The sequence below is a fragment of the Streptomyces sp. NPDC002537 genome, from assembly GCF_053594975.1.
In genome coordinates this window covers 1-103307 of sequence record NZ_JBSFWT010000021.1, presented here as the reverse complement: position 1 = coordinate 103307, position 103307 = coordinate 1, and the positions used below count along the sequence as shown (strand labels likewise).

Here is a 103307-nt window from a genome sequence, read left to right as displayed (position 1 = left end):
GGACGGGCTGAATTCAGCCCGTCCGGCGTTTGAGGACAACGCGGCGAAGCCGTGTTGCGGGGTCTGGGGCGCAGCCCCAGTTACGGGAAGGCCCGCCGCAGGCGCGACGGGCCGGGCCCAAGTGGGTGGTTACTCCGTCGCGTTCACCAGGACGGCCATGTTGCCCGCAGGGTGCTCGTTGTCGTGGATCAGCTGATGCGCCTTGCCGATCTCGTCGAAGCCGAGCGTCAGCGACAGGCAGGGGTCGACGAGGCCCTGACCGATGAGCTCGGTGACCTCCCGCGCCTCCCGCGCGTTGGAGACGTGCGACCCCTGCAGCCGCTTCTGCCGCATCCACAGGAAGCGCAGGTCGACGTCGCCGTTGTAGCCGGTGGTGCCGCCGCAGATGACGACCATGCCCGCGTTGTCGCACAGGTACATGGACGTGGGGATCGTGTCGGCACCGGAGTGCTCCAGGACGATCCTGGGGGCCCGGCGCTCGCCGAGTACCTCCCAGAAGCGGCGGCCGAAGGCGCGGGCGCCCTTGAGCCACTTGGCCATGGCCTCGTCGTCGGAGGTGTCGGGCAGCCGTCCCCAGTGGTCGAAGTCCCGGCGGTTGATGTAGCCCTTGGCGCCCAGTTCGACGCAGTACTCGCCGCGCTCGTCGCTGGAGACGACCGCGACGGGTATGCCGCCCGCCTGCTTGACCAGCTGGATGGCCATGCAGCCCAGACCGCCCGCGCCGCCCCAGATCAGCACCGGGTCCCCGGGCCGCACGGTGTGCGGGTCCCAGCCGAAGAGCTGGCGGTACGCCGTCGCGGCGGTCGCCATGTAGCAGGCGGCCTCCGCCCAGGACAGCCGCTTGGGCTTCGGGTGGCACATGTACTCGTCGACGACGGTGAACTGGGCGAACGAGCCGTAGTTCTCCTCGTAGCCGTACACGCTCTGGGAGGAGGAGGTGGACGGGTCGGCGCCCAGCCGGATGTCCTCGGCGGTCTCGTCCCACTGGTTGGCGAGGATCACGACCTCGTCGCCGAGGGAGACGTGGCGCACGCCCTCGCCGACCGCCCACACGACACCGGAGGCGTCGGAGCCGCCGATGTGGAAGTCCTCGGTGGCGCCGCGCTTCTGCCGCATGGCGACGACGTCGACGGGGTCGCCGAGGGAGGCCCAGACGTTGTTGTAGTTGACGCCCGCGGCCATCACCTTGATGAGGACCTGGCCGCGCCCGACCTCGGGCACGTCCACGACCTCCGTGCGGAAGGCGTCGATGGGCATGCCGTAGCGCTCGGGCCGGATGAGCGACGCGTACATGCGCTTGGGCGCCTGGCCGAGCGGGGGCGCGTCGCCGAGCTCGTAGAGGTCCTTCACTGGGGGGCTCCTGTCGGTTCGGGGTGGAGACCGGCGGTGTGCTCGGTCGTGCCGGTGGCGGGCGAGGCCGACCCCGCCCGCTCCAAGTAGCTGAGGCAGGCGCTGTGGCCGGTGGCCGGGAGGACGACGGTCCAGCCCTCCGGCACGTCGGCGAACGCGGGCCACAGGGAGTGCTCCCCGGCCGCGTTCGTGAGCACCAGGTGGGACTCCTCGCCCTGCCCGGGGTCCTCGAACGGACTGCGCACGGTTCTCTCTTTCCTCGCTGAGCAGTTGGTGCAATTGGTGCTGGTAGTGCGTGGTGCGGGTGGTGCGGGTGGTGTCGTGCGGGCTGTCAGCCGGCGGACGGGCTCAGGGCGGCCGCGAGGACCGCGCCGATCCGCGCGAGCGGCTCCGGCTCCGTCATCTCGTAGTGGCCGCACGGCACGGGGTGGTCCTCGACCGTGCCGCTGACGTACGCGCGCCACTCGTCGGCCTTCGCCATGGCGTCCGACGTTCCGGCCGGGTCACCGGCGGCGGTGAAGAACAGCACGTCGCCGTCGAAGACCTCCGGCTCGAAACCGGGCGCGATCCGCAGGTTGTTGCGCATGACCTCGGCGAGCAGGGTGGCCTCCTCCAGGGAGACGGCGGCCGTGCCGGCCTCGCCGAGCAGGGCGAGCGCCCGGGGGACGTCCAGGCCGCCGCCCTCCGGCAGTCGGAGCCCCGCGACGCGCAGCAGCAGGGCCGCCACCTGGTGCTCCGCCTGCTCCTCGGTGAGGGGCTCGACGTGCATCAGCGGGGCGTCCATCATCGCCAGCAGCTCGACCCGCTCGCCCTCCCGCCGGAGCGCGGTGGCCATCGCGTGCGCCACGGTGCCGCCGTAGGACCAGCCGAGCAGCCGGTACGGGCCCTCCGGCTGCACCTCGCGCAGGTGCCCGAGGTAGGAGTCGACCATCTCCTTCGCGTCGGCCGCCGGAGCCGTGGCACCGTCCAGGCCGTGCGCCTGGACGGCGTACACCGGCTGCCGCCCGCCCAGGTGCGTCAGCAGACCGGAGTAGCGCCAGCCGATGCCGCCGCCCGGGTGGACGCAGAACAGCGGGCGCCGGTCGCCCTCGGCGCGCAGCGGCAGCAGCGGGGCGAAGGCGTCCTTGTCCGCGCCCTGTCCCGCGCCGTCCAGCAGCCCCGCGATCGTGGGGGACGACAGCAGCGCGGCGGCCGCGATGTCCAGCCGCGAGGCGGTGCGCAGCCGCCCGGCCAGGATGACGGCGCGCATCGAATCGCCGCCGAGGTCGAAGAAGTTGTCGTTGATGCCGATGCCGTCGATGCCGAGGGCTTCCTCCCAGTGCCCGGCCACGGTCCGCTCCAGCGGGGTCCGGGGGGCCACGTACGCGGCGGCGAGGTGCGGCGGCCGGGGCGCCCGTCCCGACGGGCCCTGCGCCCGGTCGTGGTCCGTGTCGTCCTCCCGCCGGTCACGGGGCCGGGCCGCGGGCGCGTCGATCCAGTGCCGCCGCCGGTCGAAGGCATAGCCCGGCAGCGGCACCCGCAGGTGTTCCTCCGGGCCGCCGGCCGGGTCGAGGTCCACCTCGGCACCGGCCGCCCACAGCCGGCCGACGGCCTCCGCGAGGACCTGGCCGTCGGGGCTCTGCGCCTTGGCGTGCCGCATCGTCGCCACCGTCACCACCGGCTCGTCCGCGAGCCGGGCACGGGCCAGCTTGGCGAGCACGTCGCCGGGGCCGATCTCCACGAGCAGCGGGTTGCCGCGCTCCCACACGGAGGCGATGCCGTCGGCGAACCGCACGGTCCGCCGGGTGTGGGCGATCCAGTGCTCCCGGCTGGTCGCCTGCTCGTCGGTGATCCACGTGCCGGTCACATTGGTGACGAACGGGATGCGGGGCGGGCGCAGGGTGACCGTGGCCAGCGCGTCCGCGAACGCGGCGAGGACCGGGTCGAGGACGTGCGAGTGCGCGGCGGCGGGCATCCGCAGCCGACGGAACGTCACCTCGTCGGCGGCGAGCCGCTCCTCGAGCGCCGTGACCTCCTCGGCCCGCCCGGCGACCGTGCACGCCGCCGGGCCGTTGACCGCCGCCAGCGACAGGCCGTCCGTGAGGTAGCCGCGCAGCTCCTCCTCGCCCAGGGCCACACCGACGGTGGCCCCGCCCGCGGAGGCGATCAGCCGGATGCGCTCGGCGACCAGCGGCAGCATCTCCTCCAGGGACATCACGTCCGCGAGGACCGCCGCCGTGTACTCGCCGAGCGAGTGGCCGATGAGCGCGTCCGGCCGCACGCCCCGCTCCATGAGCGTCACGGCCAGCGCGTACTCGGTGACGACCAGGGCCAGGAACGCGTCCACGCTGCCGGGGTCGGCGTGCTCGTACAGCGCCGTGCGCAGGTCCCGCCCGAGTACGGGCTGCAGGATGTGCGCGCAGCGGTCGACCGCGTCCCGGTAGACCGGCTCGTCGCGGTAGAGCTCCGCGCCCATCCCGACGTACTGCGTGCCGCCGCCCGGCAGCAGGAACGCGACCGTCGGGGTGCTGCCGTCCCGTACCTCCGGGAGCACCGGCAGCGGGTGGCCCAGGACCCGCACCGCGTCCGCGGTGGTCTCGGCGACCACCGTGGCCCGGTGCGGCATCGCGGGCCGGAAGGTGCGCAGCGAGTGCGCGACGTCGCCGAGGCCGAGGTCCGGGCGGGCGGCGAGGTGCCGCCCCAGGTTCTCCGCCTGGCCGCGCAGGGCGGCCGGGGTGCGGGCGGACAGTGGCAGCACCCGCCACCGGGGCGCCTCGTCCCGCACGGGCGTCTCCCGCGCCGCGGGCGGGGCCTCCTCCAGGATCACGTGGGCGTTGGTGCCGCCGACGCCGAAGGCGCTGACGGCCGCCCGGCGCGGCTCCGCACCGGCCTCCCACTCCTCCAGCTCCGTGGGCACCCGGAACGGGCTCGCCGCGAAGTCGATCAGCGGGTTGGGCGCGTCGAAGTGCAGGCTCGGCGGGATCTGCCGGTGCTCCAGCGCCAGCACGGACTTGATGAACCCGGCGATCCCGGCGGCCGCGCCGAGGTGGCCGATGTTGGTCTTCACCGAGCCCAGCGCGCAGTACTGCCGTTCGTCGGTGCTCTCCCGGAACGCCCGCGTCAGGGCAGTCACCTCGATCGGGTCACCGATCCGGGTGGCCGTGCCGTGCGCCTCCACCAGCCCGATGGAGTCCGCGCCGACCCCGGCCGCCGCCTGCGCCGCCAGGATCGCCTCGGACTGGCCCTCCGTGCTCGGCGCCGTGAAACCCACCTTGCGGCGGCCGTCGTTGTTGATCGCGGACCCTCTGACGACGGCCCGGATCCGGTCACCGTCGGCCAGCGCGTCCTCCAGGCGCTTCAGCACGACCGCGCCCACGCCGTCGCCCGACGAGGTGCCCGCCGCGTCCGCCGCGAAGGCACGGCAGCGGCCGTCCGGCGAGAACGGCCCGTCCGGCACGTGCCGGTAGCCGAGCATCGCCGACGGGTTCACGGACACCGCGCCGGCGAGCGCCACGTCGCACTTGTAGTCGATGAGGTCCTGGCAGGCCGTGTGGATCGCGACCAGAGCCGTGGAACACGCCGTCTGCAGCGACAGGCTCGGGCCGGTCAGCCCCAGCTCGTACGAGACGCGGGTGGCCAGCGCGCCCAGCGAGTTGCTGGTCGCCGCGTGCACCAGGGCCACCGTGGCGCTCTGCCCCGCGAACCGCGGGTGGACGTGCGCCGGGTAGTACCGGCTGTCACCGGCACCCGCGTACACCCCGACCTGCTGCTCGCCGTGGCCGTCGGCGTAACCGGCGTCCTCCATGGCGTGGTAGGCCGTCTCCAGCAGCAACCGCTGCTGGGGGTCGACGAGTTCGGCCTCGGCCGGGCTGTAGCCGAAGAACGCGGAGTCGAACCGGTCGATGCCCTCGATGACCGAGGCCATCCGCACCAGCTCCGGGTCGTCCAGGTCCGCCAGGTCGCCGCCCGCCGCGAGGAACTCCTCGTCACCGATCGGCCGGATCGCGTCCCGGCCCGCGGCGAGGTTCTCCCAGAACTCCTCGACCGTGTCGGCGCCGGGGAACCGGCCCGCCATGCCGATGACGGCGATGGCGGGGTCGGCCCCGTACTCGGTCTCCGCTGTCTCATCCATCGTTCCGGGACCCCTTGCCCTTGCTGTTCCTGGTGGTACGGCGGGCCGCCCGCGCGGCCCGCTGGCGCTCCGCCTGCTGCCGGGCCCGGTCCAGGCCGGCCGCGGCCGCGGGCGCGCCCTCCGGCGCGGCCCCGTCCGGGGACTGCGGGGCGCCCGCCCCGAACCCGGCCGCGGCGAGGTGCCCGGCCAGCGCCCGGACGGTCGGGTGGCTGAACAGGTCCACGACCGTCAGGTCGCAGCCCAGCTCCTGGTTGACCGCCGTCTGGGCGCGGACCAGCAGCAGCGAGTGGCCGCCGAGGTCGAAGAAGTTCTCCTCCACCCCCACGTGGTCGCGGCCCAGGACCCGGCACCAGACCCCGGCGAGTGCCGCCTCCAGGCGGCGCGCCGTGTCGGAGCCCGTGTCCGCCGTGCCGCCCGCGGCGTCGGCCGACGTACCGGCCGCCCGCAGCACCCACGCGCAGCCGGTGCCGCAGGCGCGGGCGGCCGCCTCGGCGGCCCGGTGGAGGGCACCGAGGTCGGTACCGTCCTCCAGCGCCACACGGGCCGCCAGCCGGTGCACCGGGCGCGCCGGCGCCAGCACGTGACTGCGCACCCAGGGCGCGCTCCGGTCGGCGCCGATCAGCACATGGGGCTCGTCGAGCGTCCGCACCAGATCGAAGGAGCGCAGGGCGGCGGCCGGGTCCAGCACGCGGTAACCGCGCGCCTCCGTCAGCGCCTTGAGGCCGTAGCCCTCGCTCATGCCCAGCTCGTCCCACATGCTCCAGGCCAGGCTGTGCGCGTCGAGCCCGGAGCGCCGCTGGTGCACCGCGAGGGCGTCGAGGAAGGCGTTCGCGGCGGAGTAGGCACCGCTCATCGACCCGCCGAAGAAGCCGTTGACCGACGAGAACGACACGAACGACCGCGCCCCGTGCGCCAGGGCCAGCCGGTGCAGCACCCAGCCGCCGGCGACCTTCGCGGCCAGCGCCGCCTGCCACTCCCCGGGCCCGTAGCCGGACACGGCCCGCTGGTCGAAGTCGCCCGCGAGGTGCAGCACCCCGGCCAGCGGCGCCGACCACGCGCCGCACGCCTTGTCCACGGCCGCCCGCACCTGCGCCGGGTCGGTGACGTCGGCGGCCTCGTACCGGACGTCCCCCTGCTCGCGCAGGCTCCGGAACGCCTCGATGCGGCGGGCCGTCGCACCGCCCGCGGCGAGGTGCCCGTCCCAGGTGTGCTCCTCGGGCAGCTCGGTGCGCCCGAGCAGCAACAGCCGGGTGCCGGGCGTCCGCAGCAGGTGCTCGGCGAGCCGTACGGCCACTCCGCCGAGACCGCCGCTGACCACATGGAAGCCCTCGGCCGCGACCGGCGCGACGCGCGGCAGCGGGTCGGGCAGCGGGGCCAGCCGGCGCACCCAGCGGGCGCCGTCGCGGTAGGCCACCTCGGCGTCGGCGGGCGGCGCCGCGATCTCCCCGAGCAACAGCCCGGCCGTCTCGCGCGCTCCTCCCGCGGGCAGGTCCACCTGGCTCGCCCGCAGCCAGGGCAGTTCCTCGCGCAGGCTCTTCAGCAGACCGCCGGCCGCGGCGTGCGCGTACGCCGGACGCTCGTCGTCCAGCACGGACTGCCCCTCGACGCCCACCAGGTGGAGGGTGACCCGCCGCTCCCCGGACTGACGCTCCGTCAGAGCCTGGGCCAGGCACAGCAGACCGCCCGCGCTGTCCCGCTGAGCCTCCAGCAGCTCCGGCACGGAGTCCGGCTCGCCCTTCGAGGCGCCCACGGCACCCAGGTGGACGACCGTGTCCACGGCCCTGCCGTCCGCCGCGAGACCGTCGAGCAGCCGCCCGTGGTCCTCCGCCGAGTCGATCCGCACCCGGTAGCGCGCGGCGTCCACCCGGGCGAACTCCGCACCCGCCGTGACCACCGTGCACAGCGCACCCGCCGCGCGCAGCTCCCCGGCCATCGCGTCCGCGACCTCGGCCGCCGCCGCGTGCCGGCCGGCCAGCACCAGCGTGTGGCGGCCGGACCCGGCGGCCCGCGGCGCCCGCTCGGCACGCTGCCACACCGGGCGCAGGAACCAGTCCGGCACCGTCGCGGCCGTGCCGAGCAGGATCTCCGACCTCTGCACCGGCTCGTCGAACTCGCCCGCCTCGAACCGCTTCCGCAGCTGCGTCCGCTGGATCTTGCCGATCTCCGTCTTGGGGATCGTCCCCGCGTCGACCGGCACCAGATAGGCGGGGCTGACACCGATCTCCCGCGTCACCTTGCCGCGGATCGCCCGCAGCGCCTGCGTGACGTCCTGACCGGGCTCCAGGTGGAAGAACAGCGCGAGTTCGTCCGTGCTCGCCGTGGGGTCGGTGCGCACCGCGACAGCCGCCGTGAAGCTCCGCACGACGAAGGGCAGGCCCTCGACACACGACTCGATCTCGTGGCTGTAGTGGTTGACGCCGTTGACGATGATGACGTCCTTGGCACGGCCGGTGATGTACATCTCGCCCGCGCGCAGGAACGCCAGGTCACCGGTCTCGAACCAGCCGTCCGGCGTGAACGACTCGGCGTTCGCCTTGTCGTTGTCGTGGTAGCCGCCGGTCACCGTCGTGCCGCGCACCTGGAGGCGGCCCACCGTGCCCTCGGACACGAGCTGGTCCTGGTCGTCCACGATCCGCATGGCGAAGCCCGGGTACGGCAGCCCGCAGCTGACGAACAGCTCCTCGCCCTCCGGCGCCTCGGCGGGCAGGACCGTGTCGGTCACCACCGACGACGTCTCGGACATGCCCCAGCAGGGGTGCATGACGTCCTGCGGCATCCCGAACGGCCGCAGGGTCCGCAGGAAGCCCCGCGCGGTCGCCGCGACGACCACCTCGCCCGCGTTCATCACCAGCCGCACCGGCGACAGGTCCCAGGTGCGGTCACCCATGCGGTGCGACTGCTCGGACACCAGGCCGAAGGCGAAGTTGGGCGCCCAGATGACGCTCGCCCGGTGCCGGTCGGCGACGTCCATCCACCGCAGCGGGTCCTCCAGGACCCACGAGGTCAGCGCGTGCACCTGACGGCAGCCGAGGAACACGTCCCGCAGATGGAACATCACCACACCGGTGACGTGGTCGAGCGGGATCCAGTTGAACGAGACGTCGTGCTCCGTCAGCGAGTTCATCGCGGCGGTCGCCGCCGCCCGCGTCAGCACGTTGCGGTGGGTGAGCCGCACCGCCTTCGGGAGGCCCGTGCTGCCGGACGTCAGCAGCATGAGGATCACGTCCTCCGGCTCCGCCGGATGCCAGTCGGCGTCCTCGGGACCCTCGCGCAGCGCGTCCACCGTGGTGAGCCGCAGCCCCGGCCAGTCCCGCCGCTCCGCGAGGTCCCGCAGCCCCGCCTCGCCGGACGACGACGTCACGATCCACGGGCGGTGCAGCATCTGCCACACGCCCTCCAGCTTCGACAGCGGCGCGGACTCCGCCACGTACGACGACGGAACCGTCAGCGGCACCGTCACGAAGCCGCCGAGTACACAGCCCCACAGGGCGGCCAGGAAGTCCTCGGTGTCCTCGCACTGGAGGATCACCTGGTCACCGGGGCGCAGCCCCAGGGCCCGCAGGCCGCCCAGCACCCGGGACGCCTCCTCGATCAGCGAGGCGTAGCTCCGCCGGGTCTCGGTGCCGTCCGCGCGCACGTGGACCACCTCGGCGTGCTCCCCGCCCGCGGCGGCCCGCCGCAGCGCCTCCGCCCAGGTGCGCACGGCCAGTTCGGGCAGCGGCGGCCCCTCGCTCAGCGCGGGGACGGCGGCCGCCGACCGGTCGGCCGCCGGGGCGTCCGGGTCCGCGGACTGCCGGGAGGACGACGTACCGACGTACAGCCGGCCGATCTCCTCCGGCACCTCCTCCAGCGCGACCGCAGCCGACCGCACACCGGGCAGCGCGGCCAGCGCGCGCTCCCACTGCGCCGCGGCCTCCGCGTCGATCACGGGCAGCTCCTCCAGAGCGGCCGCGTCCAGCGTGCCGTCCGGGGTCCTCGGCAGATCGGAGACCGCGGCCACGCGCGGCGCCCGCTCCGGGTCGGCGGCCTCGCGCAGCAGCGCCTTCGTCGCCTGCTCCACGGCACCCGCCCGGGTGGGGACCGCCAGGACGACGTCCCGGCCGCCCGCCGACGGCAGCGCCACACCGTCACGTATGCCACCGGCGGCCAACAGCGGCTCCGGGTCGAACGGTTCGCCCGTCACCACCGCCGCACCGCGCGGCGGCCGCGCCTCCAGGGCGGGCAGCGCGCCGATCCGCAGCCCCGGGTCCGCGGCGACGGCCGCCAGCAGCGCGTGCAGCGCACCGCCCAGCCGCTCCACCGTGTCCCGGTCGAACAGGTCCTCGCTGTACTCGATGTGGCACGCCAGACCGTCCGGCGTGCCGTCGGCCGCCCGCCGCTCCAGCACGTCGACGAACAGGTCGAACTTGGCCGTCCCCGTCGAACGCGGCTCCAGCGGAGCCCGGTTGCCGCCGAGCCGCAGCACCGCCTCCGTGTTGTTCTGCAGCGCCAGCATCACCTGGAACAGCGGGTGCCGCGACGGCACGCGCACCGGGTTGAGCGCGTCCACCAGCCGGTCGAACGGCAGGTCCTGGTGGTCGTACGCCGCCAGGTCGAACTCCCGCACCCGCGCCAGCAGCTCGCGGAACTCCGGGTCCCCGGAGGTGTCCGTGCGCAGCACCAGCGAGTTCGCCAGAAGGCCGATCACATCGTTGAGCGCCTCGTCCCCGCGCCCGGCCACCGGCGTGCCGACGGGGATGTCCGTCCCGGCACCGCACCGCGTGAGCAGGGCCGCGAGGGCGCTCTGCAGCACCATGAACAGGCTCGCGCCGCTGTCGTCCGCCAGCCGCAGCAGATCGCCGTGCAGCCCCGCGCCGACCTCGACCGCCAGACCGCCGCCGCGCCCGCTGGGCGTCTGCGGACGAGCCCGGTCGACAGGCAGCGCCAGCTCCTCCGGCAGCCCGGCGAGCGCCTCCCGCCAGAACGCGGACTGCCGGCCCACCGGGCTCCGCGGGTCCGACTCCGCCGCCAGCAGATCGCGCTGCCACAGGGCGTAGTCGGCGTACTGGACCGGCAGTTCCGCCCAGCTCGGCGCACCGCCGCCCACGCGGGCCGCGTACGCCGCGGACAGGTCGTCGGCGAGCGGGCGCAGCGACCAGCCGTCTGCCGCGCTGTGATGCAGCACGAGCACCAGCGTCCGCGCCGCGCCCGTGCCGTACAGGCCGGCCCACAACGGCGTGTCCCGCGTCAGATCGAACGGGCGCCGCAGCGCCGCGGCCACGTGTGCCCCGACCTCCTCCGCCGGACAGTCGACGACCTGGAGACCGGGCCGTACGCTGCCCGCCGGGCGGACGTCCTGACGGGGCGCGCCGTCGGTCTGCGGCAGCAGCGTGCGCAGGCTCTCGTGGCGGTCGGTGACGTCCGCCAGGGCCGCCCGCAGCGCCTCCTCGTCGACGTCCTGGTCGAGCCGTACGACCAGCGGGATGTTGTACGTCGCCGCCGACGTGTCCACCTGGTTCAGGAACCACATGCTCTGCTGCGCGGAGGACAGCGGGAGCGACCCGGGCCGCTCGGCGGCGCGGACCAGGCCCGTCCGGGCGGCCGCGGCCGTGCCGTCCGCGGGCAGGTGCGCGGCGATCCCGGCCGGGGTCGGCGTGTCGAACACCGCGGCCATGGGGACCTCGGCGCCGGTCGCCGCGCGCAGCCGCGTCAGCAGCCGGGTGGCGAGCAGCGACTGGCCGCCCAGGTCGAAGAAGTTGTCGTCGGCGCCGACGGCGCCCTCGGGCAGCCGCAGCAGCTCCTCGTAGAGGCGGCACACCAGCGCCTCGGCCGCGGTCGCCGGGGCCCGGCCGTCGGCCGCCGACGCGAAGTCGGGGGCGGGCAGCGCCTTGGCGTCCAGCTTGCCGTTGGCGGTCAGCGGCAGGGCGTCCAGGACGACGCACGCGCTGGGCACCATGTGCTCGGGCAGCAGCTCCGCCAAGTGGGCGCGCAGCTCGGCCGGTTCGGGCGCGGCGCCCGGCGCGGGGACGGCGTAGCCGACGAGCATCCGGTCGGCCGCGCCGTCGGTCTGCCGGGCGACGACCGCGGCGAGGGCCACGCCGGGGTGCCGCACGAGCGCCGCCTCGATCTCGCCGGGCTCGATCCGGAAGCCGCGGATCTTCACCTGCTGGTCGGCGCGCCCCGCGTACTCCAGGGTCCCGTCGGCGGACCGGCGGGCCAGGTCGCCCGTGCGGTACATCCGCTCACCGGCGCGCCCGAACGGGTCGGCGACGAACCGCTCGGCGGTCAGCGCCGGGCGGTCGAGGTAGTCGCGCGCCAGGCCGGGGCCCGCCACGTACATCTCGCCCACCCAGCCCGGCGGCACCGGCTGGAGGCAGTGGTCGAGGACGTACACCCGCAGGTCGGGCAGGGCGGTGCCGATGACGCTGCGCGCCCGGGGGTCCTCGGTCATCGCGCGCGTGACCCGCTGGTGGGTGACGTGCACGGTCGTCTCGGTGATGCCGTACATGTTGATCAGGGCGGGCGCGTCGTCGCCGTACCGCTCGATCCAGGGGCGCAGGTGCGCGGGCTCCAGGGCCTCGCCGCCGAAGACGACGTAGCGCAGGGCCAGTCCGCCGCCGGGGCCGGCCAGGTCCGCCTGGATCAGCTGCTGGAACGCGGACGGCGTCTGGTTGAGCACCGTGACGCGCTCACGGCGCAGCAGCTCCAGGAACTCCGCGGGCGAACGGGTCGTGGTGTGCGGCACGACGACGAGCCTGCCGCCGTGCAGCAGCGGTCCCCATATCTCCCAGACGGAGAAGTCGAAGGCGTACGAGTGGAACAGCGTCCACACGTCGTCCGGGCCGAACGTGAAGTGGGCGGCGGAGGTCTCGAAGAGCCGGACGACGTTGGAGTGCGGGATCACCACGCCCTTGGGGCGGCCGGTGGAGCCCGAGGTGTGGATGATGTACGCCGGGTCGGCCGGGGTGAGCGGCGCCTGGCGGTCGGCGTCCGTGAGGTCCTCGGCGGAGCGCGCGGCGAGGTCGCCGTCGGTGGCGGGGTCACCGAGGACGACGGCGGCCGCCCCGGTGTCCGGCAGCGCCGACGCCGTCCGCGCGTCCGTCACCAGCAGCGCGGGCGCGGCGTCCGCGGCGACGGCGCGGATGCGCTCCGCCGGGTAGCCGGGGTCCAACGGCAGGTAGGCGGCGCCGGACTTCAGCACGGCGAGCAGGCCGACGGTCAGTTCCAGGGAGCGGGGGAGGGCCAGGGCCACGATCCGGCCCGGCCCGGCACCGCGCTCGACGAGGAGCCGGGCCAGCCGGTTGGCGCGCGCGTTGAGCTCCGCGTAACTGAGGGCGGCGCCCTCGTGGGTGACGGCCGTCGCCTCCGGCGTACGGGCGGCCTGCGCCTCGAAACGCGCGGGCAGGGTCGCGTCGGGCGCCGCGGCCGCTTCACCGGCGGAGGCATACGCGGGGTGCTCGCCGTCCTTCAGCAGCGTCGTCCGGGCGAGGGGCAGGTCCGCCCCGGCGCCGGCGAGCCGGTCCAGGAGGAGCAGGAACCGCTCCTGGTGGTCGGCCAGTTCGGCCTCGGTGTAGAGCGCCGGGTTGGCGTCGAAGGAGAGCCACAGCCCGGTGTCGTCGGCGCCGGGGCGCACATTGATCTGGAGGTCGTCGACCGGGCCGCCCGTCAGGTGGTGCGAGGTCGTCGTGTGCCCGCCGAAGTCCAGCTCGTTGGCGAACGGGATGAGGTTGACGACCGGCCCGTACAGGCGGCGGCCGGTGCCCAGCAGCTTGAGGTCGCGGCGCAGGTCCTCACCGCGGTACTGCTGGTGCTTGCGGACGGCGCGCAGCTCGTCGGCGACCGCGCGGACGAGCTCGGAGACGGTGGTGCCGGGCCGCACGGCGAGGCGCAGCGGCAGGATGTTGGACACCGTGCCGGGTACGCGCATGGCGGTCGAGCCCAGGCGGCTCATGGTGGCCACCCCGAGGACGACGTCGGCGGCGCCGGTGGCCCGGTGCACATAGGCGGCGGTGGCGGCGAGGAGCAGGTCGGCCCGTGTCGCGCCCAGGCGCGCGGCGGCGGCCGACAGCCGGTCGGCGTCGGCCGCGGACAGCAGCGTGGTGCGGCGCAGGAAGGGCGCGGACGGCGCGGCGGTGCCCTCGGTGAGGCCGACGGCCGCGGGGGCGTCGGCGAAGCGCCCGGTCCAGTAGGCGTGGTCGCGCGCGAAGCGCTCCGAGGCGCGGTAGGCGTCCTCGTCGTCGAGGAGCGCGGCGGCCGGCGCGAACGTGCCGTCCGGCACCTCCCGACCCTCCGTGAGGGCGGTGTAGACCTCGGCCAGCCGCCGGGCGACGAGCTTGAAGCCGTAGCCGTCGAGCAGGATGTGATGGGCCCGCAGGTACCAGAACCAGCGGTCGGGCGCCGCCTTGAAGAGGGCCTGGGTGAAGAGCGGTCCCTCGGTGAGCTCGACGGCCGTGGTCAGGTCGGCCTCGATCCACGCCTCGGCGGCCGCGCGCGGGTCGGCTTCGGTGCTCACGTCCACGAGGTGCAGGGGCCAGTCGGCGGCGGACGACAGGGTGCCACGGGGGCCCTCGGCGGTTCCGGTGACGCGGAGGCCGAAAATATCCGCTTCGGCGACCGTGCGGCGCAGCGCGGTCCCGAAGAGCTCCGTGTCGACCGGGCCGTGGATCTCCACGTACTCACCGGTGTTGTAGGCCGCGTTCGCGGGGTCGAGTCGCTGGGCGAACCAGATGCCCTCTTGGGCGCCCGACAGCGGGCGACCGGCGTCCTCGTGAACAGACATGGCACCAACCCTCAGTAGGTGTATGGAATTTTTGCCGAAGAAAAGCCCCACGGGACAACCGCGCGGGGCGACGTTGGGCGGGCGCCGGTGGTCGGCACCACAACCGGGAAATGGGATGCGCGCGGGCCTCAAGGAATCACGAAGGCGCGGCAGGATGCGGCACGTTGAGCAGACCTTGAGAGCGCCACGGGGAGGCGGCCCTTCCACCGTCATTAACCCTGCATGAGGGGAAGTCGGGCAGTCAAGGGAAGACCGATCCAGGTTCCGCTTCGCATCCGGGGGGAGGCGCGGACCACTTTGATTTCACTGTAAACAAAGGTGTCCGACCTGCGGCGCACAGATGCATGGAGAGTGAACTTCCGGTGCTTGGTTCGCGTAGGGAAACCATCAAGAACCCGTTTCCGCAACGCAACTGACGGCCTTTCCCGGAGAGAGCGCGACTGGTCCGCGCCACCCCAGCGGGGCGGTAAACGTCGGTGGACACAAGGGTCCGCCGCTGACGTCACATCAACCCGCGGTCTCAACCTACCGTCTCTGTACGGAAAAGAATAGACACGCCCTGTCATCACGGATGAGAGGTAAGGCACGCGCAAGGTGTGCGGTGCGCCTCTTGAAAGACCGCGGAAATCCCGCTTCACTGACAGCGCGATTCCGCTTCGGCGAACCCGGGTTGGACCGAGAACGAGCCTCCTCCGTCGAGTGAAGGCGGTTTTCGGTCAACACCTGGCCGATTCCCCCCTGGTCGGTCCCGGTGTCTCCAGCCCGCTGAAGTCTGAAACATGAAAGGCAAGTGGTATGCACCGCAAGTTGTGCCCGACGGAGACGCTCTACGTCGCCCAGCGGAGCCGGGCCGTGCTCTCCTGCACCGTCCGCGGCGACCTCGACGAAGAACTCCTCGCCGCAGCCTTCGCCGCCAAGGTCGCCGAGCACCCCTCCCTGGCCGCACGGATCGGACAGCACGACGGGGCCTACGCTTTCCAGCCACTGGACGACGCCGACCTGCCCCGGCTCGTCGTGCGGCCCGGCGGCCCCACCGCCCTCATGGACGAGCACAACACCCCCTTGCCGGACGGCGGTCACCTCGTACGGGCCGCCCTGCTCCGCGGCACCACGGAGCACACCTTCGTCCTCAGCGTGGACCACACCGTCACCGACGGGCACAGCGCCATCGCCCTCCATGACGCCGTGTGGCGCGCCTACGCCGCGCTCGCCGACGGCCTGCCCCTCCCCGCGGCCGCGCCGGGCGGTCTGCCCGCCCCCGCCACGGACCGGCTGCCCGCCGTCACCGAGGAGGAGACCGAGCGCTACCTCGCCCGCCGCGTCGAACGGACCCGGCGCCTCCCCATCACCGCCCTGCCCTACGAGGCCGCGGGCACCGGACAGCCGGCGGGGCGCCACAAGGTCGACGTCCGGCGCGTCCTGCTCGGGCCCGACGAGACCGCGCGGCTCCTCCGCCACGCGAAGGAGACCGGCGTCTCCGTCCACGGGCTCGTGAGCTCGGCGCTCCTCAGGACCGTCCGCCGCAGGCTCGGCGACGGCCCCGGCGCCAAGGCGCTGGGCTGCATGTCGCCGGTGGACCTCCGGTCCCGCGTGACGCCGCCGCTCGCCCGCGAGGTCATGGTGCCCGCCGTCACCTCCTATCTGGACGTGCTCGAAGTCGCCGAGGACACCGACCCGCTGGAGCTCGGACGCCAGGTCGTCGAGCACCTCCACGACGCCATCGAGCGGGGCGACTACACGCACGAGGCCCGCATCCTCGGACAGGTCGTCCGCAACCCGGCCCTGCTGGCCACCACCGTCATCGTGACCAACATGGGCCGCGTCGCCACCCCGCCCGCGCCCCGCGGCCTGGACATCACCGACGTACGCCTCATACCGGTGCGCGACAACTACTACCCCCAGGCCGGCCGCGGACCCGTGATGGCCTGCGTCGTGTCCTTCGGCGACAGCCTCGCCATCGAACTCCCCTACAGCACCGAGTGCTTCGGCCACGAGCAGATCGACGAGATCCGCGACGGCGTGCACGCCGCCCTGCTCGCCTTCGCCGGACCCGGCACGGACTGACGGACCGTCGGCCGTACGCAACACCAGCCCCCCACCGCCAGGGTGAGTCCAGGAGCGCACCTGAAGTGAAAACGCTGAACGACCCGTGTGCCTTTCCCGTCACGGCCCTGCTGCGCCGCGCGCAGGCCGGCGACCGCCGGGCCATGAACGACCTCATGCTGCACATCGCCCCCTACGTCGGACGGCTCTGCCTGCCGATCGCCCAGGGGCACAGCTCCGACGCCGCGCAGGAGGCGATGCTCGCGATCTACCGCGGCATCCGGGGACTGCGCGAACCCGCGGCCTTCTACGGCTGGGTCAGGGCCGTCACCGTGCGGGAGGCGATCCGCACGTCGAAGCGGCTCAGCCAGGGGTCGGCGGCGGACGGGCTGCCCGACCTCGCCCAGGACGCGAACCCGCTGGACACCGTCCACATATCCGACGTCATGGACCGGCTGCCCGACCAGCACCGGCAGATCCTCACCCTCCGCGCCGTCTACGGCATGAACGAACAGGAGATGGCGGCGACCCTCTCGCTCCCGGTGGGCACGGTCCGCTCCCGGCTCCACCGGGCCCGCCGCAACTTCCAGGACGCGTGGCAGCAGAAGGCGGCCTGACGCCCCGGCAGGCGCCCGGAGGCCTGCTGCTAACCTGAACGGATGTACACCACCCCCGCCCGAGAGGCCGCCCGGCGCGGCAGCGCGCCCGCATGACGGAAGCTCCCACGCGTGTCATTCGGAGTAACGCCGACTCCTTGTCCCTAGGATTGCGGGATGTACATAGCCAGCACGTTCCCCGGAGGGGCCCGGTGAACAGGTCCGAGGCCACAGACGAACAATGGGAGGGCCTCGCCGAGGTCGTCCCCCTCCGCGGCCATCACTCCTGGCCCTCCTGGCCCAACCACCGGGCACTGCCCGAGGAGGAGCCGGCGGCCGACCGGCGCCAGCTCGTGGTCCTCCGCGTCCAGGTCTTCGCGGACGCCCGCGAGGTCGCCGAGCACCTGATGGCCCGCATCCCGGTGCTGCTGGACCTCACCAGCGCCGACACCGACGTCGCGAAGCGGATCCTCGACTTCTCCAGCGGTGTCGTCTTCGGTCTGGGCAGCGGAATGCACCGGGTCGACACCAATGTCTTCCTCCTCGCCCCCGAGGGCACCGAAGTGGCATCGGGATACCCCGATCGTAGGAAGAGCGATCAGCTGAAACGGTTTGGCTGACCGGCCGCCCCATACGGTCCGGGCATGGACACCCACCGTGCCCGACCGGCGGCCGCTCCCCCCACCCAGCGCCCCGCGGTGACCGAACTCCGGTTGTCCGCCTTCAAGTCCCACCGCAACGCCGTCTTCCCCCTCGGACCGCTGACGCTCTTCCGCGGCGCGAGCGGCAGCGGCAAGTCCAGCGCCCTCCAGGCCTACGAGGCGCTGGCCCGGCTCGCGGGCGGCGACAATCTCGACGGTGCCCTGGCCTCCGTGGCCGGCGGCGCCCCCGCCTGCGTACCGCACCGGGCGCGGCCCGACGCCCAGGGGCGGCGCGGCTTCCGGATCGGCTGCACCGTCGACGGACCGGCGGGGCCGGTCCGGCTCGACGTCGCCGTGCAGGCCGAGCCCGAACTCCGCGTCGTCGGCGAGCGGCTCACCGGCTCCGGCCGGACCCTGCTCTCCACCGCCCTGCGCGACCCCGGGCTCCGTACGGTCGAGGCCGCCTGGCACACGGCGGGCACGGTGCCCGTCACCCGGGCGCCGCTGCCCGACGACAGGCTGGGCACGGCCCTGCTGCCGCTCCGCGTCGCGGGCAAGACGGCGGGCCAGCGGCTGGTACTCGACGCCGCCGAGCAAGTGGTGGTGGCCCTCCGCTCCGTGTTCCCCTGCGACCCGCGGCCGGAGCTGATGCGCACCCCGGTCGCCGCGCGCGACGGCCTGCTGCGCGGCGCCTGCGACAACGTGGCCGCCGTGCTGGGGCGCACCCGCAACGAGTGCGTCACCCGTCACGCGGCACTCGTCGCCGCGGTGGGCGCGGGCTGCCGCGGCCCGGTGGAAGGCCTGTCCGTGGAAGGCCTGGACGGCGGGTTCGTACGCGGGGTGCTGGCCCGGCGGACGGGCGCGGCCACGCCCCTGGAACGGCTGGGCGACGGGGAACTGCGCTATCTCGCCCTGTGCCTGGTCCTGTTGACCGGACCCGGGGTGCTGGACATGGACCCGGTGGCGGAGGTACTGCCCGCCCGGCAGGCGCTCACCGTGCTGGCCGACGGCTTCGACCGCTGCCTGGACCCCCGGCAGGCCCGTGAGCTCCTGGCGCTGGCCGTGCGGATGTGCGAGCGGGGGCATGTGCGTCTGGTGGGCACGGTGCGGGGAGAAGTGGTCGAGGAGCTCCGGGAGGCCGTGGAGGGGACGGCGGGGGCGTCGATGGTAGACCTTGAAGGGTGACCGAACATCATCAGGAACCAGCGGTGCCCGGCGGCGGGCACCGGCAACTCGAAGCGCTCCAGCGACGGCTGGCCGACTTCGCGGCGGCACGCGACTGGCAGCCCTTCCACACGCCCAAGAACCTGGCCGCGGCGCTGAGCGTCGAGGCGTCCGAACTGGTGGAGATCTTCCAGTGGCTGACGCCGGAGGAATCGGCGCGGGTGATGGAGAGCCCGGACACGGCGCGGCGGGTGGAGGACGAGGTCGCGGACGTCCTGGCCTATCTGCTCCAGTTCTGCGAGGTGCTGGGCGTCGACGCCGCCGCGGCGCTCGCGGCGAAGATCGAGCGCAACGAACGGCGCTTCCCGGTAGCGGAGCGCGACCCCGAGGCATCGGATGAATCCACTCCGGATTCGCCCGACCGTCACTCTACGGAGTGATTGAGTTATCCACACCGCATCTGGTATCCACAGATTTCTGAATTCCCCTGGCTTTTCCGGCGGTTAGTCATCACTCTGGGTAGTGAGGACGTGGTGGGTGCGCCGAAGCGGAGAGTCATCGACGGGCAGTGGCGCAGCCGGAAGACGGAGCAGTCGGGAAACGTGGGGGACCGGGCATGGACGCAATGCGGCTCATCGGAGCCACCAGGTCGGCCCTGGCGCAGGCCAGAGCCGTTCCGGACATCGTCACCGAGGCATGGCAGACACAGGCGCTGGCGGGAGCGATCGGCAGTCACCTCGCGATCCACGGCCCCTTCGAGGCCCGTGCCGCGGCCGGCGGCCTGAGCGAGGCGGGCGCCCGTGCCTCCGGTGCGCTGCGCCAGACGCTGCGCACCGGGGCGATACGGGCCGCGCAGCTCACCGAAGTGCGCGACCACTGGGCCGCGTTGACCGGGCTCTGCGTGCTGCTCGGAGAGGTCGGCATAGCCCTGGTGGGCGTCGCCTGCGCCTCCGACGAGGACGCCCTGTACTGGCAGTGCATCGAGGCGATCGACGCCGCCGACGAGACGAGTGACAGAGTGCGCTGGTTACAGAGACGGCTCGCGCTCCGCGAGCGGGAAGGAGGCGCCGCATGAAGCGCGGACGATCAGTCGGTTCCGTCTCCGCCGGACGAGGACCGCTCGCCGGGCGCCTGCAGATCGGCGTCGAGCTGCGACAGATCGGCGTTGAGCGCGGCCATCAGCTCCTCCATCTGCTGGAGCAGACCCTTGGGCGGCCCCTGCTGCGGGGGAGCGGACTGTGCGGGCACCGTTCCGTCGGGCACGGCTTCCTGGGTCATCGCGGCCTCCTCGGCCTGGCCCTCCCGGTGCGGGCGGGCGGCGTTGCGGTCGTCGCCTCCGGCAGCGGGCACCGGTGCGCGGGCCGGACGGTCCGGCTCCGCCCGAGCCAACGATCACCGGGCCCGGCGGACACTTCCCACCCGCCGTGGAGCAGGGAAGTTCACCCGACCGGGGTGGGTGGAGCGAAGGAGGGTGCGGACGGCTGACGCACGTGCGGCAGTGCAGGATGGGGGCATGGATCTGCGTATCTTCACCGAGCCCCAGCAAGGGGCCTCCTATGACACATTGCTGACCGTCGCCAGGGCCACCGAGGATCTCGGTTTCGACGCCTTCTTCCGGTCCGACCACTATCTGGTCATGGGGTCCGCCGACGGGCTGCCGGGCCCGACCGACGCCTGGATCACCCTGGCCGGGCTCGCCCGGGAGACCCGCCGCATCCGCCTCGGCACCCTGATGACCGCCGGCACGTTCCGGCTGCCGGGCGTCCTCGCCATCCAGGTGGCGCAGGTCGACCAGATGTCCGGCGGGCGGATCGAGCTGGGGCTGGGAGCGGGCTGGTTCGAGGAGGAGCACCGGGCGTACGGCATCCCCTTCCCCAAGGAGAAGTTCGGGCGTCTGGAGGAGCAGCTGGAGATCGTCACGGGGCTGTGGGAGACGGAGGCCGGCAAGACCTTCGGTTACCACGGCACGCACTACCAGCTCGTCGACTCCCCGGCGCTGCCCAAGCCCGCCCAGGTCAAGGTGCCCGTGCTGATCGGCGGTCACGGTGCCAAGCGGACGCCGAGGCTCGCCGCGAGGTTCGCCGACGAGTTCAACATCCCCTTCGCCTCCGTCGAGGACAGCGAGCGGCAGTTCGGCCGGGTGCGGGCGGCCGCCGAGGAGGCCGGGCGCAAGGGCGACGACCTGGTGTACTCCAACGCCCTGGTCGCCTGTGTGGGCAAGGACGATGCGGAGGTGGCGCGGCGGGCGGCCGTCATCGGCCGCGATGTGGCCGAGCTGAAGGCGAACGGGCTGGCGGGCTCGCCCGCCGAGGTGGTCGACAAGATCGGCCGCTATGCGGCGATCGGCTCGTCCAGGATCTACTTCCAGATCCTGGACCTCGACGACCTCGACCACTTGGAGCTGATCTCCTCCCAGGTCCAGTCCCAGCTGGGCTGACGGCTCCGCGAGCCGGTGGACGGATGGCCGGGCGGCGGCCCGCCCGGCCCGGGGGTCGTCCGTCCCGAGGCACCGCGACCACCGACCATCGGCCACCGACCACTGACCATCGGCCACCGATCCCTGATCTCCGATCCTTGATGCCTGATCCCGACCAGGTCCCAGGAGTACCCGTGCCGCCTGTCCCCGCCATACCGCTCGCCGAAGCCCTGGCACGCGGACCGCTCGTCCTGGACGGCGGTCTGTCCAATCAACTGGCGGCGCAGGGCTGCGACCTGTCGGACGCGCTGTGGTCGGCCCGGCTGCTGGCCGACGGGCCGGAACAGATCGAGCGGGCCCATGCGGCCTATGTGCGGGCGGGGGCGCGGGTGCTCATCACCGCCAGCTATCAGGCCACGTTCGAGGGGTTCGCGGCCCGGGGCATCGGCCGGGGGGAGGCGGCGGAACTGCTGCGCCGCAGTGTGGCGCTGGCGCGATCGGCGGGGGAGGGGGGAGGGGAGGGGGCGGGGGAAAGAGAAGGCCCGGTCTGGGTGGCGGCCTCCGTCGGGCCGTACGGCGCGATGCTCGCCGACGGCAGTGAGTACCGGGGGCGGTACGGGCTGGGCGTCGCGGAGTTGGAGCGGTTCCACCGGCCGCGCGTCGAGGCGCTGGCCGAGGCGGCCCCCGACGTGCTCGCCCTGGAGACCGTGCCGGACGCGGACGAGGCGGAGGCCCTGCTGCGGGCGGCCGAGGGGTGCGGGGTGCCCGTGTGGCTGTCGTACAGCGTGACCGGCGAGCGCACCCGGGCCGGGCAGCCGCTGCGCGAGGCGTTCGCGCTCGCCGCGGGCAACGACCAGGTCGTCGCCGTCGGTGTCAACTGCTGTGAGCCGGGTGACGCGGACCGGGCGGTGGCGCTCGCGGCGGAGGTCACCCGAAAGCCTGTCGTCGTCTACCCCAACAGCGGCGAGCGATGGGACGCCGGGGCCCGCGCCTGGTGCGGCAGTCCCACGTTCGACCCGGGCCGGGTCGCCGCATGGCGGGCGTCCGGCGCCCGTCTCGTCGGAGGCTGCTGCCGGGTCGGTCCGGACACCATCGCCCGGCTGGCCGGACTCCTCGCCCCGGGGGCCGGGGCGTCCCCCGGAGAGCCGCCCATGCGGAACAGCGGCTGAATCGGCGGGAATTGAACAGTTTGGGCTGTAGTGGCAGGTCGGTTCCTTCTTCATCCTCTTCCGCCGCCCTCTCCTCCTCCTTGGCCGGATGGGCGTGCTTGTCGCGCGGGTGACCCCGGAGGAAGGCTGCGCAGCGCGAAAAGGTGTTCCCTTCGCATTCCGTTCGCATTTCCTTTGAGAAGGAATGGAGTGGCATGAAGCTCGGGAAGAGATTCGTGGCGCCCGTGGCCGTGTGCGCCCTGGCGGCGACCGGCGTCATCGGGGCCGGTGCGGCTCAGGCCGCACCCCAGGCGCCCCACCCCGTCACCGCCTCCGCGCAGCGGACCGTGCGGGTCGTCGACGAGCTGTCCCTGGACCAGCTGACCGAGCTGGTCACGGACAGGGTGCGGCTGGAATATCCGGGCGCCAAGCTCATGCTCGCCGACGGCAGTTCGCCCACCGGGCCGACCCGGGACATGTCCCGGGTGACCGACTGGCGCTTCGTGTTCAACACGGGGCAGTCGGCCGTCAGATCGGTGGAGATCACGGCGAAGCTCGACGGGGAGATCGGCTCCCTGGTCACCCACCGCTCCCCCTGGGGCGGGGTCATGGTCATCGACGAGCCGGTCGATCTGACACCCGCCGAGGCGTACGACATCCTCCGGGACGCCGGACACGGGCAGGCGTTCCAGTACGTGTCACTGGTCAAGCCCCTCGTCTTCAAGCCGCACCTCCAGTACCACTTCTCCGGCATCCGCGGCGGCTGCGACGGCTACGCCGTGAACGTCGACAACCACGCCGTCAACCGCATCTGCGGCTGACCGGTCCCCCGTTCGCGGGAGCGGGAGACGCCCCTGGTGTCTCCCGCGTCCCGGGTGCCTCTTGTGTTCTCGCCGGCCATGACCGCAACACCCGCTTCCCGGCCGTCAGTTGTGTCAATGGCGGCTCCTGGCCAGTGCTTCACCGCTAGCGTGGCGGAAATGAGTCGGGACGATCGGGTGGGGCGTGGCATGACTGCTCAGGACGCCGGTGACGCGATAGCCAGGGTGCGGCCGACGGAGCTCGCTCCGGGCGCGGTGATCGCACAGTCCCTGGACAACGAGTGGGTCGACGCGGAATTGGCCAAGCGCATGATCGAGAAGAACATTCCGCTGCGGGACGTCGAGGGGGAAAGGCAGAAGGAAGCGCGCGCCGAGTACTTCCGCAGCCTCATCAACACCCGGCAGGTCGTGGTGAACCGGGTGTACTTCTACAACAACAAGGCCGTGAGCCGCGACCTCGTGGCGGGCGGGGAGGCCCGCCGCGCCCACCAGAAGTTACTGGGCGACGGCTCGCTGGTGCCGTACCTCGTCAACGAGCACGAACCGACGGACCGCCCGCCGAACGTCACCCTGGACGAAGAGGCGTTCACCGCCTGGCGGGAAACGGTCGGGGGAATGCCCGCGAGCTCGCGCGTCACCTGCGTCCGGATGTCCTGGGAGGACAGGGAGAACCGGGAAGCCACCATGGGGGCGCTCTTCAACCCGTTCGCCGGGCAGGTGCAGCGGCTCACCGCGACGGACCTCCCCCTGCTCGCCTCCCACGTCGGCGTCCCCGACGAGATGGTCCCCGAGTTCGGCCGCAGAGTGAACGAACTCGTCGCGTTCAGCAGCGAACGCCGCAGCCGGAACCAGCTCGTCTCGCGCCGGGTGCTGTACGACGAGTTCGTGTCGGTACCGGGTCTGCCGGTGTCCGACGTCCGCTACGACCGGAACAAGCCGTTCGCCGGGGAGATCAAACAGCTCCTGGACCTCATCTACAACATCAACCTCGCCGACGCCCTGGGCACGTACCCGCTGACCCCGTCGGGCGGCCTCCGCCGGATCGCCCTCCAGGAGTGGCGGAACATCCCGAAGACCGCGGACGGCACGGTCACGGACGCCGATCAACTGCTGCTGTTCCTGCGGCGGCAGGCGTTCTCCTCGGTCCAGGACCACCTCACCCCGACCGCCGTCGACGCCCTGGAGTTGGCGGACGTCTGGAGTCTGCGGCAGAGCGAGGCGTGGGGCGCCTACATCCGGGCGTTCGACGCGCTGACCGCCGACCCGGCCGCGTTCTACGAGCGCGTCGGGGAGGTCTTCGACCGCTACGTCAGGCTCAACTCCGAGATCGTCCGCGTCGCCGCGGGCCGCAGGGCGCGGCGGCTGGAGGCCGGCAAGTGGTTCCCCGTCATCGAGGTGGTCGTCCTCGTCGGCGGCGCCGTCTTCAGCGCGGTCACCGGTGACGAGACCTGGAAGGTGGTCGGGGACGTCGGGGCCGTGTCGGCCAAGACCGGCGGCTCCGTGCAACTGGTGTTGCGCAACAGGCTGGACGGGCGCCGCCAGCAGAAGTTCGCCCGGGAGATCGCCACCGTCCGGTTCGACAGCGAGCGCGAGTGGGCAAGGTTCCACGGCATGGTGCGCCAGTTGCCCGGGTACCGGGAGCGGAGTGGTTCCAGGGCGGCCACCAGCTCCGCCACCGTCCAGGACGACATCCCGGAGTACTGAACCCGTGCCAGAAGACGCCGTGACCCCGTACGACCGGCTGCGCGCCGCCCGCCCCGAGCTGTTCGACAACCACCCGGACGGCATCGACATCCTCCTCGACCCGGACGGCATCGAAGAGGCGCGGCGCACCTCCGGGGCGGGCCCGGACGAGCACGTCGGCGTCGTATACGCCGACCGGTTCGTCACCCTCGTCCGGGACGCGGTCCGCTTCCCTGGCGGCGCCCTGGGGCTCTACGTACGGATGCTGTCCACCGCCACCGGGCCGGGAGCCGTGATCCTTCCCCTGACCGGCGACCACGGGATCGTCCTCGTCGAGCACTACCGGCACGCCACGAGGGCCTGGCACTGGGAGGTGCCCCGGGGCATGGGGGAACCCGGCGCCACCGGCGCGGAGACCGCCGTGCGGGAGCTCGCCGAGGAACTCGGGACACGGGCCACGGAGGTGATCCCGCTGGGCCTGGTGCACCCGGACAGCGGGCTGCTCGGCGACCACGTCGAGCTGTTCGCGGCGCGCGTCGAGCGCACCGGCGAGCTCGACGCCGCCGAGGGGATCCGGCGGACGGTCACCAGGCCCTGGCCGGAGGTCGCGGACATGATCGACCGCGGGGACATCACCTGCGCGTTCACGATCGCCGCGTTCACCCGCGCGCGGCTGAGGGGACTGCTGGGCGACGGGTAGCGCCGGAGACACCTTTCGGTACCGCCGGAAGCAACCGGAAACAATCGATTCGACAAGAATTCGGTCGAAAACAATTAGGGGACGCCGTACGAATGCGGCGATACTCGACCGCGTGTTCCTGACGATCAGTACCACCGGCACGCCCGGCTCGCCCGCGACCGACCTCGGGTTCCTGCTGCACAAGCACCCCGACAGGGTGCAGCAGTTCTCGACCGCGCACGGCACCGCGCACGTCCTCTACCCCGAGGCGACCGCGGACCGCTGCACGGCCGCGCTGCTGCTGGAGGTCGACCCCGTGGCACTGGTGCGCCGGGCCAAGGGCAGGAGCCGCGGCGTACCCGACTCCGCGTCGGCGCAGTACGTCAACGACCGGCCGTACGCGGCGTCCTCGCTGCTGGCCGTGGCGCTCGCCGCCGTCTTCTCCACCGCCCTCAAGGGCCGGTGCGAGGCCCGCCCCGCATTGCCCGGACAGCCGAGGCCCCTGCGCGTCGAGGTGCCCGCCCTGCCCGCGCGGGGCGGTCCTGCCCTGGTGGAGCGCCTCTTCGCGCCACTGGGCTGGAAGGTCACCGCGGAGCCGGTGGCGCTGGACGAGCGGTTCCCGGAGTGGGGCGACTCGCGGTACGTACGCCTCGTCCTGGAGGGCGAGCGGACGCTCGCCGACGCCTTGCGGCACCTGTACGTCCTCCTCCCCGTCCTCGACGACGCCAAGCACTACTGGGTGGCGCCCGACGAGGTGGAGAAGCTGCTGCGCTCCGGCGAGGGCCGGCTGGCGGACCACCCCGAGCGGCGGCTGATCGCGGACCGCTACCTGGCCCGCCGCAGGCCGCCGACCCGGGACGCCCTGGAGCGGCTCGCCCTCGCCCGGCTCGCCGAGGCCGACGACAGCGAGGCGGAGGAGCTCGACAACGCGGTGGACGAGGACGACGAGGAAGCGGACACGGAGGAGAAGCCCGTGCCGCTCGCGGTGCGGCGCCGGGAGGCGGTCCTCGGCGTGCTGCGCGCCGCCGGCGCCGCCCGCGTCCTCGACCTCGGCTGCGGCCAGGGCCAGTTGGCGGCCGAGCTGCTGAAGGACCCGCGGTTCACCGAGGTCGTCGGCGTCGACGTGTCGGTGCGCGCGCTGCAGGAGACCGCCCGGCGGCTGCGGTCGGACCGGACGACCGAGCGCCAGGCGGCCCGGGTGCGGCTGCTGCAGGGCTCCCTCGCCTACACCGACCGCCGGCTGGCCGGCTACGACGCGGCGGTGCTCAGCGAGGTCGTCGAGCACCTCGACCCGCCGCGGCTGCCCGCCCTGGAGTACGCCGTGTTCGGCGCGGCCCGGCCCGCCACCGTCGTGGTGACCACGCCCAATGTGGAGTACAACGTCCGCTGGGAGTCCCTGCCCGCCGGGCACGCGCGCCACGCCGACCACCGCTTCGAGTGGACCCGCGAGGAGTTCGGTGCCTGGGCGCGGAAGGTCGCGGAGCGGCACGGCTACGGGGTCGAGTTCGCCCCGGTGGGACCGGACGACCCCGAGGTCGGGCCGCCCACGCAGCTGGCCGTCTTCCGCAGGAACGAGACCGTGAACGAGAACATGAACGAGACCGTGAACGAGACCGTGAAGGAGGCGAAGGCCGTATGACCGGCACCGCCACGGACGGCGTCCGTACCCTCGCCGTGCCCGACCTGTCCCTCGTGGTGCTCGTCGGCGCCACCGGATCGGGCAAGTCCACTTTTGCCGCACGGCACTTCGGACCCACCGAGGTGATCTCCTCGGACTTCTGCCGCGGCCTGGTCAGCGACGACGAGAACGACCAGAGCGCCAGCGGCGACGCGTTCGACGTCCTGTACTACATCGTGGGCAAGCGGCTCGCGGCCGGGAAGCTCACCGTCGTCGACGCGACCAGCGTGCAGCCCGAGGCCCGCAAGCGGCTCGTACGGCTCGCGCGTGAGCACGACGTGCTGCCCGTCGCCATCGTCCTCGACATGCCCGAGGAGGTCTGCGCGGCCCGCAACGCCACCCGCCCGGACCGCGCCGCCCTGCCCCGCCAGGTCATCCAGCGCCACCGGCAGGAGCTGCACCGCTCGCTCGGGCACCTGGAGCGCGAGGGCTTCCGCAGGGTGCACATCCTGCGGAGCGTCGCCCAGGCCGACGCCGCCGAGGTCGTCCGCGAGCGCCGCCTCAACGACCTGCGCCACCTCACCGGCCCGTTCGACATCGTCGGCGACATCCACGGCTGCCGCTCCGAGCTGGAGACCCTGCTGACGCGCCTGGGCTACGCCCTGACCCGCGACGAGGCGGGCCGCCCGGTGGACGCCGCGCACCCCGAGGGCCGTACGGCCGTCTTCGTCGGCGACCTCGTCGACCGGGGCCCGGACAGCCCCGGCGTGCTGCGCCTCGTCATGGGCATGGTCGCCGCCGGGCACGCCCTGTGCGTCCCCGGCAACCACGAGAACAAGCTGGGCCGTCATCTGAGCGGCCGCACGGTGCGGCACACCCACGGCCTCGCCGAGACCGTCGGGCAACTGGACCGGGAGGACGACGCGTTCCGGGCCCGGGTGCGGGAGTTCATCGACTCGCTGGTCAGCCACTACGTGCTCGACGGCGGCGCGCTCGTCGTCTGCCACGCCGGGCTGCCCGAGAAGTACCACGGCCGCACGTCCGGCCGGGTCCGCTCGCACGCCCTGTACGGCGGCACGACGGGGGAGACCGACGAGTTCGGCCTGCCGGTGCGCTACCCGTGGGCGGAGGACTACCGCGGCCGCGCGGCCGTCGTCTACGGCCACACCCCGAGTCCGTCGGCGACCTGGCTGAACAACACCATCTGCCTCGACACCGGCGCCGTCTTCGGCGGCCGGATGACCGCCCTGCGCTGGCCCGAGCGCGAACTCGTCGACGTACCGGCGGAGCGCGTCTGGTACGAGCCGGCGCGGCCGCTCGCCGGCGAGGCACCGGGCGGCGAGGACGGGCGTCCGCTCGACCTCGAGGACGTCACGGGCCGCAGGGCCGTGGAGACCCGGCACCTGGGCCGGATCGCGGTGAAGGAGGAGAACGCCGCGGCCGCCCTGGAGGTCATGAGCCGCTTCGCGGTCGACCCCCGGCTGCTCGCCTACCTCCCGCCGACGATGGCCCCCTGCGCGACCTCCGAGGAAGAGGGCTACCTGGAGTACCCGGCCGAGGCGTTCGCCGCCTACCGCGCCGACGGAGTGCGCCAGGTGGTGTGCGAGGAGAAGCACATGGGGTCGCGCGCGGTGGTCCTCGTCTGCCGGGACGCGGACGTGGCACGCGAGCGCTTCGGCGCCACGGACGGGTCGCGCGGCGCGCTGTACACGCGCACCGGGCGGCCGTTCTTCGACGACCCGGCCATGACCGGGCGTGTCCTGGACCGGGTGGAACACAGCATCCGGACGGCGGGCCTGTGGGACGAACTCGACACGGACTGGCTGCTGCTGGACGCCGAGCTGATGCCGTGGTCGCTCAAGGCCACCGGCCTGCTCCGTACCCAGTACGCCGCCGTCGGCGCCGCCTCCCGCGCTGTCTTCCCGGACACGCTCGCGGCTCTGGAGGCCGCCGCCGAGCGGGGCGTGGACGTCGCGGGCCTGCTCGGCAGACAGCGCGAGCGGGCCGGTGACGCGGAAGCCTTCACCGAGGCGTACCGCCGCTACTGCTGGCCGGTCGGCGACGCCGTGGGGGACGCCGCCGGGGACGACACCGCCGGGGACGACACCGACGGCCTGGACGGCCTGGGCGGCATCCGCCTGGCGCCGTTCCAGTTCCTCGCCGCCGCGGGGCGCAGCCTGGCCGGGGTCCCGCACGACGAGCAACTGGCCATGATCGACCGGATGACCGAGGCGGAGGCGGCGGCGCCGCACGCGAACCGGATTCTCACGCCCACCCGCCGCCTGGTCGTCGACACCGAGGACGAGGCGTCCGTGGCGGCCGGTGTCCGGTGGTGGCTGGACCTCACCGCCGCCGGTGGCGAGGGCATGGTCGTCAAACCGCTCCGGGCGCTGGCCAGAGGAGCCGACGGGCGGCTCGTGCAGCCCGGCGTCAAGTGCCGTGGCCGCGAGTACCTGCGCATCGTCTACGGCCCGGAGTACACCCGCCCGGAGAACCTCGCCCGCCTGCGGGTGCGTCACCTCGGCCACAAGCGGTCGCTCGCCCTGCGCGAGTACGCGCTGGGCCTGGAGGCGCTGGACCGGCTGGCCGCGGGGGAGCCGCTGTGGCGGGTGCACGAGGCGGTGTTCGCGATCCTCGCGCTGGAATCGGAACCGGTGGACCCCCGTCTGTAGGCGGGGGTCGCGCCCGGTCGCCGGGGACGCGCCCGCGCGACGTACCGAGTGATCACCCCCCTTCCGGGCCAGGATGGTGGGATGGGATTCCACGTCGACTCCGAGGCCGGGCGGCTGCGCCGCGTCATACTGCACCGCCCGGGTCTGGAGCTCAAGCGGCTGACGCCGTCCAACAAGGACGCCCTTCTCTTCGACGACGTGCTCTGGGTGCGCAGGGCGCGCGCCGAGCACGACGGGTTCGCCGACGTGCTGCGCGAGCGCGGAGTGGCCGTGCACTTCTTCCAGGACCTGCTGGAGGAGAGCCTCGCGGCCCCGGCGGCCCGTGACCTCGTCCTCGACCGGATCTTCGACGAGAAGGAGTACGGCCCGCTCGCCACCGGGCACCTGCGGGCCGCCTTCGCCGCGATGCCCGCGGCGGAGCTGGGCTCGTGGCTGGTCGGCGGGATGACGAAACGGGAGTTCCTGGAGCGCTACCCGGAGCCGGTCTCGGTCCGCTTCCACGTCATGGACCTGGACGACTTCCTGCTCAACCCGCTGCCCAACCACCTCTTCACCCGGGACACCTCCGCCTGGATCTACGACGGGGTGTGCGTCAACGCGATGCGCTGGCCCGCCCGTTGGCACGAGACCGCGCACTACGAGGCCATCTACCGGCACCACCCGCTGTTCGCGGCGGGCTTCGACCGGGGCTTCGCACACGGCGGCTTCCACGTCTGGTCCGAGGGGCAGGCCGCCTACCCGTCCACCATCGAAGGCGGCGACGTCCTCGTCATCGGCGAGGGCGCGGTGCTCATCGGGATGAGCGAGCGGACCACCCCGCAGGCCGTGGAGATGCTCGCCCACCGGCTCTTCGCCACCGGCTCCGCCGGCACGATCGTGGCCCTGGACATGCCCAAGCGGCGCGCGTTCATGCACCTGGACACGGTGATGACGATGGTCGACGGCGACACCTTCACGCAGTACGCCGGGCTGGGCATGCTCCGCTCGTACACCATCGAGCCGGGCGCGGGCGAGCGGGAGCTGAAGGTGACCGACCACCCGCCGGAGCACATGCACCGCGCGATCGCCGCCGCCCTCGGGCTCGACTCGATCCGGGTGCTGACCGCGACGCAGGACGTGCACGCGGCGGAGCGGGAGCAGTGGGACGACGGCTGCAACGTCCTGGCGATCGAGCCGGGCGTGGTCGTCGCCTACGAGCGCAACGCGACGACCAACACCTTCCTGCGCAAACATGGGATCGAGGTCATCACGATCCCGGGCAGCGAACTGGGCCGCGGCCGGGGCGGACCGCGCTGCATGAGCTGTCCCATCGAACGGGACGCGGTCTCCCGGGAACGGGCGGCCGCACCCCTCGCATAGCAATACGGTTCTTCGTATACACTTCCGATTTACCGCAGTCGTGAGCTAGGAGCCCATCCCCATGGCGACAGATCTCAAGGGCCGGCACTTCCTCAAGGAAACGGACTTCACCGCCGAGGAGTTCCACAGTCTCGTCGAGCTCGCCGCCGAGCTCAAGGCGGCCAAGCGCACGGCCGCCGAGGAGCCGCACCTCCGGGGCCGGCACATCGCGCTCGTCTTCGAGAAGACCTCGACCCGCACCCGCTGCGCCTTCGAGGTCGCCGCCGCCGACCAGGGCGCGCGCACGACCTATCTCGACCCCGCGGGTTCCCAGGTGGGGCACAAGGAGTCGGTACGGGACACCGCCCGGGTCCTCGGCCGGATGTTCGACGCCATCGAGTACCGCGGGCACGGCCAGGCGGTGCTGGAGGAACTCGCCGCCCACGCCGGGGTGCCCGTCTTCAACGGCCTCACCGACGAGTGGCACCCCACCCAGATGCTCGCCGACATCCTCACCATGTCCGAGCACACGGCCAAGCCGCTGGACCGCGTCGCCTACGCGTACCTCGGCGACGCCCGTTACAACATGGGCAACTCCTACCTGATCACCGGCGCGCTCCTCGGCATGGACGTGCGCATCGTGGCGCCGGAGGAGCTCTGGCCCGAGCCGCAGATCATCGCCGAGGCCCGGCGGCTGGCCGCGACGAGCGGCGCGCGCATCACGCTCACCTCGGACGTCACCGAGGGCGTGCGCGGCGCGGACTTCGTCGCCACCGACGTATGGGTGTCGATGGGGGAGCCGAAGGAGGTGTGGGACGCGCGGATCGCGCTGCTGTCCCCGTACGCCGTCACCATGGACGTGCTGCGCGCGACCGGCAACCCCGCGGTGAAGTTCCTCCACTGCCTGCCCGCTTTCCACGACCTCGGCACGACCGTCGCCCGCGAGATCCACGAACGCCACGGCCTCACTTCCCTCGAGGTGACCGACGAGGTCTTCGAGTCCCCCCACTCCGTCGTCTTCGACCAGGCGGAGAACCGCATGCACACCATCAAGGCCGTCTTGGTGGCGACCCTGGCCGACTGACCGCGGCACCGTCAGCGGCCTGCGGCCGTGTCCTCAAACGCCGGACGGGCTGAAATGCCGCAGGTTGCGGACTGCGGTCCGCACATCCAGCCCGTCCGGCGTTTGAGGACGCGGCCGCAGGCCGCTCCCGCCGCAGGCGGCAACCGGCCCGCACCCGGAGGAACCCCGGAGCAGCGCAGCGCCGTGGTCAGGACCCCGCCGCATCCTCCGCCTCGCCGCTCTCCGCCGTGCCCGCCGCCGAAGGCGACCCCCCGCCCGGAACCGAAAGCTTCGCCATCTGCGCACGCACAAGCTCCGGCGGAATCTCCACCGCGTCCGGGTCGGACAGGCTCGTCGCGAAGAACATCGCCAGCGTCCCGCCCGACCGCACCGCGGTGATCAGGCTCGGGGCCCGCTCCGCCGCGTTCTCCAGCCGGTACGCCACCGCCTCGTCCCCCAGCTCCGGAGCGTCCAGCGTCCGCACCGCCGAGAACTGCTGCGGCACGCCCTCCCCCGTCCGCATCCGGAAGCCGCCCGCGCAGGAGGCGGCCGCCGTGCGCAGCCCCCGCAGTGTGGCGGCCGCGCCGTCGCCCCCGTACGAGGAGACGCGGACCATGCCCATCAGGCCGTCGAAGTCCACGCCCTCGCCCAGCTTGGCGAAGGTGCTCGCCACGGACGCCAGCGGCACGGGCCGCGGCTCGGAGCCCAGCGCGTCGGCGAGCGGACGGCAGGGCGCCCGGTCGGTGCGCGGCCTGCCGCTGCCCGCCGCACCCGTGGCGGCCCGCTCGATCCGGAAGCCGGGCACCTCCCGCGCGCCCAGTTCCACATGTCTCAGCCGGTCGGGGTCGGCGACCGGCACCCGCACGGCGCCGAGCTCGTTCTTGCCCTCGCCCCGGACCGGGCGGGACGTCCCGCCCGTACTGCCACAGCCGGCCGTCAGCCCGAGGGCCACGACCGCGGAGACCGCCACCATCGCCTTCACGGCCCCAGCCTCCCAGCGCCCGAGCGGCTCCGTCCGCTCGCCACGCCCGGCCACGGGGAACGATCACGGAGGCCTTCCCGGGGACGATCACGCCCTTGACGGGCGGCCTGTGACTGAAGCCACAATGTAGGCTTCACAGGCAACCGAAACCCCTCCCAACGGTCTTTACCGACGGATCGGGCCGCACTCGACCACTCACTTGGCCAAGCGGTCCGCACACAGGGGACGACCCGGACACCCAGGCCAGGGGGAAGGACGGCCGCGGCACCCGAACGTGCCGCGCACACACCGCCATGAAGATCTCTTTCCTTTTGCAGAATGCCTACGGCATCGGCGGCACGATCCGCTCCACGTTCAACGTCGCGAGCGCGCTCGCCGCGCGCCACGACGTGGAGATCGTGTCCATCCACAGAACCGGTGGCACGCCCAAGCTCCCCCTGCACCGCAAGGTCAAGCTGGTCCACCTGATCGACACCCGGGCCGAGACCGGCGCCGACCGGGACAACGCCCTGCTGGAGCAGGACAGCGAGCTGATCCCGCCCGTCGAGGCGAAGGGCGCGCACTTCAGCGCGCTCACCGACAAGCGCGTCGCCGAGCACCTCGCCCGCACCGACGCCGACGTCGTGATCGCCACCCGCCCCGGCCTCGTGATGTACCTGGCGGAGTTCGGCACGGACCGCTACCTCAAGATCGGCCAGGAGCACCGGATCTACGGCACCCACGAGCCGAACATCCGCGCCGCCCAGGACCGCGCCATCCCGAAGCTCGACGCGCACACCGCCGTCTCCGAGGCCGACGCGGCCACCCACCGCGAGCAGTTCCTCGGTGTGAAGACCAAGCTGATCGCGCTGCCGAACGGCGTCCCGGCGTCCGAGGTCGAGCCCTCCGACGGCACCGCCAGGCTGGTCGTCGCCGCGGGCCGCCTCATCCCCGTCAAGCGCTACGACCTGCTGGTCAAGGCGTGGGTCACGGTCGCGGCCGCCCGCCCCGACTGGAAGCTGCGGATCTACGGCCGCGGCCCCCAGCAGGCCAAGCTGCGCGAGCAGATCGACAAGCTCGGGCTCAACGAGCACGTCCGGCTGATGGGCCCGCACTCCCCCATCGAGACCGAGTGGGCCAAGGGCTCGATCGCCGCCGTCACCTCCCGCGAGGAGTCCTTCGGCATGACGATCGTGGAGGCCATGAACTGTGGCGTCCCCGTCGTCGCCACCGACTGCCCGTACGGCCCCGGCGAGATCATCTCCGACGGCAAGGACGGCCTCCTCGTCACCAACCTCGACAGCGACGCCATCGCCCAGGGCCTGCTCAAGCTGATCGAGGACGACGAGCTGCGGAAGGCCATGGGCAAGGCCGCCCTGGTCTCCGCCGAGCGCTACCAGCCGGACGCCATCGCCCGCCGCTACGAGGACCTCATCGAGAGCCTCGGCGGCGACACCGGCCTGGCCCCGGCGCCCGCCGCCACCGACAGCGCCGCCCCGGCCGCGCCGCGCAAGCCCGCGCCCGTACCGCTGTCGAAGATGCTGCGCCGCACCGCGGGCAAGCTCATCCGCCCGCTGCGCCGCTCGGTCGCCAAGCCCGCCACCCCGGCGGTCAAGGCCGCGATAAAGGAGATCGTCCGCAAGCCGCTGCGCTGCACCGCCTCCTGCCGCGTCGACGCCGACGGCAACATCGTCGTCTCCGTCGACCGCAAGGGCCTGTCCGGCGAGAAGCTGTCCCTGACGGTCACCCGCCGCAAGGAGGGCAAGCCGGTCGGTGTGCCCCTCAAGGCGGCCGCCGACGGCAAGGGCCCGTACACCGCGGTCCTCGACCGCCGTGAACTCCGCCTGGGCGAAGGCCGTTGGGACCTGCACGTCGTACGGGGCGACGACGGCGCCCGCCGCCGCGTCGTCTCGCACCTCGCCGAGGGCCGCGGCCTGGTCGAGCTGGAGCCGCTGCCCGGCGCCCCGTTCACCTGGTGGGTCCCCTACCCGACCGTCGACGGCTACCTCGCACTGCGCGCCTGGCACCGCGCGCGGCACGCCGAGGCCCGCGTGCTGCGCCAGGGCAACAACGCCCTGACGGTCGAAGGCACCCTGCACGGCGCCGAGTTCACCGCCGACAGCAGGCCGACCCTCGTCGCGACCCCGCGTGCCGAGGCGGCCAAGCCGGTGACGGCGGAGGTCACGGTCGTCAACGGGACGGCCTTCAACTTCAGCCTGGCGTACGCCGATCTGCGGCACGCCCGCAGTGTCGACGAGAACACCGTCTGGGACCTGGCCCTGCACCTGTCCCCCGACGCCGAGCCGATCCGCGTGGCCCGTCTCGTCGGCGACATCGTCGACCGGAACAAGACCGACATCTACCCGGTGCTCGACGGCATCAAGCCGTACTTCACGGTCAACAGCGACCTCGCCGTCAGCTGCCCGGCCCCTGAAGGATCCTGACAGAGCATCAAAAACGCCGGACGGGCTGGGAAACCAGCCCGCCCGGCGTTTTCCGAGGACCGGAACTCAGCAGCAACCCGCGCCGGGCAGCGTCCGCTTGTTGCGCGCCTCCCGGTTACGGGCGGCGAGTTCGGAGTCCGCCGGATAACCGACCTCCTCCAACGTCAGCCCGTGCGGCCGCACCACATGCACCGCCGAATCGCGCACCCGCGCGGCGAGCACCTTGCCCGGCCAGTCCACCGGCCGGTGCCCGTCGCCGACGAACAGCAGGGCGCCCACCAGCGAACGCACCATGTTGTGGCAGAAGGCGTCCGCCTTCACCGTCGCCGTGACGACGCCGGACGCGTCGCGCTCCCAACTCAGCTGCTGGAGCGTGCGGATGGTCGTCGCACCCTCGCGCTTCTTGCAGTAAGCGGCGAAGTCGTGTTCCCCGATCAGCTCCCGCGACGCGGCGTTCATCGCGTCGACGTCCAACGGCCAGTCGTGCCACAGGACATGACCGCGCAGCAGCGGATCGACACCGCCGACATGGTCGGTCACCCGATAGGCGTACCGGCGCCAGATCGCCGAGAAGCGCGCGTTGAATCCGGCCGGGGCCTCCGCGACCTTCCACACCCGCACATCGTGCGACAGCCGTCCGGCGAGCCGGCGCAGCAGCTTCTCCTCGTGCTCCGCCCACAGTTCGACCGGCAGGTCGACGTGCGCGACCTGGCCACGGGCGTGCACACCGGAGTCCGTACGGCCCGCGACCGTCAGCTCGTAGGTCTCGGACGACCGCGTCACCGTACGGAGGGCCGACTCGATCTCACCCTGGACGGTGCGCAGGCCCGAGCGCTGCTTGGCCCAGCCGGAGAAGTCCTTGCCGTCGTACGACAGGTCCAGCCGCACCCGCACAAAGCCGGGCTCAACTTCGTCACTCACCGCGTCCCTCTTTCAGAAAATGCGGGACGGGCCCGCCCCCCCGAGGGGAGCGGACCCGTCCGTACACACGCATCACGAGATGCGTCAGGCGTCCTTCGACTCCTCGGCCGGAGCCTCGGCAGCAGCCTCGGACTCCTTGACCGCACGCTTGGTGGCGGCCTCGGCCTCGGCGACGGTCGCCTTCTTGGCGATCTCGCCCTCGACGAGCTCGATCACGGCCATCGGGGCGTTGTCGCCACGACGGTTGCCGATCTTGGTGATACGGGTGTAGCCACCCGGACGCTCGGCGTAGCGCGGCGCGATCTCGGTGAAGAGCACGTGCACGATGCCCTTGTCCGTGATCGTCTGCAGCACCTGGCGACGGTTGTGGATGTCGCCCTTCTTCGCCTTGGTGATCAGGCGCTCGGCGACCGGACGCAGGCGGCGGGCCTTGGCCTCGGTCGTCGTGATGCGGCCGTGCTCGAAGAGCGACTTGGCGAGGTTCGCCAGCATCAGCTTCTCGTGCGCGGCACCGCCGCCCAGACGGGCACCCTTGGTGGGACGCGGCATGGTGTTTCTCCTTTAGTCTGCCCCGGCCGTATCAGGTACCGGAGTCAGTATCCGAGCGGGCGGACGCCCGTCGGAGACCCGCGCCCCGTAAGGGGCGCGGGGAACTGCGCGACCAGCCGAAGCCGGTCTGCAGCCAAAACCGATCAGTACTGCTCGGTCTCGACGAAACCGGCATCCGCGTCGTCGTCGGCGCCAAAGGCGTCGGCCGCGGCGGTCGGGTCGAATCCGGGCGGGCTGTCCTTGAGGGCCAGGCCCATGCCGGCCAGCTTCGCCTTGACCTCGTCGATCGACTTCGCACCGAAGTTGCGGATGTCGAGCAGGTCGGCCTCGGAGCGGGCGACGAGCTCACCCACGGAGTGGATGCCCTCGCGCTTGAGGCAGTTGTAGGACCGAACGGTGAGCTCGAGCTCCTCGATCGGCAGCGCCAGGTCGGCGGCCAGGGCGGCGTCCGTCGGGGACGGGCCCATGTCGATGCCCTCGGCGTCGATGTTGAGCTCGCGGGCCAGACCGAACAGCTCGACCAGGGTCTTACCGGCGGACGCCATGGCGTCACGCGGGCGCATGGCCTGCTTGGTCTCGACGTCGACGATCAGCTTGTCGAAGTCGGTGCGCTGCTCGACTCGGGTCGCCTCTACCTTGTAGGTGACCTTGAGAACCGGCGAGTAGATGGAGTCGACCGGAATACGGCCGATCTCCTGGCCCACCTGCTTGTTCTGGACGGCGGAGACGTAGCCGCGACCGCGCTCGACGGTCAGCTCCATCTCCAGCTTGCCCTTGGCGTTCAGCGTCGCCAGGACCAGGTCGGGGTTGTGCACCTCGACACCGGCCGGCGGGGCGATGTCGGCGGCGGTGACCAGACCCGGGCCCTGCTTGCGCAGGTACATCACGACCGGCTCGTCGTGCTCCGAGGAGACGACCAGCTGCTTGATGTTCAGGATGAGGTCGGTGACGTCCTCCTTGACGCCCGGCACGGTGGTGAACTCGTGCAGGACACCGTCGATGCGGATGGACGTGACCGCCGCACCCGGGATCGAGGAGAGGAGCGTACGACGCAGGGAGTTACCGAGGGTGTAGCCGAAGCCCGGCTCCAGCGGCTCGATCACGAACCGGGAGCGGAACTCGTCGACGACCTCTTCGGTCAGCGAGGGGCGCTGAGCGATCAGCATGCGAAGAATCCTTCAGTCATGGACACCCACTATTTGATGTCCCGAGGTACTACAAGGGTACGGGCGGTACGGCTCCGAGGAGCCGTACCGCCCAAACCCTCAAGACAACCGCGCGAGCGGCGTCGCGTCAGACGCGGCGACGCTTCGGCGGGCGGCAGCCGTACTGCGGCATGTGGGGGGTAACCCCCACGCCCCCAGCCGGACGCCGCGCCGCCGTCATGCGTGCGTCAGACGCGGCGACGCTTCGGCGGGCGGCAGCCGTTGTGCGGGGTGGGGGTGACGTCCTGGATGGAGCCAACCTCGAGGCCGGTCGCCTGCAGCGAGCGGATGGCGGTCTCACGACCGGAACCCGGACCCTTGACGAAGACGTCGACCTTGCGCATGCCGTGCTCCTGCGCGCGACGGGCAGCCGACTCGGCGGCCATCTGCGCGGCGAACGGAGTGGACTTGCGGGAGCCCTTGAAGCCGACGTGGCCGGCGGAGGCCCAGGAGATCACGTTGCCGGACGGGTCCGTGATCGAGACGATGGTGTTGTTGAACGTGCTCTTGATGTGCGCGTGGCCGTGAGCGACGTTCTTCTTTTCCTTGCGGCGCACCTTCTTGGCTGCGCCCTGACGACCCTTGGGGGGCATGTCTTACTCCTGATGGAGGGAGGTGGTCGGTCCTACAGCGAAGACCGCTGGAATGCGGCTCCGGGGGTCGCCCCCACGGAATCCGCAGCGTCCGCTGAGGACTACTTCTTGCCCGGCTTCTTCTTGCCGGCGATGGCGCGACGCGGGCCCTTGCGGGTACGGGCGTTCGTGCTGGTGCGCTGACCGTGGACGGGCAGGCCGCGGCGGTGACGCAGACCCTGGTAGCAGCCGATCTCGACCTTGCGGCGGATGTCGGCCTGGATCTCGCGACGGAGGTCACCCTCGGTCTTGAGGTTGGCGTCCACGTACTCGCGGATCTTGACCAGGTCCTCTTCGGGAAGGTCACGAACGCGGGTGTTCGGGTTCACACCGGTGGCGGCGAGAGTCGCCTGCGACTGGGTGCGGCCGATACCGAAGACGTAGGTGAGTGCGACCTCCACGCGCTTGTCGCGCGGGATGTCAACACCGGAAACGCGTGCCATTGGCTGGCTCCAGTTGATATTCGGGGGTCTTCCACAGAGCCGCTCCCGACCGCCGACCGCTCTTGATCAAGAGCAGTGGTACGTTCCGAGTCCCCGGCCCCCGCCGGAGGTGTCGCCAGCCGTGGCTGGACGGGCCCTGCGTATGTACGTATTGCTATGCGTCGCGCGAAGTAACTGCGAAGTGCAGGTTCTGCGTCAGCCCTGGCGCTGCTTGTGGCGCAGGTTGTCGCAGATGACCATGACCCGGCCGTGACGGCGGATCACCTTGCACTTGTCGCAGATCTTCTTGACGCTCGGCTTGACCTTCATGGGATGTCAGGTTCTCCGGGTCAGTGCCGCCACCCACCAGAGGGGGGTGCCGACAAGATCTACTTGTAGCGGTAGACGATCCGGCCACGCGTCAGGTCGTAGGGAGAGAGCTCCACGACGACCCGGTCATCCGGGAGGATGCGGATGTAGTGCATCCGCATCTTGCCGCTGATGTGCGCGAGGACCTTGTGACCGTTCTGGAGCTCTACCTTGAACATGGCGTTCGGCAGAGACTCGATCACGGTGCCCTCGATCTCGATGGCACCTTGCTTCTTGGCCACGCTTCGCCTTTCGAATCGGCTACCTTGATCAACTCTCGTGCTGGCACCCCGCTGGAATGCGGGCATGCGGATACACGAGAGCCGACGCGTCAGTCTACGTCAGGGCAACCCGAAAGACTAATCCAGGGTGCCTGCCCATCCGTAAAGATCCTTACTCGGGCACAGCGTCGGCGCTATGCCAGCGGGCCTGCTCCTCCCGACGCCGCTCTCGCGGGCTCGGCGCCGGAGCGCCTCACAAGCTTCGAGCGGCTGCGCCGGCCTCCGACCGGCGATCACGGCGCAGGCCGGTCAGGACGACAGGCCGACGGGGCGGAGGGCGGGCTTCACGCCAGCGGGTCCGGGGCCGCCGTGATGCCGTACTCCGCCAGCTTCGCCTTGCCGCCGTCGACCGCCGTCAGGACCAGCGGGCCCTGCTCCGTCACGGCGACCGAGTGCTCCCAGTGGGAGGACCAGCTCAGGTCGTCCGTGAGGACCGTCCAGTCGTCCTCCAGGACGTGCGTGCGCGCCGTGCCGAGGCTCACCATCGGCTCGATGGCGATGCAGAAGCCCGGGACCAGCTTGGGGCCCTTGCCACGCTTGCGGGAGACGTAGTTCAGCAGGTGCGGGTCCATGTGCATCTCGGAGCCGATGCCGTGCCCGCCGTAGTCCTCGATGATCCCGTACTTCCCGGTGGCCGGACGGGGCTGGCGGCGGATGTAGCCCTCGATGGCCTTGGAGATGTCCACCAGGCGGTTGCCGTTCTTCACCGCGGCGATACCGGCCCACATCGACTCCTCGGTCACCCGGGAGAGCTCGATCAGCTCCGGAGCGTGACCGGTGCCCACGAAGGCCGTGAAGGCCGCGTCACCGTGCCAGCCATCCACGATCGCGCCCGCGTCGACGGAGATGATGTCGCCGTCCTTCAGGACGGTCCTCGTGTCCGGGATGCCGTGGACGACGACCTCGTTGACCGAGGTGCAGATGGTCGCGGGGAAGCCGCCGTAACCGAGGAAGTTCGACTTCGCGCCGTGCTCGGCGAGCACCTTGCGGGCCACCTCGTCCAGGTCCTTGGTCGTCGCACCCGGCACGGCCGCCTCCCGGGTGGCCGCATGGATGGCGGCGACGACCAGCCCCGCCTCGCGCATCTTCGCGATCTGCTCGGGAGTCTTGATCTCCACCATTACGGCTGACGCCTTTCTCCGGAACGACTGAAACGTGCTCTCGCGGCTACCGCCGCGGATGCGGGGCCCGGCCGTCCGGCGCGGCCGTGGGCGGCCCGGACGCGGGGCGAACCCGCCACAACACCATACGGCCGCGATGCCCGGACGGGCATCGCGGCCGTAGAGGACCTGCTTGAGGTCAGGCTTTCTGGGACGCCAGAGCGCCCATGGCGCGCTCCGTGACCTCGGTGACCTTGCCGAGCGCCGGGATCGTCACCACGAGGCCCTGCGCCTTGTAGTAGTCGATGATCGGCTCGGTCTCGGTGTGGTAGACCTCGAGACGCTTGCGGACGGTGTCCTCGCGGTCGTCGTCACGCTGGTACAGCTCGCCGCCGCAGGCGTCGCAGACGCCCTCGGCCTTCGGCTGGTTGTAGACGACGTGGAAGACGTGACTGCTGTCGTTGCGGCAGATCCGCCGGCCGGCGATCCGCTTGACGACCTCGTCCTCCGGGACCTCCAGGTCCAGGACCGCGTCCAGCGCGAGGTCCTTGCCCTTGAGGTACGTGTCCAGCGCCTCCGCCTGTCCGACGTTGCGCGGGAAGCCGTCGAGCAGGAAGCCGCCCGCGGCGTCCTCCTGGTCCATCCGGTCCTCGGCCATGCTGATGGTCACCGAGTCCGGGACCAGCTGACCGGCCCGCATGTACTCCTGGGCCTTCTGGCCCAGGGGCGTGCCCTGGCTGATGTTCGCCCGGAAGAGGTCACCCGTAGAGATGTGCGGGATCGACAGATTCTTGGCGAGGTACGCGGCCTGCGTACCCTTGCCGGCGCCGGGCGGCCCGACGAGGACAATTCGCATCAGCGGAGGAACCCTTCGTAGTTGCGCTGCTGAAGCTGGCTCTCGATCTGCTTCACAGTCTCCAGACCGACACCCACGATGATCAGGATGCTGGTTCCCCCGAACGGGAAGTTCTGGTTCGCCTTGAGTGTGACCAGTGCCACGGTGGGCACCAGGGCGATCAGACCCAGGTAGAGAGAGCCGGGCCACGTGATGCGGTTCAGCACGTAGCTCAGGTACTCCGCGGTGGGACGACCGGCCCGGATGCCCGGAATGAACCCACCATACTTCTTCATGTTGTCGGCAACTTCTTCGGGGTTGAAGGAGATGGCGACGTAGAAGAAGGCGAAGAAAACGATCAGCAGGAAGTAGGTGACCATGTAGATCGGGTGGTCACCCTTGACGAGGTTGGAGTTGACCCAGGTCGCCCAGCCCGCCTTGGAGCCGGTGAACTGCACCAGCAGCGCCGGGATGTAGAGCAGCGACGAGGCGAAGATGACCGGGATCACGCCCGCCTGGTTCACCTTCAGCGGGATGTACGTGGACGTACCGCCGTAGGACCGGCGGCCGATCATGCGCTTCGCGTACTGCACCGGGATGCGCCGCTGGGCCTGCTCGACGAAGACCACCAGCGCGACCATGGCCAGGCCGCAGATGATGACCAGCGAGAACTCCAGCCAGCCGCCCATCAGCTTGCCCGCGAGCTTGATGCCCCACAGGCCGCTCGGGAAGCCCGCGGCGATGGAGGTGAACATCAGGATCGACATGCCGTTGCCGATACCGCGGTCGGTGATCAGCTCACCGAGCCACATGATCAGGCAGGTGCCCGCGGTCATGGTGATGACCATGGTGGCCGTGGCGAAGATGGACTTGTCCGGAACGATCTGGTTGCCGACCGCGCAGCCGCTGAAGAGCGCACCGTTGCTGGCGGTCGCGACGAGGCCGGTGCCCTGGAGGATGGCGAGGGCGACGGTCAGATAACGCGTGTACTGCGTGATCTTCGCCTGGCCCGACTGCCCCTCCTTCTTGAGGGCTTCCAGCCGTGGGATGACGACAGTGAGCAACTGCAGGATGATGCTCGCCGTGATGTAGGGCATGATCCCGAGCGCGAAGATCGTGATATGCAGCAGCGCGCCACCGCTGAACATGTTCACGAGGCCGAAGAGGCCCTGGCCGCTCTTGGCCTGGTCCATACACGTCTGGACGTTGGCATAACTGACGCCCGGCACCGGCACGTGCGCACCGAGCCTGAAGAGCACCATGATGCCCAGCGTGAACAGCAGCTTCTTGCGCAGGTCGGGCGTCTTGAACGCTCGGGCGAACGCGGTGAGCACGGTGCCTCCTGCGCCTCTCACGCAGCGACGTGAGAGGAGACGGTCTTGAGGATCGACGAATACATATCAGTCAAAATCCGCACGGGCCGTCATGCATGACAGTCCGCGCGGAGGTTAACAGTGCACGCCACCTTACCGGCGACCGTGCCCCCCTTGGAACGACCAACCGGGGATGCCCCTTTTGGGACATCCCCGGTTGTCAGTTCAACGAGCTCAGACGAGCTCGGTGACGCTGCCGCCGGCAGCGGCGATCTTCTCCTTGGCGGAGCCGGAGACGGCGTCGACCGTCACCTGCAGAGCCACGGAGATCTCGCCGGTGCCGAGCACCTTGACGAGCTGGTTCTTGCGAACCGCACCCTTGGCGACCAGGTCGGCCACCGTGACCTCGCCACCCTGCGGGTAGAGCGCGGCCAGCTTGTCCAGGTTCACGACCTGGTACTCGGTGCGGAAGGGGTTCTTGAAGCCCTTCAGCTTCGGGAGACGCATGTGGAGGGGCATCTGCCCACCCTCGAAGCGCTCCGGAACCTGGTAACGGGCCTTCGTACCCTTGGTACCACGACCGGCCGTCTTACCCTTCGACGCCTCACCACGACCGACACGGGTCTTGGCGGTCTTGGCGCCCGGGGCGGGACGGAGGTTGTGGACCTTCAGCGGGTTCTGCTCCGCCATGTCAGTCGACCTCCTCAACCGTCACGAGGTGGCGGACGGTCTGCACCATGCCGCGGATCTCGGGACGGTCCTCCTTGACAACCACGTCGTTCAGGCGCTTGAGCCCGAGCGAACGCAGGGTGTCGCGGTGGTTCTGCTTGCTACCGATGTAGGACTTGACCTGCGTGACCTTGAGGCGAGCCATTACGCACCCGCCCCTGCACGCGCCCGCAGCAGTGCGGCGGGGGCCACGTCCTCCAGCGGCAGGCCACGACGGGCCGCGATCTCCTCGGGGCGCTGAAGGCCCTGAAGCGCGGTCACCGTGGCGTGCACGATGTTGATCGGGTTCGACGAACCGAGCGACTTCGACAGGATGTCGTGGACGCCGGCGCACTCGAGCACCGCACGCACCGGGCCACCGGCGATAACACCGGTACCGGGGGAAGCGGGCTTGAGCAGGACGACGCCTGCCGCCTTCTCACCCTGGATCGGGTGCGGGATGGTGCCCTGGATACGGGGGACCTTGAAGAAGTTCTTCTTGGCCTCTTCCACGCCCTTGGCGATGGCAGCCGGAACTTCCTTGGCCTTGCCGTAACCGACACCTACGGTGCCGTCACCGTCGCCCACCACGACCAGCGCGGTGAAGCTGAAGCGGCGACCACCCTTGACAACCTTGGCAACGCGGTTGATCGCGACAACGCGCTCAACGTAGGCGGTCTTCTCGGCGGCAGCGCCACCGTCGCGACCCTTCCGGTCCCGCCGCTCGCCGCCACCGGCACCGCTTCCGCGGCGCTGGGGTCCAGCCATTGGATTTACCTCTCTCTGTTACGTCCGCTAGCTCCGGAACCGGGGCTTAGAACTTCAGCCCGGCTTCGCGGGCGGCGTCCGCCAGAGCGGCAATGCGCCCGGCGTACTGGTTGCCACCGCGGTCGAACACGACGGTCTCGACGCCGGCAGCCTTCGCACGCTCGGCGACAAGCGCGCCGACCTGCTTGGCCTGCGCGGACTTGTCGCCCTCGCCACCGCGGATCGAGGTGTCCAGGGTCGACGCCGACGCAAGGGTGTGACCCTTGATGTCGTCGATGACCTGAGCAACGATGTTGCGGTTCGAACGCGTCACGACGAGGCGCGGACGCTCCGCCGAACCCGACACGTTCTTACGGATGCGGATGTGGCGACGCTTCTTGGCGGCGCGCTTGTACGCGTCACCCTTGGCGATCTTTACACCGTATGCCATGGCTTACTTACCCGCCTTTCCGACCTTGCGGCGGATGACCTCACCCGCATACTTCACGCCCTTGGCCTTGTAAGGGTCAGGCTTGCGAAGCTTGCGGATGTTGGCGGCGACCTCGCCGACCTTCTGCTTGTCGATGCCCTCGACGCTGAGCTTGGTCGGGGACTCCACCTTGAAGGTGATGCCCTCGGGGGCCTCGATCAGGATCGGGTGGCTGTAGCCCAGGGCGAACTCCAGGTTGGAGCCCTTCGCCTGGACGCGGTAACCGACACCGCTGATCTCAAGAGCCTTGCTGTAGCCCGCGGTCACGCCGGTGATCATGTTCGCCACCAGCGTGCGGGACAGGCCGTGCAGGGCCTTGTTCTGACGCTCGTCGTTCGGGCGGGTGACGACAAGAGTGCCGTCCTCGCCCTTAGCGATCTCGATGGGCGCGGCAACGGCGTGCGTGAGGGAGCCCTTGGGACCCTTCACGTGCACCGTGCGGCCATCGATGGTGACGTCCACACCAGCGGGAACCTGGATGGGCAGCCGTCCAATACGCGACATTGGCTATTCCTCCGTTCCCTGGTTACCAGACGTAGGCGAGGACTTCCCCACCCACGCCCTTCTTGCTGGCCTGCTGGCCGGTCAGGAGACCGTGGGACGTGGAGATGATCGCCACGCCCAGGCCGCCGAGGACCTTCGGCAGGTTGGTGGACTTTGCGTAGACACGCAGACCCGGCTTCGAAATCCGCTTGATGCCGGCGATCGAGCGCTCGCGGTTCGGGCCGAACTTCAGCTCGAGGACGAGGGACTTGCCGACCTCGGCGTCCTCGACCTTCCAGCCGGTGATGTAGCCCTCCTGCTGGAGGATCTCCGCGATGTGCGACTTGATCTTGCTGTGCGGCATCGCCACGGTGTCGTGGTATGCCGAGTTAGCGTTTCGCAGACGCGTCAGCATGTCTGCGATCGGATCGGTCATGGTCATGTTTGGCCTTCGGCCTCTCTCGCCGTGGTTTCCTATCTGCGCCATCCCTCTCCCCGATCAGAGTCGGGACGGGTGCGGCGCGGGGACCTACGGCGTAGTAAGCGACTTTAAGCGGGCTACGCCCGCGGGCGGTCATGGGCGGCGGGCGCCCAACCCTTCCACTCTACGGGAGGGAAAGGCGGGGCCCCCGCCATCCTTGATGCTTACCGAGAGTCCTGGATTCCCAAGTAGGGAATTACCAGGAGCTCTTGGTCACGCCCGGCAGCTCGCCACGGTGAGCCATCTCACGAAGGCACACGCGGCACAGGCCGAACTTGCGGTAAACGGAGTGCGGGCGGCCGCAGCGCTGGCAGCGGGTGTACGCGCGCACACCGAACTTCGGCTTGCGGGCAGCCTTGGCAATAAGAGACTTCTTCGCCATCTCGCTTACGCCTCCTTGAAGGGGAAGCCGAGGTGACGAAGGAGGGCGCGACCCTCGTCGTCGTTGGTCGCCGTGGTGACCACGGTGATGTCCATACCCCGGACGCGGTCGATCTTGTCCTGGTCGATCTCGTGGAACATGACCTGCTCCGTGAGACCGAAGGTGTAGTTGCCCCGACCGTCGAACTGCTTCGGGGACAGACCACGGAAGTCGCGGATGCGCGGCAGCGCGAGCGACAGCGTACGGTCCAGGAACTCCCACATGCGGTCACCGCGGAGGGTGACGTGGCAGCCGATCGGCTGCCCCTCGCGCAGCTTGAACTGCGCGATCGACTTGCGGGCCTTGGTCACGGCCGGCTTCTGGCCCGTGATCGTGGTGAGGTCGCGGATGGCGCCATCGATCAGCTTGGAGTCGCGGGCGGCGTCGCCCACACCCATGTTGACCACGATCTTGGTCAGGCCGGGGACCTGCATGACGTTCTCGTACGAGAACTCCTCACGGAGCTTCGCGGAGATCTCGTCGCGGTAACGCTGCTTGAGACGCGGTGCGTTGGTGGTGGCAGTCATCAGATGTCCTCACCGGTGCGCTTGGCAACGCGGATCTTGTTGCCCTCGTCGTCGAAGCGGTAACCGACACGAGTGACGACCTTCTTGCCGTCCTTCTCCACGATGAGCTGAACGTTGCTCACGTGGATCGGGGCCTCGGTCGTCACGATGCCGCCGGTCTTGGAACCGCGAGCGGTCTGGCCGGCCTTGGTGTGCTTCTTGACCCGGTTGACACCCTCGACCAGGACGCGGTTCTCGCTGGGCATGGCCACGATGACCTTGCCCTGCTTGCCCTTGTCCTTACCGGTGATGACCTGAACCAGGTCGCCCTTCTTGATCTTCATCGGTTACAGCACCTCCGGCGCGAGCGAGACGATCTTCATGAACTTCTTCTCGCGCAGCTCTCGGCCCACGGGGCCGAAGATACGGGTGCCGCGGGGGTCACCGTCGTTCTTGAGGATGACGGCCGCGTTCTCGTCGAAGCGGATGTACGAGCCGTCGGGACGGCGGCGCTCCTTGACGGTGCGAACGATGACGGCCTTGATGACGTCACCCTTCTTCACGTTGCCACCGGGGATCGCATCCTTGACGGTGGCGACGATGACGTCACCGATGCCCGCGTAGCGGCGACCCGAGCCACCGAGAACACGGATGCAAAGGATCTCCTTGGCACCAGTGTTGTCGGCGACGCGAAGTCGCGACTCCTGCTGGATCACGTCTATCTCCTGATCGTCTGCCGGTTCCCGGCGGGGGCCTCACCGAGGTGAGGACCCCACACCGAGCCTGGCGGAACTTATCTAAGGGAAAACCCCTCAGAAATTACTTGGCCTTCTCGAGGATCTCGACGATGCGCCAGCGCTTCGTCGACGACAGCGGACGCGTCTCCATGATGAGGACGCGGTCGCCGACGCCGGCAGCGTTCTGCTCGTCGTGCGCCTTGAGCTTGTTCGTACGGCGGATGACCTTGCCGTACAGCGCGTGCTTGACGCGGTCCTCGACGGCGACGACGACGGTCTTGTCCATCTTGTCGCTGACGACGAGACCCTCACGGGTCTTGCGGAAGCCGCGCTCGTTCGTCTCAGTCACATTCTTCTCGCTCATCAGGCGCTCTCCACCGTCTCGATGCCCAGCTCGCGCTCGCGCATCAGGGTGTAGATCCGGGCGATGTCCTTACGGACGGACTTGAGCCGACCGTGGTTCTCGAGCTGCCCGGTCGCCGCCTGGAAGCGGAGGTTGAACAGCTCTTCCTTGGCCTCACGGAGCTTCGCGACGAGGTCCTCGTCGTTCAGCTCACGCAGCTCGGTCGCCTTGATACCAGCGGCCATCACGACTCACCTGCCTCGCGCCGAACAATGCGGCACTTCATCGGAAGCTTGTGGGCGGCGCGGGTCAGCGCCTCACGAGCAACCTTTTCGTTCGGGAAGGACAGCTCGAACATCACCCGACCGGGCTTGACGTTCGCGATCCACCACTCGGGGGAACCCTTACCGGAACCCATGCGGGTCTCGGCCGGCTTCTTCGTGAGCGGACGGTCCGGGTAGATGTTGATCCAGACCTTGCCGCCACGCTTGATGTGACGGGTCATGGCGATACGAGCGGACTCGATCTGCCGGTTCGTCACGTAAGCCGGGGTGAGGGCCTGGATGCCGTACTCACCGAAAGCGAGCTCGGTGCCACCCTTGGCCATGCCAGAGCGCTTGGGGTGGTGCTGCTTGCGGTGCTTGACCCTGCGAGGGATCAGCATGTCGGTCAGGCCTCCGTTCCGGTGGACTCAGCCGGAGCAGCGGCAGCGGCCTCGGCCTTGGGGGCCTCGGCAGCGGCGTTCTGCTGCGGCTTGCGGCCGCGGCCGCCACGCTCGCCGCCACGGCCACCACGGGCCGGGCGGTCCTGAGCGCCACCGCGGGACGGGCGGTTGCCCGCACGCGCAGCGGCGTTCTCGGCGCGGACCTCGGCGATGTTCTTGACGTCGCCCTTGTAGATCCAGACCTTCACGCCGATGCGGCCGAAGGTGGTCTTGGCCTCGAAGAAGCCGTAGTCGACGTTCGCGCGGAGCGTGTGCAGGGGCACACGGCCCTCGCGGTAGAACTCCGAGCGGGACATCTCGGCGCCGCCGAGACGGCCACCGCACTGGATCTTGATGCCCTTGGCGCCGGCCTTCATCGTCGACTGCATGCTCTTGCGCATGGCGCGACGGAAGGAGACGCGGGAGGACAGCTGCTCGGCGACGGCCTGGGCCACCAGCTGAGCGTCCACCTCGGGGTTCTTGACCTCGAGGATGTTCAGCTGGACCTGCTTGCCGGTCAGCTTCTCCAGCTCGCCGCGGATGCGGTCGGCCTCGGCGCCGCGGCGGCCGATGACGATGCCCGGACGAGCGGTGTGGATGTCAACGCGGACGCGGTCGCGGGTGCGCTCGATCTCAACCTTCGAGATACCGGCGCGCTCCATGCCCTTCGTCATCATGCGACGAATGGCAACGTCTTCCTTGACGTAGTCCTTGTACAGCTTGTCGGCGTACCAACGCGACTTGAAGTCGGTGGTGATGCCGAGCCGGAACCCGTGCGGGTTAACCTTCTGGCCCATTACCGGGTTCCTTCCTTGCTGCTGACGACCACGGTGATGTGGCTGGTCCGCTTGCGGATCCGGTAGGCACGGCCCTGGGCGCGCGGACGGAACCGCTTCAGGGTCGGGCCCTCGTCGACGTACGCCTCGCTGATGACCAGCGAAGAGGCGTCGGTGTGGTCGTAGTTGTGTGCAGCGTTGGCGATGGCGCTGTCCAGCACCTTGCCAACCGGCACGCTCGCGGCCTGCGGGGCGAAACGCAGGACCGCCTGAGCCTCCGTGGCATCCATGCCACGGATGAGGTCCACCACGCGGCGGGCCTTCATGGGCGTGACGCGGATGTACCGCGCCTGGGCCCTGGCTTCCATGGTTGTCCCTTCGGTGTCAGTCATAGTCGTTCACACCCCGCCTTAGCGGCGCTTCGACTTGCGGTCGTCCTTGACGTGGCCGCGGAAGGTGCGGGTCGGCGAGAACTCGCCGAGCTTGTGGCCGACCATCGACTCGGTGACGAACACCGGGACGTGCGTCTTGCCGTTGTGCACCGCGAGCGTGTGGCCGAGCATGGCCGGCACGATCATGGAGCGACGGGACCAGGTCTTGATGACGTTCTTGGTACCAGCTTCGTTCTGGGCGTCCACCTTCTTGATGAGGTGGCCGTCGACGAAGGGTCCCTTCTTGAGACTACGCGGCATCTAAACCCGCTCCTAGCGCTTCTTGTTCGTCTTGCGGCGGCGGACGATGTACTTGTTGCTCGCCTTCTTGGGAGAACGAGTACGACCCTCCTTCTGACCCCACGGGGAGACCGGGTGGCGACCACCGGAGGTCTTACCCTCACCACCACCGTGCGGGTGGTCGACCGGGTTCATCGCCACACCACGCACGGTCGGGCGAACGCCCTTCCAGCGCATACGGCCGGCCTTGCCCCAGTTGATGTTCGACTGCTCGGCGTTGCCGACCTCGCCGACGGTGGCGCGGCAGCGGACGTCGACCAGGCGGACCTCGCCGGACGGCATGCGCAGGTGGGCGTACTGGCCCTCCTTCGCCAGCAGCTGCACGGAAGAACCGGCAGAGCGGGCGAACTTGGCGCCGCCACCGGGACGGAGCTCGATCGCGTGGATCGTCGTACCGACCGGGATGTTGCGCAGCGGCAGGTTGTTGCCCGGCTTGATGTCGGCCGTGGGGCCGTTCTCGATCCGGTCACCCTGCTGCAGCTTCGCGGGGGCGATGATGTAGCGCTTCTCGCCGTCTGCGTAGTGCAGCAGCGCGATGCGCGCGGTGCGGTTCGGGTCGTACTCGATGTGAGCGACCTTGGCCGGCACGCCGTCCTTGTCGTGACGACGGAAGTCGATCACGCGGTAGGCGCGCTTGTGGCCACCACCCTGGTGGCGAACGGTCACACGACCGGCGTTGTTACGGCCGCCCTTGCTGTGCAGCGGGCGGACCAGCGACTTCTCCGGCGTGGACCGCGTGATCTCGACAAAGTCGGCGACGCTGGAGCCACGACGGCCCGGGGTCGTCGGCTTGTACTTGCGGATACCCATTTCTCAGTCCTCGTCCGATTCCGGACGACTCGGACTCCGTTAGGAGACCGGGCCGCCGAAGATGTCGATTCGGTCGCCCTCGGCGAGGGTCACGATGGCGCGCTTGGTGTTGGCGCGCTTGCCGAAACCGGTCTTGGTGCGCTTGCGCTTACCCTGACGGTTGATCGTGTTGACCCCGGTGACCTTGACCGAGAAGACCGCCTCGACGGCCTGCTTGATCTGGGTCTTGTTGGCGCGCGGGTCGACGATGAACGTGTACTTGTTCTCGTCGAGAAGCGCGTAGCTCTTCTCCGAGACCACCGGCTTGACCAGGATGTCACGGGGGTCCGTGTAGGTCTTGCTGGTGACCACGGCGACAGTCGCCTCGCTCATCAGGCGTCGCTCCCTTCGAGCTCGCCGGCCGTCTTCGCGGCCACGAAGGACTCGAAAGCAGCCTTGGTGAAGACCACGTCGTCCGAGACGAGCACGTCGTACGTGTTCAGCTGGCCCGGCTCCAGGATGTGGACCTGGGGCAGGTTGCGGGCGGACAGCCACGCGGCCTCGTCGGCACGCTCGACGACCAGGAGCAGGTTCTTGCGCTCCGAGATCTTGCCGAACAGCGTCTTGGCGGCCTTCGTGGACACCGCACCGTCGACCACGCCGGAGACGACGTGGATACGGCTGTGGCGGGCCCGGTCGGAGAGGGCACCGCGGAGGGCGGCGGCCTTCATCTTCTTCGGGGTCCGCTGCGAGTAGTCACGCGGCACGGGACCGTGCACGACGCCACCACCGGCGAACTGCGGCGCGCGGGTCGAACCCTGACGGGCGCGACCGGTGCCCTTCTGGCGGTACGGCTTCTTGCCACCGCCGCGGACCTCGCCGCGAGTCTTCGTCTTGTGCGTGCCCTGACGGGCAGCGGCCAGCTGTGCGACGACGACCTGGTGGATCAGCGGAATGCTGACCTTCGCGTCGAAGATCTCCGTGGGGAGCTCGACGGTCCCGGCCTTGTCGCCTGCCGGCGAAAGGATGTCAATGGTGCTCATCGTTACCTCAGGCCCCCTTGGCCGCGGTACGGACCAGGACGAGGCCGCCGTTCGGACCAGGAACCGCGCCCTTGATCAGGAGCAGGCCCTTCTCCGCGTCAACGGCGTGGACGGTCAGGTTCTGGGTGGTGACCCGCTCGTTGCCCATGCGGCCCGCCATGCGGAGGCCCTTGAACACGCGGCCCGGGGTGGCGCAGCCACCGATGGAACCGGGGGAGCGGTGCTTGCGCTGGGTGCCGTGACCGGCGCCGAGGCCCTTGAAGTTGTGACGCTTCATGACACCGGCGAAGCCCTTGCCCTTGCTCTTGCCGGTGACGTCGACCTTGACGCCCGACTCGAACACGGCAGCGGTGATCTCCTGGCCGAGCGTGTACTCGCTGGCGTCAGCGGTACGCAGCTCCACCAGGTGGCGGCGCGGGGTGACGTCGGCCTTGGCGAAGTGACCCTTGAGGGGCTTGTTCACCTTGCGCGGGTCGATCTCGCCGAAGGCGATCTGGACCGACTCGTAGCCGTCGCTGTCGTTGGTGCGGACCTGGGTGACGACGCAGGGCCCGGCCTTGACGACGGTCACCGGGACAACCCGGTTGTTCTCGTCCCAGACCTGGGTCATGCCGAGCTTCTCGCCCAGGACGCCCTTAATGTTCTTAGCCATCTCGCGCGTCACCTCAGAGCTTGATCTCGATGTCGACGCCCGCCGGCAGGTCGAGGCGCATGAGCGAGTCAACCGTCTTCGGCGTGGGGTCGAGGATGTCGATGAGGCGCTTGTGCGTGCGCATCTCGAAGTGCTCGCGCGAGTCCTTGTACTTGTGCGGCGACTTGATGACGCAGTACACGTTCTTCTCAGTGGGCAGCGGCACCGGGCCTGCGACCGACGCACCAGTGCGGGTCACCGTCTCGACGATCTTCTTCGCCGAGGAGTCGATGACCTCGTGGTCGTAGGCCTTGAGCCGGATGCGGATCTTCTGTCCCGCCATGGCTACTTCGTAGTCCTGTCTCTCGTAACGCTCTGGGACCCGGTGTGCTGCGGACCTTGCGGAACGCCGCCCTTCTCCGACCCACGCGGTCGGGCGTGTCGCGCCCCCTCCTGAAAATTTCCCAGAGGAAATTCCCGGTGAAGGGGTTTGTGGGGGAAGGGCACCCACCGAGCGCCTGGCCGGGGCCGCGCTGGCGCTTCCCGGAAGATTCCCGTACTTCCACCCCTCAAAAGGGGTGACGAGTACTGCGGGACTCGCTTCCAGTCCTCCCGGCGGGAGGCGCGCAAGCATCAGCTCACAACCGAGCAACCTGAACAGTGTGCCATACGGGCCCGAAGGGGCGCCAATCGAAGCAGAAGAAGGTACCCCGAGCGGCTCAGTTGTCAAACCACCCCGCCGACATACAGGACACTATGACCTTTGCCGGGGTTTGCCGTGGCCATGGGCAACCCGTGCGGTCCGCCTGCCGTCCTTCTGCACGCCGGGGCAGCCGGTGACGCACGATGCCACCGGGACTGCTGCACAACGGACGGAGTCGGTCAGTTGGACATCTCACAGCGGATGGTGATATCTCGCCGGACCGCACTCGCCGGGCTGGCCGCCACCACGGTGGCCGTGGCGGCGGGCTGCAGCAGCGGCGACGGGGGCGGCCACAAGGCCACGGCCTCCCCGAGCCCGGTCAGGGCGGTGGACCCGCACTCCACGCAGTCCTTCAACGGCGTGAAGCAACCGCTGCTGCTCCAGATCATGGCCCACCCGGACGACGACCTGTTCTTCATGAACCCGGACGCCTCGCACATCGTGCAGTCCGGGGTGCCGGTCGTCTCGGTCTACGTCACGGCGGGCGAGGCCGTCGGCCAGAACTGGATCGAGGGCATGCCCAAGGGCAAGCCCGACAAGGCCGCCTACTCCTCGGCGCGCCACCAGGGCCTCCGCCAGGCGTACGCGGAGATGCTCGGCCTGGACAGGTTCACGGGCTGGAAGAAGTCCGTGCTGGACCTCGGCGGGGGCGTACAGGCGGAGACGAACGAGCTGGCCAACGGCGACCGCCGGGCCCGGCTGGTCTTCCTCAACATCGCCATGCTCTCCGCGCACCAGATGCGCCTCCCGCTGCTCTGGGAGCGCCCCGACGCCGAGATGCAGAGCCTGGTCGCCACGGGCTCGCCGTGCACCACCGTGAGCAAGTACACCCACGGCACCCTGGTGGACACGCTGGCCACGATCATGGACCGGTTCAAGCCGACCGTGATCCACACCATGGACCCCGACCCGGACTACCAGGTCCACGACGCCACGCACCCCAAGGACAACGACTACGGCGCGTGCTCCGACCACCGCGACCACACGCCGACCGCGCTCTTCACCTGGAAGGCGATGTCGCAGTGGGTGGCCGACGCCACCAAGCGGGACGGGCACCCGCCGCGCTTCTCGACCACCGCCTTCCGCGGCTACTACAACCAGCGCTGGCCGCACAACCTGCCGCCGGAGGTCGTGGAGCAGAAGCACCGCCTGGTCGAGGCATACGGCGGCGACCCCAAGTGGGAGTGCGGCAACCCCGCGGGCTGCGGTGACTACGGCCAGGGCGGCGACCGCCCGATGAAGAACCGCAAGGGCTGGATCCGCTCCACCCACTACCGCTACGAGGGCGCCACGACGGCCCCCGACACCGACAAGGCGGGCCGCCTGGAGGCGTACGGCGTGCTCGGCCTGCAGGCGGTGCGCTGGCAGGAGACCTCCGCCGGCAGCGGCCGCTGGGGCGACCCGCAGAACCTCGGCGGCGGCCCGCTCGCCCCCGCCCTGGCCTCGGTGAAGGACGCCGCCGGGCGCAGGCTGCTGTTCGGCCTGCGGTTCTCCGCGCTCGCGGGCCAGGGGAAGCCGGACACCCGCGAGATCGTGGTCCTGGAGCAGGGCTCGCCGGACGGCGCGTTCAAGGAGTGGCAGCCGCTCGGCAACCCCGAGCACAAGCCGGACCGCGGCCGCCGGGTGGGCATGCCCGCGGCGATCGCCACCCCCGACGGACGGGTCCACCTCTTCGTCCGCAACGCGGGCAAGGGCGTCTCCAGCCGGGTCCGCGAGGCCGACGGCAAGTGGGGGAAGTGGCAGAGCCTGCACGGCCAGGAGATCCAGGACGGCCTGACCGTGGTCCTGGACCAGGACAAGCGGGTGCACGTCTTCGGCACGGGCCGGGACACCGTGCACCACTGGAGCCAGGACGAACCGGGCAAGCCGGTCCGCAGCATCCCGCTCAAGGACCTGCCGCAGCCCGGCGGGCTGCCGGGTGCCGCCCTCGACCCGGACGGCCGCCTCGCGGTCGTCTACCGCACCCCGGAGGCCGTCCAGCCCTCCGTGTACCGGTTCAAGCCGGGCTCCGACGGCGTCGACACCACCGAGCTCAAGAACTTCGCGGGCTACGGGCCGCTCGACGCCCACACCCTGGCCGTGCGCGGCGGCAACGACACCGTGATGGTGCTCGGCAGGGCCGTCGACGGCAAGGTGCAGCTGGTGGACGCCGGGTCCGGGGACGCCTCCCCCACCGTCTCCCCCGGCTCGTACCTCGCCGTGGGCACCCCCGCGGTGCTCACGGACGCGGGCCACCAGCTGTGCGTGGTGGGCCTGGGCCCGGACGCGGGCCCCTGGGTCTGGCGCCCCGAGAACAGCTGACGGACCGCGGACCCGTCCCCCCGGATTCACCCTCCGGGGGGACGGCCTTTCCCCGGTACGGGCGGTTCCACGCCATGACGTCGATCGCTCATCGTCGCCGGTGACGTCGCCGAGCACGTCGAGGACCGCTCCGGCAGATCCTGCCGTACGAGGGACAGGGCCGAGGGCAAGCGAAAGGGCCCGCACATCCGAAGATGTGCGGGCCCTTTCAGACCGTTCCGGTCAGACCGTCAAGCAAGCGAGCTTACTTGTTGATCTTGGTGACCTGGCCGGCGCCGACGGTGCGGCCGCCCTCACGGATGGTGAAGCGCAGGCCCTCCTCCATGGCGACGGGCTGGATCAGGGAAACGGTCATCTCGGCGTTGTCGCCGGGCATGACCATCTCCGTGCCCTCCTTGAGGGTCACAACACCGGTCACGTCAGTCGTACGGAAGTAGAACTGCGGACGGTAGTTGTTGAAGAACGGGGTGTGACGGCCACCCTCGTCCTTCGACAGGATGTACGCCGTGGCCTCGAACTCGGTGTGCGGCGTGACCGAACCCGGCTTGATGATGCACTGGCCGCGCTCGACGTCCTCGCGCTTGATGCCACGGAGGAGCAGACCGACGTTCTCACCGGCCTGGCCCTCGTCGAGCAGCTTGCGGAACATCTCGATGCCGGTGACCGTGGTGGTGGTCTTCTCGGTCTTGATGCCGATGATGTCGACGGTCTCGTTGACCTTCAGGACACCACGCTCGATACGACCGGTGACGACGGTGCCACGACCGGTGATCGTGAAGACGTCCTCGATCGGCATCAGGAACGGCTTGTCGACGTCACGCTCGGGCTGCGGGATGTTCTCGTCCACGGCCTTCATGAGGCCGAGGAGCTTCTCGCCCCACTCCTTGTCGCCCTCGAGCGCCTTGAGCGCCGAGACCTGCACGACCGGAGCGTCGTCGCCGTTGAACTCGTACTCGTTGAGGAGCTCACGGACCTCGAGCTCGACGAGCTCCAGGATCTCCTCGTCGTCCACCATGTCGGCCTTGTTCAGGGCGACGACGATGTACGGAACGCCGGACTGGCGGGCCAGGAGCACGTGCTCCTTGGTCTGCGGCATCGGACCGTCGGTCGCGGCGACCACGAGGATCGCGCCGTCCATCTGGGCGGCACCGGTGATCATGTTCTTGATGTAGTCCGCGTGACCCGGGCAGTCGACGTGGGCGTAGTGACGCGACTCGGTCTGGTACTCAACGTGAGCGATCGAGATCGTGATACCGCGCTGACGCTCTTCGGGCGCCTTGTCGATCTCGTCGAACGGCGTGAAGGGGTTCAGGTCCGGGTACGCGTCGTGCAGCACCTTGGTGATCGCCGCGGTAAGAGTGGTCTTACCGTGGTCGACGTGACCGATGGTGCCGATGTTGACGTGCGGCTTAGTCCGCTCGAACTTCGCCTTCGCCACTGGGTCCTCCTACGGAGTGGTTCTGTACGCCTTACTCATCGGCGCCAGGTGATCTTTGCTGGGGTGCCGTCCGCCGGGGCAACCACCACGCATCGAAAGGAACGGTGTCCTCACGGTACGCAATGGAATGCCCCGACAGTCGGTGTAAAGCCTAAAGCGTGAAATTCACGTACGGAGACGCGGTTACTCGCCCTTGGCCTTCGCGATGATCTCCTCGGCGACGTTCCGCGGAACCTCGGCGTAGGAGTCGAACTGCATCGAGTAGCTTGCGCGACCCGAGGTCTTGCTGCGGAGGTCTCCGACGTAGCCGAACATCTCCGACAGCGGAACCAGGCCCTTGACGAGCTTGGCGCCGTGACGGTCCTCCATGGCCTGGATCTGGCCACGGCGGGAGTTGATGTCACCGATCACATCGCCCATGTAGTCCTCGGGGGTGGTGACCTCGACGGACATCATCGGCTCGAGCAGAGCCGGGGACGCCTTGCGAGCACCCTCCTTGAACGCCATGGAACCGGCGATCTTGAAGGCGAGTTCGGACGAGTCGACGTCGTGGTAGGCACCGTCGAGCAGCGTCACCTTGACGCCGGTCAGCGGGTAGCCGGCCAGCACGCCGAACTCCATGGCCTCCTGGCAACCCGCGTCCACGGACGGGATGTACTCCCGCGGGATACGGCCACCGGTGACCTTGTTCTCGAACTCGTAGCCATCGCCCTCGAGGGGCTCGATGGCCATCTGCACCTTGGCGAACTGGCCGGAACCACCAGTCTGCTTCTTGTGCGTGTAGTCGATGCGCTCGACGGCCTTGCGGATCGTCTCGCGGTACGCGACCTGCGGCTTGCCGACGTTGGCCTCGACCTTGAACTCACGGCGCATACGGTCGACCAGCACATCGAGGTGCAGCTCGCCCATACCCGCGATGATGGTCTGGCCCGTCTCCTCGTCCGTGTGGACCTGGAAGGACGGGTCCTCCTCGGCGAGACGCTGGATGGCGACACCCAGCTTCTCCTGGTCGCCCTTGGACTTCGGCTCGATGGCGACCTGGATCACCGGGGCCGGGAAGTCCATGGACTCCAGGATCACCGGGTCCGACGCGGAGCAGAGGGTCTCACCGGTGGTGGTCTGCTTCAGACCCATGACGGCGACGATGTCACCGGCACCCACCGACTCGATCTCCTCACGCTTGTTCGCGTGCATCCGGTAGATCTTGCCGATGCGCTCCTTCTTGCCCTTCACGGAGTTCTGCACCTGGGTGCCGGCCTCCATGCGGCCCGAGTAAACCCGGACGAAGGTGAGCTTGCCAAGGTGCGGGTCGCTCATGATCTTGAAGGCAAGGCCGGCGAACGGCTCGTCGTCGGACGGCTTGCGCTTCACGATCTCGTCGGCGTTGTTCACCGCGTGGCCCTCGACGGCCTCGATGTCCAGCGGCGACGGCAGGTAGCGGACCACGGCGTCGAGCAGGGGCTGGACGCCCTTGTTCTTGAACGCGGTACCACAGAACACCGGGGTGACGGTGACGGAGTCGGCGCCGCCCTTGGAGGCCAGCGTGATGCGGCGGATGGCCGCCATCAGCTGCTCCTCGGTGGGCTCCTGGCCCTCCAGGAAGAGCTCCATCATGGCGTCGTCGTGCTCGGCGACACCCTCGAGGAGCTTGCCGCGCCACTCGTCGGCGGCCTCGACATGCGTGGCCGGGATGTCGACGACGTCGTACATCTCGCCCTTGGCGGCCTCGGCGGACCAGACCAGCGCCTTCATCTGGACGAGGTCGACCACGCCCTTGAAGTCGGCCTCGGCACCGATCGGCAGCTGCATGACCAGCGGAACCGCACCGAGGCGGTCGACGATCATGTCGACGCAGCGGTGGAACTCGGCACCGGTGCGGTCGAGCTTGTTGACGAAGCAGATGCGCGGCACGCCGTAGCGGTCCGCCTGGCGCCACACGGTCTCGGACTGCGGCTCAACACCGGCAACGCCGTCGAACACCGTCACGGCACCGTCGAGGACGCGCAGCGAACGCTCCACCTCGACGGTGAAGTCGACGTGGCCCGGGGTGTCGATGATGTTGATGGTGTGGTCGACGTCGTTCAGCGGCCAGTGGCAGGTCGTCGCGGCAGACGTGATCGTGATGCCGCGCTCCTGCTCCTGCTCCATCCAGTCCATGGTGGCAGCGCCATCGTGGACCTCACCGATCTTGTACGAAACACCGGTGTAGAACAGGATCCGCTCGGTGGTGGTCGTCTTGCCCGCGTCGATGTGGGCCATGATCCCGATGTTGCGGACCTTGGCCAGGTCAAGCGAAGTGGTGGCCATATGGCTCAGTCTTCTCTCGGTTCTCGATGGGGGTAGCGACTACCAGCGGTAGTGCGCGAAGGCCTTGTTGGACTCGGCCATCTTGTGCGTGTCCTCACGCTTCTTGACCGCAGCGCCCAGACCGTTGGAGGCGTCCAGGAGCTCGTTCATGAGGCGCTCGGTCATCGTCTTCTCGCGACGGGCGCGGGAGTAACCCACCACCCAGCGGAGCGCGAGGGTGGAGGCGCGGCCCGGACGGACCTCGACCGGCACCTGGTAGGTGGCGCCACCGACACGGCGGGACTTGACCTCGAGAGCCGGCTTGACGTTCTCGAGGGCGCGCTTGAGGGTGATGACCGGGTCGTTACCGGTCTTCTCGCGCAGACCCTCCATGGCGCCGTACACGATGCGCTCGGCGGTGGAGCGCTTTCCGTGCAGCAGGATCTTGTTGATCAGGGAGGTGACAAGAGGAGAACCGTAGACCGGGTCGATGATGACCGGGCGCTTCGGGGCGGGGCCCTTACGAGGCATTCTTACTTCTCCTTCTTGGCGCCGTAGCGGCTGCGAGCCTGCTTACGGTTCTTGACGCCCTGCGTGTCGAGGGAGCCGCGGATGATCTTGTAGCGAACACCCGGCAGGTCCTTCACACGGCCACCGCGCACGAGCACGATCGAGTGCTCCTGCAGGTTGTGACCCTCACCCGGAATGTAAGCGGTGACCTCGATGCCGGAGGTCAGACGCACACGCGCGACCTTACGGAGCGCCGAGTTCGGCTTCTTCGGGGTGGTCGTGAAAACACGCGTGCAGACGCCACGACGCTGGGGCGAACCCTCGAGTGCGGGCGTCTTGTTCTTCTCGACCTTGTCCTGCCGGCCCTTTCGGACCAGCTGCTGGATCGTAGGCACCGTTTCTCCGGTTTCTGTGTGCCGATCACGATAAAACTAACCTGGGAGCGACACCGACCCACGCGGTCGGGTGTGTCGAAGGCTGTAGACCCCCGCCGGAGGCGGAAGGGCACAGATTTCGGTGTCTCGGACCGGTGACCGGTCCGGGCCCCTCGCACGGTCTAACGGCACGCACGAGAGCCCAGGGACACCCCAGGCACAAGCTCAGAGCCTACCTAGCGCATGGGCTGCGGTCAAAACAAATGCACACGCGGTGGACACTCCGACGGGTGCGTCACGACGTCGCCCGGGGCCCGTTTTTCCGGGCCTACCACGGGTGTTCGACCCGGCGCCGGAGATCACGACCACCCTACCGGCCGAACGAGTGAGAGCGACGACACGCCGCAGGGCGGCCACCCTCGAAAGGGTGACCGCCCTGCGGTTCTCGACTTGCGTCCTACTGGTTGTACGGACCGTAGTCGTAGTCCTCCAGCGGGACCGCCTGGCCGGAGCCGGTGCCGAAGGGCGAGTAGTCGATGTCGTCGTAACCGACGGCCGAGTACATCGCGGCCTTGGCCTCCTCGGTGGGCTCCACCCGGATGTTGCGGTAACGGGACAGACCCGTACCGGCCGGGATGAGCTTACCGATGATGACGTTCTCCTTGAGGCCGATCAGGGAGTCCGACTTGGCGTTGATCGCCGCGTCGGTGAGCACCCGGGTCGTCTCCTGGAAGGACGCCGCCGACAGCCACGACTCGGTGGCGAGCGAGGCCTTGGTGATACCCATCAGCTGCGGACGGCCGGAGGCGGGGTGACCGCCCTCGGTGACCACACGACGGTTCTCGGACTCGAAGCGCGAGCGCTCCACGAGCTCGCCCGGCAGCAGCTCCGCGTCGCCGGACTCGATGATCGTCACGCGGCGCAGCATCTGCCGGATGATGATCTCGATGTGCTTGTCGTGGATCGACACACCCTGCGAGTTGTAGACCTTCTGGACCTCGCCGACCAGGTGCACCTGGACGGCGCGCTGACCGAGGATGCGCAGGACGTCGTGCGGGTTGGTGGCACCCACGGTGAGCTTCTGGCCCACCTCGACGTGCTCGCCCTCGGACACCAGCAGACGGGCACGCTTGGAGATGCCGAAGGCGGTCTCCTCGGAGCCGTCGTCCGGGGTGACGACGAGCTTCTTGGTCTTCTCGGTCTCCTCGATACGGACGCGGCCGGCCGCCTCCGAGATCGGGGCGACACCCTTGGGCGTACGGGCTTCGAAGAGCTCGACGACTCGGGGCAGACCCTGGGTGATGTCGTCACCGGCCACACCACCGGTGTGGAAGGTACGCATCGTCAGCTGGGTACCGGGCTCACCGATGGACTGGGCCGCGATGATGCCGACGGCCTCACCGATGTCGACCAGCTTGCCGGTGGCCAGCGAACGGCCGTAGCAGAAGGCACAGGTGCCGACCGCGGACTCACAGGTGAGGACCGAACGGGTCTTGACCGTCTCGACGCCGTGGGCGACGAGCTGGTCGATGAGGACATCGCCCAGGTCGACGTTGGCCGGCGCGATGACCTTGCCGTCGATGACGACGTCCTCGGCCAGCATGCGGGCGTAGACGCTGGTCTCGACGTCGTCCGCCTTGCGGAGCACGCCGTCGGCGCCCTTGGCCGCGATCTGGAGCTTGAGGCCGCGCTCGGTGCCGCAGTCCTCCTCGCGGATGATCACGTCCTGCGAGACGTCCACCAGACGACGGGTCAGGTAACCCGAGTCGGCGGTACGGAGGGCGGTGTCCGCGAGACCCTTACGGGCACCGTGGGTGGAGATGAAGTACTCCAGCACGGAGAGACCCTCACGGAACGACGCCTTGATGGGTCGCGGGATGGTCTCGTTCTTCGCGTTCGACACCAGACCACGCATACCGGCGATCTGACGCATCTGCATCATGTTTCCTCGGGCACCCGAGTCAACCATCATGAAGATGGGGTTCGTCTTGGGGAAGTTCGCGTTCATCGCCTCGGCAACCTCGTTGGTCGCCTTGGTCCAGATCGCGATGAGCTCCTGCGTGCGCTCGTCCTTGGTGATCAGACCGCGCTCGTACTGCTTCTGGACCTTCTCGTCCTGCGCCTCGTAGCCCTTGACGATCTCCTTCTTCGCCTCGGGAACGACGATGTCGGAGACCGACACGGTGACGCCGGAACGGGTCGCCCAGTGGAAGCCGGCCGCCTTCAGGTTGTCGAGCGTCGCCGCCACGATGACCTTGGGGTAGCGCTCGGCCAGGTCGTTGACGATCTCGGAGAGCTGCTTCTTGCCCACCGAGTAGTCGACGAACGGGTAGTCCTCGGGCAGCAGCTCGTTGAAGAGCGCGCGGCCCAGGGTGGTGCGCAGGCGGAAGCTGTCGCCCTGCTGCCACTCCGGCTCGCCCTCCTCCACGGCCGGCGGGGTCCAGCCACGCGGCGGGACGGTGCCGATCGGGAAGCGGATGTCGACCTTCGCCTGGAGCGAGAGCTCCCGGGCGTCGAAGGCCATGATCGCCTCGGCGGTGGAACCGAAGGACCGGCCCTCGCCGATGACCTTGCGCTCCTTCTCATCCGTGGTGAGGAAGAACAGACCGAGCACCATGTCCTGGGTCGGCATGGTGACCGGACGGCCGTCGGCCGGCTTGAGGATGTTGTTCGAGGACAGCATCAGGATGCGGGCCTCGGCCTGCGCCTCCGCGGAGAGCGGCAGGTGGACGGCCATCTGGTCACCGTCGAAGTCCGCGTTGAACGCGGTGCAGACGAGCGGGTGGATCTGGATGGCCTTGCCCTCGACCAGCTGCGGCTCGAAGGCCTGGATGCCGAGGCGGTGCAGCGTGGGCGCACGGTTCAGCAGCACCGGGTGCTCGGCGATGACCTCTTCGAGGACGTCGTACACGACGGTGCGGCCGCGCTCGACCATGCGCTTGGCCGACTTGATGTTCTGCGCGTGGTTCAGGTCGACCAGGCGCTTCATCACGAACGGCTTGAAGAGCTCCAGCGCCATGGCCTTGGGCAGACCGCACTGGTGCAGCTTCAGCTGCGGGCCGACGACGATGACGGAACGCGCCGAGTAGTCGACTCGCTTGCCGAGCAGGTTCTGACGGAAGCGACCCTGCTTGCCCTTGAGCATGTCGGACAGCGACTTCAGCGGACGGTTGCCGGGGCCCGTGACCGGGCGACCACGACGGCCGTTGTCGAAGAGCGCGTCGACGGCCTCCTGAAGCATGCGCTTCTCGTTGTTCACGATGATCTCGGGGGCACCGAGGTCAAGGAGACGCTTGAGGCGGTTGTTGCGGTTGATGACGCGGCGGTACAGGTCGTTCAGGTCGGAGGTCGCGAAGCGGCCACCGTCCAGCTGCACCATCGGACGCAGGTCCGGCGGGATCACGGGGATGCAGTCGAGCACCATGCCGCTGGGGCTGTTGCGGGTCTGCAGGAAGGCGGAGACGACCTTGAGGCGCTTGAGCGCACGGGTCTTCTTCTGGCCCTTGCCGGTCCGGATGATCTCGCGGAGGCGCTCGGCCTCCTCGTCCAGGTCGAAGGACTCCAGGCGCTTCTGCAGCGCGGCGGCGCCCATCGCACCCATGAAGTAGGTGCCGAAGCGGTCGCGCAGCTCGCGGTAGAGCAGCTCGTCGCCCTCGAGGTCCTGGACCTTGAGGTTCTTGAAGCGGCTCCACACCTCGTCGAGGCGGTCGATCTCGCGCTGGGCGCGGTCGCGCAGCTGCTTCATCTCGCGCTCGGCGCCCTCGCGCACCTTGCGGCGCACATCGGCCTTGGCGCCCTCGGCCTCGAGCTCGGCCAGGTCGGACTCGAGCTTCTTGGCGCGGGCCTCCAGGTCGGCGTCGCGGCGCTGCTCGATCTGCTGACGCTCGACGGAGACATGGGCCTCCAGCGAGGGCAGGTCGCGCGTCCGGCGCTCCTCGTCCACCCACGTGATCATGTAGGCGGCGAAGTAGATGACCTTCTCGAGGTCCTTCGGGGCGAGGTCGAGCAGGTAGCCCAGGCGCGACGGGACGCCCTTGAAGTACCAGATGTGGGTGACGGGAGCGGCGAGCTCGATGTGGCCCATCCGCTCACGGCGCACCTTGGCGCGGGTGACCTCGACGCCACAGCGCTCACAGATGATGCCCTTGAAGCGGACACGCTTGTACTTGCCGCAGTAGCACTCCCAGTCCCGGGTCGGACCGAAGATCTTCTCGCAGAAGAGTCCGTCCTTTTCGGGCTTCAGGGTGCGGTAGTTGATGGTCTCCGGCTTCTTGACCTCGCCGTGGGACCAGGTACGGATGTCGTCCGCGGTCGCCAGGCCGATCCGCAGCTCGTCGAAGAAGTTGACGTCGAGCACTTGTCGTCAATCCCTCTTTCAGGGTTCGTGCCCCTCGCGTGAGCGAGAAATGGGGCTCTACATCATGGTCTGGGGGTCCGGATGGGGGTCTCTCCCGCCGGCCTCACGGCCTTGGGGAGAGGTGGGGGCTCCGTTTCACGGGAGCCCCCACCAGACCCGTCAGACCTCTTCGACGCTGCTCGGCTCGCGCCGGGACAGGTCGATTCCGAGCTCTTCCGCAGCGCGGAAGACGTCCTCGTCCGTGTCGCGCATCTCGATGGACATGCCGTCCGAGGACAGCACCTCCACGTTGAGGCACAGGGACTGCATTTCCTTGATGAGCACCTTGAAGGACTCGGGAATGCCGGGCTCGGGGATGTTCTCGCCCTTGACGATGGCCTCGTAGACCTTCACGCGGCCGGTGACGTCGTCGGACTTGATGGTCAGCAGCTCCTGGAGGGCGTATGCGGCGCCGTATGCCTCCAGCGCCCACACCTCCATCTCACCGAAGCGCTGGCCACCGAACTGAGCCTTACCACCCAGCGGCTGCTGGGTGATCATGGAGTACGGGCCGGTCGAACGCGCGTGCAGCTTGTCGTCGACCAGGTGGTGCAGCTTGAGGATGTACATGTACCCGACCGAGATCGGGTCCGGGAACGGCTCACCGGAGCGGCCGTCGAACATCCGGGCCTTGCCGGAGGGCAGGACCAGGCGGTCACCGTCGCGGTTGGGGATCGTGGACTCGAAGAGACCGGCGATCTCGTCCTCGCGGGCGCCGTCGAAGACCGGGGTCGCGACGTTGGTGCCGGCGGCGACATCGTCGGCGCCGATCGCCTGGAGGCGCTTCATCCAGTCCTCGTCGCCCTCGACCTTCCAGCCGCGGCTGGCGAGCCAGCCGAGGTGGATCTCGAGGACCTGTCCCGGGTTCATTCGGGACGGGACACCGAGCGGGTTGAGGATGATGTCGACCGGGGTGCCGTCCTCGAGGAAGGGCATGTCCTCGACCGGAAGGATCTTGGAGATGACACCCTTGTTGCCGTGGCGGCCGGCGAGCTTGTCACCGTCGGTGATCTTGCGCTTCTGCGCGACGTAGACGCGGACCAGCTGGTTCACGCCCGGCGGCAGCTCGTCGCCCTCTTCGCGGTCGAAGACGCGGACGCCGATGACCTTGCCGATCTCACCGTGCGGCACCTTCAGCGAGGTGTCACGGACCTCACGGGCCTTCTCACCGAAGATCGCGCGGAGCAGGCGCTCCTCCGGGGTCAGCTCGGTCTCGCCCTTGGGCGTGACCTTGCCGACGAGGATGTCGCCGGCGACGACCTCGGCACCGATACGGATGATGCCGCGCTCGTCGAGGTCGGCGAGGACCTCCTCGGAGACGTTCGGGATGTCCCGGGTGATCTCCTCCGGGCCGAGCTTGGTGTCACGGGCGTCGACCTCGTGCTCCTCGATGTGGATCGAGGAGAGGACGTCGTCCTGCACGAGGCGCTGCGACAGGATGATCGCGTCCTCGTAGTTGTGACCCTCCCACGGCATGAACGCCACGAGCAGGTTCTTGCCGAGGGCCATCTCGCCCTCGTCCGTGGACGGACCGTCGGCGAGCACCTGGCCGGAGACGACCCGGGCGCCCTCGTCGACGACGACCTTCTGGTTGAAGGACGTGCCCTGGTTGGAGCGGGAGAACTTGGCGACCCGGTACGTGTTGTACGTGCCGTCGTCGTTGGCGACGGTGACGTAGTCCGCGGAGACCTCCTGGACCACACCGTCCTTCTCCGCCTTGATGACGTCACCGGCGTCGACCGCGCAGCGGTACTCCATGCCGGTGCCGACCAGCGGGGCCTCCGCCTTGATCAGCGGAACGGCCTGGCGCATCATGTTCGATCCCATGAGCGCGCGGTTGGCGTCGTCGTGCTCGAGGAACGGGATCATGGCGGTCGCGACGGACACCATCTGACGCGGGGAGACGTCCATGTAGTCGACGTCGTCGCCGGCGATGTAGTCGATCTCGCCACCACGGCGGCGGACCAGCACGCGGGACTCGGCGTAACGCATGTCCTCGGTGAGGGGGGCGTTCGCCTGCGCGATGACGAAGCGGTCTTCCTCGTCGGCAGTCAGGTAGTCCACGTCGTCGGTGACGACACCGTTGACGACCTTGCGGTACGGGGTCTCGACGAAACCGAACGCGTTGACGCGGCCGTACGAGGCGAGCGAGCCGATCAGACCGATGTTCGGGCCTTCGGGCGTCTCGATCGGGCACATGCGGCCGTAGTGCGACGGGTGGACGTCTCGGACCTCGAAGCCGGCCCGCTCACGGGACAGACCACCCGGGCCCAGCGCGGACAGACGGCGCTTGTGGGTCAGGCCCGACAGCGGGTTCGTCTGGTCCATGAACTGGGACAGCTGGCTGGTGCCGAAGAACTCCTTGATGGAGGCGACGACCGGCCGGATGTTGATCAGGGTCTGCGGCGTGATCGCCTCGACGTCCTGGGTGGTCATCCGCTCGCGGACGACGCGCTCCATACGAGCCAGACCCGTGCGGACCTGGTTCTGGATGAGCTCGCCGACGTTGCGCAGACGACGGTTGCCGAAGTGGTCGATGTCGTCGGTCTCGACGACGATCGAGGTGCCGTTCTCGCCGACCGTCTCCAGCTCACCCGCGTGCAGCTTGACCAGGTACTTGATCGTCGCGATGACGTCGTCCGTGGTCAGCACACCGGCGTCGAGGGGGGCGTCCGCGCCGAGCTTCTTGTTGACCTTGTAGCGGCCGACCTTCGCGAGGTCGTAGCGCTTCGGGTTGAAGTAGAGGTTCTCGAGCAGCGTCTGCGCGGCCTCGCGCGTCGGCGGCTCGCCCGGACGCAGCTTGCGGTAGATGTCGAGCAGCGCGTCGTCCTGGCCCTGGGTGTGGTCCTTCTCCAGGGTGGCGCGCATGGACTCGTACTCGCCGAACTCCTCGAGGATCTGCTCGGTCGTCCAACCGAGAGCCTTGAGCAGGACGGTCACGGACTGCTTGCGCTTGCGGTCGATGCGGACACCGACCATGTCGCGCTTGTCGACCTCCATCTCCAGCCAGGCACCCCGGGACGGGATGATCTTGGCGGTGAAGATGTCCTTGTCGGACGTCTTGTCGATGGAGGAGTCGAAGTAGACACCCGGCGAGCGGACCAGCTGCGAGACGACGACACGCTCGGTGCCGTTGATGCAGAAGGTGCCCTTGTTGGTCATGAGCGGGAAGTCGCCCATGAAGACCGTCTGCGACTTGATCTCGCCGGTCTCGTTGTTGGTGAATTCAGCCGTGACGAAGAGCGGGGCCGCGTACGTGAAGTCGCGCTCCTTGCACTCGTCGATGGAGTTCTTCGGCGGCTCGAAGCGGTGATCGCGGAAGGTCAGGGACATCGACCCGGAGAAGTCCTCGATCGGGGAGATCTCTTCGAAGATCTCCTCCAGACCGGACTTGGTGGGGACGTCCTGACCGCTGTCCAGCGCAGCCTCGACGCGAGCCTTCCAGGCGGCATTGCCGAGCAGCCAGTCGAAGCTCTCGGTCTGCAGCGCAAGGAGGTTCGGAACCTCGAGGGGCTCCTTGATCTTCGCAAAAGAGATGCGCAGCGGGGCGGTGCTGGCGCCGGTGTTCGTATTGGCAGTCGAGGCGTTGCGCGAGGCGGCCAAGAGGGGGTCCTTCCGAGGGCTCGGACTCACTACGCGCGTACCGGCCCCACTGCGTGCAATTGGATAGGAAATCCCAGCTCAGCGGGTTTCCATCGGCAGTGCTCGACAGTGGGCATGCCCCTGGTGACGGGCAGGGAGCAGCTAACAGGCAGCGCAAAGGGTCAGTGTAGCCACTTGGCCCACTGATGTCCAGAGCGGATTTCCGGAGACCGGTGCGATACCAATCTCTCCCTCCGGGATCCTGTTGTTCCTCATTGCCTGGAGCAAGGCTTCCCTCTTCGCCGCCGATCCATGCCTCGGGCTGCGGATCGATGTGACGACGCGTCCTGAGAATTGCGCGCGGCGTGCCGTTCGTCAAGGCCCCTCGGCCCCCGGGCGCCTCCCGTGGCGCCCCCTCGGCCGCCGCCGGACCGCCTTCCCAAGCGCTCCCGACAGACAACGAAGATCACCATACTCGCCCGGACGCCCGGGGCAAGGCAGCCGTCGCGGGAACGCCCAAGGGCGACCACCCGCATGGGTGATCGCCCTTGAAACTTACACGCTCCCGGGACGTGCCCGGTCGCGCAGGAGAGAGTCAGCAGACTCCGAAGGTCACTTGACCTCGACGGAGGCGCCGGCGCCCTTGAGGGCCTCGGCGGCCTTCTCCGCGGCGTCCTTGGCAACCTTCTCGAGGACCGGCTTCGGGGTGCCGTCGACGAGGTCCTTGGCCTCCTTCAGACCCAGGGAGGTCAGCTCGCGCACGACCTTGATGACCTGGATCTTCTTGTCACCGGCGGCGGTGAGGATGACGTCGAACTCGTCCTGCTCCTCGACGGCCTCAGCGGCGGCAGCGGCGCCACCGGCGGCGGCAACGGCGACCGGGGCAGCGGCGGTGACGTCGAACTTCTCCTCGAACGCCTTGACGAACGCGGCCAGGTCGATGAGGGTCATGTCCTCGAACTGAGCGAGCAGGTCTTCCTGAGAGAGCTTCGCCATGATGGGCGATCCTTCCACTAAATCGGCTGGTGCCGGATGTACATGAAGGCGGGCGTACTGTCGGCCCGCTGCGATCGGCGCCTCAAGCGGCGCTGATCAATGCGCGAGCCGAATTACTCGGCACCGCCCTGCTCGGCCTGCTTGGCACGAAGCGCCTCCGCGGTGCGGACGAACTTCGAGGGAAGCGCCTGGAAGAGCGCGGCAGCCTGGGACTGCTTGCCCTTCATGGCGCCCGCCAGCTTGGCGAGCAGAACCTCGCGGGACTCGAGGTCCGCAAGCTTCTTGATCTCATCGGCGGACAGCGCCTTGCCATCAAGGACACCGCCCTTGATGATCAGGTTGGGGTTGTCCTTGGCGAAGTCACGCAGACCCTTCGCCGACTCCACCGGGTCACCGGTGACGAAGGCGACGGCCGTCGGACCAGCGAAGAGCTCGTCCTCCAGCGTGATCCCGGCCTCGTTGGCCGCAATCTTGGTCAGCGTGTTCTTCACCACGGCGTACTGGGCGTTCTCACCGAGCGAACGACGCAGCGTCTTGAGCTGCGCCACGGTGAGACCGCGGTACTCGGTCAGCACGGCGGCGTTGGAGCTGCGGAACTTGTCCGTCAGCTCGGCAACCGCGGCGGACTTGTCGGGCCTCGCCATGAGCCTCGGCCTCCTTCCGGGTGATTCGGACCGCATAGGCGCGAGAAGGGACCTGGGCAAAACGAAACGCCCCGGCGCGGGCGCTCGGGGCGTGACTCGACCGTTCGGACGCGACGTCCTTGCGGGAGTTCGACTCCAGATCACCTGCGCAGGTCGCCCGCAGCTAGCGGATCCTTCGGCCACCACACCTTCACGATGAAGGCACAGCAACGACCAGCGGTCTTTGGCTTCTGGAACAAGGTACGGGACGTGACACGCCGAAGCAAATCGACCGTGATCAGGCGCTGTCGGCGCCCTTCGCCGCCTTCGCGGCCTTCCCCAGCTCGGCGAGGTCCATGACCTCGGAGGCGGGCGGCGCCTCCACCGTGACCGGCTTGTTGACGTCGACGAACTTCATGGTCAGGTCCAGCGGGCCCTTGGTCGTCGTGGACCGGGTGCGGAACTGCTTGGTGTGGTCCTGCCCGTCGACCCAGATGTCCATCTGGAGCTTGTCGGCGCCCATCTTCGCGTACTGCTCCAGGTTCTTCTCCCGGCGCTGCCGTACGTCGGCGGGCTTGTCCTTCAGGCTCTCGCGCATCTGGTCGAGGGTGACGGTGCCGGTGTAGTGGGTGGTCTTCACCCCGTCGACGGTCTCCTCGCCGACCTTGGTGAGGTCCTTGGCGCTGCCGATGCCGCTCGCCTCGTCCGCCGGGTTCCGTTCGGCCTGGCCGCCGAGCGACGCCTTGGAGCTTCCGGCGCCCTGGAGGCCGGACAGGTCGAGCTTGAGCCAGCGCGACTCGCCGTCCGCCTCGTTGGCCGCCTTCATGTAGAAGGCGCCGTCGAGGGCCCGGAGCTCGACCGTGCCGGACTCGTCGGCCGAGGCGCCCTTGACCTTCATCTTCATGCGCATGGCCCGCGACTTCACGTCCATGGCCGCTTCGCCGTCGACGGTGCCGCTCTCGGGCATCTGCCCGGTCATGGTGTACGAGAGCGAGGTGATGCCCTCGGTCTTGGCGGTGGCCCGCCGCACCGCGGCCAGGGTCGTCCCGTCGGCGGGCTTCTGGGCGCCCTGACGGCCGCCGTCCTTCGCCGCCACCGACCCGCTCGCCGCCGGTGCCGCCTTGCTCTCCCCCGAGCCCGAGCAGGCCACGGTGCCGCACAGCAGCGAAACGGACAGCACGGCACCCGCCGCGTTGCGGTAGGTCGAACGCATTGGTCCCCCCAAGATCCTCGAAATACGACATCGACCGCCAAATACGATCACATGGCGATCATCAGGATCGTAGTCCCCACCCCTGACAGCGGCCCATCGAATTAACGGATACCGAACAAACGGCCCGGACAAAGGGCTCGCGCAAAAGAGCCGGGCCCCGCACCTCCGAAGAGGTGCGGGGCCCGGCTCCGCGATCGATGCGCTACACGCTACGAGCGGTCGTTTCAGACCGTCTCGTCCTCGACGAGGAGGTTGCGGGTGCGGTTGGAGTCCAGCGGGATGCTGGGGCCCATCGTCGTCGTCATGGTCGCCTTCTTGATGTAGCGACCCTTCGCGGCGGACGGCTTGAGGCGGGTGATCTCCTCGAGCGCCGCGGCGTAGTTCTCGACCAGCTTGGCCTCGTCGAACGACACCTTGCCGATGATGAAGTGCAGGTTCGAGTGCTTGTCGACGCGGAACTCGATCTTGCCGCCCTTGATGTCCGTGACAGCCTTCGCCACGTCCGGGGTGACCGTGCCGGTCTTCGGGTTCGGCATCAGACCACGCGGACCGAGCACGCGGCCGAGGCGGCCGACCTTGCCCATGAGGTCCGGGGTGGCGACGACGGCGTCGAAGTCCAGACGGCCCTTCGCAACCTCGTCGATCAGTTCGTCGGAGCCGACGATGTCGGCGCCCGCGGCTTCCGCGGCCGCAGCACGGTCACCGGTCGCGAAGACCAGGACCCGGGCGGTCTTGCCGGTGCCGTGCGGGAGGTTCACGGTGCCGCGGACCATCTGGTCGGCCTTGCGCGGGTCGACACCCAGGCGCATGGCAACCTCGACGGTCGCGTCGAACTTGGTGGCGGAGGTGTCCTTCGCGAGACGGACGGCCTCGAGGGGGGCGTACAGGCGCTCCGCCTCGACCTTGGCGTCCGCAGCGCGGAGAGTCTTGCTGCGCTTCACTGCTTCTCCTCAGTGCTGAATGGAGTCGTGGTACGGACCAGCGCGGTCCTGCCACGGGTACTGCGGGTGGGAGGCTGTCAGCCCTCGACCGTGATGCCCATGGAACGGGCGGTGCCGGCGATGATCTTCTCGGCGGCGTCCAGGTCGTTGGCGTTCAGGTCGGGCATCTTCGTGGTGGCGATGTCACGGACCTGGTCGCGGGTGATCTTCGCGACCTTCTTGGTGTGCGGCTCGCCGGAGCCCTTCTCCACGCCCGCGGCCTTGAGGATCAGCTTCGCGGCCGGCGGAGTCTTGGTGACGAAGGTGAAGGAACGGTCTTCGTAGACCGTGATCTCCACCGGCACGACCATGCCACGCTGCGACTCGGTCGCGGCGTTGTAGGCCTTGCAGAACTCCATGATGTTGACGCCGTGCTGACCCAGCGCGGGGCCGACCGGCGGGGCCGGGTTGGCGGCACCGGCGCTGATCTGGAGCTTGATAAGCCCCGTGATCTTCTTCTTCTTGGGAGGCATTGCTCTCTCCGGGTCCTAGTGAGAGTTTTTTGCCATGCGCACAGTGCGCGCAGGCATACCGCACCACGATAACGGGTAACATGCTGCGGCCAAAAACCGAGCAGGTCAGACGGGCTGCGAGCAGCCGGTCTGACCTGTTCGGAAGCTGGTGTCCGGAAGAAGCTAGTTCTTCTGGATCTGGTCGAAGCTGAGCTCGACCGGGGTCTCGCGGCCGAAGATCTCGACGAGGCCCTTGACCTTCTTCGAGTCGGCGTTGATCTCGTTGATCGTGGCCTGCAGCGTGGCGAACGGGCCGTCCGTGACGGTGACCGAGTCGCCGACCTCGAAGTCCAGCACCTGGACCTCGACCTTGCGCTGCGGGACGGGCTTGCCCTCGGCCTCGGCGGCCTCGCGGGCGGCCTTCTCCTCGGCCTCCGGGGCGAGCATCTTGACGATCTCGTCCAGGGTCAGCGGGTACGGGTCGTAGGCGTTGCCGACGAAGCCGGTGACACCCGGGGTGTTGCGGACGACGCCCCAGGACTCGTTCGTCAGGTCCATGCGCACCAGGACGTAGCCGGGGAGCTTGTTCTGACGGACGGTGCGGCGGTCGCCGTTCTTGATCTGGACGACCTCTTCCTGCGGCACCTCGGCCTGGAAGATGTAGTCCTCGACGTTGAGCGAGACGGCGCGCTGCTCGAGGTTGGTCTTCACGCGGTTCTCGTAACCCGCGTAGGTGTGGATGACGTACCACTCGCCGGGCAGACCGCGCAGCTCGTCGCGGAGTGCGGCGACGGGGTCGACCGGGGCCGGCTCCTCGGCGGGTGCCTCGTCGGCCTCGACCGCGGCGGCGGCCTCGGACTCGGCGTCGCCCTCTACGTGGATGGCGGCCTGCTCCGCGGGCTCACCGGCGGCGGCGTCCTCGGCATCGAGCTCGTCGATGCCGTCGGCGTTCTCGACGATCTCCTGCGCGGTGTCGTCGCCCTCGACCTCGGCCGAGACAGCCGCGTCCACGTCGGCCTCTGCCGCCTCGACGGAGTCGACGGCGTCGTTCAGGTTCGGGTCAGACACGTGGCTGCTTCTTCCTGGCTTCAAGGGGTGGAACGTGCGAAGAGGCGGTCCCCCCTGGGGAGGCCGCCTTACGCGCGGGTTCAGCCGAAGACGTACTTGACGGCTTGGGAGAACCCATAGTCAATCACGGTGACCAGGCCAATGACGATGACGACAAAGACGATCACCACGGTGGTGTACGTCGACAGCTGACTCCGGGTGGGCCAGACGACCTTGCGGAGTTCGGCGACGATCTGACGGTAGAAGAGTGCGAGGCGGCCGAAGGGGCCCTTCTTCCCGCGCTTTCCACCACGGCGGCCCTTCTTGGTGGCCACCTCGTCCTCAGGACGACCGCTCTCAGGCGTCGCGGTGGAGCCAAGGGCTTCCGTCACTACGTCCTCACCTGAATCCGGGTCGTGACCGTGCCGCGCCCGGTTGAGCCGCACGGCGGTGCATTTCAGTACGTACGCATGCACGCACCCTGGAAACGATGCGTGTAGCAGGGCCGAAGGGACTTGAACCCCCAACCGCTGGTTTTGGAGACCAGTGCTCTACCAATTGAGCTACGACCCTTTGTGGTTCCCCCAACCTACCGCATCCGGGCGTACGCACGGAGTGCGTGCACTGGATGCGCCGGTGAGGGGCCAACGACGGTTGAGTGTACGTGCTCCGCGGGCCCGCGTCGAACAGCGCCACCCTGGGCCCTCCCGGACCGTCCGCTGCGCGCAACGCATGTGCCCCCTTCGTCCCCCGTCTGCGACGATGCCTGCATGACCGCTGCGACTCCTTCCGAGCCCCCCGTACAGTCCCCCACCGAGCGCCGGGTGTCGGCCCGTATCGGATCGATCTCCGAGTCGGCGACCCTCGCCGTGGACGCCAAGGCGAAGGCCCTCAAGGCCGCCGGACGCCCGGTGATCGGCTTCGGCGCGGGCGAGCCCGACTTCCCCACGCCCGGCTACATCGTCGAGGCCGCGGTGGAGGCGTGCCGCACCCCGAAGTACCACCGCTACACGCCGGCCGGCGGCCTGCCCGAGCTGAAGGCCGCGATCGCCGCCAAGACACTGCGCGACTCCGGCTACGAGGTCGACGCCTCCCAGGTGCTGGTCACCAACGGCGGCAAGCAGGCCATCTACCAGGCGTTCGCCGCCATCCTCGACCCGGGCGACGAGGTCATCGTGCCCGCGCCGTACTGGACCACCTACCCGGAGTCGATCCGCCTCGCGGGCGGCGTGCCGGTCGAGGTCGTCGCGGACGAGACCACCGGCTACCGCGTCTCCGTCGAGCAGCTGGAGGCGGCCCGCACCGAGCGGACCAAGGTCCTGCTCTTCGTCTCCCCGTCGAACCCGACCGGCGCGGTCTACAGCCGCGAGCAGGTCGAGGAGATCGGCCGCTGGGCCGCCGAGCACGGTCTGTGGGTGCTCACCGACGAGATCTACGAGCACCTGGTCTACGGCGACGCCGAGTTCTGCTCGCTGCCGGTGGTCGTGCCGGAGCTGCGCGATAAGTGCATCGTGGTCAACGGTGTCGCCAAGACGTACGCGATGACGGGCTGGCGCGTGGGCTGGATCATCGGCCCGAACGACGTGGTCAAGGCCGCGACCAACCTGCAGTCGCACGCGACCTCCAACGTCTCCAACGTGGCGCAGGTCGCCGCGCTGGCCGCCGTCTCCGGTGACCTGGAGGCCGTCGCGGAGATGCGGAAGGCGTTCGACCGCCGCCGCCGGACGATCACGCGGATGCTCAACGAGATCGACGGCGTGCTCTGCCCGGAGCCGGAGGGCGCGTTCTACGCCTACCCGTCCGTGAAGGGGCTGCTCGGCAAGGAGATCCGCGGCAAGCGGCCCGCCACCTCCGTGGAGCTGGCCGCCCTGATCCTCGACGAGGTCGAGGTCGCGGTGGTGCCGGGCGAGGCCTTCGGCACGCCGGGCTACCTGCGGCTCTCGTACGCCCTGGGCGACGAGGACCTGGTCGAGGGCGTCTCCCGGATCCAGAAGCTGCTGGCCGAGGCCAAGTAGCGCGACACTCCCCCGATGCGGGCCCCCGGCTGCGGCCGGGGGCCCGCATTTGCTTTCGGTTCCGCCTCCGATCAGGGAAAGTGCCTTCCGGTCACCCCGTCCCGTGCGGCAGGATCGGCCAATGGAGAACGTTCGCGACGTCCGTACGCTGCCGAAGGCCCATCTGCACCTGCACTTCACCGGGTCGATGCGCCCGTCGACGCTGCTGGAGCTGGCCGACAAGTACGGGGTGCACCTGCCCGACGCGCTGAGCGGCGGCGAGCCCCCACAGCTGCGGGCCACGGACGAGCGGGGCTGGTTCCGCTTCCAGCGGCTCTACGACATCGCCCGGTCCTGCCTGCGCTCCCCCGAGGACATCCGGCGGCTGGTGCGCGAGGCCGCCGAGGAGGACGTGCGCGACGGCTCGGGCTGGCTGGAGATCCAGGTCGACCCCACCTCGTACGCGCCGCGGCTCGGCGGGCTGATCCCGGCCCTGGAGATCATCCTGGACGCCGTCGACAGCGCGTCGCGGGACACCGGTCTCGGCATGCGCGTCATCGTCGCCGCGAACCGCATGAAGCACCCGCTGGACGCCCGCACGCTGGCCCGGCTCGCCGTGCGCTACGCGGACCGGGGGGTCATCGGCTTCGGGCTCTCCAACGACGAGCGGCGCGGGCTCGCCCGGGACTTCGACCGCGCCTTCGAGATCGCCCGGGAGGGTGGTCTCCTCGCCGCGCCGCACGGCGGCGAGCTGGCGGGCCCCGGCAGCGTCCGCGACTGCCTGGACGACCTGCGCGCGGGCCGCGTCGGACACGGCGTCCGCGCGGCGGAGGACCCCAGGCTGCTCCGCAAGCTCGCGGAGCGGGGGGTGACGTGCGAGGTCTGCCCGTCCTCGAACGTGGCCCTGGGCGTCTACGAGAAGCCGTCCGACGTGCCGCTGCGCACGCTGTACGAGGCGGGCGTGCCGATAGCGCTCGGCGCGGACGACCCGCTCCTCTTCGGCTCCCGGCTGGCCGCGCAGTACGCGCTGGCGCGCGAGCATCACGGCTTCACGGACGTGGAACTGGCGGAGCTGGCCCGCCAGTCGATCCGCGGCTCACGGGCCCCGGAGCCCGTGCGGGCGGCACTCCTGACGGGGGTGGACACCTGGCTGGCGGCGTAGCCCGTACCGGTGTCCTCAAACTCCCCCAGCTACTTCCCCCAGACTCCGTCCGGGGGGACCCCCAGGAGGTGCCCCCAGGACGGGCTGGATGTGCGGACCGCGGCTCTTCGGCCTGCGGCCCGCAGGCTGCGGACTACGCCGGCAAAATCAGCCCGTCCGGCGATTGAGGACGCGGCCGAAGGGCGCTCCCGCCGCAGGCGGCAGACGGCCCGCAGACTCAAGGCCACGGCTGGCAAGCCAGCCCGTCCGGCGATTGAGGACGCGGCCGCAGGCCGCCACCGCCGCAGGCGGGCCACGGCGGGACAGCCAGGCGAGGTGAGGAACTAAAGGCTGACGCCCACCGTCACCGGTTCGTTGACCAGGGTCACCCCAAAGGCTTCGCGGACGCCGTCGCGGACCTCGCGCGCCAGCGCGAGCAGGTCCTCCGTGGTGGCCTCGCCGCGGTTGGTCAGCGCGAGCGTGTGCTTGGTCGAGATGCGGGCCGGGCCGCTGCCGTACCCCTTGGTGTAGCCCGCCTTGTCGATCAGCCAGGCCGCGGAGGTCTTGATGTGCCCGTCCCCGGCGGGGTACGCGGGCGGGGTGACGTCCCCGCCCAGCCGCTCGGCCACCCGGCCGAGGAAGGCCGCGTGCTCCGCCTCCGTGAGGATCGGGTTGGTGAAGAAGGACCCCGCCGACCAGGTGTCGTGATCCGCGGGATCGAGGACCATGCCCTTGCCGCCCCGCAGCTTCAGCACGGTCGCGCGGGCCGTTGCGGCGGGCACCCGGTCGCCGGGCTCGACGCCGAGCGCGCGGGCCGTCTCCGCGTACTTGATCGGCGCGGACAGCCCGCCCGCGTCCTCCAGCCGGAAGCGGACACGGAGGACGACGTGCCGCGCGGGGTCCTCCTTGAAACGGCTGTGGCGGTAGGAGAAGGCGCAGTCCTCGTTGGCGAGGGTGACGACCTCGCCGGCGTGCCGGTCGTAGGCCACGACCTCGGTGATCGTCGCGGAGACCTCCTGGCCGTACGCGCCGACGTTCTGGATCGGGGTGGCACCGGCGGAGCCGGGAATCCCGGCGAGGCACTCGACGCCGGCGAGACCGGCCTCGACGGTGCGGGCCACGGCGTCGGACCAGTTCTCGCCGGCGGCGAGTTCGAGGTCGGTGCCGTCGAGGGTGAAGCCGGTGGTGGCGATGCGCAGGGCGGTGCCCTCGAAGCCCTTGTCGGAGATGACCAGGTTGCTGCCACCGCCGATGATCAGCAGCGGGGTGCCGCTCGCGTCGGCTTCGCGGACGGCCGCGATCACCTCGTCGTCGGTGGTGGCGGTGACCAGGCGGGTGGCGGGGCCACCGAGCCGGAAGGTGGTCAGCGGGGCGAGGGGGGCGTCGTGGATTTCCTGCACGCGCCCCAGCGTATCCGCTGCGCTCGGCGGCACCTGGGGCTCCGCCTGCACCCCCCTGTCTACGGTCCGGTTCGCCGCCTGCGGGCCGGTTCGCCGCCTGCGGCGGGGGCGGCCTGCGGCCGCGTCCTCAAACGCCGGACGGGCTGGATTGCCGACCGTGGCCTTGAGTCTGCGGGCCGTCTGCCGCCTGCGGCGGGGGCGCCCTTCGGGCGCGTCCTCAATCGCCGGACGGGCTGATTTTGCCGGCGTAGTCCGCAGCCTGCGGGCCGCAGGTCAAAGAACCACGGTCCGCAAATCCAGCCCGTCCGGCGTTTGAGGACAACGCGGCGAAGCCGTGTTGCGGGGTCTGGGGCGGAGCCCCAGTTCGGGAAGCGGGTAGGGGAAAGGCCCGCAGCCGGAGTCCGGGAGGCGCCCCGGGCAACCCCTTACGCCGCCACCCGTTCCCGCACCCGCCGCGGCAGCGCCCCCGGTATCAACACCGCCACCACCGCCGCCACCCCGACGGCCCCCGCCCCCACCCACAGCGCCGGCACGATCCCGTCGGCGAAAGCCGTGGCCGACCCGTAGCCGCCCTGCGCGGAGAAGACGGAGGCGAGGACCGCGACCCCGAGCGCCCCGCCGACCTCGCGCAGCGCGCTGTTGGCCCCGGACGCGATGCCCTGGTCGGCGGGGCCGACGCTGGACATCACGAGGTTGGCGGCGGGCGCGAAGTACATCGCCATCCCCACTCCGCTGACGATCAGCGCGGGGAGCTGCGCCGCGTACGGCACGTCGGGCGCGAGCACCAGGGCGAACAGTGCGAGGCCGAGTGCCTGGAGGGCGAGGCCGGCGGCCACGACCGTGCGGCCGCCGATGCGGTCGGACAGATAGCCGGCCAGCGGCGCGACGATCATCGGTGCGCCGGTCCAGGGCAGCATCCGCAGCCCCGCCTCGGTGGGCGAGTAGCCGCACACGTCCTGCATGAACTGGCTGAGCAGGAAGATCGACCCGAACATGCCGAGGAACATCAGCAGCCCGGCCGCGTTGACCGTGGCAAACGCCCGGTTGCCGAAGAGCCGCATGGGCAGGACGGGCTTCCTGTTGTGGAAGCCGTGGTGGACGAAGCCGCCGAGGAGCGCGCCGCCCGCGGTCAGGCCGGTGAGCACCCGGGCGCTGGTCCAGCCGTGGGAGTCCGCGTTGACCAGCCCGTACACGACCCCGAAGAGGCCGCCGGTGACGAGGAGCGTGCCGGGGATGTCGAGGCGGGCCCGCGGCGCGCGGGACTCGGCCAGGCGCAGCCGGGCGAGGGGCAGCAGGGCGATGCCCAGCGGCACGTTCAGCCAGAAGATCCACTGCCAGGAGATGTGTTCGGTGAGGCTGCCGCCGATGAGCGGGCCGCCCGCGACCGCGAGGCCGTTGACGGCGCCCCAGATCCCGTACGCCATGCCGCGCCGTTCGGCGGGGACGGCGGCGGTGAGGAGGGTCAGGGAGAGGGGCGTCATGATCGCGGCGCCGACGCCCTGCGCGGCGCGTGCGGCGATCAGGCCGTCGATGCCGGGGGCGAGGGCCGCGGCGGCGGAGGCGGCGGTGAAGAGCGCGACGCCGACGGAGAAGAGCCTGCGCCGCCCGAAGCGGTCACCGAGGGCCGCTCCGGTCAGCAGCAGGGCGGCGTAGGTGAGGGTGTAGGCGTTGAGCGTCCATTCGAGGTCCGGGAGCGCTCCCCCGAGGTCGCCGCGGATGGACGGCAGGGCGGTGGTGACGACGAGGTTGTCGAGTGCCGCCATGAAACCGGCGGTGCTGGTGATGATCAGAGCCCAGACGGCGCCGGAACGCCGCCGTGTCTGCTGCTGCATGGGAGTCCCCCGGAACTTAGTTATTGATTACTAACTTTTGCGGCCATGCGCGTACCCGTCCGGCGAGGAACGGACAGGGGCGGTGCGCCGCTCGGGAAAGGCCGGGTCAGACGGGTTTGGCTTCGTCCCAGAAGGTGTTCCACACGTGGTGGTCACCGGGGAAGCCGAGCGCGACCAGGGTGTTGACGAGCATGCCGTAGGCCATGAATTTCTTGCTCTCGTGGGCATCGCCACCGAGCCCCAGGTGGACGGTGTCCCACAGCTCGACCCACCCGGCACGCACCGCCTCGCCGAGCTCGCGCTCGCCGCCCGCCTCGGCGGAGGCGACCGCCGCGTAGATCTGCATCTGCATCAGCAGCTGCTCGGGGTCCTCCGCGATCAGTCGCTGGTACGCGGAGGCCAGCCTGTGCGACCGCTCCTCGGCCATGGTGTCGGCGGGCAGGTCCGCGACCACATCCTCGAAGACCCGGCGGGTCCGCTCCAGGCAGCGCCCGGCCGCGGCGAGGAAGATGGCCTGCTTGCCGGGGAAGAGCCGGAAGAGGTACGGCTGCGAGACGCCGACCCTGCGGGCGATCGCCTCGGTGGAGGTGCCGTGGTAGCCACCGCGCGCGAATTCGGTGATCGCGGCACGGATGACGCTCTCGCGGCGCTCTTCGGCGCTCATCCTGACCATGGAAGCAAGTTAGTGACTGCTTACTTACCGAGTCAAGGGGTGAGGGCAAAGGTAAGGGGCGTCCGCCATGGCGGACGCCCCTTACCTGCGTGCTCGGGCTCAGGCGAGCCGGACCACCGCGCGGGACATGCCCAGCACCTTCTGGCCGGCGCTCTTGACCAGCAGGTCGACGCGGACCGTACGGGCCTCGTCGTCCTTGGCCGCGACCTTGCCGCCGACCTCGATGACCGCACCCTCGCCGTCGTTCGGCACGACGACCGGCTTGGTGAACCGCACCCCGTACTCCACGAGGGCGCCCGGGTCGCCGGTCCAGTCGGTCACCACGCGGGCCGCCTCCGCCATGGTGAACATGCCGTGCGCGATGACGTCCGGCAGCCCGACCTCCTTGGCGAACTTCTCGTTCCAGTGGATCGGGTTGAAGTCGCCCGAGGCGCCCGCGTAGCGGACCAGGGTGTCCCGGGTCACCGGGAAGGTCTGCACGGGCAGCTCGGTGCCGACCTCGACGTCGTCGTACGAAATCCTCGCGGCCATCACGCCTCCTCGGCTGCGCGCGCCACCAGCATCGTGTGCGCGGTCACCACGTGCTCACCGGTCTCGTCGTGCACCTCGCCACGGACCGTCAACAGATCGTTGCCCGCCATCGACTTGATCGTCTCGATGGTGGAGGTGACCGTCAGCCGGTCCCCCGCGCGGACCGGGCGGGTGTAGGCGAACTTCTGGTCGCCGTGCACCACCCGGTCGTAGTCCAGACCCAGCTGCGGGTCCTGGATGACCTGGCCCGCCGCCCGGAAAGTGATCGCGAACACAAAAGTCGGCGGCGCGATCACATCCGGGTGGCCGAGGGCCTTGGCGGCCTCCGGGTCGGTGTACACCGGATTGGTGTCGCCGATGGCCTCGGCGAATTCGCGGATCTTCTCCCGGCCGACCTCATAGGGCTCGGTGGCCGGATAGGTCCGTCCTACGAAGGACTGGTCGAGCGCCATGGGCCCGGCACCTCCTGAGGGGACTGATGTGGATTTCCCGGATACGCCATGAGGCCGCCCCCAGAGCTGGGGACGGCCTCATGAACGAGCCTGTGTTAGCGGGTCTCGCGGTGCGCAGTGTGCGAGTTGCAGCGCGGGCAGTGCTTCTTCATCTCAAGACGGTCCGGGTCGTTACGCCGGTTCTTCTTGGTGATGTAGTTCCGCTCCTTGCACTCCACGCAGGCCAGCGTGATCTTCGGGCGGACGTCGGTGGCAGCCACGTGAGTGCTCCTTGACGGAATGGACGGATGAACGCAGACAAGAGTAGCCGACCGGAGGACCGACCCCACAATCGGCTACTACGTGTAGCGGTGACCGGACTTGAACCGGTGACACAGCGATTATGAGCCGCTTGCTCTACCGACTGAGCTACACCGCTTTGATGCGGGAGAGATCCCCGCCCGAAGGCGAGGAACCTCACACACCAGAGCCCCAATACGGAATCGAACCGTAGACCTTCTCCTTACCATGGAGACGCTCTGCCGACTGAGCTATTGGGGCGAGCGAGGAAGACATTACACGGTTGGCCGCCGAAGGTGAAATCCGTATCCGGAGGCCGCCCCAAGGGCCCCTCCGGGCGCCGCTCGCACCACACCAGTACGACTATTCGTCGCTTGCTCGAAGCCGTTCCGGACGCGCCCTAGGCTCGGACCACGCTGCGTGATCATGCACGCCCCGGACCCCGGAGGAGCGCGATGCCCGACAGCCAGCCGCAGCCCCCGAGAAACCCCGGGGGTGACACCCCTCCCGTCGGCCCGCCCCCCGTCCCGCCGGGCGCCGCGCCCGGCGACAGCGCCCTGGTGCTGTGCGGCGCCCGGCTCGCCGACGGCCGCACCGTGGACGTCCGGCTCAGCGCCGGGCGCATCGAGGCCGTCGGCACGGCCGGCAGCCTCGCCCCCGGGCCGCGCGTCGACCTCAGCGGCTATCTGCTGCTGCCCGCCCCCGCCGAGCCCCACGGCCACGGCGACACCGCGTTCACCGCGGACGCGGACGGCCCCGTCCCGTACGGCGTCGAGGACGTCCAGCGGCGCGCCACCGAGGCCGCCCTGCTCCAGCTCGGGCACGGCGCCACCGCGCTCCGCTGCCACGTCCGGATCGGCGGTCTCCAGGGCCTGCGCTCGCTGGAGGCCGTCCTCCAGGCGCGGCGGGCGCTGCGCGGCCTCACCGACCTGACCGCCGTCGCCGTCCCCCGGCTGCTCACCGGCGCCGCCGGGGCCGACGGGCTGGCCATGCTGCGGGACGCCGTGAAGATGGGCGCGGCCGTGGGCGGTTGCCCCGACCTCGACCCTGACCCCACCGGCTACGCCGAGGCCGTACTGGGGCTCGCCGCCGAGCACGGCTGCCCCGTCGACCTGCACACCGACGGCGCCGACCCGGCCCGGCTCGCCCGGCTCACCGCCATGGCCGGGGGTCTGCGCCCGCGCGTCGCCGTCGGCCCGTGCGGCGGCCTGGCCCGGCTCCCGTACGAGCAGGCCGTACGGGCCGCCGAGCAGCTCGCGGCCGCCGAGGTGACCGTGGTGTGCCTGCCGCAGGGCGACTGCGCGGCCCTGGAGCAGCACGCCGCCCGGGTCTCGCGCTGCGCGCCGGTGCGGCTGCTGCGGCGGGCGGGCGTGCGCGTGACGGCGGGCAGCGGGGCGCTGCGGGACGCCGCCAACCCCGTGGGCCGTGGCGATCCCCTGGAGGCCGCCTTCCTGCTGGCCTCGCGCGGCGAACTGCGGCCCCAGGAGGCGTACGAGGCCGTCAGCGGCTGCGCGCGGGCCGCGATGGGGCTGCCGGAGGTGCGCGTGGAGGCGGGCTTCCCCGCGGAGTTGCTGGCCGTGCGGGGGCGGCGGATCGAGGGCGTGCTGTCGCTCGCGTACAGCCGTCTTGTGGTGCACCGGGGGCGCGTGGTGGCGCGGACCAGCGCGGTGCGGGAGTACTGCGACTCGACGGCCGCGGCGGCGCTGGAGCTGCCCCGGCAGTCGTCGCGCGGCGGTGGCGAACCCTCCTGACGCCCGGGAGCGTCCGGATCGCCCGGCTTTCCGGAGCGCGCGCCGGGGCCGAGTGCGCCGGTGTGCTTCCGTCCGTGACCGGGCAGGCCGGTTCGCGCCCCTTCCACATGGCGGCGCGCGCCACACCGCGTACCGACCGCGTACGGTCGGATCATGCGCATTGTCATCGCTGGTGGACATGGTCAGATCGCGCTGCGGCTGGAGCGTCTGCTCGCCGCGCGCGGGGACGAGGTCGCGGGCGTCATCCGCAGGCCGGAACAGGCGGGGGATCTGCTCAACGCGGGTGCGGAGCCGGTCGTGTGCGATCTGGAGTCGGCCTCGGTCGAGGACCTCGTGAAGCACCTGGAGTCGGCGGACGCGGCCGTCTTCGCGGCCGGTGCGGGGCCCGGGAGCGGCGCCGCGCGCAAGGACAGCGTGGACCGCGGCGCGGCCGCCCTGTTCGCCGACGCGGCGGAGGCGGCCGGGGTGCGGCGGTTCGTGGTGGTCTCGTCCATGGGCGCCGACCGAGAGCCCGCCGAGGGCACCGACCCGGTCTTCGCCGCGTACCTCCGCGCGAAGGGCGCCGCCGACGCGGACGTCCGCGCGCGGACGGGCCTGGACTGGACGATCCTGCGGCCCGGCGCCCTCACCGACGGGCCCGGTACGGGCCGGGTGGCCCTGGGCGGGTCCACGGGCCGGGGCGCGGTGACCCGGGACGACGTCGCGGCCGTGCTGGCGGAGTTGCTGGCCGAACCGCGTACGGCCGGGCGCACGCTGGAGCTGATCGGTGGCGACACGCCCGTGGCGGAGGCGGTGCGGAGCGTCGTGGAGGGCTGAGCGCCCTTCCCCGCTGTGCGGCGGATCACAAGGGTCGGCGCGCAGTCGGCGCGCAGAGGAAACACAGAAGGCCCTTCTCCGGAGAGAAGGGCCTTCACATGTGGCGGCGCCAGGGTTCGAACCTGGGTAGGCTGAGCCGGCAGATTTACAGTCTGCTCCCTTTGGCCACTCGGGCACACCGCCAAGGGTTGCCGCCCCGGGACCGCCTTGCGGTGGTGCTCCGTGGCAACGACGTAAACCATACCCGATGACCAGGGGTGGTCCGCCACTCGATTCATCACCCCTCGAACGGGGCCCGGGTGACTAGGCTTGCGGAGCGGCACCCGGCCGCACCCCTGATGGATCTACGCACGAGGAGCCAACTCAATATGGCCGACTCCAGTTTCGACATCGTCTCGAAGGTCGAGCGGCAGGAGGTCGACAACGCCCTCAACCAGGCCGCCAAGGAGATCTCTCAGCGCTACGACTTCAAGGGCGTGGGCGCCTCGATCGCCTGGTCCGGCGAGAAGATCGAGATGCGCGCCAATGCCGAGGAGCGGGTCAAGGCCGTCCTCGACATCTTCGAGACCAAGCTGGTCAAGCGCGGTATCTCGCTGAAGTCCCTGGACGCGGGCGAGCCGCAGGCCTCCGGCAAGGAGTACAAGATCTTCGCCTCGATCGAGGAGGGGATCTCGCAGGAGAACGCGAAGAAGGTCGCCAAGATCATCCGCGACGAGGGCCCGAAGGGCGTCAAGGCGCAGGTCCAGGGCGACGAGCTGCGCGTCAGCTCCAAGAGCCGCGACGACCTCCAGACGGTCCAGGCCCTCCTCAAGGGCAAGGACCTGGACTTCGCGATCCAGTTCGTGAACTACCGCTAGTTCGCCGGTCGGCCGTCGACCGCGGACCGTGAGCCGATACGACGAGGGCGCGTCGGGGAGCACTTCCCCCCGACGCGCCCTCGTCGTATCAAGTGGTCCGCAGCCACAGCCGCCTGACGTTACGTCAGCTCCAGCCCTGACGCGTCCGGGAGTCGCGGCTACCAGCGGTAGCCCGCGTACGCCTCGTCCGTCGACACGATCTCACGGCCCAGCGGCATCAGTGAGATCGGGATCAGCTTGAAGTTCGCGATGCCCAGCGGGATTCCGATGATCGTCAGGCACAGCGCGATACCGGTGAAAATGTGGCCCAACGCCAGCCACCAGCCCGCGAACACGAACCAGATCACGTTGCCGATCAGTGAACCCGCCCCGGCGTCGCGCCGCTCGACGGTCGTACGGCCGAAGGGCCACAGGGCGAAGCCGGCGATGCGGAAGGAGGCGATGCCGAAGGGGATCGTCACGATGAGGAGGCAGCAGATCAGCCCGGCGATGACGTAGCCGATCGCCATCCAGAGGCCGCAGAGGACCAGCCAGACGACATTCAGGATGAACCTCATGAACAACAGCCTCCCACGCGAAACAGTCCCTAGCGAACAGGACGTCCACGGGGCGGACGATGGTTGCGCGGGCCTGTCCCGGGCAGCGGCCCGGAGCGGGGCCGGCCGTCAGAGCGGCACGCCCAGGCGCGGGAGCGGAGCCGGCTTCGGGGGGCGGCGGGCGTAGTCCACCGCGCACCAGGTGCAGAGCGCGGCCAGGGGCAGCCAGGTTCCCGGGATGAGCCAGAGCGGGGCCTTGAGGAGGGTGACCGCGATCCCGGGCGGGAGTGCGGCGACGGCCAGTGCCGCGGCGAGCCGTACGAGGGCCCGCATCGGCCTGGTGGGTTCGCGGTCCGCGCGGCGCAGCCACCGCCAGCCGCACGCGACGGTGAGCAGCAGTCCGGAGGGGCCCAGAGCGGTCGCGAGGCCCAGCGATGCCTCCGCGAGGTCGGTCGGGCTGGCGTCCGTGACCTGTTCGGTGTCGTGTGCGGCGATCTTCACCACGTTGCCGCGCCAGATGGTGCCCACCACCCGGTCCCCGTCGCGCAGTTGCTCCAGGAGCGGCCCTTCGTTGCGGTACTCGGTCCGCCACGGTCCGGTCTCGGGGCTGGTGAGCGTGGCCCTGGTCCTGTCGCCCCGGCCCTTCTGGAGGTGGACGTCCGAGACGGTGAATTCCTGGGCCCAGAGGCAGTCCGCCGGTGCGGTGCGCGGTGGGGAGGGGCAGGCCGCCGCGGACTTGAGCGCGTGGTCGCGGCCGGCCCGTTCCGGAGTCTCGACGGCGAGCAGCCATACCGAGGCGACGACCGCCGCGACGCCCACCAGCAACCAGCCGATCGCCGCGGCCGAGTTGGCCAGGGGATGCCTGAAGTCTTCCACCGTGCGTTCCTTACGCCCCCGTGGGCCCTGACGATGATGCCGTCCGGCCCGAAACCGATGCCGCCATTCTTCCTCGGCGGCCCGGGGCGCTTACAGCCGGTGCCCCGCCATGCCCTCCAGGCGGCTGATGCGCTCCGCCATCGGCGGGTGGGTGGAGAAGAGCTTGGAGAGGCCCTCGCCCGCGCGGAAGGGGTTGGCGATCATCATGTGGCTCGCCGTCTCGATGCGGGGCTCCGGGGGGAGCGGGGCGCGCTGGGTGCCCACTTCGAGCTTGCGGAGGGCGGCGGCCAGGGCCAGCGGGTCGCCGGTGAGGCGGGCGCCGGAGGCGTCGGCCTCGTACTCCCGGGAGCGGCTGACGGCGAGTTGGATGAGGGAGGCCGCGATCGGGCCCAGCAGCATGATCATGATCATGCCGAGGAGGCCGGGGCCCTCGTCGTCGTCGGACCGGCCGAAGGGGATCAGCCAGGCGAAGTTGACGAGGAACATCACCACCGAGGCGAGCGCGCCCGCGACCGAGGAGATCAGGATGTCGCGGTTGTAGACGTGGCTGAGCTCGTGGCCGATGACGCCGCGCAGCTCGCGCTCGTCGAGGAGGCGCAGGATGCCGTCGGTGCAGCAGACGGCGGCGTTGCGGGGGTTGCGGCCGGTGGCGAAGGCGTTGGGTGCCTCGGTCGGGGAGATGTACAGCCGGGGCATGGGCTGGCGGGCGGCCGTGGAGAGCTCGCGCACCATGCGGTAGAGCTGTGGCGCCTCGAACTCGCTGACGGGGCGGGCGCGCATGGCCCGCAGGGCGATCTTGTCGCTGTTCCAGTAGGCGTAGGCGTTGGTGCCGAGCGCCACCAGGACGGCGACGACCAGGCCGGCGCGCCCGAAGAGACTGCCGATGACGATGATGAGCGCGGACAGCCCCCCGAGGAGGACGGCGGTCCTGAGCCCGTTGTGCCGGCGGTGCACGGTACGCCCTCCAAATGGTGCGGCAGGGGAACCCTTTGCTGCGGTGCGCTCCACTTCGCGGTGGAGCCTCCAGTGGAACCTTCCTGCCCGATCAACGCCAGACGAAGGCCGCCAGTTCCCTTGTGCGCGCGAGGGGCGCCTGGGCCGTACGGGTGAGGCCGCGGGCTACAGCAGCGCCCCCGAGGCGAAGCGCAGGACGAGCTGCGGGGCGCCGGAGAGGACGATGCCGAGGGCCGCCGCGAGGGTCATGGCGATGGCCAGCGGTACGGGCATCCGCGCGGGTGCCTGCTCCCCCGTGGTCCCCTCCGTGGTCTCCCCCACGGCCTCCTCCGCTGTCTCCTCCGCCGGGCGGAACAGCACGGCCGTCCACTGGAGGTAGTAGAAGAGGGCGATCACGACGTTGACGGCCATGACGACGGCCAGCCAGCCCAGCCCGGCGTCGACGGCCGCCGAGAAGACGGTGACCTTGGCGAACAGTCCGATGATGCCGGGCGGCAGCCCGGCGAGGCAGAGCAGGAAGAAGCCGAGGGCCAGGGCCGCGAGGGGGCGGCGGGCGTAGAGGCCGCGGTAGTCGGCGATGCGGTTGGCCGGGCTCGTCCGGGCGACGAGCGCGGCGACGGCGAAGGCGCCGAGGTTCACGGCCGCGTACATCAGGGCGTACGCGACGGTGGAGCCGATGGCCCGCCCGGGGTCGTCGGTGTATCCGGCGGCCGCGATCGGCACCAGCAGGTAGCCCGCCTGGCCGACGGAGGACCAGGCGAGGAGGCGTACGGCGCTGTGCGCGCGGTCCGGGCGCTGGCGCAGTGCGGCGGCGTTGCCGACCGTCATGGTGAGCGCGGCGAGGACGGCGAGGACGGGGCCCCAGACGTCCGCGTACGAGGGGAAGCCGACGACGGTCACCAGGATGAGGCCGGTGAAGCCGACGGCCTTGCCGACGACGGAGAGGTAGGCGGCGATGGGCAGGGGTGCGCCCACGTAGGTGTCGGGCACCCAGAAGTGGAAGGGGACGGCCGCGGTCTTGAAGGCGAAGCCGACGAGGGTGAGGGCCACGCCCGCCTGCGCGAGGACGTCGAGGCGGGGGTCCACGTGGGTCAGGGCGTCGGCGACCTGGGTGAGGTGCAGGGTGCCGGTGGCGGCGTAGACGAAGCTGACGCCGAGGAGCATGACGGCGGTGGCGGTGACCGAGGAGAGGAAGAACTTCAGTGCCGCCTCGGAGGAGCGGCGGTCGTCGCGGCGCAGGCCGACGAGGGCGAAGGCGGGCAGGGAGGCCACTTCGAGGGCGACGACGAGGGTCGCGAGGTCCCGGGCGGCGGGCAGCAGCGCGGCGCCCGCGGCGGAGGACAGCAGCAGGAACCAGTACTCCCCCGAGGGGAGTTCGAAGTCGACGATGTCGCTGATGGACAGCAGGGCCGTCAGCAGGGCGCCGCCGAGCACCAGGAACTGGACGACGAGCGTGAAGTGGTCCGCGGTGTAGCTGCACGCGCGCGTGCCCGACGTCAGGCAGAACGTCGAGCGGTCGCCGTCGAGCAGCGGCAGCAGGGAAAGCCCGGCCAGGACGAGGCCGCCGATGGCGAGCCGGCCGAGGAGGGGCTTCTTCCGCTCGGGCACGAAGAGGTCGGCGACGAGGACGACGAGCGCCACCGCGGCGGTGACGGTGGGCGGGGCGATGGCGAGCCAGTCGACGGACTGGACCAGTTCGCCTCCGGCGAGGGAAACCATCAGTTGCCTCCTCGAAGAAGCTGCTGGACGGCCGGGTCGGTGAGGCCGAGGAGGGCTGCGGGCCAGAGCCCGGCGAAGACGGTGAGGACGACGAGCGGGGTCCAGGCGGCGAGTTCGTACGTCCGGACGTCGGCGACGGCGGGCCCGGTGGCGTGGACCGCCACTCCGGTGGCCTGGGTGTCGCCGTTGCCGCCCATGCACACCCGGCGGACCACGATCAGCATGTACGCGGCGGTGAGCAGCGTGCCGAAGCCGGCCAGGGCCATGAAGGTGAGGTAGGCGGGGCGGCTGAGCCCGTCGGCGGGGCGGAAGGCGCCGAGCATCGCGAGCATCTCGCCCCAGAACCCGGCGAGTCCGGGCAGTCCGAGGGAGGCGACGGCGCCGAAGGCGAGAAGGCCGCCCAGGCGGGGCGCGCGGCCGTAGAGCGCGGCGCCGGTCGCGCCGGAGAGGGCGTCGAGGTCGCTGGTGCCGTGCCGGTCCTTGATGGCGCCGACGAGGAAGAAGAGGAGGCCGGTGATGAGGCCGTGGGCGATGTTGGCGAAGAGGGCGCCGTTGACCCCGGTGGGGGTGAGGGTGGCGATGCCGAGGAGGACGAAGCCCATGTGGCCCACGGAGGAGTAGGCGATGAGGCGCTTGAGGTCTCCCTTGGCGCCGCTGCGGGCGAGGGCGAGGCAGGCGAGCGAGCCGTAGATGATGCCGACGACCGCGAAGGCGGCGAGGTAGGGCGCGAAGGTGTGGGCGCCGTCGGGGGCGATGGGCAGGACGATGCGGACGAAGCCGTACGTGCCCATCTTCAGCAGGACGCCCGCGAGGAGGACGGAGCCGACGGTCGGGGCGGCGGTGTGGGCGTCGGGGAGCCAGCTGTGCAGGGGCCACATCGGGGCCTTGACGGCCAGTCCGGCGCCGATGGCCAGAACGGCGATGACCTGCGTGGAGTGGCTGAGTCCTGAGCCGTTGTCAGTGGCCAGTGCCACCATGTCGAAGGTGCCGCCCTTGATGCCGATGAGGAGGAGGCCGAGCAGCATCACGACGGAGCCGAGCAGGGTGTAGAGGATGAACCGCCACGCGGCGCGTTCCCTGCCCTCGCCGCCCCAGCGGGCGATGAGGAAGTACATCGGGATGAGCACCATCTCGAACGCCAGGAAGAACAGCAGCAGGTCGAGGACGGCGAAGCTGGCGAGGGTGCCGGCCTCGAGCACGAGGATCAGCGCGACGAATGCCTTGGGAGACGGGCCCGCGGGCATTTTGAAGTAGCTGTACAGCGCGCTGAGGAAGGTCAGCAGCGCGGTGAGCACGAGGAGGGGGAGCGAGACGCCGTCGATGCCCAGGTGGATCCGGATGCCGAGGGCCGGGATCCAGCTGACGTCGGTGGTGGCCTGCATCCGCGCCGGGTGGTCGTGGTCGAAGCCCGCGGCGAGGGCGACGGACAGCGCGAGCACGGCGCCTGTGACGGTGACGCCGTGGCGCAGTACGGCCTGGTCCGGGTTCCTGCCCTTGAGGCCGGGCGGGGCCGGGAGCAGGGCGGCGACGGCGCCGAGGAGGGGGACGACGACGGTCGCAGCGAGGAGGATCTGCATGACGGTATGACTCACGGTCAGGCTCCGGTGGCTACGAGCACGGCGGCGACAGCCAGGACGACGGAGCCGGCGAGCAGGGCGCTGAGATAGGTCTGCACATTGCCGGTCTGGGCGCGGCGGACGGCCGCGCCGAGCAGGCGGGGGGCGGTTCCGGCGCCGCTGACGTAGGCGTCGACGACCTCGCGGTCGAGGAAGCGGACGAGGCGGGCCGCGGCGCGCACGGGCCGGACGAACAGGGTCGAGTAGACGGCGTCGAGGTGGAACCCGGCGACCGCGTGGCGGTGCAGGGGGCCGAGGAGGAGACGGCCGGGGTCGGACGGGTCGTGGGCGCCCGCGATGTGTCCGTAGGCCGCCACGTGGGTGGCGATGGTCTCTTCCTCGGAGATGTAGGGGGCCGCGTCCGGGTCGGCGGCGACGGCGCCCAGGGGCGCGCGGGCCGCCAGGGGGGCGGTGCGCCGCCAGGCGGCGTAGGTGACGGCCACGCCGGCGAGGGCGCAGCCGGTGCCGAGGACGGAGGTGGTGAGGGTCGGGGTGAGGGAGTGTCCGTCGAACCAGTCGGGCAGCTTCCAGGCGGCCAGACCGAGCCCGAGGGTGGGGAGGAAGAGGATCCAGAGGACGGCGTTCATGGCGGTGGGCTGCCTGCCGTGGTCGGCGGCCTCGGGGCCCTTGCCGTGGAAGGCGCGCAGCCAGAGCCGGGTGGCGTAGGCGGCGGTGAGGAGGGCGGTGAGCAGTCCGGCGACGAGGACGGTCCAGCCGGCCGCGTGCGGGATGCCGTGGGCGTCCGCGCCGGTGGCGTGCTCCGCGGCGCCGAGCACGGCTTCCTTGGAGAAGAAGCCGCTGAACGGGGGGATCGCGGCGAGCGCGAGCAGGGCGACGGTCATCGTCCAGTACGCGTCGGGGATGCGCTTGCGCAGGGCTCCCGTGCGGGCCATCGCGCCGAGCGAGTTGGTGCCCGCGGCGTGGATGATCACGCCCGCGCCGAGGAAGAGGAGGGCCTTGAACGCGCCGTGGGTGATGAGGTGGAAGACGGCCGCGTCGCGGTCGCCGACGGCGAGGGCGCCGGTCATGTAGCCGAGCTGGCCGACGGTCGAGTAGGCGAGGACGCGTTTGATGTCGTCCTGGGCGAGCGCGGCGAGCGCCGAGCCGATCATGGTGACCGCCGCCATCACGGCGAGCACCACGAGTGCCGCGGCGGAGGCGGTGAAGAGGGGGAGGAGCCGGGCGACGAAGTAGACGCCGGCGGCGACCATCGTCGCGGCGTGGATCAGCGCGGAGACGGGCGTGGGGCCCGCCATGGCGTCGGGCAGCCAGGTGTGCAGCGGGAACTGCGCGGACTTGCCCGCGACTCCGGCGAGCAGCAGCAGCGCGATCAGCGTCGGGTGCCCGATGGCACCGGAGCCGACGGCGCTGAGGATGCCGTTGATGCGGAACGTCCCGGCGTCGGCGGCCAGCGCGAGGATGCCGATCAGGAAGGGGACGTCGCCGAGCTTGGTGACCAGGAACGCCTTGAGGGAGGCGGCCCGCGCGGCCTCGGTCTCCCAGTAGTGGCCGACCAGGAAGTACGAGCAGATGCCCATGATCTCCCAGCCGACCAGCAGCACCATCAGGTCGCCGGAGTAGACGACGAGCAGCATCGCGGCGGTGAAGAGGGAGACGAGGGCGGCGTAGGAGGGGTAGCGGGGGTCGTCGCGCAGGTAGGCCGTCGAGTAGAGCTGGACGCAGGTCGCGACGGTGCCGACGAGCACGGCGACGAGGACGGCGAAGCCGTCGAGGTGCAGGGCGAGGTCGATCGGCACGGACCCGGTGGGCGTCAGCCGGGTCGCGGCGTCGAGGGGGTCGCCGCCGCCCTGCCGGCAGGCGACGACGACGGCGAGCACGGCGGCGGCGAGCGTCGGCAGCACGGCCAGGGGCCGTACGAAGCCGGGCGCGCGGCGGCCGAGGAGCAGGCCCGCGGCGGCGCCGAGGAAGGGCAGCAGGGGGACGAGTGCGGCGGTGGTCGTGGTCGTCACGCGGCGGCCTCCGCCGTCTTCTCGCGGTCACCGGCTCCGGCGTCGGGGCCGGGCGCGTCCTCGCTGAGGTCGCGGAGCCGGTCGACGTCGGCGGTGCCGCGGTTGCGGTACACGAGCAGCACGATCGCCAGGCCGATGCCGATCTCGGCGGCGGCGATGGCGATGGTGAAGAGGGTGAGCGCCTGTCCGGCGTGGAGCGTGTCGCGCAGCCACACGTCGAAGGCGACGAGGTTGAGGTTGACGGCGTTGAGCATCAGCTCGACGGACATCAGGACGAGGATGGCGTTGCGCCGGGCGAGCACTCCGTAGAGGCCGGTGCAGAAGAGCAGGGCGGCGAGCACGGCGGGGTAGACGAGGTGCATCAGCGCTTCTCCCCTGTCTGTGCGTTCTTCCTGCGGGAGAGGACGATCGCGCCGACGAGCGCGGCGAGCAGCAGGACGGACAGCGCCTCGAAGGGCAGCACCCAGTGCCGGAAGAGGATCTCTCCGGAGACCTTGGTGGTGCCCTGGGGCGCGCCGTCGAGGTCGATCCAGGTCGTGCGGAAGGCGTCGGCGACGATCCAGACGAGGGCGACGGCCGCGGCGACGGCGACCCCGAGGGCGGGGTAGCGGTTGCCCGAGTCGGCGTCCGGGGAACGGCCGATGGGCGCCTTGGTGAGCATCAGTCCGAAGAGGAGGAGGACGACGACGGACCCCACGTAGATCAGCACCTGCACCCAGGCGATGAACTCCGCCGTGAGCAGGAGGTACTCGACGGCGAGCCCGCCGAGCGTCACCACCAGCCACAGGGCGGCGTGCACCAGCTGCTTGGTGGTGACGGTGACGAGGGCCGCGCCCAGGGTGACCAGGCCGACCAGGAGGAAGGCGATCTCCACGCCGGAGGTGGAGAGGAAGCCGTGCGCCTGCGCGGCGAGCGTGTGGGTACCGGTCACGCCGCTCCCTCCTCCTTCTGCTTCTCGGGCTTCTGCTTCTCCGACTGGGCCGCCAGCTTCTCGGCGGTCTTGCGTGCCGCGGCGACCTCCTTCGGTTCCTCGGCCGCCGGGTCCAGCGCGGGCGGCTCGGGCACCGTCCACATCCACTCGCGCAGCTTGTCGCGCTCGTGGGTGAGGTCGTGGATGTCGGTCTCCGCGTACTCGAACTCCGGCGACCAGAACAGCGCGTCGAAGGGGCACACCTCGATGCAGATGCCGCAGTACATGCAGAGCGAGAAGTCGATCGCGAAGCGGTCGAGGACGTTCCGGCTGCGTTCGCGGCCGCCGGGGGCGGCCGGGGGCACCGTCTCCTTGTGGGAGTCGATGTAGATGCACCAGTCCGGGCACTCACGGGCGCACAGCATGCAGACCGTGCAGTTCTCCTCGAACAGGCCGATGACCCCGCGGGTGCGGGGCGGCAGTTCGGGCTGCACGTCCGGGTACTGGGCCGTGACCGAACGCTTCGTCATCGTGCGGAGGGTGACGGCGAGGCCCTTGGCCAGACCGGAGCCGGGGAAGCTCATGAGGAGATCACCACCTTGACGACGCCGGTCAGCGCGATCTGCGCCAGGGCGAGCGGAATGAGGACCGTCCAGGCCAGCTTCTGCAGCTGGTCCTCGCGCAGTCGCGGATAGGTGACACGCAGCCAGATGACCACGAAGGCGAGGACGAGCGTCTTGAGCAGCGTCCACAGCCAGCCGAGGCCGTCCGCGCCGAACGGCCCGTGCCAGCCGCCGAGGAACAGGACCGTCGTGAGGCCGCAGAGGACCACGATGCCCGCGTACTCGGAGAGCAGGAAGAGGGCGAAGCGCAGGCCGGTGTACTCGGTGTACGCGCCGAAGATGATCTCGGAGTCGGCCACCGGCATGTCGAACGGCGGGCGCTGCAGCTCGGCGAGGCCCGCCGTGAAGAAGACCAGGCCGCCGACGATCTGCCAGGGCACCCACCACCAGTGGAAGGCGTCCACGATGCCGGGCAGCGAGACCGTGCCCGCCGCCATGGCGACCGAGGCCGCCGCGAGCAGCATCGGCAGCTCGTACGCCATCAGCTGGGCGGCGGTCCGGAGACCGCCGAGCAGCGAGAACTTGTTCGCGGACGCCCATCCGGCCATCAGCGAGCCGAGCACGCCGACGCCCATCACGGCGAGGACGAAGAAGATGCCCGCGTCGATCGCCTGGCCCACGGCGTTGCCCGGCCCGACCGGGATCGCGATCAGGACCAGGAGGTACGGGAGGAGGGCGACGGCCGGTGCGAGCTGGAAGATCCGCCGGTCCGCGTTCGCGGGGACGACGTCCTCCTTCTGCGCGAACTTCACGCCGTCCGCGACCAGCTGTGCCCACCCGTGGAACCCACCGGCGTACATCGGCCCGAGCCTGCCCTGCATATGGGCCATGACCTTGTGCTCGGTCTGTCCGATCGCCAGCGGCAGCACCAGGAACACGACGAACACGGCGGCGAGCCGCAGCACCACGTCGAGAACGTCACCCACGGGTGTCACCTCCAGCCGCGTCAGGGCGCTTCGCGCCCGGTTCCTGGTCTTCTGTCCGTGCCCCGCCGGGGCGGCGCGGAGCGCCTGGCTCGGCGGGTTCCTCCGCGACGGGCGGCTGCGACGACGCGTCGCCGTCCGGCGCGGGTGGCTCGGCCGGTGCGTCGCTTCCCGGCTCGGGGCGCGTGTCGTCGTCGAATGCCGGGCGGGCGTGGTGCCACGGGGCGTCGGACGAGCGGGGTGGCTGTGCCGCCGCACCGCGCGGGGCGGGTGACGCGGTCTGGCTCGCCGAGCCGTCGGCGGCGCTGCGGCTGCGGCGCGCGGGTGCGGCCGCACCCGGCTCCGCCGACTCGGCAGCGGCCTGCTGGCTCGCGGAGCCCTCGCTCGCGCTGCGCGCACGCCGCGCCGGAGCGGCCCCGGTCTCCTGCTGGCTCGCCGAACCCTCCGCCGCACTACGGCTGCGCCGAACGGGACGCCCCGCGGCGTCGTCCGCCGTCGACGGCGACTCCACCGCTTCGGCCGCCTGCTGGCTCGCGGAGCCTTCGCTCACGCTCCGCGTACGCCGCGCCGGAGCGGCCCCGGCCTCCTGCTGGCTCGCCGAACCCTCGCTCACACTGCGTGCCCGCCGCGCCGGGGCGTCCCCGGCAGGCTGCTGACTCGCAGAGCCTTCGCCGACGCTGCGCGCCCGTCGTACAGGGCGGTCTCCCGCGGCGGGTGCCCCCGCACCCGCCGCGCGGGCGCCGCGCGCCGGGCGGGCCGGGGCCGGGGGGAGCTGGCCCTTGAGGGGGCCCCATTCGTTGGGGTCGGGGACGCCCGGCGGGAGCATCTGACGGCGCTTCGGGCCGCCGGACTCCGTCTCGCCCGGCTCCTTCGCCCCCGGCCACGCCTTCGCGACCCGCGCGGCCAGCACGAAGTCCTTGCGCAGCGGGTGCCCCTCGAAGCTCTCGGGGAGCAGCAGCGGTACGAGGTGGGGGTGGCCGGTGAAGTCCACGCCGAACATCTCGTGAGTCTCGCGTTCGTGCCACGCCGCACCGGCGTAGACGCCGATCGCGGTCGGCAGCGCCGGCTTGTCGTGCGGCACGGTGGTGCGGACGACGAGGCGGCGGACGCCGGTGGCGGCGGGGCCCGGCAGCGCGACGAGGTGCGCGCAGACACGGAAGCCCGTACCGGGCTCGTCGACCGCGCTCAGCCAGTCGAAGAAGGTGCAGCCCAGCGTGGTGCGGGCCGTTTCGAGGGCGGTGAGCCACGCGTCGGCGGGCACGTCGACGGTGAGCAGCCCGTACGCCTCCTCGGCGCTCGCGCCCTCGCCGAACAGTTCGGCGGCGCCCTGCGGCAGCCACCCGACGGGCGGCGGCGTCGCCTCCGGCTGGGGAGAACCCTCGGGCTGCTGGATATCTCCGGATTCGGGGGGGCGCGAAGTGGGGGCCGGACGCTGCGCGTCCGGCTCCGTGGGCTCGCTCATCGTCCAGCCTCCCCGGAACCGTTGCGAGAACCGGCGTCGGAGCCACCGGAGGCGGCATCCGCAGCGCCCGGCGCGGGCGGCGGCGTCACCAGGCCGCTCTTGAGCGCCGCGGCCGACGGGCCGGAGCCCGTGCCGCCGCCCGCGCCGGAGGCGGTCGCGTACCGGTCGCCCAGCGACTCCTGCGCGATCTTCTCCTGGAGCTTGAGGATGCCCTGGAGCAGCGCCTCGGGGCGGGGCGGGCAGCCGGGGACGTAGACGTCGACCGGGATGATCTGGTCCACGCCCTTGGTCACCGAGTACGAGTCCCAGTACGGGCCGCCGCAGTTCGAGCAGGCGCCGAAGGAGATGACGTACTTCGGCTCGGGCATCTGCTCGTACAGCCGCTTGACCGCCGGGGCCATCTTGTCCGTCACCGTGCCGGAGACGATCATGAGGTCGGCCTGGCGGGGGCCCGGCGCGAAGGGGATGACACCGAGCCGGATGAAGTCGTGCCGGGCCATGGACGCGGCGATGAACTCGATCGCGCAGCAGGCCAGGCCGAAGTTGAAGACCCAGAGGCTGTAGCGGCGGCCCCAGTTCAGGACCACCTTCATCGGCTCGGGGGCCAGCCGGGAGAGCACGCCCAGGCGGCGGGGTTCCGGCAGATCGACGGGTGTCACGTCCATTCGAGGACGCCCTTCTTCCATGCGTACAACAGGCCCACGGCGAGGAAGCCGAGGAAGATGAACATCTCCACGAGCGTGGCGCCGCCGAAGCCCGGCGCGGCGAAGACCGTCGCCCAGGGGAACAGGAAGATCGAGTCCACCGCGAAGATCACATACAGGAAGGCGTAGACGTAGTAGCGGACCTGGGTGTGTGCCCAGCCCTCGCCGACGGGGTCGACCCCGCACTCGTACGTCAGCAGCTTCTCGGGCGTCGGCACCACGGGCCGCAGCAGCCGTCCGGCCGCGAAGGCCACGGCGACGAAGAGCACGCCGATGACGGCGAGCAGTCCGACCACCGCGTAGCCGTGGAAGTAACTGTGGAATGAGCCCGTCGCCAGCTGGACGTCGGCGACGCCCGCACTGCTGGTGCGCACGGTGGCCTCCGGCACGTCCGTCCTCGCTCCCTGTCCAGCACATATCGACGAATCTTTACGCACGGGAGTCTAGGCCCTGACAAGGTCACGGCGGGAAGTGCTTCCCGGCCGGAAGGTGGGGTTATCCCCACCGGGCCCACCCCGGGGCCCCCATGGCATCGGCCGGGCCCGCCCGGCAGGCTTGGCGTATGACCGCCAGCAGTGCCGCACGCAGCACGACCAGCACCGTCGATCCCGGGACCGATCACGAAGGGCCCCGGCTGCCGCCCGCCCGCTTCGCGTACGGCGCGCGGACGTGGAAGGAGATCGGGCACCTGCTGCTCAACCTGCCGGTGGGCCTGCTCGGCTTCGTGTACGTGACGCTGTGGCTCTACGCGGGCGTGCTGCTGTCGGTCACCGTGATCGGGCTGCCGCTGCTGGCGGTCGGGCTGATGGGCTCGCGGGCACTGGGCAGAGTGGAGCGCGCGCGGGCCCGGGGACTGCTGGGCCTGGGGATCGACGAGCCGAGCCCCCTGTCGCGGCACCCCCGGAACCAGGGGTTCTTCCCCTGGCTGTGGACGGCGCTGAAGGACCCGGTGGCGTGGCGGACCACGCTCTACGCGGTCGTACGGCTGCCGTGGGGCGTGCTCACCTTCGCGATCACCCTGTGCTCGCTGTTCGTGGCCTGGCCGGTCCTCGGGCATCTGGCCCGGTTGATGACGAACGCGGACCGGGCGATGGCGCGCGGGCTGCTGTCCCCGTCCAGCGAGCTGGAGCAGCGGGTCGCCGAGCTGGAGTCGGACCGCGGCATCGTCGTCGACACCGCGGCCGCGGACCTGCGCCGCATCGAACGCGACCTGCACGACGGCGCCCAGGCCCGCCTCGTGGCGCTCGCGATGGGGCTGGGACTGGCGAAGGAGAAGCTGCTGGAGGACCCGGAGGCGGCGGCGAGGATGGTGGACGAGGCGCACGGCGAGGTGAAACTCGCCCTCCAGGAACTCCGCGACCTCGCCCGCGGCATCCACCCCGCGATCCTCACCGACCGCGGCCTCGGCCCGGCCCTGTCCTCGGTGGCAGGGCGCTGCACGGTCCCGGTCGGCGTCTCGGTGGACCTGGCGGAACGGCCCGCGCCCGCGATCGAGGGCATCGCCTACTTCACCGTCTCCGAACTGCTCCAGAACATCAGCAAGCACAGCGGGGCGCGGAGCGCCCGGGTCGACGTGTGGCGCTCGGAGAACCGGGTGCTGCTCCAGGTCTTCGACGACGGGCGGGGCGGGGCGTCCACGGCCACCGGCAGCGGACTGGCCGGGCTGGCGGAACGGCTCGGGTCGGTGGACGGCATGCTCGCGGTCGACTCCCCCGCCGGCGGCCCCACGACGGTGACCGCCGAACTCCCCTGGCGCGACCGCTGAAACACCCCCGGCAAGCCCCCGGCGAGCCCCGGAGGTGGGGCTGTCCCCACCCCCAGGACACCGACCTGCCGCATGGCCCGGACCCACCGCGCGGCGGCAGGGTGGAGACATCAAAGGGACATCACAGCGAGACGTCACAGCGAGACGTCACAGCGAAACATCGCAGCGGATCTGGAGATCGGACGAAGAGATGGCCATGGACGAGAGGCGGGCCCACCGCGTACCCGCCGTGCTGCGTGCGCCGTTTGAGGCCCGCACCTTCCGGGAGTTCCTCCACCTGCTGCTGAACCTCCCGATGGCGGTCCTGGCCTTCACCTACACGGTCACCGTGATGTCGCTCGGCGCCGGGCTGCTGATCACCTTCCTCGGGGTGCCCGTCCTGGCCGCCGGCCTCCTCGGCGCGCGGGTCATCGGCACGGTCGAACGCGCGCGGGCGCGCGGGCTGCTGGGGCTGGAGATCGCCGAGCCCGAGCCCGTACGGCCGCCGAAGGGCCGCGGCGGCCCGATGGCCTGGATGGGGGCGGTGCTCAAGAGCGGTACGTCCTGGCGGCACGCGCTCTACGGCCTGCTGCACCTGCCGTGGGCGGTGGCGGCCTTCATCGTGTCGGTGGTCCTGTGGACGGTCGGCTGGACGCTGTTCCTCTACCCGGCGTACCAGTGGATGTACCCGACGTACTGGGGGCAGCCGGGCATCCAGCTGTACGGCGACGCCAACGGCACCGCCTTCTATCTGGACAGCTCCGTCACGATCGGTCTGACCTGCCTCGCCGGCCTGGTCCTCGTACTGGGCACCCCCTGGGTCATCCGCGGTCTCGCCTACGGCGACCGGATGCTGGTGCTGGGCCTGCTGAGCCCGTCCCGGCTGGCGACCCGGGTGTGGGAGCTGGAGGAGGACCGCGGCGTGGTCGTCGACACCGCGGCCGCGGACCTGCGCCGCATCGAACGCGACCTGCACGACGGCGCCCAGGCCCGCCTCGTGGCCCTGGCCATGGACCTCGGGCTGGCCAAGGAGAAGCTGTACGAGGACCCGGAGGCGGCGGCGAGGATGGTCGGCGACGCGCACGGCGAGGTGAAGCTCGCCCTCCAGGAACTCCGCGACCTCGCCCGCGGCATCCACCCCGCGATCCTCACCGACCGCGGCCTCGGCCCGGCCCTGTCGGCACTGGCGGCGCGCTGCACGGTGCCGGTGCAGGTCGAGGTGGACCTGGCGGAACGGCCCGTGCCCGCGATCGAGGGCATCGCCTACTTCACGGTCTCCGAACTGCTCCAGAACATCAGCAAGCACAGTGGCGCGCGGAGCGCCCGGGTCGACGTGTGGCGCTCGGAGAACCGGGTGCTGCTCCAGGTCTCCGACGACGGGCGGGGCGGGGCGTCCACCGCGTCCGGCAGCGGACTGGCGGGCCTGGCCGAACGGCTCGGGTCGGTGGACGGCCTGCTCGCGGTCGACTCCCCCACCGGCGGCCCCACGACGGTGACCGCCGAACTCCCCTGGCGCGTCCACGTGGCGTAGTCGGGCTTGCGCCCGGGGGCAAGCCACCAGCCCCCGGGTGCGCAATTCAGCCCGTCCGGCGTTTGAGGACGCGGCCGCAGGCCGCTCCCGCCGCTGGGGGTACCTCCCGGACGGAGTCTGGGGGAGGCAACGGCGCCGCACCCACCGGTACCCAATTGCTGCGATGCTTGGAAGCGCAAAGCGCGTACAAGCAGGCTGGGGGCCAGGGAATCGTGAAGGACCGGGTACGGATCGTCATCGCCGAGGATTCGGTACTGCTCCGCGAAGGGCTGACCCGCCTGCTCACCGACCGCGGGCACGACGTCGTGGCCGGCGTCGGCGACGCGGAAGCCCTGCTGAAGGTGATCGGGGAGCTCGCCGACGCGGACGCCCTGCCGGACGTGGTGGTCGCGGACGTGCGGATGCCCCCGACCCACACCGACGAAGGCGTCCGCGCCGCGGTACAGCTCCGCCGCACGCACCCGGGCCTGGGCGTGCTGGTCCTCTCCCAGTACGTGGAGGAGCAGTACGCGACCGAGCTGCTGGCCGGGAGCACCCGGGGCGTCGGCTACCTCCTGAAGGACCGGGTCGCCGAGGTACGGGAGTTCGTGGACGCGGTGGTGCGCGTCGCGGAGGGCGGTACGGCGCTGGACCCGGAGGTCGTCGCCCAGTTGCTGGGGCGCAGCCGCAAGCAGGACGTCCTGGCCGGGCTCACCCCGCGCGAGCGGGAGGTCCTCGGCCTGATGGCGGAGGGCAGGACGAACTCCGCCGTGGCACGGCAGTTGGTGGTGAGCGACGGCGCCGTCGAGAAGCACGTCAGCAACATCTTCCTCAAGCTGGGCCTGTCGCCGAGTGACGGGGATCACCGTCGGGTGCTGGCCGTCCTGACCTACCTCCGCTCGTGACCGGCTGACCTGCCGTCGGACGGGAAGAGCACCGCTGGTGAGGCGGGCCGCGGATCGGGGTCCTAGGACAAAAGACCCAGCGGACCCGCCGCCTCCGCAAGAGGTCCCGGGCCGGGCATTCTTCGCCTCTCTTGACATATCGCCGCCCTTCGGCGGCGGGGATCTTGTGCTCCATCCCAGGTAGGCGACCCTTACCCCCGTACGATGGCGACGGGAACGCCGGCCGTCACCACCGCGTGCGAGCCGCCGCCACGAGGGAGGTCCGAAGCAGTGACCAGCCAGGTCAGCAGCCCGGCCGAACAGGCCGATCCAGGCGAGCAGCCGAGCGGCGTCGCCCCGCCGTCGGCAGAGCGGGAGCCTTCGGGCCCCGGCCCCCAGCACCCTCCCGCCGAGGGTTCCGCTTCCGTGAAGGAGGTGCGGAGGCTGGAGCGGGTGATCATCCGGTTCGCGGGGGACTCGGGTGACGGGATGCAGTTGACGGGTGACCGGTTCACGTCGGAGACGGCGTCGTTCGGCAACGACTTGTCGACGCTGCCGAACTTCCCTGCCGAGATCCGGGCGCCTGCCGGGACCCTGCCGGGTGTCTCCAGTTTCCAGCTGCATTTCGCCGATCACGACATCCTCACCCCGGGGGATGCGCCGGATGTGCTGGTGGCGATGAATCCGGCGGCGCTGAAGGCGAATATCGCTGATGTGCCGCGGGGTGCGGAGATCATCGTGAACACGGATGAGTTCACGAAGCGTCCGATGGCGAAGGTGGGTTACGGGGTTTCGCCGCTGGAGGACGGGTCGCTGGATGCCTACCGGGTGCATCCGGTGCCGCTGACGACGCTGACGGTGGAGGCGCTCAAGGACTTCGGCCTCTCACGCAAGGAGGCCGAGCGGTCGAAGAACATGTTCGCTCTCGGCCTGCTGTCCTGGATGTACCACCGGCCCACTGAGGGGACGGAGACGTTCCTGCGGGCGAAGTTCGCGAAGAGGCCGCAGATCGCCGAGGCGAATGTGGCGGCGTTTAGGGCGGGCTGGAATTTCGGGGAGACGACGGAGGATTTCGCGGTCTCCTATGAAGTGGCTCCGGCCACGGCCGCGTTCGCGCCGGGGACCTACCGCAACATCTCCGGGAACCTGGCCCTGTCCTACGGGCTGGTGGCCGCGTCCCGGCAGGCGGACCTGCCGCTGTATCTGGGCTCGTACCCGATCACCCCGGCCTCCGACATCCTGCACGAGCTGTCGAAGCACAAGAACTTCGGGGTGCGCACCTTCCAGGCCGAGGACGAGATCGCCGGCATCGGCGCAGCCCTCGGCGCGGCGTTCGGCGGATCCCTGGCCGTGACCACGACATCGGGGCCGGGTGTGGCGCTGAAGTCGGAGACGATCGGGCTGGCGGTGAGTCTGGAACTGCCGTTGCTGATCGTGGACATCCAGCGCGGCGGGCCCTCGACGGGACTGCCGACGAAGACCGAGCAGGCCGACCTGCTCCAGGCGATGTACGGCCGCAACGGCGAG

Annotated in this window: 95 protein-coding genes and 4 tRNA genes; 26 read left to right on the top strand and 73 right to left on the bottom strand. The window is 70.4% G+C overall.

Going from position 1 to position 103307, the window contains the following annotated elements:
* Window positions 1–129 precede the first annotated feature (129 nt).
* From ccrA to ACWD4A_RS12915, 4 genes are all read right to left on the bottom strand, one after another.
* Window positions 130–1293 (bottom strand): crotonyl-CoA carboxylase/reductase, encoded by a 1164-nt coding sequence (gene ccrA / locus ACWD4A_RS12930; RefSeq protein ID WP_451193008.1) that lies wholly within the window; start codon window positions 1291–1293, stop codon window positions 130–132.
* Between the two features lie 53 nt (window positions 1294–1346).
* Window positions 1347–1595, bottom strand: coding sequence for an MbtH family protein (locus ACWD4A_RS12925; protein WP_451193000.1), 249 nt, complete (start codon window positions 1593–1595; stop codon window positions 1347–1349).
* An 86-nt stretch (window positions 1596–1681) separates the two neighbouring features.
* Window positions 1682–5461 (bottom strand): type I polyketide synthase, encoded by a 3780-nt coding sequence (locus ACWD4A_RS12920; RefSeq protein ID WP_451192997.1) that lies wholly within the window; start codon window positions 5459–5461, stop codon window positions 1682–1684.
* Window positions 5454–14219 carry an amino acid adenylation domain-containing protein gene (locus tag ACWD4A_RS12915; RefSeq protein ID WP_451192994.1) on the bottom strand — a complete coding sequence of 2922 codons (8766 nt, stop codon included), beginning with the start codon at window positions 14217–14219 and terminating at the stop codon, window positions 5454–5456. Before ACWD4A_RS12915 ends, ACWD4A_RS12920 begins: the two co-directional genes overlap by 8 nt.
* Before the next feature lie 795 nt (window positions 14220–15014).
* Between ACWD4A_RS12915 and ACWD4A_RS12910 the strand changes: the two genes are divergently transcribed.
* The 6 genes from ACWD4A_RS12910 (at window position 15015) to ACWD4A_RS12885 (ending at window position 19738) form a co-directional block, all read left to right on the top strand.
* Window positions 15015–16283: a phthiocerol/phthiodiolone dimycocerosyl transferase family protein gene (locus ACWD4A_RS12910; RefSeq protein WP_451192991.1), complete on the top strand. Its 1269-nt coding sequence runs from the start codon at window positions 15015–15017 to the stop codon at window positions 16281–16283.
* A 65-nt stretch (window positions 16284–16348) separates the two neighbouring features.
* Window positions 16349–16879, top strand: coding sequence for an RNA polymerase sigma factor (locus ACWD4A_RS12905; RefSeq protein WP_451192988.1), 531 nt, complete (start codon window positions 16349–16351; stop codon window positions 16877–16879).
* Window positions 16880–17070: 191 nt separating this feature from the next.
* Window positions 17071–17478: a cell division protein SepF gene (locus ACWD4A_RS12900; RefSeq protein WP_451192986.1), complete on the top strand. Its 408-nt coding sequence runs from the start codon at window positions 17071–17073 to the stop codon at window positions 17476–17478.
* Between the two features lie 24 nt (window positions 17479–17502).
* Window positions 17503–18684 carry an AAA family ATPase gene (locus ACWD4A_RS12895; protein ID WP_451192983.1) on the top strand — a complete coding sequence of 394 codons (1182 nt, stop codon included), beginning with the start codon at window positions 17503–17505 and terminating at the stop codon, window positions 18682–18684.
* The gene (locus ACWD4A_RS12890) at window positions 18681–19103 is read left to right on the top strand and encodes a nucleotide pyrophosphohydrolase (protein ID WP_451192980.1); all 423 of its coding nucleotides are present in this window, start codon (window positions 18681–18683) and stop codon (window positions 19101–19103) included. Before ACWD4A_RS12895 ends, ACWD4A_RS12890 begins: the two co-directional genes overlap by 4 nt.
* 176 nt (window positions 19104–19279) lie before the next feature.
* Window positions 19280–19738: a DUF6099 family protein gene (locus ACWD4A_RS12885; protein WP_451192977.1), complete on the top strand. Its 459-nt coding sequence runs from the start codon at window positions 19280–19282 to the stop codon at window positions 19736–19738.
* Between the two features lie 11 nt (window positions 19739–19749).
* Here ACWD4A_RS12885 and ACWD4A_RS12880 read toward each other — a convergent pair whose 3' ends face one another.
* On the bottom strand, window positions 19750–19941 hold the full coding sequence (locus ACWD4A_RS12880; RefSeq protein WP_451193006.1) for a hypothetical protein: 192 nt from the start codon (window positions 19939–19941) through the stop codon (window positions 19750–19752).
* A gap of 235 nt (window positions 19942–20176) precedes the next feature.
* On the opposite strand from ACWD4A_RS12880, the gene ACWD4A_RS12875 reads away from it, so the two are divergent.
* The 9 genes from ACWD4A_RS12875 (at window position 20177) to argF (ending at window position 32122) form a co-directional block, all read left to right on the top strand.
* Window positions 20177–21100: an LLM class F420-dependent oxidoreductase gene (locus ACWD4A_RS12875; RefSeq protein ID WP_451192973.1), complete on the top strand. Its 924-nt coding sequence runs from the start codon at window positions 20177–20179 to the stop codon at window positions 21098–21100.
* Between the two features lie 173 nt (window positions 21101–21273).
* Entirely contained in the window at window positions 21274–22248 is a 975-nt protein-coding gene (gene mmuM, locus ACWD4A_RS12870; protein ID WP_451192970.1) for a homocysteine S-methyltransferase, read from the top strand.
* A 194-nt stretch (window positions 22249–22442) separates the two neighbouring features.
* The gene (locus ACWD4A_RS12865) at window positions 22443–23048 is read left to right on the top strand and encodes a hypothetical protein (protein ID WP_451192968.1); all 606 of its coding nucleotides are present in this window, start codon (window positions 22443–22445) and stop codon (window positions 23046–23048) included.
* Between the two features lie 189 nt (window positions 23049–23237).
* Complete coding sequence (locus ACWD4A_RS12860) at window positions 23238–24752, top strand: hypothetical protein (RefSeq protein WP_451192965.1); 1515 nt, start codon at window positions 23238–23240, stop codon at window positions 24750–24752.
* A 4-nt stretch (window positions 24753–24756) separates the two neighbouring features.
* A complete protein-coding gene (locus tag ACWD4A_RS12855) occupies window positions 24757–25431 on the top strand; it encodes an NUDIX hydrolase (RefSeq protein WP_451192962.1) in 675 nt (224 codons plus the stop codon).
* 112 nt (window positions 25432–25543) lie between these two features.
* Window positions 25544–27049, top strand: a complete 1506-nt coding sequence (locus ACWD4A_RS12850) for a 3' terminal RNA ribose 2'-O-methyltransferase Hen1 (RefSeq protein ID WP_451192959.1) — start codon at window positions 25544–25546, stop codon at window positions 27047–27049.
* The gene (locus ACWD4A_RS12845) at window positions 27046–29700 is read left to right on the top strand and encodes a polynucleotide kinase-phosphatase (protein WP_451192956.1); all 2655 of its coding nucleotides are present in this window, start codon (window positions 27046–27048) and stop codon (window positions 29698–29700) included. Before ACWD4A_RS12850 ends, ACWD4A_RS12845 begins: the two co-directional genes overlap by 4 nt.
* Before the next feature lie 81 nt (window positions 29701–29781).
* Window positions 29782–31059: an arginine deiminase gene (locus ACWD4A_RS12840; protein WP_451192954.1), complete on the top strand. Its 1278-nt coding sequence runs from the start codon at window positions 29782–29784 to the stop codon at window positions 31057–31059.
* A 61-nt stretch (window positions 31060–31120) separates the two neighbouring features.
* Window positions 31121–32122 carry an ornithine carbamoyltransferase gene (argF, locus tag ACWD4A_RS12835; RefSeq protein ID WP_451192951.1) on the top strand — a complete coding sequence of 334 codons (1002 nt, stop codon included), beginning with the start codon at window positions 31121–31123 and terminating at the stop codon, window positions 32120–32122.
* Between the two features lie 187 nt (window positions 32123–32309).
* Here the strand turns inward: argF and ACWD4A_RS12830 are convergent, their stop codons facing one another.
* The gene (locus ACWD4A_RS12830) at window positions 32310–33083 is read right to left on the bottom strand and encodes a hypothetical protein (RefSeq protein WP_451192948.1); all 774 of its coding nucleotides are present in this window, start codon (window positions 33081–33083) and stop codon (window positions 32310–32312) included.
* Between the two features lie 293 nt (window positions 33084–33376).
* On the opposite strand from ACWD4A_RS12830, the gene ACWD4A_RS12825 reads away from it, so the two are divergent.
* On the top strand, window positions 33377–35506 hold the full coding sequence (locus tag ACWD4A_RS12825; RefSeq protein WP_451192946.1) for a glycosyltransferase: 2130 nt from the start codon (window positions 33377–33379) through the stop codon (window positions 35504–35506).
* Between the two features lie 66 nt (window positions 35507–35572).
* Here ACWD4A_RS12825 and truA read toward each other — a convergent pair whose 3' ends face one another.
* The 31 genes from truA to rpsJ form a co-directional block, all read right to left on the bottom strand.
* Complete coding sequence (gene truA / locus ACWD4A_RS12820; RefSeq protein ID WP_451192943.1) at window positions 35573–36427, bottom strand: tRNA pseudouridine(38-40) synthase TruA; 855 nt, start codon at window positions 36425–36427, stop codon at window positions 35573–35575.
* Between the two features lie 84 nt (window positions 36428–36511).
* Entirely contained in the window at window positions 36512–36976 is a 465-nt protein-coding gene (gene rplQ, locus ACWD4A_RS12815) for a 50S ribosomal protein L17 (protein ID WP_451192941.1), read from the bottom strand.
* Between the two features lie 143 nt (window positions 36977–37119).
* Entirely contained in the window at window positions 37120–38142 is a 1023-nt protein-coding gene (locus tag ACWD4A_RS12810) for a DNA-directed RNA polymerase subunit alpha (RefSeq protein ID WP_004946635.1), read from the bottom strand.
* Between the two features lie 227 nt (window positions 38143–38369).
* Entirely contained in the window at window positions 38370–38774 is a 405-nt protein-coding gene (gene rpsK, locus ACWD4A_RS12805) for a 30S ribosomal protein S11 (protein ID WP_003956432.1), read from the bottom strand.
* A 101-nt stretch (window positions 38775–38875) separates the two neighbouring features.
* A complete protein-coding gene (gene rpsM, locus ACWD4A_RS12800) occupies window positions 38876–39256 on the bottom strand; it encodes a 30S ribosomal protein S13 (protein WP_030368393.1) in 381 nt (126 codons plus the stop codon).
* A 195-nt stretch (window positions 39257–39451) separates the two neighbouring features.
* Window positions 39452–39565: a 50S ribosomal protein L36 gene (gene rpmJ, locus ACWD4A_RS12795; protein WP_003956441.1), complete on the bottom strand. Its 114-nt coding sequence runs from the start codon at window positions 39563–39565 to the stop codon at window positions 39452–39454.
* Window positions 39566–39624: 59 nt separating this feature from the next.
* Window positions 39625–39846 carry a translation initiation factor IF-1 gene (gene infA, locus ACWD4A_RS12790; protein WP_003956442.1) on the bottom strand — a complete coding sequence of 74 codons (222 nt, stop codon included), beginning with the start codon at window positions 39844–39846 and terminating at the stop codon, window positions 39625–39627.
* A gap of 323 nt (window positions 39847–40169) precedes the next feature.
* Complete coding sequence (gene map, locus ACWD4A_RS12785; protein ID WP_451192937.1) at window positions 40170–41006, bottom strand: type I methionyl aminopeptidase; 837 nt, start codon at window positions 41004–41006, stop codon at window positions 40170–40172.
* A gap of 178 nt (window positions 41007–41184) precedes the next feature.
* A complete protein-coding gene (locus ACWD4A_RS12780; protein WP_451192934.1) occupies window positions 41185–41841 on the bottom strand; it encodes an adenylate kinase in 657 nt (218 codons plus the stop codon).
* Entirely contained in the window at window positions 41841–43154 is a 1314-nt protein-coding gene (gene secY, locus ACWD4A_RS12775; RefSeq protein WP_451192931.1) for a preprotein translocase subunit SecY, read from the bottom strand. The genes ACWD4A_RS12780 and secY overlap by 1 nt, the downstream gene beginning before the upstream one ends.
* Before the next feature lie 213 nt (window positions 43155–43367).
* Entirely contained in the window at window positions 43368–43823 is a 456-nt protein-coding gene (rplO, locus tag ACWD4A_RS12770; RefSeq protein WP_451192929.1) for a 50S ribosomal protein L15, read from the bottom strand.
* A gap of 1 nt (window position 43824) precedes the next feature.
* Complete coding sequence (gene rpmD, locus ACWD4A_RS12765) at window positions 43825–44007, bottom strand: 50S ribosomal protein L30 (protein ID WP_087927574.1); 183 nt, start codon at window positions 44005–44007, stop codon at window positions 43825–43827.
* On the bottom strand, window positions 44007–44609 hold the full coding sequence (gene rpsE / locus ACWD4A_RS12760) for a 30S ribosomal protein S5 (protein ID WP_116212431.1): 603 nt from the start codon (window positions 44607–44609) through the stop codon (window positions 44007–44009). Before rpsE ends, rpmD begins: the two co-directional genes overlap by 1 nt.
* A 46-nt stretch (window positions 44610–44655) precedes the next feature.
* Window positions 44656–45039 (bottom strand): 50S ribosomal protein L18, encoded by a 384-nt coding sequence (rplR, locus tag ACWD4A_RS12755; protein ID WP_451192926.1) that lies wholly within the window; start codon window positions 45037–45039, stop codon window positions 44656–44658.
* A gap of 3 nt (window positions 45040–45042) precedes the next feature.
* Window positions 45043–45582, bottom strand: a complete 540-nt coding sequence (gene rplF, locus ACWD4A_RS12750) for a 50S ribosomal protein L6 (protein ID WP_451192924.1) — start codon at window positions 45580–45582, stop codon at window positions 45043–45045.
* Window positions 45583–45604: 22 nt separating this feature from the next.
* The gene (gene rpsH / locus ACWD4A_RS12745) at window positions 45605–46003 is read right to left on the bottom strand and encodes a 30S ribosomal protein S8 (RefSeq protein WP_451192921.1); all 399 of its coding nucleotides are present in this window, start codon (window positions 46001–46003) and stop codon (window positions 45605–45607) included.
* A 235-nt stretch (window positions 46004–46238) separates the two neighbouring features.
* On the bottom strand, window positions 46239–46424 hold the full coding sequence (locus ACWD4A_RS12740; RefSeq protein ID WP_030368403.1) for a type Z 30S ribosomal protein S14: 186 nt from the start codon (window positions 46422–46424) through the stop codon (window positions 46239–46241).
* 5 nt (window positions 46425–46429) lie between these two features.
* Window positions 46430–46990, bottom strand: coding sequence for a 50S ribosomal protein L5 (gene rplE, locus ACWD4A_RS12735; RefSeq protein WP_130878990.1), 561 nt, complete (start codon window positions 46988–46990; stop codon window positions 46430–46432).
* Window positions 46990–47313 (bottom strand): 50S ribosomal protein L24, encoded by a 324-nt coding sequence (rplX, locus tag ACWD4A_RS12730; RefSeq protein WP_116212440.1) that lies wholly within the window; start codon window positions 47311–47313, stop codon window positions 46990–46992. Before rplX ends, rplE begins: the two co-directional genes overlap by 1 nt.
* Window positions 47314–47316: 3 nt before the next feature.
* Window positions 47317–47685 (bottom strand): 50S ribosomal protein L14, encoded by a 369-nt coding sequence (gene rplN, locus ACWD4A_RS12725; protein ID WP_176163508.1) that lies wholly within the window; start codon window positions 47683–47685, stop codon window positions 47317–47319.
* Window positions 47686–47788: 103 nt separating this feature from the next.
* Window positions 47789–48070 (bottom strand): 30S ribosomal protein S17, encoded by a 282-nt coding sequence (gene rpsQ / locus ACWD4A_RS12720; RefSeq protein ID WP_451192916.1) that lies wholly within the window; start codon window positions 48068–48070, stop codon window positions 47789–47791.
* Window positions 48070–48294 (bottom strand): 50S ribosomal protein L29, encoded by a 225-nt coding sequence (gene rpmC, locus ACWD4A_RS12715; protein ID WP_030368408.1) that lies wholly within the window; start codon window positions 48292–48294, stop codon window positions 48070–48072. Before rpmC ends, rpsQ begins: the two co-directional genes overlap by 1 nt.
* Entirely contained in the window at window positions 48294–48713 is a 420-nt protein-coding gene (gene rplP, locus ACWD4A_RS12710; RefSeq protein ID WP_087927565.1) for a 50S ribosomal protein L16, read from the bottom strand. Before rplP ends, rpmC begins: the two co-directional genes overlap by 1 nt.
* Window positions 48714–48718: 5 nt before the next feature.
* Complete coding sequence (gene rpsC / locus ACWD4A_RS12705) at window positions 48719–49549, bottom strand: 30S ribosomal protein S3 (protein ID WP_095580665.1); 831 nt, start codon at window positions 49547–49549, stop codon at window positions 48719–48721.
* Window positions 49549–49896, bottom strand: coding sequence for a 50S ribosomal protein L22 (rplV, locus tag ACWD4A_RS12700; protein ID WP_004571827.1), 348 nt, complete (start codon window positions 49894–49896; stop codon window positions 49549–49551). The genes rpsC and rplV overlap by 1 nt, the downstream gene beginning before the upstream one ends.
* Window positions 49897–49938: 42 nt before the next feature.
* A complete protein-coding gene (gene rpsS, locus ACWD4A_RS12695) occupies window positions 49939–50220 on the bottom strand; it encodes a 30S ribosomal protein S19 (RefSeq protein WP_004950443.1) in 282 nt (93 codons plus the stop codon).
* A gap of 12 nt (window positions 50221–50232) precedes the next feature.
* Window positions 50233–51069: a 50S ribosomal protein L2 gene (gene rplB, locus ACWD4A_RS12690; RefSeq protein ID WP_116212448.1), complete on the bottom strand. Its 837-nt coding sequence runs from the start codon at window positions 51067–51069 to the stop codon at window positions 50233–50235.
* A gap of 39 nt (window positions 51070–51108) precedes the next feature.
* Complete coding sequence (rplW, locus tag ACWD4A_RS12685) at window positions 51109–51441, bottom strand: 50S ribosomal protein L23 (protein WP_116212450.1); 333 nt, start codon at window positions 51439–51441, stop codon at window positions 51109–51111.
* Window positions 51441–52091 (bottom strand): 50S ribosomal protein L4, encoded by a 651-nt coding sequence (rplD, locus tag ACWD4A_RS12680; protein WP_451192911.1) that lies wholly within the window; start codon window positions 52089–52091, stop codon window positions 51441–51443. The genes rplW and rplD overlap by 1 nt, the downstream gene beginning before the upstream one ends.
* 7 nt (window positions 52092–52098) lie before the next feature.
* Window positions 52099–52743 (bottom strand): 50S ribosomal protein L3, encoded by a 645-nt coding sequence (gene rplC, locus ACWD4A_RS12675; protein WP_086567349.1) that lies wholly within the window; start codon window positions 52741–52743, stop codon window positions 52099–52101.
* 13 nt (window positions 52744–52756) lie between these two features.
* Window positions 52757–53065: a 30S ribosomal protein S10 gene (gene rpsJ, locus ACWD4A_RS12670; protein WP_003948644.1), complete on the bottom strand. Its 309-nt coding sequence runs from the start codon at window positions 53063–53065 to the stop codon at window positions 52757–52759.
* A gap of 543 nt (window positions 53066–53608) precedes the next feature.
* On the opposite strand from rpsJ, the gene ACWD4A_RS12665 reads away from it, so the two are divergent.
* A complete protein-coding gene (locus tag ACWD4A_RS12665) occupies window positions 53609–55726 on the top strand; it encodes a PIG-L family deacetylase (protein ID WP_451192909.1) in 2118 nt (705 codons plus the stop codon).
* 244 nt (window positions 55727–55970) lie between these two features.
* On the opposite strand, the gene tuf is transcribed toward ACWD4A_RS12665, so the two are convergent.
* The 14 genes from tuf to ACWD4A_RS12595 form a co-directional block, all read right to left on the bottom strand.
* The gene (tuf, locus tag ACWD4A_RS12660) at window positions 55971–57164 is read right to left on the bottom strand and encodes an elongation factor Tu (protein ID WP_301886636.1); all 1194 of its coding nucleotides are present in this window, start codon (window positions 57162–57164) and stop codon (window positions 55971–55973) included.
* Window positions 57165–57347: 183 nt separating this feature from the next.
* Window positions 57348–59471, bottom strand: a complete 2124-nt coding sequence (gene fusA / locus ACWD4A_RS12655; protein WP_451192906.1) for an elongation factor G — start codon at window positions 59469–59471, stop codon at window positions 57348–57350.
* A 39-nt stretch (window positions 59472–59510) separates the two neighbouring features.
* Complete coding sequence (gene rpsG / locus ACWD4A_RS12650; RefSeq protein WP_030368420.1) at window positions 59511–59981, bottom strand: 30S ribosomal protein S7; 471 nt, start codon at window positions 59979–59981, stop codon at window positions 59511–59513.
* A 2-nt stretch (window positions 59982–59983) separates the two neighbouring features.
* The gene (gene rpsL, locus ACWD4A_RS12645; protein WP_003948652.1) at window positions 59984–60355 is read right to left on the bottom strand and encodes a 30S ribosomal protein S12; all 372 of its coding nucleotides are present in this window, start codon (window positions 60353–60355) and stop codon (window positions 59984–59986) included.
* A gap of 436 nt (window positions 60356–60791) precedes the next feature.
* The gene (locus ACWD4A_RS12640; RefSeq protein WP_451192902.1) at window positions 60792–64691 is read right to left on the bottom strand and encodes a DNA-directed RNA polymerase subunit beta'; all 3900 of its coding nucleotides are present in this window, start codon (window positions 64689–64691) and stop codon (window positions 60792–60794) included.
* A gap of 159 nt (window positions 64692–64850) precedes the next feature.
* Window positions 64851–68333, bottom strand: a complete 3483-nt coding sequence (rpoB, locus tag ACWD4A_RS12635) for a DNA-directed RNA polymerase subunit beta (RefSeq protein WP_451192900.1) — start codon at window positions 68331–68333, stop codon at window positions 64851–64853.
* 591 nt (window positions 68334–68924) lie between these two features.
* Complete coding sequence (rplL, locus tag ACWD4A_RS12630; RefSeq protein ID WP_451192898.1) at window positions 68925–69308, bottom strand: 50S ribosomal protein L7/L12; 384 nt, start codon at window positions 69306–69308, stop codon at window positions 68925–68927.
* A 113-nt stretch (window positions 69309–69421) separates the two neighbouring features.
* Window positions 69422–69952 carry a 50S ribosomal protein L10 gene (gene rplJ, locus ACWD4A_RS12625; protein ID WP_451192895.1) on the bottom strand — a complete coding sequence of 177 codons (531 nt, stop codon included), beginning with the start codon at window positions 69950–69952 and terminating at the stop codon, window positions 69422–69424.
* 277 nt (window positions 69953–70229) lie between these two features.
* The gene (locus tag ACWD4A_RS12620) at window positions 70230–71144 is read right to left on the bottom strand and encodes a DUF1396 domain-containing protein (protein ID WP_451192892.1); all 915 of its coding nucleotides are present in this window, start codon (window positions 71142–71144) and stop codon (window positions 70230–70232) included.
* A gap of 224 nt (window positions 71145–71368) precedes the next feature.
* Window positions 71369–72085, bottom strand: a complete 717-nt coding sequence (gene rplA, locus ACWD4A_RS12615) for a 50S ribosomal protein L1 (protein ID WP_095581190.1) — start codon at window positions 72083–72085, stop codon at window positions 71369–71371.
* Between the two features lie 77 nt (window positions 72086–72162).
* A complete protein-coding gene (gene rplK / locus ACWD4A_RS12610; RefSeq protein ID WP_344090679.1) occupies window positions 72163–72597 on the bottom strand; it encodes a 50S ribosomal protein L11 in 435 nt (144 codons plus the stop codon).
* Window positions 72598–72759: 162 nt separating this feature from the next.
* Window positions 72760–73644, bottom strand: coding sequence for a transcription termination/antitermination protein NusG (nusG, locus tag ACWD4A_RS12605; RefSeq protein WP_451192889.1), 885 nt, complete (start codon window positions 73642–73644; stop codon window positions 72760–72762).
* Window positions 73645–73724: 80 nt separating this feature from the next.
* The gene (gene secE, locus ACWD4A_RS12600; protein ID WP_451192886.1) at window positions 73725–74015 is read right to left on the bottom strand and encodes a preprotein translocase subunit SecE; all 291 of its coding nucleotides are present in this window, start codon (window positions 74013–74015) and stop codon (window positions 73725–73727) included.
* Between the two features lie 108 nt (window positions 74016–74123).
* A tRNA-Trp gene (locus ACWD4A_RS12595) sits at window positions 74124–74196 on the bottom strand.
* A gap of 197 nt (window positions 74197–74393) precedes the next feature.
* Between ACWD4A_RS12595 and ACWD4A_RS12590 the strand changes: the two genes are divergently transcribed.
* Together ACWD4A_RS12590 and ACWD4A_RS12585 are read left to right on the top strand one after the other, a co-directional pair.
* Entirely contained in the window at window positions 74394–75638 is a 1245-nt protein-coding gene (locus ACWD4A_RS12590) for a pyridoxal phosphate-dependent aminotransferase (protein WP_451192883.1), read from the top strand.
* A 121-nt stretch (window positions 75639–75759) separates the two neighbouring features.
* A complete protein-coding gene (locus ACWD4A_RS12585; RefSeq protein ID WP_451192881.1) occupies window positions 75760–76779 on the top strand; it encodes an adenosine deaminase in 1020 nt (339 codons plus the stop codon).
* Window positions 76780–77102: 323 nt separating this feature from the next.
* Here the strand turns inward: ACWD4A_RS12585 and ACWD4A_RS12580 are convergent, their stop codons facing one another.
* The 8 genes from ACWD4A_RS12580 to ACWD4A_RS12545 form a co-directional block, all read right to left on the bottom strand.
* Complete coding sequence (locus ACWD4A_RS12580; RefSeq protein WP_451192879.1) at window positions 77103–78158, bottom strand: UDP-N-acetylmuramate dehydrogenase; 1056 nt, start codon at window positions 78156–78158, stop codon at window positions 77103–77105.
* Between the two features lie 425 nt (window positions 78159–78583).
* On the bottom strand, window positions 78584–79990 hold the full coding sequence (locus ACWD4A_RS12575; RefSeq protein WP_451192877.1) for a DHA2 family efflux MFS transporter permease subunit: 1407 nt from the start codon (window positions 79988–79990) through the stop codon (window positions 78584–78586).
* A gap of 106 nt (window positions 79991–80096) precedes the next feature.
* The gene (locus ACWD4A_RS12570) at window positions 80097–80663 is read right to left on the bottom strand and encodes a TetR/AcrR family transcriptional regulator (protein ID WP_451192876.1); all 567 of its coding nucleotides are present in this window, start codon (window positions 80661–80663) and stop codon (window positions 80097–80099) included.
* 99 nt (window positions 80664–80762) lie between these two features.
* Window positions 80763–81194, bottom strand: a complete 432-nt coding sequence (locus ACWD4A_RS12565; protein WP_451192874.1) for a MaoC family dehydratase — start codon at window positions 81192–81194, stop codon at window positions 80763–80765.
* Window positions 81194–81646: an FAS1-like dehydratase domain-containing protein gene (locus tag ACWD4A_RS12560; protein WP_451192873.1), complete on the bottom strand. Its 453-nt coding sequence runs from the start codon at window positions 81644–81646 to the stop codon at window positions 81194–81196. Before ACWD4A_RS12560 ends, ACWD4A_RS12565 begins: the two co-directional genes overlap by 1 nt.
* Window positions 81647–81741: 95 nt before the next feature.
* Window positions 81742–81906, bottom strand: a complete 165-nt coding sequence (gene rpmG / locus ACWD4A_RS12555; RefSeq protein ID WP_006604855.1) for a 50S ribosomal protein L33 — start codon at window positions 81904–81906, stop codon at window positions 81742–81744.
* Window positions 81907–81991: 85 nt separating this feature from the next.
* A tRNA-Met gene (locus tag ACWD4A_RS12550) sits at window positions 81992–82064 on the bottom strand.
* Window positions 82065–82113: 49 nt separating this feature from the next.
* Window positions 82114–82186 (bottom strand) — tRNA-Thr (locus ACWD4A_RS12545).
* 194 nt (window positions 82187–82380) lie between these two features.
* Here ACWD4A_RS12545 and ACWD4A_RS12540 point away from each other — a divergent pair.
* Together ACWD4A_RS12540 and ACWD4A_RS12535 are read left to right on the top strand one after the other, a co-directional pair.
* Entirely contained in the window at window positions 82381–83676 is a 1296-nt protein-coding gene (locus tag ACWD4A_RS12540) for an amidohydrolase family protein (protein ID WP_451192871.1), read from the top strand.
* Between the two features lie 153 nt (window positions 83677–83829).
* Window positions 83830–84492, top strand: coding sequence for an NAD(P)H-binding protein (locus ACWD4A_RS12535; RefSeq protein WP_451192869.1), 663 nt, complete (start codon window positions 83830–83832; stop codon window positions 84490–84492).
* Between the two features lie 101 nt (window positions 84493–84593).
* Here ACWD4A_RS12535 and ACWD4A_RS12530 read toward each other — a convergent pair.
* A tRNA-Tyr gene (locus tag ACWD4A_RS12530) sits at window positions 84594–84675 on the bottom strand.
* A 185-nt stretch (window positions 84676–84860) separates the two neighbouring features.
* Here ACWD4A_RS12530 and ACWD4A_RS12525 point away from each other — a divergent pair.
* Window positions 84861–85349: a YajQ family cyclic di-GMP-binding protein gene (locus ACWD4A_RS12525; RefSeq protein WP_451192867.1), complete on the top strand. Its 489-nt coding sequence runs from the start codon at window positions 84861–84863 to the stop codon at window positions 85347–85349.
* Window positions 85350–85507: 158 nt separating this feature from the next.
* Here the strand turns inward: ACWD4A_RS12525 and ACWD4A_RS12520 are convergent, their stop codons facing one another.
* From ACWD4A_RS12520 to ACWD4A_RS12460, 13 genes are all read right to left on the bottom strand, one after another.
* Entirely contained in the window at window positions 85508–85906 is a 399-nt protein-coding gene (locus ACWD4A_RS12520) for a YccF domain-containing protein (RefSeq protein ID WP_451192866.1), read from the bottom strand.
* Window positions 85907–86014: 108 nt separating this feature from the next.
* A complete protein-coding gene (locus tag ACWD4A_RS12515; RefSeq protein WP_451192864.1) occupies window positions 86015–86761 on the bottom strand; it encodes a hypothetical protein in 747 nt (248 codons plus the stop codon).
* Between the two features lie 90 nt (window positions 86762–86851).
* Complete coding sequence (htpX, locus tag ACWD4A_RS12510; protein ID WP_451192863.1) at window positions 86852–87715, bottom strand: zinc metalloprotease HtpX; 864 nt, start codon at window positions 87713–87715, stop codon at window positions 86852–86854.
* A gap of 165 nt (window positions 87716–87880) precedes the next feature.
* Window positions 87881–89434 carry an NADH-quinone oxidoreductase subunit N gene (locus ACWD4A_RS12505; RefSeq protein ID WP_451192862.1) on the bottom strand — a complete coding sequence of 518 codons (1554 nt, stop codon included), beginning with the start codon at window positions 89432–89434 and terminating at the stop codon, window positions 87881–87883.
* Window positions 89434–91011, bottom strand: coding sequence for a complex I subunit 4 family protein (locus ACWD4A_RS12500; RefSeq protein ID WP_451193003.1), 1578 nt, complete (start codon window positions 91009–91011; stop codon window positions 89434–89436). The genes ACWD4A_RS12505 and ACWD4A_RS12500 overlap by 1 nt, the downstream gene beginning before the upstream one ends.
* 17 nt (window positions 91012–91028) lie before the next feature.
* On the bottom strand, window positions 91029–93020 hold the full coding sequence (locus ACWD4A_RS12495) for an NADH-quinone oxidoreductase subunit 5 family protein (RefSeq protein WP_451192860.1): 1992 nt from the start codon (window positions 93018–93020) through the stop codon (window positions 91029–91031).
* Window positions 93017–93382, bottom strand: coding sequence for an NADH-quinone oxidoreductase subunit NuoK (nuoK, locus tag ACWD4A_RS12490; protein ID WP_451192859.1), 366 nt, complete (start codon window positions 93380–93382; stop codon window positions 93017–93019). The genes ACWD4A_RS12495 and nuoK overlap by 4 nt, the downstream gene beginning before the upstream one ends.
* Window positions 93382–93951 (bottom strand): NADH-quinone oxidoreductase subunit J family protein, encoded by a 570-nt coding sequence (locus ACWD4A_RS12485; RefSeq protein ID WP_451192857.1) that lies wholly within the window; start codon window positions 93949–93951, stop codon window positions 93382–93384. The genes nuoK and ACWD4A_RS12485 overlap by 1 nt, the downstream gene beginning before the upstream one ends.
* The gene (locus ACWD4A_RS12480; protein ID WP_451192855.1) at window positions 93948–94514 is read right to left on the bottom strand and encodes a NuoI/complex I 23 kDa subunit family protein; all 567 of its coding nucleotides are present in this window, start codon (window positions 94512–94514) and stop codon (window positions 93948–93950) included. Before ACWD4A_RS12480 ends, ACWD4A_RS12485 begins: the two co-directional genes overlap by 4 nt.
* Entirely contained in the window at window positions 94511–95479 is a 969-nt protein-coding gene (locus ACWD4A_RS12475) for a complex I subunit 1/NuoH family protein (RefSeq protein WP_451192853.1), read from the bottom strand. The genes ACWD4A_RS12480 and ACWD4A_RS12475 overlap by 4 nt, the downstream gene beginning before the upstream one ends.
* Window positions 95472–96938: an NADH-quinone oxidoreductase subunit C gene (locus ACWD4A_RS12470; RefSeq protein WP_451192851.1), complete on the bottom strand. Its 1467-nt coding sequence runs from the start codon at window positions 96936–96938 to the stop codon at window positions 95472–95474. Before ACWD4A_RS12470 ends, ACWD4A_RS12475 begins: the two co-directional genes overlap by 8 nt.
* The gene (locus ACWD4A_RS12465; RefSeq protein WP_451192849.1) at window positions 96935–97603 is read right to left on the bottom strand and encodes an NADH-quinone oxidoreductase subunit B; all 669 of its coding nucleotides are present in this window, start codon (window positions 97601–97603) and stop codon (window positions 96935–96937) included. The genes ACWD4A_RS12470 and ACWD4A_RS12465 overlap by 4 nt, the downstream gene beginning before the upstream one ends.
* Entirely contained in the window at window positions 97594–98031 is a 438-nt protein-coding gene (locus ACWD4A_RS12460; protein ID WP_451192847.1) for an NADH-quinone oxidoreductase subunit A, read from the bottom strand. Before ACWD4A_RS12460 ends, ACWD4A_RS12465 begins: the two co-directional genes overlap by 10 nt.
* Before the next feature lie 173 nt (window positions 98032–98204).
* Between ACWD4A_RS12460 and ACWD4A_RS12455 the strand changes: the two genes are divergently transcribed.
* From ACWD4A_RS12455 to ACWD4A_RS12440, 4 genes are all read left to right on the top strand, one after another.
* Complete coding sequence (locus ACWD4A_RS12455; protein WP_451192846.1) at window positions 98205–99407, top strand: sensor histidine kinase; 1203 nt, start codon at window positions 98205–98207, stop codon at window positions 99405–99407.
* A gap of 190 nt (window positions 99408–99597) precedes the next feature.
* Window positions 99598–100917 (top strand): sensor histidine kinase, encoded by a 1320-nt coding sequence (locus ACWD4A_RS12450; RefSeq protein ID WP_451192844.1) that lies wholly within the window; start codon window positions 99598–99600, stop codon window positions 100915–100917.
* 212 nt (window positions 100918–101129) lie between these two features.
* Window positions 101130–101801, top strand: coding sequence for a response regulator (locus tag ACWD4A_RS12445; protein WP_451192842.1), 672 nt, complete (start codon window positions 101130–101132; stop codon window positions 101799–101801).
* A gap of 270 nt (window positions 101802–102071) precedes the next feature.
* The coding region (locus ACWD4A_RS12440; protein ID WP_451192840.1) for a 2-oxoacid:acceptor oxidoreductase family protein at window positions 102072–103307 on the top strand (1236 nt) is incomplete at its 3' end.

Excerpts from the sequence above, each read along its gene's own strand:
- rplJ (WP_451192895.1), bottom strand. The coding sequence starts at position 69,952 with ATGGCGAGGCCCGACAAGTCCGCCGCGGTTGCCGAGCTGACGGACAAG.
- ACWD4A_RS12590 (WP_451192883.1), top strand. The coding sequence starts at position 74,394 with ATGACCGCTGCGACTCCTTCCGAGCCCCCCGTACAGTCCCCCACCGAG.
- ACWD4A_RS12880 (WP_451193006.1), bottom strand. The coding sequence starts at position 19,941 with ATGACCCAGGAAGCCGTGCCCGACGGAACGGTGCCCGCACAGTCCGCT.
- ACWD4A_RS12565 (WP_451192874.1), bottom strand. The coding sequence starts at position 81,194 with ATGGCCGCGAGGATTTCGTACGACGACGTCGAGGTCGGCACCGAGCTG.
- rplO (WP_451192929.1), bottom strand. The coding sequence starts at position 43,823 with ATGGCGGAGCAGAACCCGCTGAAGGTCCACAACCTCCGTCCCGCCCCG.
- ACWD4A_RS12780 (WP_451192934.1), bottom strand. The coding sequence starts at position 41,841 with ATGCGAATTGTCCTCGTCGGGCCGCCCGGCGCCGGCAAGGGTACGCAG.
- ACWD4A_RS12465 (WP_451192849.1), bottom strand. The coding sequence starts at position 97,603 with ATGGACGTGACACCCGTCGATCTGCCGGAACCCCGCCGCCTGGGCGTG.
- ACWD4A_RS12470 (WP_451192851.1), bottom strand. The coding sequence starts at position 96,938 with ATGAGCGAGCCCACGGAGCCGGACGCGCAGCGTCCGGCCCCCACTTCG.
- ACWD4A_RS12450 (WP_451192844.1), top strand. The coding sequence starts at position 99,598 with ATGGCCATGGACGAGAGGCGGGCCCACCGCGTACCCGCCGTGCTGCGT.
- rplX (WP_116212440.1), bottom strand. The coding sequence starts at position 47,313 with ATGAAGATCAAGAAGGGCGACCTGGTTCAGGTCATCACCGGTAAGGAC.
- rplF (WP_451192924.1), bottom strand. The coding sequence starts at position 45,582 with ATGTCGCGTATTGGACGGCTGCCCATCCAGGTTCCCGCTGGTGTGGAC.
- rplQ (WP_451192941.1), bottom strand. The coding sequence starts at position 36,976 with ATGCCGCGTCCCACCAAGGGTGCCCGTCTGGGCGGCGGTGCCGCGCAC.
- ccrA (WP_451193008.1), bottom strand. The coding sequence starts at position 1,293 with ATGTACGCGTCGCTCATCCGGCCCGAGCGCTACGGCATGCCCATCGAC.
- ACWD4A_RS12840 (WP_451192954.1), top strand. The coding sequence starts at position 29,782 with ATGGGATTCCACGTCGACTCCGAGGCCGGGCGGCTGCGCCGCGTCATA.
- map (WP_451192937.1), bottom strand. The coding sequence starts at position 41,006 with ATGGTGGAGATCAAGACTCCCGAGCAGATCGCGAAGATGCGCGAGGCG.
- rpmC (WP_030368408.1), bottom strand. The coding sequence starts at position 48,294 with ATGGCCGCTGGTATCAAGGCGACCGAGCTGCGTGAGCTGAACGACGAG.
- rplW (WP_116212450.1), bottom strand. The coding sequence starts at position 51,441 with ATGAGCGAGGCGACTGTCGCCGTGGTCACCAGCAAGACCTACACGGAC.
- rpsK (WP_003956432.1), bottom strand. The coding sequence starts at position 38,774 with ATGCCCCCCAAGGGTCGTCAGGGCGCAGCCAAGAAGGTGCGCCGCAAG.
- ACWD4A_RS12570 (WP_451192876.1), bottom strand. The coding sequence starts at position 80,663 with ATGGTCAGGATGAGCGCCGAAGAGCGCCGCGAGAGCGTCATCCGTGCC.
- rplV (WP_004571827.1), bottom strand. The coding sequence starts at position 49,896 with ATGGAAGCCAGGGCCCAGGCGCGGTACATCCGCGTCACGCCCATGAAG.
- fusA (WP_451192906.1), bottom strand. The coding sequence starts at position 59,471 with ATGGCCACCACTTCGCTTGACCTGGCCAAGGTCCGCAACATCGGGATC.
- rplB (WP_116212448.1), bottom strand. The coding sequence starts at position 51,069 with ATGGGTATCCGCAAGTACAAGCCGACGACCCCGGGCCGTCGTGGCTCC.
- rplL (WP_451192898.1), bottom strand. The coding sequence starts at position 69,308 with ATGGCGAAGCTCTCTCAGGAAGACCTGCTCGCTCAGTTCGAGGACATG.
- ACWD4A_RS12535 (WP_451192869.1), top strand. The coding sequence starts at position 83,830 with ATGCGCATTGTCATCGCTGGTGGACATGGTCAGATCGCGCTGCGGCTG.
- ACWD4A_RS12865 (WP_451192968.1), top strand. The coding sequence starts at position 22,443 with ATGAAGCTCGGGAAGAGATTCGTGGCGCCCGTGGCCGTGTGCGCCCTG.
- rpsQ (WP_451192916.1), bottom strand. The coding sequence starts at position 48,070 with ATGAGCGAGAAGAATGTGACTGAGACGAACGAGCGCGGCTTCCGCAAG.
- argF (WP_451192951.1), top strand. The coding sequence starts at position 31,121 with ATGGCGACAGATCTCAAGGGCCGGCACTTCCTCAAGGAAACGGACTTC.
- ACWD4A_RS12480 (WP_451192855.1), bottom strand. The coding sequence starts at position 94,514 with ATGAGCTTCCCCGGCTCCGGTCTGGCCAAGGGCCTCGCCGTCACCCTC.
- ACWD4A_RS12620 (WP_451192892.1), bottom strand. The coding sequence starts at position 71,144 with ATGCGTTCGACCTACCGCAACGCGGCGGGTGCCGTGCTGTCCGTTTCG.
- ACWD4A_RS12895 (WP_451192983.1), top strand. The coding sequence starts at position 17,503 with ATGGACACCCACCGTGCCCGACCGGCGGCCGCTCCCCCCACCCAGCGC.
- rpsG (WP_030368420.1), bottom strand. The coding sequence starts at position 59,981 with ATGCCTCGTAAGGGCCCCGCCCCGAAGCGCCCGGTCATCATCGACCCG.
- rpmJ (WP_003956441.1), bottom strand. The coding sequence starts at position 39,565 with ATGAAGGTCAAGCCGAGCGTCAAGAAGATCTGCGACAAGTGCAAGGTG.
- ACWD4A_RS12920 (WP_451192997.1), bottom strand. The coding sequence starts at position 5,461 with ATGGATGAGACAGCGGAGACCGAGTACGGGGCCGACCCCGCCATCGCC.
- rplR (WP_451192926.1), bottom strand. The coding sequence starts at position 45,039 with ATGGCATACGGTGTAAAGATCGCCAAGGGTGACGCGTACAAGCGCGCC.
- ACWD4A_RS12575 (WP_451192877.1), bottom strand. The coding sequence starts at position 79,990 with ATGCAGCAGCAGACACGGCGGCGTTCCGGCGCCGTCTGGGCTCTGATC.
- ACWD4A_RS12885 (WP_451192977.1), top strand. The coding sequence starts at position 19,280 with ATGGACGCAATGCGGCTCATCGGAGCCACCAGGTCGGCCCTGGCGCAG.
- ACWD4A_RS12585 (WP_451192881.1), top strand. The coding sequence starts at position 75,760 with ATGGAGAACGTTCGCGACGTCCGTACGCTGCCGAAGGCCCATCTGCAC.
- rpsE (WP_116212431.1), bottom strand. The coding sequence starts at position 44,609 with ATGGCTGGACCCCAGCGCCGCGGAAGCGGTGCCGGTGGCGGCGAGCGG.
- rpsH (WP_451192921.1), bottom strand. The coding sequence starts at position 46,003 with ATGACCATGACCGATCCGATCGCAGACATGCTGACGCGTCTGCGAAAC.
- ACWD4A_RS12825 (WP_451192946.1), top strand. The coding sequence starts at position 33,377 with ATGAAGATCTCTTTCCTTTTGCAGAATGCCTACGGCATCGGCGGCACG.
- ACWD4A_RS12915 (WP_451192994.1), bottom strand. The coding sequence starts at position 14,219 with ATGTCTGTTCACGAGGACGCCGGTCGCCCGCTGTCGGGCGCCCAAGAG.
- ACWD4A_RS12860 (WP_451192965.1), top strand. The coding sequence starts at position 23,238 with ATGACTGCTCAGGACGCCGGTGACGCGATAGCCAGGGTGCGGCCGACG.
- ACWD4A_RS12525 (WP_451192867.1), top strand. The coding sequence starts at position 84,861 with ATGGCCGACTCCAGTTTCGACATCGTCTCGAAGGTCGAGCGGCAGGAG.
- ACWD4A_RS12500 (WP_451193003.1), bottom strand. The coding sequence starts at position 91,011 with ATGCAGATCCTCCTCGCTGCGACCGTCGTCGTCCCCCTCCTCGGCGCC.
- rpsM (WP_030368393.1), bottom strand. The coding sequence starts at position 39,256 with ATGGCACGCGTTTCCGGTGTTGACATCCCGCGCGACAAGCGCGTGGAG.
- ACWD4A_RS12455 (WP_451192846.1), top strand. The coding sequence starts at position 98,205 with ATGACCGCCAGCAGTGCCGCACGCAGCACGACCAGCACCGTCGATCCC.
- ACWD4A_RS12740 (WP_030368403.1), bottom strand. The coding sequence starts at position 46,424 with ATGGCGAAGAAGTCTCTTATTGCCAAGGCTGCCCGCAAGCCGAAGTTC.
- rpsJ (WP_003948644.1), bottom strand. The coding sequence starts at position 53,065 with ATGGCGGGACAGAAGATCCGCATCCGGCTCAAGGCCTACGACCACGAG.
- ACWD4A_RS12845 (WP_451192956.1), top strand. The coding sequence starts at position 27,046 with ATGACCGGCACCGCCACGGACGGCGTCCGTACCCTCGCCGTGCCCGAC.
- ACWD4A_RS12560 (WP_451192873.1), bottom strand. The coding sequence starts at position 81,646 with ATGGCGCTCGACCAGTCCTTCGTAGGACGGACCTATCCGGCCACCGAG.
- ACWD4A_RS12810 (WP_004946635.1), bottom strand. The coding sequence starts at position 38,142 with ATGCTGATCGCTCAGCGCCCCTCGCTGACCGAAGAGGTCGTCGACGAG.
- rpmD (WP_087927574.1), bottom strand. The coding sequence starts at position 44,007 with ATGGCTCGCCTCAAGGTCACGCAGGTCAAGTCCTACATCGGTAGCAAG.
- rpsS (WP_004950443.1), bottom strand. The coding sequence starts at position 50,220 with ATGCCGCGTAGTCTCAAGAAGGGACCCTTCGTCGACGGCCACCTCATC.
- nuoK (WP_451192859.1), bottom strand. The coding sequence starts at position 93,382 with ATGCACCTCGTCTACCCCGCCGTGCTCGCCGCCCTGCTCTTCTGCACC.
- rplC (WP_086567349.1), bottom strand. The coding sequence starts at position 52,743 with ATGGCTAAGAACATTAAGGGCGTCCTGGGCGAGAAGCTCGGCATGACC.
- rplP (WP_087927565.1), bottom strand. The coding sequence starts at position 48,713 with ATGCTGATCCCTCGCAGGGTCAAGCACCGCAAGCAGCACCACCCCAAG.
- rplD (WP_451192911.1), bottom strand. The coding sequence starts at position 52,091 with ATGAGCACCATTGACATCCTTTCGCCGGCAGGCGACAAGGCCGGGACC.
- rplE (WP_130878990.1), bottom strand. The coding sequence starts at position 46,990 with ATGACTGCCACCACCAACGCACCGCGTCTCAAGCAGCGTTACCGCGAC.
- ACWD4A_RS12505 (WP_451192862.1), bottom strand. The coding sequence starts at position 89,434 with ATGGTTTCCCTCGCCGGAGGCGAACTGGTCCAGTCCGTCGACTGGCTC.
- ACWD4A_RS12540 (WP_451192871.1), top strand. The coding sequence starts at position 82,381 with ATGCCCGACAGCCAGCCGCAGCCCCCGAGAAACCCCGGGGGTGACACC.
- ACWD4A_RS12875 (WP_451192973.1), top strand. The coding sequence starts at position 20,177 with ATGGATCTGCGTATCTTCACCGAGCCCCAGCAAGGGGCCTCCTATGAC.
- rpsC (WP_095580665.1), bottom strand. The coding sequence starts at position 49,549 with ATGGGCCAGAAGGTTAACCCGCACGGGTTCCGGCTCGGCATCACCACC.
- ACWD4A_RS12910 (WP_451192991.1), top strand. The coding sequence starts at position 15,015 with ATGCACCGCAAGTTGTGCCCGACGGAGACGCTCTACGTCGCCCAGCGG.
- ACWD4A_RS12520 (WP_451192866.1), bottom strand. The coding sequence starts at position 85,906 with ATGAGGTTCATCCTGAATGTCGTCTGGCTGGTCCTCTGCGGCCTCTGG.
- rplK (WP_344090679.1), bottom strand. The coding sequence starts at position 72,597 with ATGCCTCCCAAGAAGAAGAAGATCACGGGGCTTATCAAGCTCCAGATC.